The sequence below is a fragment of the Streptomyces sp. NPDC055400 genome (genome assembly GCF_053644375.1).
Genome location: NZ_JBSHLM010000015.1, coordinates 114,857 through 227,639, shown reverse-complemented (window position 1 = coordinate 227,639; position 112,783 = coordinate 114,857). Strand labels below are relative to the sequence as shown.

99 protein-coding genes, 3 pseudogenes and 1 riboswitch (2 of these 103 cut by a window edge) are annotated in these 112,783 nt (G+C 70.9%); of the genes and pseudogenes, 36 read left to right on the top strand and 66 right to left on the bottom strand.

Features of this window, described 5'->3' with window-relative positions; genetic code table 11:
- The 3 genes in view from ACWIGU_RS33935 to ngcE are tightly spaced (at most 7 nt apart) and all read right to left on the bottom strand, a layout consistent with a single transcriptional unit that may run on beyond the window.
- Positions 1 to 524 carry the 5' portion of a carbohydrate ABC transporter permease gene (locus ACWIGU_RS33935; protein ID WP_454405499.1) on the bottom strand. 385 nt of this gene lie to the left of the window's left edge, so 524 of the gene's 909 nt are visible here — the first part of the coding sequence; its start codon is at positions 522 to 524; its stop codon lies off the left edge, out of view.
- The gene (locus tag ACWIGU_RS33930; RefSeq protein ID WP_454405498.1) at positions 521 to 1,582 is read right to left on the bottom strand and encodes a carbohydrate ABC transporter permease; all 1,062 of its coding nucleotides are present in this window, start codon (positions 1,580 to 1,582) and stop codon (positions 521 to 523) included. The genes ACWIGU_RS33935 and ACWIGU_RS33930 overlap by 4 nt, the downstream gene beginning before the upstream one ends.
- A gap of 7 nt (positions 1,583 to 1,589) precedes the next feature.
- The gene (ngcE, locus tag ACWIGU_RS33925; protein ID WP_454405497.1) at positions 1,590 to 2,996 is read right to left on the bottom strand and encodes an N-acetylglucosamine/diacetylchitobiose ABC transporter substrate-binding protein; all 1,407 of its coding nucleotides are present in this window, start codon (positions 2,994 to 2,996) and stop codon (positions 1,590 to 1,592) included.
- Between the two features lie 817 nt (positions 2,997 to 3,813).
- Between ngcE and ACWIGU_RS33920 the strand changes: the two genes are divergently transcribed.
- From ACWIGU_RS33920 to infA, 3 genes are all read left to right on the top strand, one after another.
- Positions 3,814 to 7,623, top strand: coding sequence for a GH92 family glycosyl hydrolase (locus ACWIGU_RS33920; protein WP_454405496.1), 3,810 nt, complete (start codon positions 3,814 to 3,816; stop codon positions 7,621 to 7,623).
- 237 nt (positions 7,624 to 7,860) lie between these two features.
- Entirely contained in the window at positions 7,861 to 8,634 is a 774-nt protein-coding gene (locus tag ACWIGU_RS33915; RefSeq protein WP_454405495.1) for a GNAT family N-acetyltransferase, read from the top strand.
- Positions 8,631 to 8,855: a translation initiation factor IF-1 gene (gene infA / locus ACWIGU_RS33910; RefSeq protein WP_116508753.1), complete on the top strand. Its 225-nt coding sequence runs from the start codon at positions 8,631 to 8,633 to the stop codon at positions 8,853 to 8,855. The genes ACWIGU_RS33915 and infA overlap by 4 nt, the downstream gene beginning before the upstream one ends.
- Before the next feature lie 17 nt (positions 8,856 to 8,872).
- On the opposite strand, the gene ACWIGU_RS33905 is transcribed toward infA, so the two are convergent.
- On the bottom strand, positions 8,873 to 9,520 hold the full coding sequence (locus ACWIGU_RS33905) for a dihydrofolate reductase family protein (RefSeq protein WP_454405494.1): 648 nt from the start codon (positions 9,518 to 9,520) through the stop codon (positions 8,873 to 8,875).
- Positions 9,477 to 9,998, bottom strand: coding sequence for an ATP-binding protein (locus ACWIGU_RS33900; protein WP_454405493.1), 522 nt, complete (start codon positions 9,996 to 9,998; stop codon positions 9,477 to 9,479). Before ACWIGU_RS33900 ends, ACWIGU_RS33905 begins: the two co-directional genes overlap by 44 nt.
- 122 nt (positions 9,999 to 10,120) lie before the next feature.
- Between ACWIGU_RS33900 and ACWIGU_RS33895 the strand changes: the two genes are divergently transcribed.
- The 3 genes and pseudogenes from ACWIGU_RS33895 to ACWIGU_RS33885 form a co-directional block, all read left to right on the top strand.
- Positions 10,121 to 10,945 (top strand): helix-turn-helix domain-containing protein, encoded by an 825-nt coding sequence (locus ACWIGU_RS33895; protein ID WP_454405492.1) that lies wholly within the window; start codon positions 10,121 to 10,123, stop codon positions 10,943 to 10,945.
- Positions 10,942 to 11,139: a DUF397 domain-containing protein gene (locus ACWIGU_RS33890; RefSeq protein WP_454405491.1), complete on the top strand. Its 198-nt coding sequence runs from the start codon at positions 10,942 to 10,944 to the stop codon at positions 11,137 to 11,139. The genes ACWIGU_RS33895 and ACWIGU_RS33890 overlap by 4 nt, the downstream gene beginning before the upstream one ends.
- Positions 11,140 to 11,393: 254 nt before the next feature.
- Positions 11,394 to 11,640 (top strand): annotated as a pseudogene (locus tag ACWIGU_RS33885) (hypothetical protein); the annotation flags it as partial.
- Between the two features lie 211 nt (positions 11,641 to 11,851).
- Here ACWIGU_RS33885 and ACWIGU_RS33880 read toward each other — a convergent pair.
- From ACWIGU_RS33880 to ACWIGU_RS33870, 3 genes are all read right to left on the bottom strand, one after another.
- The gene (locus tag ACWIGU_RS33880) at positions 11,852 to 13,420 is read right to left on the bottom strand and encodes an ABC transporter substrate-binding protein (RefSeq protein ID WP_454405490.1); all 1,569 of its coding nucleotides are present in this window, start codon (positions 13,418 to 13,420) and stop codon (positions 11,852 to 11,854) included.
- Positions 13,417 to 15,594 (bottom strand): ATP-binding protein, encoded by a 2,178-nt coding sequence (locus ACWIGU_RS33875; protein WP_454405489.1) that lies wholly within the window; start codon positions 15,592 to 15,594, stop codon positions 13,417 to 13,419. Before ACWIGU_RS33875 ends, ACWIGU_RS33880 begins: the two co-directional genes overlap by 4 nt.
- Before the next feature lie 176 nt (positions 15,595 to 15,770).
- Positions 15,771 to 18,977 (bottom strand): NACHT domain-containing protein, encoded by a 3,207-nt coding sequence (locus tag ACWIGU_RS33870; protein ID WP_454405488.1) that lies wholly within the window; start codon positions 18,975 to 18,977, stop codon positions 15,771 to 15,773.
- 457 nt (positions 18,978 to 19,434) lie between these two features.
- Here ACWIGU_RS33870 and ACWIGU_RS33865 point away from each other — a divergent pair, with 457 nt between their 5' ends.
- Positions 19,435 to 19,746 carry an ArsR/SmtB family transcription factor gene (locus ACWIGU_RS33865; RefSeq protein ID WP_454405487.1) on the top strand — a complete coding sequence of 104 codons (312 nt, stop codon included), beginning with the start codon at positions 19,435 to 19,437 and terminating at the stop codon, positions 19,744 to 19,746.
- A gap of 63 nt (positions 19,747 to 19,809) precedes the next feature.
- Here ACWIGU_RS33865 and acnA read toward each other — a convergent pair whose 3' ends face one another.
- Entirely contained in the window at positions 19,810 to 22,524 is a 2,715-nt protein-coding gene (gene acnA / locus ACWIGU_RS33860) for an aconitate hydratase AcnA (RefSeq protein ID WP_454405486.1), read from the bottom strand.
- A gap of 333 nt (positions 22,525 to 22,857) precedes the next feature.
- On the opposite strand from acnA, the gene ACWIGU_RS33855 reads away from it, so the two are divergent.
- A complete protein-coding gene (locus ACWIGU_RS33855) occupies positions 22,858 to 24,387 on the top strand; it encodes a helix-turn-helix domain-containing protein (RefSeq protein ID WP_454405484.1) in 1,530 nt (509 codons plus the stop codon).
- Between the two features lie 15 nt (positions 24,388 to 24,402).
- Here the strand turns inward: ACWIGU_RS33855 and ACWIGU_RS33850 are convergent, their stop codons facing one another.
- Positions 24,403 to 25,335 carry a 2-hydroxyacid dehydrogenase gene (locus ACWIGU_RS33850; protein ID WP_454405483.1) on the bottom strand — a complete coding sequence of 311 codons (933 nt, stop codon included), beginning with the start codon at positions 25,333 to 25,335 and terminating at the stop codon, positions 24,403 to 24,405.
- Between the two features lie 130 nt (positions 25,336 to 25,465).
- On the opposite strand from ACWIGU_RS33850, the gene ACWIGU_RS33845 reads away from it, so the two are divergent.
- The 3 genes from ACWIGU_RS33845 (at position 25,466) to ACWIGU_RS33835 (ending at position 28,755) form a co-directional block, all read left to right on the top strand.
- Complete coding sequence (locus ACWIGU_RS33845; protein WP_454405482.1) at positions 25,466 to 26,794, top strand: MFS transporter; 1,329 nt, start codon at positions 25,466 to 25,468, stop codon at positions 26,792 to 26,794.
- Between the two features lie 53 nt (positions 26,795 to 26,847).
- Positions 26,848 to 27,609 carry an IclR family transcriptional regulator gene (locus tag ACWIGU_RS33840; RefSeq protein ID WP_454405481.1) on the top strand — a complete coding sequence of 254 codons (762 nt, stop codon included), beginning with the start codon at positions 26,848 to 26,850 and terminating at the stop codon, positions 27,607 to 27,609.
- 105 nt (positions 27,610 to 27,714) lie between these two features.
- Positions 27,715 to 28,755, top strand: coding sequence for an NAD(P)-dependent alcohol dehydrogenase (locus ACWIGU_RS33835; RefSeq protein ID WP_454405545.1), 1,041 nt, complete (start codon positions 27,715 to 27,717; stop codon positions 28,753 to 28,755).
- A gap of 20 nt (positions 28,756 to 28,775) precedes the next feature.
- On the opposite strand, the gene ACWIGU_RS33830 is transcribed toward ACWIGU_RS33835, so the two are convergent.
- Positions 28,776 to 29,180, bottom strand: a complete 405-nt coding sequence (locus tag ACWIGU_RS33830; RefSeq protein WP_454405480.1) for a RidA family protein — start codon at positions 29,178 to 29,180, stop codon at positions 28,776 to 28,778.
- Positions 29,177 to 30,307 (bottom strand): acyl-CoA dehydrogenase family protein, encoded by a 1,131-nt coding sequence (locus ACWIGU_RS33825; RefSeq protein ID WP_454405479.1) that lies wholly within the window; start codon positions 30,305 to 30,307, stop codon positions 29,177 to 29,179. The genes ACWIGU_RS33830 and ACWIGU_RS33825 overlap by 4 nt, the downstream gene beginning before the upstream one ends.
- 151 nt (positions 30,308 to 30,458) lie before the next feature.
- Here ACWIGU_RS33825 and ACWIGU_RS33820 point away from each other — a divergent pair, with 151 nt between their 5' ends.
- A complete protein-coding gene (locus ACWIGU_RS33820; protein WP_454405478.1) occupies positions 30,459 to 32,093 on the top strand; it encodes an AMP-binding protein in 1,635 nt (544 codons plus the stop codon).
- 4 nt (positions 32,094 to 32,097) lie between these two features.
- Positions 32,098 to 32,919, top strand: coding sequence for a PaaX family transcriptional regulator (locus ACWIGU_RS33815; protein WP_356281709.1), 822 nt, complete (start codon positions 32,098 to 32,100; stop codon positions 32,917 to 32,919).
- On the opposite strand, the gene ACWIGU_RS33810 is transcribed toward ACWIGU_RS33815, so the two are convergent.
- Together ACWIGU_RS33810 and ACWIGU_RS33805 are read right to left on the bottom strand one after the other, a co-directional pair.
- Positions 32,903 to 35,179, bottom strand: a complete 2,277-nt coding sequence (locus ACWIGU_RS33810) for a bifunctional salicylyl-CoA 5-hydroxylase/oxidoreductase (protein WP_454405543.1) — start codon at positions 35,177 to 35,179, stop codon at positions 32,903 to 32,905. The two genes, ACWIGU_RS33815 and ACWIGU_RS33810, sit on opposite strands and share 17 nt — an antisense overlap.
- Before the next feature lie 2 nt (positions 35,180 to 35,181).
- Positions 35,182 to 36,009, bottom strand: a complete 828-nt coding sequence (locus ACWIGU_RS33805) for an enoyl-CoA hydratase family protein (protein WP_100591225.1) — start codon at positions 36,007 to 36,009, stop codon at positions 35,182 to 35,184.
- A 227-nt stretch (positions 36,010 to 36,236) separates the two neighbouring features.
- On the opposite strand from ACWIGU_RS33805, the gene ACWIGU_RS33800 reads away from it, so the two are divergent.
- Positions 36,237 to 36,764 (top strand): ATP-binding protein, encoded by a 528-nt coding sequence (locus ACWIGU_RS33800; protein WP_454405477.1) that lies wholly within the window; start codon positions 36,237 to 36,239, stop codon positions 36,762 to 36,764.
- Positions 36,765 to 36,786: 22 nt separating this feature from the next.
- Here the strand turns inward: ACWIGU_RS33800 and argF are convergent, their stop codons facing one another.
- The 4 genes from argF to ACWIGU_RS33780 form a co-directional block, all read right to left on the bottom strand.
- A complete protein-coding gene (gene argF, locus ACWIGU_RS33795) occupies positions 36,787 to 37,794 on the bottom strand; it encodes an ornithine carbamoyltransferase (RefSeq protein ID WP_454405476.1) in 1,008 nt (335 codons plus the stop codon).
- A 92-nt stretch (positions 37,795 to 37,886) separates the two neighbouring features.
- Positions 37,887 to 39,131 carry an arginine deiminase gene (locus tag ACWIGU_RS33790; protein WP_454405475.1) on the bottom strand — a complete coding sequence of 415 codons (1,245 nt, stop codon included), beginning with the start codon at positions 39,129 to 39,131 and terminating at the stop codon, positions 37,887 to 37,889.
- A 75-nt stretch (positions 39,132 to 39,206) separates the two neighbouring features.
- Entirely contained in the window at positions 39,207 to 41,780 is a 2,574-nt protein-coding gene (locus ACWIGU_RS33785; protein ID WP_454405474.1) for a polynucleotide kinase-phosphatase, read from the bottom strand.
- Positions 41,777 to 43,336 (bottom strand): 3' terminal RNA ribose 2'-O-methyltransferase Hen1, encoded by a 1,560-nt coding sequence (locus ACWIGU_RS33780; RefSeq protein ID WP_454405473.1) that lies wholly within the window; start codon positions 43,334 to 43,336, stop codon positions 41,777 to 41,779. Before ACWIGU_RS33780 ends, ACWIGU_RS33785 begins: the two co-directional genes overlap by 4 nt.
- Positions 43,337 to 43,440: 104 nt before the next feature.
- On the opposite strand from ACWIGU_RS33780, the gene ACWIGU_RS33775 reads away from it, so the two are divergent.
- Positions 43,441 to 44,364, top strand: a complete 924-nt coding sequence (locus ACWIGU_RS33775; protein WP_454405472.1) for an LLM class F420-dependent oxidoreductase — start codon at positions 43,441 to 43,443, stop codon at positions 44,362 to 44,364.
- A gap of 239 nt (positions 44,365 to 44,603) precedes the next feature.
- Complete coding sequence (locus tag ACWIGU_RS33770; protein ID WP_100591218.1) at positions 44,604 to 44,801, top strand: hypothetical protein; 198 nt, start codon at positions 44,604 to 44,606, stop codon at positions 44,799 to 44,801.
- 73 nt (positions 44,802 to 44,874) lie between these two features.
- Here the strand turns inward: ACWIGU_RS33770 and ACWIGU_RS33765 are convergent, their stop codons facing one another.
- The 16 genes and pseudogenes from ACWIGU_RS33765 to ACWIGU_RS33690 all read right to left on the bottom strand — a co-directional run bounded on the left by ACWIGU_RS33765 (position 44,875) and on the right by ACWIGU_RS33690 (position 58,278).
- Positions 44,875 to 45,354 carry a DUF6099 family protein gene (locus tag ACWIGU_RS33765; protein WP_454405471.1) on the bottom strand — a complete coding sequence of 160 codons (480 nt, stop codon included), beginning with the start codon at positions 45,352 to 45,354 and terminating at the stop codon, positions 44,875 to 44,877.
- Between the two features lie 201 nt (positions 45,355 to 45,555).
- Entirely contained in the window at positions 45,556 to 45,888 is a 333-nt protein-coding gene (locus ACWIGU_RS33760) for a nucleotide pyrophosphohydrolase (protein WP_454405470.1), read from the bottom strand.
- Positions 45,885 to 47,033, bottom strand: a complete 1,149-nt coding sequence (locus ACWIGU_RS33755) for an AAA family ATPase (RefSeq protein WP_454405469.1) — start codon at positions 47,031 to 47,033, stop codon at positions 45,885 to 45,887. Before ACWIGU_RS33755 ends, ACWIGU_RS33760 begins: the two co-directional genes overlap by 4 nt.
- A gap of 90 nt (positions 47,034 to 47,123) precedes the next feature.
- Positions 47,124 to 47,510, bottom strand: coding sequence for a cell division protein SepF (locus tag ACWIGU_RS33750; RefSeq protein WP_356281670.1), 387 nt, complete (start codon positions 47,508 to 47,510; stop codon positions 47,124 to 47,126).
- 139 nt (positions 47,511 to 47,649) lie between these two features.
- Positions 47,650 to 48,987: an FtsX-like permease family protein gene (locus ACWIGU_RS33745; RefSeq protein ID WP_454405468.1), complete on the bottom strand. Its 1,338-nt coding sequence runs from the start codon at positions 48,985 to 48,987 to the stop codon at positions 47,650 to 47,652.
- A 3-nt stretch (positions 48,988 to 48,990) separates the two neighbouring features.
- A complete protein-coding gene (locus ACWIGU_RS33740) occupies positions 48,991 to 49,791 on the bottom strand; it encodes an ABC transporter ATP-binding protein (protein WP_454405467.1) in 801 nt (266 codons plus the stop codon).
- Between the two features lie 151 nt (positions 49,792 to 49,942).
- Positions 49,943 to 50,158: pseudogene (locus tag ACWIGU_RS33735) on the bottom strand (TOBE domain-containing protein); the annotation flags it as partial.
- Positions 50,159 to 50,265: 107 nt separating this feature from the next.
- Positions 50,266 to 50,577, bottom strand: a complete 312-nt coding sequence (locus tag ACWIGU_RS33730; RefSeq protein WP_454405466.1) for an SCO5918 family protein — start codon at positions 50,575 to 50,577, stop codon at positions 50,266 to 50,268.
- A gap of 7 nt (positions 50,578 to 50,584) precedes the next feature.
- Positions 50,585 to 50,779 (bottom strand): hypothetical protein, encoded by a 195-nt coding sequence (locus ACWIGU_RS33725; RefSeq protein ID WP_454405465.1) that lies wholly within the window; start codon positions 50,777 to 50,779, stop codon positions 50,585 to 50,587.
- A gap of 149 nt (positions 50,780 to 50,928) precedes the next feature.
- Complete coding sequence (locus ACWIGU_RS33720; RefSeq protein WP_454405464.1) at positions 50,929 to 52,392, bottom strand: DEAD/DEAH box helicase; 1,464 nt, start codon at positions 52,390 to 52,392, stop codon at positions 50,929 to 50,931.
- A gap of 205 nt (positions 52,393 to 52,597) precedes the next feature.
- The gene (locus tag ACWIGU_RS33715; protein WP_266558953.1) at positions 52,598 to 52,801 is read right to left on the bottom strand and encodes a cold-shock protein; all 204 of its coding nucleotides are present in this window, start codon (positions 52,799 to 52,801) and stop codon (positions 52,598 to 52,600) included.
- A 398-nt stretch (positions 52,802 to 53,199) separates the two neighbouring features.
- Positions 53,200 to 53,622, bottom strand: a complete 423-nt coding sequence (locus ACWIGU_RS33710) for a DUF7144 family membrane protein (RefSeq protein WP_454405463.1) — start codon at positions 53,620 to 53,622, stop codon at positions 53,200 to 53,202.
- Positions 53,623 to 53,656: 34 nt separating this feature from the next.
- Complete coding sequence (locus tag ACWIGU_RS33705) at positions 53,657 to 54,127, bottom strand: SHOCT domain-containing protein (protein WP_454405462.1); 471 nt, start codon at positions 54,125 to 54,127, stop codon at positions 53,657 to 53,659.
- Between the two features lie 203 nt (positions 54,128 to 54,330).
- Entirely contained in the window at positions 54,331 to 54,993 is a 663-nt protein-coding gene (locus ACWIGU_RS33700; RefSeq protein ID WP_454405461.1) for an HdeD family acid-resistance protein, read from the bottom strand.
- 220 nt (positions 54,994 to 55,213) lie between these two features.
- Positions 55,214 to 55,423, bottom strand: coding sequence for a hypothetical protein (locus ACWIGU_RS33695; protein WP_356281640.1), 210 nt, complete (start codon positions 55,421 to 55,423; stop codon positions 55,214 to 55,216).
- Between the two features lie 152 nt (positions 55,424 to 55,575).
- Entirely contained in the window at positions 55,576 to 58,278 is a 2,703-nt protein-coding gene (locus ACWIGU_RS33690) for a LuxR C-terminal-related transcriptional regulator (RefSeq protein WP_454405460.1), read from the bottom strand.
- A 150-nt stretch (positions 58,279 to 58,428) separates the two neighbouring features.
- Between ACWIGU_RS33690 and ACWIGU_RS33685 the strand changes: the two are divergent.
- Positions 58,429 to 58,936: pseudogene (locus ACWIGU_RS33685) on the top strand (helicase-related protein); the annotation flags it as partial.
- 86 nt (positions 58,937 to 59,022) lie between these two features.
- The gene (locus tag ACWIGU_RS33680) at positions 59,023 to 60,168 is read left to right on the top strand and encodes a CapA family protein (protein WP_454405459.1); all 1,146 of its coding nucleotides are present in this window, start codon (positions 59,023 to 59,025) and stop codon (positions 60,166 to 60,168) included.
- On the opposite strand, the gene ACWIGU_RS33675 is transcribed toward ACWIGU_RS33680, so the two are convergent.
- Positions 60,163 to 60,939 (bottom strand): DUF72 domain-containing protein, encoded by a 777-nt coding sequence (locus tag ACWIGU_RS33675; RefSeq protein WP_454405457.1) that lies wholly within the window; start codon positions 60,937 to 60,939, stop codon positions 60,163 to 60,165. The genes ACWIGU_RS33680 and ACWIGU_RS33675 overlap by 6 nt on opposite strands.
- A gap of 128 nt (positions 60,940 to 61,067) precedes the next feature.
- On the opposite strand from ACWIGU_RS33675, the gene ACWIGU_RS33670 reads away from it, so the two are divergent.
- Positions 61,068 to 61,370 (top strand): DUF1876 domain-containing protein, encoded by a 303-nt coding sequence (locus ACWIGU_RS33670; protein ID WP_454405456.1) that lies wholly within the window; start codon positions 61,068 to 61,070, stop codon positions 61,368 to 61,370.
- A 166-nt stretch (positions 61,371 to 61,536) separates the two neighbouring features.
- Here ACWIGU_RS33670 and ACWIGU_RS33665 read toward each other — a convergent pair whose 3' ends face one another.
- From ACWIGU_RS33665 to ACWIGU_RS33650, 4 genes are all read right to left on the bottom strand, one after another.
- Positions 61,537 to 62,868: a class I SAM-dependent RNA methyltransferase gene (locus ACWIGU_RS33665; protein ID WP_454405455.1), complete on the bottom strand. Its 1,332-nt coding sequence runs from the start codon at positions 62,866 to 62,868 to the stop codon at positions 61,537 to 61,539.
- A gap of 113 nt (positions 62,869 to 62,981) precedes the next feature.
- Positions 62,982 to 65,030, bottom strand: a complete 2,049-nt coding sequence (locus ACWIGU_RS33660) for an APC family permease (RefSeq protein WP_454405454.1) — start codon at positions 65,028 to 65,030, stop codon at positions 62,982 to 62,984.
- Positions 65,031 to 65,141: 111 nt separating this feature from the next.
- Positions 65,142 to 65,819: a transglycosylase SLT domain-containing protein gene (locus tag ACWIGU_RS33655; protein WP_454405542.1), complete on the bottom strand. Its 678-nt coding sequence runs from the start codon at positions 65,817 to 65,819 to the stop codon at positions 65,142 to 65,144.
- A gap of 81 nt (positions 65,820 to 65,900) precedes the next feature.
- Positions 65,901 to 66,272 (bottom strand): ArsR/SmtB family transcription factor, encoded by a 372-nt coding sequence (locus ACWIGU_RS33650; protein WP_454405540.1) that lies wholly within the window; start codon positions 66,270 to 66,272, stop codon positions 65,901 to 65,903.
- 139 nt (positions 66,273 to 66,411) lie between these two features.
- Between ACWIGU_RS33650 and ACWIGU_RS33645 the strand changes: the two genes are divergently transcribed.
- The 3 genes from ACWIGU_RS33645 (at position 66,412) to ACWIGU_RS33635 (ending at position 69,153) form a co-directional block, all read left to right on the top strand.
- Positions 66,412 to 67,635, top strand: coding sequence for an acyltransferase family protein (locus tag ACWIGU_RS33645; protein ID WP_454405453.1), 1,224 nt, complete (start codon positions 66,412 to 66,414; stop codon positions 67,633 to 67,635).
- Between the two features lie 169 nt (positions 67,636 to 67,804).
- Positions 67,805 to 68,476, top strand: coding sequence for a potassium channel family protein (locus tag ACWIGU_RS33640; RefSeq protein WP_453777545.1), 672 nt, complete (start codon positions 67,805 to 67,807; stop codon positions 68,474 to 68,476).
- Positions 68,476 to 69,153, top strand: a complete 678-nt coding sequence (locus ACWIGU_RS33635; RefSeq protein WP_100591176.1) for a potassium channel family protein — start codon at positions 68,476 to 68,478, stop codon at positions 69,151 to 69,153. The genes ACWIGU_RS33640 and ACWIGU_RS33635 overlap by 1 nt, the downstream gene beginning before the upstream one ends.
- A gap of 120 nt (positions 69,154 to 69,273) precedes the next feature.
- Here the strand turns inward: ACWIGU_RS33635 and ACWIGU_RS33630 are convergent, their stop codons facing one another.
- From ACWIGU_RS33630 to ACWIGU_RS33605, 6 genes are all read right to left on the bottom strand, one after another.
- Positions 69,274 to 70,017 (bottom strand): DUF3159 domain-containing protein, encoded by a 744-nt coding sequence (locus ACWIGU_RS33630; protein WP_454405452.1) that lies wholly within the window; start codon positions 70,015 to 70,017, stop codon positions 69,274 to 69,276.
- Between the two features lie 3 nt (positions 70,018 to 70,020).
- Positions 70,021 to 70,431, bottom strand: coding sequence for an OB-fold nucleic acid binding domain-containing protein (locus ACWIGU_RS33625; protein ID WP_100591174.1), 411 nt, complete (start codon positions 70,429 to 70,431; stop codon positions 70,021 to 70,023).
- Positions 70,432 to 70,472: 41 nt separating this feature from the next.
- Positions 70,473 to 71,156: a response regulator gene (locus tag ACWIGU_RS33620; protein ID WP_454405451.1), complete on the bottom strand. Its 684-nt coding sequence runs from the start codon at positions 71,154 to 71,156 to the stop codon at positions 70,473 to 70,475.
- Complete coding sequence (locus tag ACWIGU_RS33615; RefSeq protein ID WP_454405450.1) at positions 71,153 to 73,708, bottom strand: ATP-binding protein; 2,556 nt, start codon at positions 73,706 to 73,708, stop codon at positions 71,153 to 71,155. Before ACWIGU_RS33615 ends, ACWIGU_RS33620 begins: the two co-directional genes overlap by 4 nt.
- A gap of 143 nt (positions 73,709 to 73,851) precedes the next feature.
- Complete coding sequence (locus ACWIGU_RS33610) at positions 73,852 to 74,595, bottom strand: ABC transporter ATP-binding protein (protein ID WP_454405449.1); 744 nt, start codon at positions 74,593 to 74,595, stop codon at positions 73,852 to 73,854.
- Positions 74,596 to 74,668: 73 nt separating this feature from the next.
- Positions 74,669 to 75,895: an alginate lyase family protein gene (locus ACWIGU_RS33605; protein WP_454405448.1), complete on the bottom strand. Its 1,227-nt coding sequence runs from the start codon at positions 75,893 to 75,895 to the stop codon at positions 74,669 to 74,671.
- Positions 75,896 to 76,223: 328 nt separating this feature from the next.
- Between ACWIGU_RS33605 and ACWIGU_RS33600 the strand changes: the two genes are divergently transcribed.
- Positions 76,224 to 76,661 carry a hypothetical protein gene (locus tag ACWIGU_RS33600; protein ID WP_454405447.1) on the top strand — a complete coding sequence of 146 codons (438 nt, stop codon included), beginning with the start codon at positions 76,224 to 76,226 and terminating at the stop codon, positions 76,659 to 76,661.
- On the opposite strand, the gene ACWIGU_RS33595 is transcribed toward ACWIGU_RS33600, so the two are convergent.
- From ACWIGU_RS33595 to ACWIGU_RS33585, 3 genes are read right to left on the bottom strand one after another with little or no spacing between them, the layout of a single operon-like run.
- Entirely contained in the window at positions 76,645 to 77,412 is a 768-nt protein-coding gene (locus tag ACWIGU_RS33595; protein WP_454405446.1) for a DUF3710 domain-containing protein, read from the bottom strand. The genes ACWIGU_RS33600 and ACWIGU_RS33595 overlap by 17 nt on opposite strands.
- Before the next feature lies 1 nt (position 77,413).
- Positions 77,414 to 77,941 carry a dUTP diphosphatase gene (dut, locus tag ACWIGU_RS33590; RefSeq protein ID WP_454405445.1) on the bottom strand — a complete coding sequence of 176 codons (528 nt, stop codon included), beginning with the start codon at positions 77,939 to 77,941 and terminating at the stop codon, positions 77,414 to 77,416.
- Positions 77,938 to 78,522 (bottom strand): PaaI family thioesterase, encoded by a 585-nt coding sequence (locus tag ACWIGU_RS33585; RefSeq protein ID WP_356281596.1) that lies wholly within the window; start codon positions 78,520 to 78,522, stop codon positions 77,938 to 77,940. The genes dut and ACWIGU_RS33585 overlap by 4 nt, the downstream gene beginning before the upstream one ends.
- 58 nt (positions 78,523 to 78,580) lie before the next feature.
- Here ACWIGU_RS33585 and ACWIGU_RS33580 point away from each other — a divergent pair, with 58 nt between their 5' ends.
- Positions 78,581 to 79,027 (top strand): DUF3093 domain-containing protein, encoded by a 447-nt coding sequence (locus ACWIGU_RS33580; RefSeq protein ID WP_356281593.1) that lies wholly within the window; start codon positions 78,581 to 78,583, stop codon positions 79,025 to 79,027.
- A 6-nt stretch (positions 79,028 to 79,033) separates the two neighbouring features.
- Here the strand turns inward: ACWIGU_RS33580 and ACWIGU_RS33575 are convergent, their stop codons facing one another.
- The 4 genes from ACWIGU_RS33575 to ACWIGU_RS33560 form a co-directional block, all read right to left on the bottom strand.
- Positions 79,034 to 79,999 carry a hypothetical protein gene (locus ACWIGU_RS33575; protein ID WP_454405443.1) on the bottom strand — a complete coding sequence of 322 codons (966 nt, stop codon included), beginning with the start codon at positions 79,997 to 79,999 and terminating at the stop codon, positions 79,034 to 79,036.
- A 13-nt stretch (positions 80,000 to 80,012) separates the two neighbouring features.
- Positions 80,013 to 80,309, bottom strand: coding sequence for a DUF4193 domain-containing protein (locus tag ACWIGU_RS33570; RefSeq protein WP_030357326.1), 297 nt, complete (start codon positions 80,307 to 80,309; stop codon positions 80,013 to 80,015).
- 461 nt (positions 80,310 to 80,770) lie between these two features.
- Positions 80,771 to 82,015, bottom strand: coding sequence for a sensor histidine kinase (locus ACWIGU_RS33565; RefSeq protein WP_453777536.1), 1,245 nt, complete (start codon positions 82,013 to 82,015; stop codon positions 80,771 to 80,773).
- Between the two features lie 6 nt (positions 82,016 to 82,021).
- Positions 82,022 to 82,675 (bottom strand): response regulator transcription factor, encoded by a 654-nt coding sequence (locus tag ACWIGU_RS33560; RefSeq protein ID WP_356281584.1) that lies wholly within the window; start codon positions 82,673 to 82,675, stop codon positions 82,022 to 82,024.
- A 322-nt stretch (positions 82,676 to 82,997) separates the two neighbouring features.
- On the opposite strand from ACWIGU_RS33560, the gene ACWIGU_RS33555 reads away from it, so the two are divergent.
- Entirely contained in the window at positions 82,998 to 83,171 is a 174-nt protein-coding gene (locus ACWIGU_RS33555) for a hypothetical protein (protein ID WP_329569519.1), read from the top strand.
- Positions 83,172 to 83,255: 84 nt separating this feature from the next.
- Here ACWIGU_RS33555 and ACWIGU_RS33550 read toward each other — a convergent pair whose 3' ends face one another.
- Positions 83,256 to 84,053 (bottom strand): inositol monophosphatase family protein, encoded by a 798-nt coding sequence (locus ACWIGU_RS33550; RefSeq protein WP_454405442.1) that lies wholly within the window; start codon positions 84,051 to 84,053, stop codon positions 83,256 to 83,258.
- 10 nt (positions 84,054 to 84,063) lie between these two features.
- Positions 84,064 to 85,200: a ferrochelatase gene (locus ACWIGU_RS33545; RefSeq protein ID WP_454405441.1), complete on the bottom strand. Its 1,137-nt coding sequence runs from the start codon at positions 85,198 to 85,200 to the stop codon at positions 84,064 to 84,066.
- 106 nt (positions 85,201 to 85,306) lie between these two features.
- On the opposite strand from ACWIGU_RS33545, the gene ACWIGU_RS33540 reads away from it, so the two are divergent.
- Both ACWIGU_RS33540 and ACWIGU_RS33535 read left to right on the top strand, forming a co-directional pair.
- Positions 85,307 to 86,578 (top strand): MFS transporter, encoded by a 1,272-nt coding sequence (locus ACWIGU_RS33540; RefSeq protein ID WP_356281575.1) that lies wholly within the window; start codon positions 85,307 to 85,309, stop codon positions 86,576 to 86,578.
- Complete coding sequence (locus ACWIGU_RS33535; RefSeq protein WP_454405440.1) at positions 86,505 to 87,866, top strand: D-arabinono-1,4-lactone oxidase; 1,362 nt, start codon at positions 86,505 to 86,507, stop codon at positions 87,864 to 87,866. Before ACWIGU_RS33540 ends, ACWIGU_RS33535 begins: the two co-directional genes overlap by 74 nt.
- A gap of 6 nt (positions 87,867 to 87,872) precedes the next feature.
- On the opposite strand, the gene ACWIGU_RS33530 is transcribed toward ACWIGU_RS33535, so the two are convergent.
- Positions 87,873 to 89,099 (bottom strand): hypothetical protein, encoded by a 1,227-nt coding sequence (locus ACWIGU_RS33530; RefSeq protein WP_454405438.1) that lies wholly within the window; start codon positions 89,097 to 89,099, stop codon positions 87,873 to 87,875.
- A gap of 462 nt (positions 89,100 to 89,561) precedes the next feature.
- Between ACWIGU_RS33530 and sepH the strand changes: the two genes are divergently transcribed.
- Positions 89,562 to 90,632, top strand: a complete 1,071-nt coding sequence (gene sepH, locus ACWIGU_RS33525; RefSeq protein WP_454405437.1) for a septation protein SepH — start codon at positions 89,562 to 89,564, stop codon at positions 90,630 to 90,632.
- Positions 90,633 to 90,703: 71 nt separating this feature from the next.
- On the opposite strand, the gene ACWIGU_RS33520 is transcribed toward sepH, so the two are convergent.
- On the bottom strand, positions 90,704 to 91,558 hold the full coding sequence (locus ACWIGU_RS33520; protein ID WP_454405436.1) for a sulfurtransferase: 855 nt from the start codon (positions 91,556 to 91,558) through the stop codon (positions 90,704 to 90,706).
- A gap of 250 nt (positions 91,559 to 91,808) precedes the next feature.
- Here ACWIGU_RS33520 and ACWIGU_RS33515 point away from each other — a divergent pair, with 250 nt between their 5' ends.
- Entirely contained in the window at positions 91,809 to 92,594 is a 786-nt protein-coding gene (locus ACWIGU_RS33515) for a VOC family protein (protein ID WP_454405435.1), read from the top strand.
- Positions 92,595 to 92,623: 29 nt separating this feature from the next.
- Here the strand turns inward: ACWIGU_RS33515 and ACWIGU_RS33510 are convergent, their stop codons facing one another.
- The 4 genes from ACWIGU_RS33510 to ACWIGU_RS33495 all read right to left on the bottom strand — a co-directional run bounded on the left by ACWIGU_RS33510 (position 92,624) and on the right by ACWIGU_RS33495 (position 98,002).
- The gene (locus ACWIGU_RS33510; protein ID WP_454405434.1) at positions 92,624 to 93,274 is read right to left on the bottom strand and encodes a thymidine kinase; all 651 of its coding nucleotides are present in this window, start codon (positions 93,272 to 93,274) and stop codon (positions 92,624 to 92,626) included.
- A 37-nt stretch (positions 93,275 to 93,311) separates the two neighbouring features.
- Positions 93,312 to 94,499, bottom strand: coding sequence for an alkaline phosphatase family protein (locus ACWIGU_RS33505; protein WP_454405432.1), 1,188 nt, complete (start codon positions 94,497 to 94,499; stop codon positions 93,312 to 93,314).
- Complete coding sequence (locus tag ACWIGU_RS33500; RefSeq protein ID WP_116513360.1) at positions 94,499 to 95,086, bottom strand: DUF5998 family protein; 588 nt, start codon at positions 95,084 to 95,086, stop codon at positions 94,499 to 94,501. Before ACWIGU_RS33500 ends, ACWIGU_RS33505 begins: the two co-directional genes overlap by 1 nt.
- A 93-nt stretch (positions 95,087 to 95,179) precedes the next feature.
- The gene (locus tag ACWIGU_RS33495; protein ID WP_454405431.1) at positions 95,180 to 98,002 is read right to left on the bottom strand and encodes a bifunctional acetate--CoA ligase family protein/GNAT family N-acetyltransferase; all 2,823 of its coding nucleotides are present in this window, start codon (positions 98,000 to 98,002) and stop codon (positions 95,180 to 95,182) included.
- 177 nt (positions 98,003 to 98,179) lie between these two features.
- Here ACWIGU_RS33495 and ACWIGU_RS33490 point away from each other — a divergent pair, with 177 nt between their 5' ends.
- Positions 98,180 to 98,461 carry an HPr family phosphocarrier protein gene (locus ACWIGU_RS33490; protein ID WP_454405429.1) on the top strand — a complete coding sequence of 94 codons (282 nt, stop codon included), beginning with the start codon at positions 98,180 to 98,182 and terminating at the stop codon, positions 98,459 to 98,461.
- Between the two features lie 193 nt (positions 98,462 to 98,654).
- Here ACWIGU_RS33490 and ACWIGU_RS33485 read toward each other — a convergent pair whose 3' ends face one another.
- The 4 genes from ACWIGU_RS33485 to ACWIGU_RS33470 form a co-directional block, all read right to left on the bottom strand.
- Positions 98,655 to 99,341 carry a GntR family transcriptional regulator gene (locus ACWIGU_RS33485; protein WP_454405428.1) on the bottom strand — a complete coding sequence of 229 codons (687 nt, stop codon included), beginning with the start codon at positions 99,339 to 99,341 and terminating at the stop codon, positions 98,655 to 98,657.
- A 262-nt stretch (positions 99,342 to 99,603) separates the two neighbouring features.
- Positions 99,604 to 100,392: a M23 family metallopeptidase gene (locus ACWIGU_RS33480; protein WP_454405427.1), complete on the bottom strand. Its 789-nt coding sequence runs from the start codon at positions 100,390 to 100,392 to the stop codon at positions 99,604 to 99,606.
- Between the two features lie 13 nt (positions 100,393 to 100,405).
- Positions 100,406 to 100,561, bottom strand: a riboswitch (cyclic di-AMP (ydaO/yuaA leader).
- 196 nt (positions 100,562 to 100,757) lie between these two features.
- Entirely contained in the window at positions 100,758 to 102,143 is a 1,386-nt protein-coding gene (locus tag ACWIGU_RS33475) for a M16 family metallopeptidase (RefSeq protein WP_454405426.1), read from the bottom strand.
- A complete protein-coding gene (locus tag ACWIGU_RS33470) occupies positions 102,140 to 103,549 on the bottom strand; it encodes a M16 family metallopeptidase (RefSeq protein ID WP_454405539.1) in 1,410 nt (469 codons plus the stop codon). Before ACWIGU_RS33470 ends, ACWIGU_RS33475 begins: the two co-directional genes overlap by 4 nt.
- 241 nt (positions 103,550 to 103,790) lie before the next feature.
- Here ACWIGU_RS33470 and ACWIGU_RS33465 point away from each other — a divergent pair, with 241 nt between their 5' ends.
- Positions 103,791 to 106,247, top strand: a complete 2,457-nt coding sequence (locus tag ACWIGU_RS33465) for a DNA gyrase/topoisomerase IV subunit A (RefSeq protein WP_454405425.1) — start codon at positions 103,791 to 103,793, stop codon at positions 106,245 to 106,247.
- Here the strand turns inward: ACWIGU_RS33465 and ACWIGU_RS33460 are convergent.
- A complete protein-coding gene (locus tag ACWIGU_RS33460) occupies positions 106,244 to 107,392 on the bottom strand; it encodes a CobW family GTP-binding protein (protein ID WP_454405424.1) in 1,149 nt (382 codons plus the stop codon). The genes ACWIGU_RS33465 and ACWIGU_RS33460 overlap by 4 nt on opposite strands.
- Before the next feature lie 333 nt (positions 107,393 to 107,725).
- Between ACWIGU_RS33460 and ACWIGU_RS33455 the strand changes: the two genes are divergently transcribed.
- Positions 107,726 to 108,274 carry a DUF6082 family protein gene (locus ACWIGU_RS33455; protein WP_454405423.1) on the top strand — a complete coding sequence of 183 codons (549 nt, stop codon included), beginning with the start codon at positions 107,726 to 107,728 and terminating at the stop codon, positions 108,272 to 108,274.
- Positions 108,275 to 108,470: 196 nt separating this feature from the next.
- On the top strand, positions 108,471 to 108,707 hold the full coding sequence (locus ACWIGU_RS33450) for a hypothetical protein (protein WP_454405537.1): 237 nt from the start codon (positions 108,471 to 108,473) through the stop codon (positions 108,705 to 108,707).
- An 89-nt stretch (positions 108,708 to 108,796) separates the two neighbouring features.
- Here the strand turns inward: ACWIGU_RS33450 and ACWIGU_RS33445 are convergent, their stop codons facing one another.
- Positions 108,797 to 109,963: a citrate synthase gene (locus ACWIGU_RS33445; RefSeq protein ID WP_454405422.1), complete on the bottom strand. Its 1,167-nt coding sequence runs from the start codon at positions 109,961 to 109,963 to the stop codon at positions 108,797 to 108,799.
- A gap of 98 nt (positions 109,964 to 110,061) precedes the next feature.
- On the opposite strand from ACWIGU_RS33445, the gene ACWIGU_RS33440 reads away from it, so the two are divergent.
- The 3 genes from ACWIGU_RS33440 to ACWIGU_RS33430 form a co-directional block, all read left to right on the top strand.
- The gene (locus ACWIGU_RS33440) at positions 110,062 to 111,342 is read left to right on the top strand and encodes a citrate synthase (RefSeq protein WP_454405420.1); all 1,281 of its coding nucleotides are present in this window, start codon (positions 110,062 to 110,064) and stop codon (positions 111,340 to 111,342) included.
- Positions 111,343 to 111,358: 16 nt separating this feature from the next.
- Entirely contained in the window at positions 111,359 to 112,312 is a 954-nt protein-coding gene (locus tag ACWIGU_RS33435) for a sucrase ferredoxin (protein WP_454405419.1), read from the top strand.
- Between the two features lie 130 nt (positions 112,313 to 112,442).
- Positions 112,443 to 112,783, top strand: the 5' end (the start) of a protein-coding gene (locus ACWIGU_RS33430) for a sensor histidine kinase (protein ID WP_454405418.1). It continues 1,369 nt past the right edge of the window; 341 of the gene's 1,710 nt are visible here — the first part of the coding sequence; its start codon is at positions 112,443 to 112,445; its stop codon lies beyond the right edge, outside the window.

Sequence of the window (112,783 nt, the reverse complement as noted above, 5' to 3'; positions counted from 1 at the left end):
AGCGCGAACGCGACGTAGGTGAGGATCAGTCCCGGACGCGTGTTGAGGAGACCGAAGTTCTGCAGCTGGAAGAAGAGCGGCACGATCGCCAGGAAGACCGGGAAGGTCAGCCCGGCGAGCATCACGTAGTAGATCAGCCGGCGCCCGGGGAACTCGAACCTGGCCAGGATGTAGGCGCACATCGCGCCCAGCAGCATGACCAGGACCAGCGCGCAGACGACGATGATCACCGAGTTGAGAAAGTACTTCCCGATGTTCGCGTCGGTCCACGCGTGCGCGTAGTTCTCGAACCGCCAGCGTTTCGGCAGGGAGAACGGCGACGACAGGATCTCCTTGGTCGTCTTGAACGACGAGACCAGCACCCACAGCATGGGCACGATCACGATCACGGACCACAGGATCAGCAGGGTGTGCGAGATCACCGCGAACCGGCGGTCGCTGTTCGCGGCGGCGCGCGTCAGCTTGCGGTCACGCGCCGGCTTGCGGTCCGTCGTCTGCTCCCGGTCGGCGACTAGGGCGCTCACTGGGCACCTCCCTTGGCTGCGGCACGCCGAGCCTTGGCCCCGGGCGCTTTCTTTCTGCCCTCGCCCTCGCCGCCGCCGGTCAGGCGGTTGACGAGGAACACCAGCGCCGCGAACACCAGGGTGACGACGGCGAGGACGACCCCCATCGCGGTGGCGAGTCCGAACTGCTGCTTCGCGAAGGCGACGTTGAACAGCCGCTGGCTGATCGTCAGGGTCGAGTTGTTCGGGCCACCGCCCGGCAGCATCGCCTGGACGTAGACGAAGGAGTCGAGCGCGGCGATGCCCAGGTAGATGTAACCCGTCTGCACGGTGTCCCGGATCGACGGCAGGGTGACCGAGAGCGTCATCCGGAACCGGCCGGCTCCGTCGATCCTGGCCGCCTCGTACAGCTCGGCCGGGACGCCCTTGATCGCGGCGATGAAGAGCACCGCGTAGAACCCGACGAGCCCCCAGACGATGACGAACATCAGGGCCGGCATCGCGCTCGCCGTCTCGCCCAGCCAGGCGAACTTGTCGAACCCGTCGAGGCCGAGCCCGGTGAGGACGCCGTTGATCAGGCCGGCGTTCGGGTCGTACATCTGCGCCCAGACCAGGCCGACGATGATCGCCGGCACGACGTAGGGGAAGAACGAGACGATCCGGTAGAACGACGCTCCCTTGATGCCCCGGACGGGGCCCTTGCTGGGACCGCCCAGGGTGACCGCCACCGCGACCCCCAGGGCGAGCGTCAACGTCACCAGCGGCACACAGACCGCGAGGAGCGCGATGTTGCGCAACGCCTTCACGAAGACGTCGTCCTGGAACATCTTGGTGAAGTTGTCCAGGCCGACGAACTCGTAGTCCGGGCTGAAGCCGCGCCAGTCGGTCATCGCCCAGAAGATCGCCTGGACGAACGGGTACAGGACGAAGAGCACGAAGATGGCCAGCGGGACACCGAGGAACGCGAGGAAGAACGTCACCCGGTCGAAGGTGAGCTTGCGGCGCCGGGGCCGCCCACCGCGAGCGGCCGGCGCCGGCCGGCGGCTCGCGGTGTCGGAGATGGTGGTCGTTTCTTTCATCGCGGTGCTAGCTGACCTTGATCTTGTCGACGGAGTCGTCTTCCCTGACCTTGTCGGAGATCTTCTGCAGAGCCGAGGTCAGCCCCTTGGCGTCGATGTCGCCGGAGAGGAACGAGTTCCACGGCACCAGCTGGTCCGTGTTCATCCCGTAAGCCTCGACGAAGTTGTAGGTGAAGATGTTGGTGCCGGCGGCCTCGAGCATCTTCGTCTGCGAGACGAGGGCCGACGACCCGTAACCGTCGGCGGGCACGGTGCCCTTGACGATCGTCGGGGCCAGCTTCGTCTTGGAGAAGTTCGCCGCCGCCTTCTCGGACAGCATCGCCCGCAGCACTTCCTTGCCGCCGCCCGGGTTCTTGCCCTGCTTGGGCACGATGTACGGCTCGCCCGCGGCCGCGCGAATCGCCTCGTAGGGCAGCTTCGGCTTGTCGGTGAGCGTCATCGACGGAAAGCCGGTCATCTGGAAGTCGCCCTTGGTGGCCTTCTTCATCTCGTTCTCGATCCAGCCACCGGACGGGTAGAGCAGCGCCTTCTGGTCGTTGCTCCAGATCGCCTGCGCCTTCTGGAACTGGGTGCCGGAGCCGCCGGGGACGAACATCTTCTGCTTGACCATGGTCTCCATGACCTTGATCACGCCCTGGACGGCCGGGTGCGACCAGCAGCCCTTCTCCAGGTTCTCCAGCGCGAGCCGGACCTCGTCGCCGCCCTCCTTGATCGCCGAGTCGATCAGGAGCGTGCGGTAGTAGGTCGCCGCCTCCTTGCCGTGGACGAAGAGGTACTTGCCCTTCTTCTTCGCCTTCTGGCCGAGGTCGAGCGCCTCGTCCCACGTCTTCGGCGGGGTCCAGCCGTTCGCCTCGAACAGCGTCTTCGAGTACCAGACGCCGTAGACCGTCATCACGTAGTTGAGCGCGACGAACTTGTCCTTGAACGTGCCGGGGCCCTTGACGCCGGGGTAGACGATGTCGGCGATCTTCTTGCCCTCGTAGGTGTTGGCCTCGAAGACGTCGTCGAGCTCCTCGAGCTGGTCGAGGATGCCGAGGAAGCCGATCTGGTCCTCACCGGAGTTGTCGATGAGGTCCGGCGGGTTGCCGCCGACGAAGCGGGGCTGGAGCTCCGGGGCGATGTCGACGACCGGCTTGACCTGGACCTTGAGGCCCTTGACCTGGCTGCCGACGACCTGGTTGGTGTAGTCGACGTAGTCGGTGCCGTAGCCGCCGTCGAAGATGGCCGCGTCGACCTTGGAGTTCTTGGCGACGCCGAACGGGTTCGTGGCGCTCTTCTCGCCCTTGGGGCCACCGCCGCCATCGCCCTTGCCGGAGGGAGAGCCACACGCCACCGCGAACGAACCCATCGCCGCGGTTGCGATCGCCCCGCGCAGGAGCGTCCGCCTGTCAAGAGAGCCGGCACGAATGGTCATCTCTGCATCCTCACTGATCGGTTGGAGCTGTACGGTTTGCTGCGTGTTCGGCTGCCGGGCCGGGGTGGCCCCGTGCTTGCCGCACTTCTCTTTGAGCGCGTCCTGGTGTGGGTCTCCGCCTGGGAGTTCGGCGGAGATGCACATCGGGGCGTTTCGCCGTCGTCTCGGAGCCGCTCAGCGGCACCGATGGTGATCAGCTGAGCGATGTGGGAAAAGCGGTCGCCGGGGCCGCGGTGGGAGCGACAGTCGCGCTCCGCTCGATCAGATCGCGATGGCCTACGCCGGGGTTGGATCCCATGCTCAAGTCCTCGCCTTCTCCAGGACTCAGGCGGTGAACCGGATCCTCCCCGGCACCGCGGTGACGTGCTGTGTTGTGCCCCTGCTGAGGGGGGAACGCAGATGGAGCTGGGTAGTGCGTGAGGACCGGGGTGCGCGGGGGAGACACGGATGCGGGGACGCTTGAGCCACCCCCTGCCGTTTCCCCCCGTCCCCCGGGCCCGGCCTCGGTCTGTGTGCGATCCGGGCCAGACGCCGACAGGTATAGTCCACTTCACGTCAACTGGGCAAGATCGAATGCCGGTTTGGACGGCGTTCTTTCCCGAGTTGAGACCTCTCGGATATATGAGGCGCCCATGAGCGGCCCCTGCGCGCCCTGGACGACCGATGACCTCGCTCAATGGATGGTCGCGCCAGTCTTCTCGCCCCCCGCGTCGCACACGCCGAGTTCAACACCCTTGACACCACAGGCGACTTACCTCCCTACTGGACCCTGCGCTGCAACTGACAACGTTGTCTCACGCCGGGAGGGTGCTCGCGAATGGACGGCAGATCCAGACACAGACTCAAGGCCACGGCCGCCCTGGGGGCGGCCTCACTCGCGCTCGTCGCCGCCGGTCAGGGGGCGTCCGCCGCGTCCCCCGGCCAACAGCCACGCGCCGACCGCGAGTTCAGCTCCTCGTTCGAAACGGGCGATCCCGCCCCCACCTGGCTGAACACGGTGGATACCACCGCGGACGGGACGAAGCGGTCGTCCGGGGTCGACGGCGGCGACAGCGGCGGATTTCCGGGCAATGTCAACAGCCATGTCACGGAGGTCCGCGCCAGCGACGAGAACACGGGCGGCGGTGAGACCAAGGAGAACCTCGTCGACGGTGAGTCGAGCACCAAATGGCTCTCCTTCGAACCGACGGCCTGGGTCGAGTACGACCTGGACGCACCGGCCAAGATCACGACGTACGCCCTGACGTCGGCCAACGACCACGCCGAACGCGACCCGAAGGACTGGACGCTCAAGGGTTCCACCGACGGCAAGGAGTGGACGACGCTCGACACCCGCACCGGGGAGAGCTTCGCCGACCGCTTCCAGACCAAGAAGTACGACCTCCAGAGCCCGGCCGAGTACCAGCACTTCAGGATCGAGTTCACCAAGAACAACGGCGCGGGCGACGCCACGCAGCTCGCCGACCTCCAGCTGGCCACCGCCGACACCGGCTCGCCCACGCCCGACGACATGCTCTCCCTCGTGGACAAGGGCCCCAGCGGCTCCCCCACCGCGAAGGCGGGCGCGGGCTTCACCGGCAAGAAGGCCCTGCGCTACGCGGGCACGCACAAGGCCGACTCGCGCGCGTACTCGTACAACAAGGTCTTCGACGTCGACGTGGCCGTCGCCCGCGACACGGAGCTCTCGTACAAGATCTTCCCGTCGATGGCGGACGGCGACCGCGACTACGACGCCACGAACGTCTCCGTGGACCTCGCCTTCACCGACGGCACCTATCTGAGCGACCTGAAGGCCACCGACAGCAACGGCGGGCTGCTGACGCCGCAGGGCCAGGGCGCGGCCAAGCGGCTCTACGTCAACCAGTGGAACGCCGTCGCCTCCTCCATCGGCTCGGTCGCGGCCGGCAAGACCGTCGACCGGATCCTGGTCGCGTACGACTCCCCGAAGGGCCCGGCGAAGTTCCGCGGCTGGGTCGACGACATCGCGCTGAAGGCCGCGAAGCAGGAGCCGCCGAAGGCGCATCTGTCGGACTACGCGGTCACGACGCGCGGCACGAACTCCAGCGGCGGCTTCAGCCGCGGCAACACGTTCCCGGCCACCGCGGTCCCCCATGGCTTCAACTTCTGGACGCCGGTGACCAACGCCGGCTCGCTCAGCTGGCTCTACGACTACAGCCGCGACAACAACGCGGACAACCTGCCGACGATGGAGGCGTTCAGCGCCAGCCATGAGCCCAGTCCCTGGATGGGCGACCGGCAGACGTTCCAGATGATGCCGTCGGCGGCGTCCGGCACCCCGGACACCTCGCGCGCCGGCCGCGCGCTGCCGTTCAAGCACGAGAACGAGACGGCCCGCCCCTACTACTACGGGGTGCGCTTCGAGAACGGCCTCAAGGCCGAGATGACGCCGACCGACCACGCGGCGATGCTGCGGTTCACCTACCCCGGTGACGACGCGAGCGTGATCTTCGACAACGTCTCCGACCAGGCGGGCCTCACGCTCGACAAGGACAAGGGCATCGTCACCGGCTACTCGGACGTGAAGTCCGGGCTGTCCGCGGGCGCGACCCGGCTCTTCGTCTACGGCGTCTTCGACACCCCGGTCACCGGCGGCGACTCCACCGGCCCCAAGGGCTACCTCCGCTTCAAGCCGGGCGCCGACAAGACGGTCACCCTGCGCCTCGCGACGTCCCTGATCGGCATCGACCAGGCCAAGGCGAACCTCGCGCAGGAGCTGCCGTCCGGCTCGTCGTTCACGTCCGTACGGGACAGCGCCCGCGCGCAGTGGGACAAGCTCCTCGGCAAGGTCGAGGTGGAGGGCGCCACGGCCGACCAGCGCACCACCCTCTACTCGTCCCTGTACCGGCTGTACCTGTACCCCAACTCCGGCTTCGAGAAGGTCGGTTCGAAGTACCAGTACGCGTCGCCGTTCTCGCCGATGCCGGGCCCGGACACCCCGACCCACACCGGCGCGAAGATCGTCGACGGCAAGCCGTACGTCAACAACGGCTTCTGGGACACGTACCGCACGACCTGGCCGGCGTACTCGCTCCTGACGCCGAAGAAGGCGGGTGAGCTCGTCGACGGGTTCGTGCAGCAGTACAAGGACGGCGGCTGGATCTCGCGCTGGTCGTCGCCGGGCTACGCGGACCTGATGACCGGCACGTCGTCGGACGTGGCGTTCGCCGACGCGTACGTCAAGGGCGTCAAGTTCGACGCGGAGGCGGCGTACAAGGCGGCTGTGAAGAACGCGAGCGTCGTGCCGCCCGCGGCCGGCGTCGGCCGCAAGGGCATGCAGACGTCGCCGTTCCTCGGCTACACGAGCACGGACACCCACGAGGGTCTGTCCTGGGCGCTCGAGGGATACCTCAACGACTACGGCATCGCGCAGATGGGCCAGGCCCTCTACAAGAAGACCGGCGAGAAGCACTACAAGGAGGAGTCGGAGTACTTCCTCAACCGGGCCCGCGACTACGTGAACATGTTCGACCCCAAGGCGGGCTTCTTCCAGGGCAAGAGCGAGAAGGGCGACTGGCGCGTCGAGTCGTCGAAGTTCGACCCGCGCATCTGGGGCTACGACTACACGGAGACCAACGCCTGGGGTTACGCCTTCACCGCACCGCAGGACTCGCGCGGGCTCGCCAACCTCTACGGCGGCCGCGACGGCCTCGCCAAGAAGCTCGACACGTTCTTCGCCACCCCGGAGACGGCGACGAACGACGTCGCGGGCTCGTACGGCGGCGTCATCCACGAGATGACGGAGGCGCGTGACGTCCGGATGGGCATGTACGGCCACTCGAACCAGGTGGGCCACCACATCACGTACATGTACGACGCGGCGGGCCAGCCGTCCAAGACGCAGGAGAAGGTCCGCGAGGTCCTCTCCCGCCTCTACACGGGCAGCGAGATCGGCCAGGGCTACCACGGCGACGAGGACAACGGCGAGCAGTCGGCCTGGTACCTCTTCTCCTCGCTCGGCTTCTACCCGCTGGTCATGGGCAGCGGCGAGTACGCCATCGGCTCCCCGCAGTTCACGAAGATGACGCTGCACCTGGAGAACGGCAAGGACCTCGTCGTCAAGGCTCCCAAGAACAGCGCGAAGAACATCTACGTGCAGGGCCTGAAGGTCAACGGCAAGAACTGGACGTCGACGTCGCTGCCGCACTCGGTCGTCGCGAAGGGCGGGGTCCTGGAGTTCGCCATGGGGCCGAAGCCGTCCACGTGGGGCACCGGCAAGAACGCGGCGCCGGTCTCGATCACACAGGACGACAAGGTGCCGTCGCCGCGCAAGGACGCCATCACGGGTTCGGGTCCGCTGTTCGACAACTCCTCGGCGACGAGCGCGAGTTCGGAGTCGGTGGAGCTGCCGGTCGGCACCGACGGCGCGAAGGCCGTGCAGTACACGCTGACGTCGGACGACAGGGCGAAGGCCCCGGCGGGCTGGAAGCTGGAGGCCTCGGCCGACGGCTCGACGTGGAAGACGCTGGACCAGCGGTCCGGCGAGTCCTTCTCCTGGGACAAGCAGACGCGGGCGTTCTCGGTGAGCCGGCCGGGCACGTACAAGCACTACCGGCTGGTGTTCGCCGGTGGGGCCGCGACGCTGGCGGAGGTGGAGCTGCTCGGCTAGAACCTGCCTTGAATTGCGATGGCGCCGCTGAACTCAGCGGCGCCATCACGCATTTAATTACGTGGACAGGGCCTCGTCGGCCCGTCTAATGTCTGGCCCGAACCGTGACGCAGCCCGAGGAGGTGGGACCCATGACCGCAGTACGTATGTGGGTGCTCCTCCCTTTCCCACGGTCGGTCGGCTGACATAGGTCGCCCGGGAGCGCCTGGACAAGGTGATCCCGAAAGGCAGAGACCTATGAACACAACACTGATCACGCGCGTCGCCGACAGGCAGTGGCACGCGCTGGAGGACGACCAGGTGGTCGGCCGGGGCGAGGCATGGCCCCGGTACGACGGACGGCTGTTCCTCAGTATCGACACCTGGCAGGACGCGGCGTTCGAGCAGCTGACCGATGCCATGCTCGCGGACCTGCCGAGGCCGCTGTACACGATCGTCGACGACTCCGACGTGGACCTCAGGTCCCGGTGGGAACGCGCCGGTTTCACGGTCCGGCGCCGCGAGTGGCTGTACCGCGTACCCACCGACCCGCAGGTCACGGGACTCGGCTCGGCGTATCCGCCGTCGGGCGTGACGATCCTTCCCCCCGGTGAGTCGGAGAAGGATCCCCTGCGCGCCCTCGACCGCGCGATCCGGGACGAGGTCGAGTCCTCCGTCGGCTGGCAGGAGATGCCGGCCGAGGTGCTGCCACGCCTGGACGACGCCACCGTCGTGGACCCGACGAAGTACACGATCGCGATGGACGTGGAATCCGGCGAGTACGTGGGACTGCTCCGGATCGCGCCGGTGCCACGCCAGCCACGGCTCGGCCTCGTCGCGGTCCGGGCCGACCGGCAGCGGTCGGGCATCGCCCGGTCGCTCCTCGCCGAAGCCCTCGGCTCCCTGCACCGGTCCGGGGTCCGGACGGCGACGGCCGAGGTCGGCGAACGGAACCTCGCCGCCTCGGAGCTCTTCGACAAGATCGGCGCCGAGCGCGTCGGCGCCAACCTGGAGGTCGTACTTCACTCATGACGAAGACAAACCCTGGAATCGAGATCGAGGGCACCGTCGTCGAGTGCTTGCGCAACGCCACGTTCCAGGTGGAACTGGCGAGCGGGCACAAGGTACTCGCGCACATCAGCGGCAAGATCCGGAAGAACTACATCAAGATCCTGCCGTTCGACCGGGTGCTCGTGGAGGTCAGCCCCTACGACCTGACGCGCGGCCGGATCATCTTCCGTTACCGGAACTGACACCGGCACACCACCGGTCACTTCCGCCAGAAGAGGTGATGGGTCACGGTGCCGCCCGGGCTGGGCACGACGTCCACGTGGAACCGGTCGCGCAGCTCGTCGGGCGACTCCCACAGCCGCGTCCCCGACCCGAGTTTCACCGGCGACACCGCCACGTGCAGGGTGTCGACGAGGTCCGCGTCGAGGAACTCCCGGATGACGCTCGCCCCGCCGCCGAGCCGCACGTCCTTGCCCCCGGCCGCCGCCCTCGCCTGTTCGAGGACGGTGGCCGGGCCGGCGTCCACGAAGTGGAACGTGGTGTCGGACAGGGTGATCGACGGCCGCGGGTGGTGGGTCATGACGAACACGGGCGTGTGGAACGGCGGTTCGTCGCCCCACCAGCCCTGCCACTCCAGGTCCTGCCAGGGCCCGCGCTGCGGCCCGAACTTGTTGCGCCCCATGATCTCGGCGCCGATGTTGTGGTGGAAATCGCGGACGAGGTAGTCGTCCAGGCCCCGGCTGCCCCCGGGATCCGTACGGTTGGGCCAGCTCGCCGTGGCCCCGCACCACGCGAACATCTCCCCCGGTTCGGCGTGCCCGAACGGCCGCTCCAGACTCTGCCCCTCCCCGGCGCCGAACCCGTCACTGGAGACGTTGAAGTTCTGGACCTTCAGCAACTGCGTCACGCGTTCCTCCTGGGGTTGGGGTGACATCGGTACGACTCTCGCCGCCGCCAGAACTCATCGCCGCGGGGGCGCGCCGGGCCGTGGCCAGTTCGCACCACACCACCTTTCCGGGGTCCCGCTCCCCCACGCCCCACTTGTCCGCGAGCGTTTCCACGAGGAGCAGGCCCCGGCCGCCCTCGGCGTCACCGGTGGTTTCGTCGTCCGGTCGCGGCACGGCCGGTACGCCGTCGCCGCTGTCGTGGACCTCGACGCGGACCCCGTCCTCGTACGGCAGTACACGCAGGAGGAAGCCGCGGCCGGGCGGGACGCCGTGGACGAGGGCGTTGGTGGTGAGTTCACTGACGCAGAGCAGGATGTCGTCCGCCCGCTCCTCCGTCACACCCCAGTCGGCGAGCGCCTCGCGCGTGAACTCCCTTGCGACGGGGACCGATTGGCGTTCTCGGCGGTAGAAGCGCTCACGGAAGGTTTCCTCGGTCATAGGTTCCATGGCGCGAATATCGCGCACGGTGATTCACTGACAGCAGTACGTGAACCCCGACAGATCTTTTGTCGGGGTCCGAGTGGGGTCGAGTGAGAGTGGGGGCGGGGAGATTGACCGTCATGAGCCCCGGAAAGCGCCCGCCCAAGAATCCGTCGGCGATGAGGATGGTCGGTCAGCTCGTCGCCCTCTTCCGGAAGGCCGCCGGGATGACCCAGGCGGCGCTGGGCGAGCGGCTGATAGTCACAGAGGCGACCATCGCGTCGATCGAGCAGGGCAGGCGGCCACTGTTGCCGGATCTGGCCCGAGAGATGGACCAACTGCTCGACACGAAGGGGGCGTTAGCCGTTGCCGTGGCCAATCTCCCAGAGATCGACCAGTATCCGCTGTTCGCAGAGCAGTACATGGCGCATGAGCGGGAGGCCATTGCGTTGTCCTGGTACGACGCCTTGGTGATCCCAGGTCTGCTCCAGACCTCGGAGTACGCCCGAGCGCTGCTGGCACAACGCGTGCCCGCGTACGACGAGGACGAGGTCGCGACCAAGGCTGCAGGCCGTGTCGAGCGGCAGCAGATCCTTCACCGCAAGGCCCCGCCGACCATGAGCTTCATCGTCTGGGAACCCACGCTCAGGATGGCCTTCACCGAACCGGCCGTGCGTTCAGCTGAGTTGGGGTTCCTGCGCGAGTGCACCGGCCTGCCCGGCCTGACCTTGCAAGTGCTCCCCCTCGATGCCCCGGAAAACGCCGGGGACGCGGGTCCCTTCATCCTCCTGGAGACCCCGGACCATCAGCACCTTGCGTACACCGAGTCCCAACGGGGCAGCCAGTGGGTTTCCGCCCCGGACGAGGTGTCCATCCTGGCGCGCAAGTATGCGATGCTGCGATCACAGGCCCTCACCCCCAAGGCAACCCAGGGCCTGTTGGACCGGCTGCTAGGAGAGTCATGAGCACCGCACCACTGAACTGGTTCAAGTCGAGCTACAGCAGCAGTGAAGGCGGCGCCTGCGTCGAGGTCGCCACCCACCCCACCGCCGTCCACGTCCGCGACTCCAAGAACCCCGAGGGGCCTCACTTCACGGTCGCCCCGGAGGCCTGGGCCGCGTTCCTGGCCACCAGCGGAACCGGAAGCGCCCCCGCGTAGTAGGGGTAGAGCCAGAGGCCCCCGGCACCGGCCTCAAGTTCCGTGCGGCGAAGGCCGCGATGCGGGGGCGCAGGGTGGGGAGCCAGCGGGCGATGGCCTGCGGATCACGCCGGCGTCGGCTTCGGGTCCGGTGAGGCCGGACATGTGGTCGAGCCAGGGGTCGATGGAGCCCGTCGCATGGGCGATGCCCTCGACGAGTTCGGTGCACCACTCAAGTGGGCGGCTGGTCGTGGTCACCGCGAGGGTCCACCGACGGCGCGAAGGCCGTGCAGTACACGCTGACGTCGGACGACAGGGCGAAGGCCCCGGCGGGCTGGAAGCTGAAGGCCTCCGGCCGACGGCTCGTCGTGGAAGACGCTGGATCAGCGGTCCGGCGAGTCCTTCTCCTGGGACAAGCAGACGCGGGCGTTCTCGGTGAGCCGGCCGGGCACGTACAAGCACTACCGGCTGGTGTTCGCCGGTGGGGCCGCGACGCCGGCGGAGGTGGAGCTGCTGTCGTGACGGAGTGAGTGCCGCGCTCAACGGGCGGGGCGGGACCGGCAGTTGCCGGCCCGCCCCGCCCGCCTTCGTGGGGTCAGCGGAGCTCGCGCACGCCTGCGACGAGGAGCCCGACCAGCCGGTCGCGCGTCGTAGCGGGGGGTCGTTCTCGGCGCCGATGCAGAGGATTCCGATGCCGCGCACGAGCTGGGGCCGGCGGTGCGACCGGCGCCGCTCAGGAAGGGCAGGCGCCCGCCTTGTCACCGCGGTAAGTGCGGTACACCGGCGGCGACTTCGCGGATGTGGACGGGAACTCGACGATCGGGACGGGCTTGCAGACCGCCCACTGGTCGTTCTCGCCCGGGCCCGTGAAGCCGTACGTGCCGCCGGCGCCCACCAGACAGCCGGCGCAGTCGTTTCCGTCGATGGTCGAGATGGTCAGCGTGCTGTACACGTCCTTGGCCGTGGGGAGCCGGGCGGGTTCCCGGGTCTGCGTCCCGCCCTCGTTGACCTCGCTGTACGTGCGGTCCACCGCGCCGGCGAGCAGGGTGAAGCCGTCGTAGTACATCGCCGCGTAGCCGTCGGAGAGCGGCGACGACCCCACACCGTAGGCCTTGTCGATCTTCTGGAAGCGGGCCAGGAAGGCGGCGGAGCCGCGGGGCGGGGAGTTCTCGCCCTTCGCCCAGTCGGGGTCGTAGGCGGAGGCGTCCACGATCGTCGTGTTGGTGGTGTGCAGGCTGCGCACGGTGGACGGGGTGGTGAGCGTGGGCTCCAGGCCGACGCCGATCTTCAGGATGCGCAGCTGCTGACTCCGGTCACAACTGCCTTCGTTCGCCAGGCGGTTGATGAACGCGGGCAGGTCCTGGTCCCGGCCCGCGAAGAAGACCGTGTCGGCCTTGTCACGGCATATCTTCTCGGCCGCGTCGGCGAACCGCCGCGGGATGCCCTGGTCGTCGCCGGACGAGCCGATGAAGTGGGAGTTGTTGGCGTCCAGGTCGTAGGCGGTGCCGAAGCGCTTCTCGAAGACGGCCCGCAGGTCCTGCGAGTAGACGTCGTCCTCGCGGCTGTCCCAGACGAGGAAGCCTCGGCTCTTGCCGGGGTGTTCTTTGAGGTACTCGCCGAGAGCCCGGGCGAACTGCTCGTTGTTGGGGGACGTCTTGAAGAAGTAGCGGGAGTTCATCGAGGCCGCGGTGATCACGGGGCCCACGGTGGGAATGGAGCGGCGGGAGAGCTCGGCGACCGCCTTGCGGGTGTGGATCGTGCTGCTGGGGATGCCGGTCACACCGACCAGTGGCGCTTCCTTGTCCCGGGTCAGTTCACCGAGCCGGTCGACGACGTCCTGCCACTGGTCGAGGTCGCGGCCGTCGGGGGCGAGGAGCAGCTGGTAGTGGGGGCCACTGGCGCTGTTCGCCTGCTGCTGCGCCGCGAGCGCGCCGGCCAGAGCGCGCCGGATCATCTCGCGGGTCATCGCGCTGGTGGAGTCCGAGGTGAACGGCATCATCAGCGCGATCCGCGCGTACGGGATGCGGGCCGACTGGCCCTGCGGGTCGTCCCATTGGCGCTTCACGCGCGCGTTTTCGTCCGCCACGGCACGGAGCATGCTGTCGACGGTGTCGTCGCCCGTCTCGAAGGCCCGGTCGGTGACGCCGACGCAGTCGTCCCCGCGCTTGTCCATGCCGTCGCCGCACGGGCCGGGGCGGGTCTGCTGCCACGCGACGAAGCCACCGGTCAGGACGAGTACGACGACCAGGGCGACGCACCAATCCAGCGGACCCCACTCCTTGGGTCGGCCACTGAACATCATGATCCTTCGATGGCGGGGATGGGCAGGGGCTGTCTCTTGCGGGCGGCGGGCGGCCAGTCGCGGGCGGCCCTGCCGAGCGCCGCGTACCACGTGGGGTGGCGCCGGGAGAGGAAGCCCAGTTCATCACCGACCGCCTGGCACAGGGTCTCGGCGTCGGGGTCGATGGCCGCGTCGGCGTACGGCTCGGACAGGTACCACAGGGCGTGCAGCAGGCGGTTGATGCCGCGACCCGCCTCGTCGAGGTGGGTGTAGCGGGAGGCGTGCTCGCCGAGCGCGATCTGTACGCGCTCGTCGGTCCATGGGGCGGCGCCGTCCGGTGCGCTGTCGGCGGGCGGGGTCGGGGCCGAGGCACAGCGCCGCAGGCAGAGCAGCCAGTGCTCGACGCTCTGCTCGGCCTCCTCGGCGTCGAACTCGTCGGCCAGCATGTCCACGACCTGCGCCGCGTTCCCGGTGGCCAGGCTGTGCCGCAGCGCATCGGCCTCCTCGGTGTCGGCGCGCTGTACGTGGTGCAGGTGCAGGAAGCGGTGGATCTGGTGCCAGCTGTGCGGCTCGCCCGCCGGGGGCGAGGTGCGGCGAGCCTCGTGAACGAGGAGCGTCTGAAGCAACGCGTGGTCCACCAAGGGCACTTCGGGGGGGACGGGGCGCTGCCACTGGCGCTCGACGAGGTACTGGGCCGCCGCGTTCACGGGCAGTTGCTCCGGCCCGTCCAGGGCCAGGTCCTCGGCGAGCGCCGCCGCGGCCTGGTGGTCCCTGGCCAGACACAGCACGACCAGGCGGTCGCGCTGGCGGCGGTCGGGCAGCAGGTCCTCCAGGAGCACCTGAGTGACGGGCCGCCCACTCTCCGTCTCCAGGTCGAGCAGGTCCTTGGGCGTGACGGTGCGGTGCTCCCCCGCGGCGTGCACCACCGCGTCGCAGAGCAGCTTTCCGGCCAGCGGGTGCCCGCCGGTCAGGGCGTGCAGTGCGGAGGCCAGGTGGGGGTGGAGCAGCCGGGAGGAGGCCCGGTCGAGCATGGCCAGGACGTCGTCGCGGCCGAGCGGGGTGAGCGGCACGACGAGCAGACCGGCCGACGGGTCGTGGCCGGTGCGCTGCCAGACCTGGGCGGCGTGGTCGCCCTGCGGGCCGCCCGCAGGAGGCAGCAGGTCGGCGAGTTCCCTGCGTACGGCGTGCGGGGCCTCGTCCTCGGGGAGGTCGCCGAGGCGGGCGGCGACGACGGTGATGCGGTCGCGGCCGGGCCGCTGCGGCGCGGCGCGGTGTTCGAGGAGCAGGTCCAGGAAGCGCTGCCCTGCGGGGGTGTGCGCCTCGTCGAGCAGGATGAGTGGCCAGGGGTCACGGTTCAGGAGGTGCACCCAGCCATAGGCCGCGCCGACTTCCTGGAGGAAGGCCGCCATGAGGTCGGACTCGACAGCGCGCCGGTAGTCGCCGCCGCGGTGGAAGCGGCGGCCGAGCTGCACCAGCGGGTCCCGGCCGCCGTCGGCTCCCTCCGCACCGTCGCCGCCTGCGGCATCGTCGGCGAGGGGGTGCCGCTTGGCGTACCACCGGCGGGCTGCGCCCGCTGGGCGCAGAGCGTCGAGTTCGCGCAGGACGGCCCGGGTGACCGGCAGGGAGTCTGCCTCCTCGGCGGCGTCGGCCGCGCCGTCGGCGTGCGCCGCGACGGACGCCTCCACCTGCGCGGACCACTCGCGTGCCACGTCGCGCTCGTCGCCGGTACGCAGGCCGCAGGCGATCAGCAGGCGGGCGTGGCGAGCGCAGAGGGCGTCCCGCTCCTCGACGTCGCCGGCGTGCCAGCCGGTGACGGCGAACAGGCCGGGGACCAGCACGGGGAACCGGGCGAGCGTGGGGGTGAACGCGCACACCAACCGCTCGACGATCTCCACCAGGTCGGCGGCACCTGCCGGTTCGGGACCGCCCGCCGGGGCGGGCCGTGCGGCGTCCGGTGCGGTGGTGGTGCCCGCGGGCACCACGCGCACATGGGCGAGGGCGAGTCTGCGGTGGTAGTGCCGGGCGAGCCCGTCGAGGACGGCGCTGCGGCCCGTGCCGTGCTGACCGGTGATCAGGACGACGGGCACATCGTCGCCGAACTCCCGCTTCCTGCGGGCCCGTTCGTCGTAGGCGAGGCCGGTGAGGGCGGGGACGAGGGAACGCACCAACGGGTCGCGCGCGTACAGAAATGGCACTGGCGACCTGCCCATCAGAAGTGTCCCGGTTCCCCTCGGTGTGCACAACTGCCTCTCGTACCACCGAACTTACCGGCGTAATGGATCTCTCGCCAGAGGATCACGCGGGCGGTCGCGGTCCGGAAGGGCAGGGCAGTGCGTCAGGAAAGTGCGTCAAGGTGCGTCAAGGCGGCGCGTCAGGGATGCGGATATATCTCCAGGTCGACTCCGTCGGGCAACTCCTCGGCCCCGCTCACGTTGCGCGCGTAGGCGAGCCGCACCCGGCGCAGTGCGCTCATGCCCTTCAGCGGCGCCAGGTCTATGTCGGTGCCCTGGGTGAGGTGGAGCTCCGACAGGCCGGGCAGCCAGCGGGCGATGCGCCGCAGCGACACGGATGACCCGGGTTTCGCGTACACGTAGAGGTGGGTGACCGCGGATATCTGCGCGCGCTGGCCGAACAACAGCACGCTCAGCTGCTCCGGCGACACGGTCAGCGTGCGCAGCGTCGTCAGGGTGGCGAGGGTCTTGCCCCAGTCGTCGGGGAGCAGCTTGTCGCCGGCCTCGTGCAGGCGCAGTTCCCTCAGCGCCGTGCAGCGGGCGAGCTCGGCCAGCTCCACGGTGCCCTGGGGCAGCGCGAGGACCCGCAGCCGGTCGAGGAAGGGCAGTTCGGCGAGGCCGCGCCAGGGTACTTGGGGCCCCAGGTGCAGGGCGTCCAGGCCGGGGCAGCCCGCCAGGTCGGACAACGCCTCGAACTGCGGCAGGTCGGCGAGGGTGAGGCCGCGCAGCCCGGGCAGCCGGGTGAGCGGGGCGGGGTCCGTGAGGTTGCGGCAGCCCTGCAGGGTGAGTTCTTCCAGGGCGCCGAAGTCGTCGAGCAGCGTCAGGTCGCGCAGCTGCCGGGCTCCGCGCAGTCGCAGTTCGCGCAGCCGGGCCGGGTCGAGAGCGGCTCGGACGGCCTCCGGGTCGAAGTCGCCGTGGATACCCACTCGTTCGCAGCCCGGCATCGCGGCGAGGGCGGCGAGCTCGGCCGCCGAGCGCACGGTGACCGACTCGGCCGGGGAGGTGGCCAGCAGCGGCCGGATGATCTCCTCGGCGTAAGTGTCGGTGTCGAACCGGTCCCAGTGACCGAGGAGTTGAGCGCGTACGGCCGACTGGCGGGTGTCGAGGAACTCGCGCAGCCGGGGGATGGCGGAGTCCCCGCCGATCTGGCAGATGGCGTGGACCGTGGCGAGTTCCTCATCGCCGTCGAGTGCGTCGGCGCGCGGCAACAGGCCGAGCAGGAGGGGCCCCGTGCGTGCGAGAACCCGGGCCTGGCGCAGGCTGCGCGGTGGCAGCATGCGCGCGGCCTCGGCCTCGATGGTCTGCCGCACGGCGGGTTGCAGACGGGTCGCCTGCTCCAGGGAGGCGAGGGCGAGGAGACGTAACCGGGCCCGGACGGTGTCGTCCTTCTCCCGGTTGCCGCGGTCGCTCAGCCGCATCAGCAGATCGGCGCGCCCGTTGTGGTCGGCCTGCGCGACGGCCATCTGGACCACGTCCTCCCAGTGATCGACATGAGCGTTCCTCACCAGCATGCCGAAGTCACGCTCCTCCAATACAGCCTTGGCGCCCAGGTAGTCCTGAAACGTGCGATGGATGAAGTCCACGGCGCCCGCGACGGGTTCGCGCAGCAGACCGGAGCGTTCGAGCAGGTACTGGAGGGCGTCCTCGGGTTCTCCGAGGCTGTCCAGGCTGGGCACTTGGGGCTGGAGGCGGCGCATCACGTCCACGGCGTCGTCCCGCTCGATCTGGGTGCGCTCGTTGCGGATCAGCCAGTACGCGAGGCGCTTGAGAGGCTCGGTGGCGGCCTCCTCGTCCAGCTCGGGTCCGCCGCCGCGTCCGTACAACTCCCTTTCCATGTCGCGCCGCTCCAGCAGCATGGACAGCGCGGCCTTGTAGAGGGCGGCGCGGCCGCGCGGCAGGAATCCGCGGCGCTCGCGGTGCAGGGCGCAGATCAGGCTGCACATCAGCGGGTTGGTGGCGAGCCTGCTCAGGCCGGGGCTCGCGCGCAGCGCCTGGATCAGCTCGTCGCCGAGTCCCGGGCGCGCGTCGGCCGCCTCGTGCCAGCGGCCGATGAAGCTGCGCAGGTCGGCCGGGCGCAGCGCGTCGAGGGTGAACTCGTGGAAGTCCTCCCGCCGCAGCCAGCCGGGTCCGAGCGCGGAGGGACGGGTGGTGGCCAGCCACAGGTTGCCGGGGAAGATGCCGAGGAGCTCGCGCAGCCAGTTCCGGGTGCGGGTGCGGTCGGCCTTGGGGATCTCGTCCAGGCCGTCGACGAGGATCAGGCCGCGGCCGTTCTGCAGCACGCGGGTGGCCCAGCCGTCGGGTTCGGTGCCGACCAGCGGGCAGTCCATCCAGCGCAGGAAGTCGTCGGGCAGCGGGAGCCCTGCGCCTTCGCGGGCGAGGTTGCGCAGCGGGAGCACGAAGGGGACGCGGCCCAGGAGCTGCGGCAGGTTGCCGGGCACGCTGTCCTGCCGCGCGGTGGTGAGCGCGAGCCACTGCACGAGGGTCGTCTTTCCGGTGCCGGCCAAGCCGTGCAGCAGGACGCGGCCGCGGGTGGCGAGGGCCTCCTCGACGCTCTCCTCCAGTCCGCTCTCCGGCTCGTCGCCGGGATCGTCGGACTCGCTGCCGGGGGCCGGGGCGGCGACGGCGCGCAGACTCAAGTAGGCGGTGTCCAGGGGCCATTCCAGGCCTCCGGGGTCGCGCAGGTCGACTCCGTAGATGGTGAGAGTGCCGTGTCGCCGGACAACGTACTGCGCGTAACTCTCCTCGAATCGCCCGTCGAGGGTGGCCCGGTCGTCGCCCGACACCCTGCGCAACACGACCTCCAACGTCCGGTGGACGTCGCGCAGTTCGCGGGCGTCCGCGAGCCGCGCCCGGGCGTCGAACCCAGGCCGCTGCGTGAAGAACCGCACCAGGTGCACACAGGCCGTCTCCAGGAGGCGGTCGTGGAAGAGGGCCGCGTCCCGGGTCAGGAGCCGGCGGGTGTCGGGGCCTGCCTGCCGGGACAGCGCGGCGGCCAGCTTCTCGGGCCCCATGAGGAAGATCTGTACGTCGTCCATGTCCAGCTCGCCGAAGGCGAACAGGGTCCGGGTCAGGGCCTGGCCGACGGCGTCGTGCTCGTCGTCCTCGACGGGCCGCTCGTGGGGACCGGCCGCGCGCACCGCACGCCGCACCAGCTCCCGGGCGAGCCGGTGCAGATCGTCCCGGCTGACGGTGGGGTGGTCCCCCACGAAGGACAGCAGGCCCTGGATGCGCACGGGCCCTTCGGTGAACTCGGCTCCCGGGGCCTTGGGCGGGGGCAGCACGAGCCGCTTCAGCAACGGCACCACCACCGCCGACGCGATCCGCAGTCCCACTGTCCCCGGATCCACTGCCCACCCCCGTCGGCCACCTGCGTCGGCGTACGTTTCTCGACGCGCATACGTCACGGAACGCCTTCCACCATAAGGGCAGGCATCAAGAGTCGAATCAAGTGCCGTACAGCCGTGGGGAGTTCAGGCCAATCGAACGCCGGACCTCGTCTCGCTTCCGCCGGAACGGTTGGCCCGGCACCTCATCGCCGCGCGCGACGCGCCATGTCCGCCCGCGACGTCCCCACAGGCCCGCGCAGCAGTCGTGCGATCCCCGCACCGAGCCTCAGACCCATCCCCTGATGCCACACCCCCTCAACGGGCGCGACGGGGAGGGTGGTTGTTCCGGACCCGCGCGGGAGCCCCCGAAGGAGTGAGGGCGGACGGAGGTTCGCAATTGATCGAACCTGACCTTCGCACGACAGAGAGGTATGATGGAAGTAGAACCTGGGCGACGGTCGGGACGAAGGGACACACCATGCCGGACGAGGACGGCCACCCCACACCGGCCGAGATGGACCTGCGCACGATCCTGCACGCACTCGCCGACCCGCTGCGCTTCGGGGTGATCGCCCAGTTCCTGAGAGAACCGGCGGACACCGAACACACCTGCGCCTACTTCGAACTGCCCGTCTCCAAGTCGACGACCTCGCACCACTTCAAGGTGATGCGCGAGGCGGGCCTGCTGCGCATGGTCGACCACGGCAACAGCCGCACGGCCGTCCTGCGCCGGGCCGAGCTGGACAAGCGCTTCCCCGGCCTGCTCGGCCTGGTGCGCGCCGAGGCCTGACGCACGCGAAGGGCCGCACCCCCGAAAGCTCGGGGATGCGGCCCAACCGCCTTGCCGGACCGCTTACTTCCGGATCAGGCTGCGGAGCACGTACTGCATGATGCCGCCGTTGCGGTAGTAGTCCGCCTCACCGGGGGTGTCGATGCGGACGACCGCGTCGAACTCCACACCGGTGTCGGTGGTGACCTTGACCGTGCGCGGCGTGGTGCCGTTGTTGAGCTCCTCGACGCCGGTGAAGGAGAAGGTCTCCTCGCCGGTCAGGCCGAGGGACTCGGCCGAGGCGCCCTCCGGGAACTGGAGCGGCAGGACGCCCATGCCGATGAGGTTCGAGCGGTGGATGCGCTCGTACGACTCGGCGATGACGGCCTTGACGCCGAGGAGCGCGGTGCCCTTGGCGGCCCAGTCGCGGGACGAGCCGGAGCCGTACTCCTTGCCGGCCAGGATGGCCAGCGGGGTGCCCTGCTCGATGTAGTTGCGCGAGGCGTCGTAGATGAAGGAGACGGGGGCGCCGTCCTTCGTGAAGTCGCGGGTGTAGCCGCCCTCGGTGCCCGGCGCGATCTGGTTGCGCAGGCGGATGTTGGCGAACGTGCCGCGGATCATGACCTCGTGGTTGCCACGGCGCGAGCCGTAGGAGTTGAAGTCACGGCGCTGGACGCCGTGCTCCGTGAGGTACTGGCCGGCCGGGGTGTCGGCCTTGATCGCACCGGCCGGGGAGATGTGGTCGGTGGTGACCGAGTCGCCCAGCTTGGCGAGGACGCGCGCGCCCGTGATGTCGGAGACCGGGGTGGTCTCCATCGTCATGCCCTCGAAGTACGGGGGCTTACGGACGTAGGTGGACTCGGTGTCCCACTCGAAGGTGTTGCCGGTCGGGATCGACAGGGCCTGCCACTGGGCGTCGCCCGCGAAGACGTCCTGGTAGGACTTGTTGAACATGTCCTCGCCGATGGAGTTGGCGACGACGTCGTTGACCTCGGCCTCCGTCGGCCAGATGTCCGCGAGGTAGACCGGCTTGCCGTCCTGGTCGATGCCCAGGGCGTCCTTGGTGATGTCGACCTTCATCGAACCGGCGATGGCGTACGCGACGACCAGCGGCGGGGACGCCAGGTAGTTCATCTTGACGTCGGGGTTGATGCGGCCCTCGAAGTTGCGGTTGCCGGACAGGACCGACGTGACCGCCAGGTCGTGCTCGTTGACCGCCTTCGAGACCTCCTCGGGCAGCGGGCCCGAGTTGCCGATGCAGGTGGTGCAGCCGTAGCCGACGAGGTTGAAGCCGACCTTGTCCAGGTACGGCGTCAGACCGGCCTTGTCGAAGTAGTCGGTGACGACCTTCGAGCCCGGGGCGAGGGTGGTCTTGACCCACGGCTTGCGGGTCAGGCCCTTCTCCACGGCCTTCTTCGCGACGAGCGCGGCGGCGACCATCACGTACGGGTTCGACGTGTTGGTGCAGGAGGTGATCGCGGCGACGGTGACGGCGCCGTGGTCGATCTCGTACGTCGAGCCGTCGGGGGCCGTGACCAGGGTCGGGCGCGACGGGACGCCGTTGGTGGCGGCCGGGGAGTCGGAGGCCGGGAAGGACTCCTTGCCCGCCTCGTCGTCGTCCTCGACGTAGTTGCGCACGTCGAGCGCGAACTGCTGCGCGGCGTTCGCGAGGACGATGCGGTCCTGGGGGCGCTTCGGGCCGGCGATGGAGGGGACGACCGTGGAGAGGTCGAGCTCCAGCTTCTCGGAGAAGTCGGGCTCGGCGGCCGGGTCCAGCCAGAGGCCCTGCTCCTTGGCGTACGCCTCGACGAGCGCGACCTGCTGCTCGTCGCGGCCCGTCAGCTTCAGGTACTTCAGCGTCTCGTCGTCGATCGGGAAGATCGCGGCGGTGGAACCGAACTCCGGCGACATGTTGCCGATGGTGGCGCGGTTCGCCAGGGAGGTGGCGGCGACGCCCTCACCGTAGAACTCGACGAACTTGCCGACGACGCCGTGCTTGCGCAGCATCTCGGTGATCGTGAGCACGAGGTCCGTGGCGGTGGTGCCGGGCTTGAGCTCACCGGTGAGCTTGAAGCCGACGACGCGCGGGATGAGCATGGAGACCGGCTGGCCGAGCATCGCGGCCTCGGCCTCGATACCGCCGACGCCCCAGCCGAGGACGCCCAGGCCGTTGACCATCGTGGTGTGCGAGTCGGTGCCGACGAGGGTGTCGGGGTAGGCAACACCGTTACGGACCATGACCGTACGGGCCAGGTGCTCGATGTTGACCTGGTGGACGATGCCGGTGCCCGGGGGGACGACCTTGAACTCGTCGAAGGCGGTCTGGCCCCAGCGCAGGAACTGGTAGCGCTCCTTGTTGCGGCCGTACTCCAGCTCGACGTTCTGGCCGAAGGCGTCGGCGGTGCCGAACTTGTCGGCGATGACGGAGTGGTCGATGACCAGCTCGGCCGGGGCCAGCGGGTTGATCTTGGCCGGGTCGCCGCCGAGCTCCTTCACGGCCTCACGCATGGTGGCGAGGTCCACGACACAGGGCACACCGGTGAAGTCCTGCATGATCACGCGGGCGGGCGTGAACTGGATCTCCTGGGACGGCTGGGCCTGGGAGTCCCAGCTGCCGAGCGCACGGATGTGGTCGGCGGTGATGTTCGCGCCGTCCTCGGTGCGGAGCAGGTTCTCAAGGAGAACCTTCAGGCTGTAAGGGAGGCGCGCGGAGCCCTCGACCTTGTCCAGCTTGAAGATCTCGTACGACTCGTCGCCCACGCGCAGCGTGCTGCGGGCGTCGAAGCTGTTCGCCGACACGACAGTCTCCTTCATATATGTGCGCGTTCCACCGCATCCTGCCGCCACGACGATTCCGCCGATCCGCTAAGGTAAGGCTAAGTTAGGTAACCCTTACCGAGCCTGGCGACTGCGGTGTGCCTCTGTAGATATCTCGATGTCGAGATAACTCTAATACATGAGGCCGGACTGGTCATGCCCGGCCTTGGCCGAGCCGTCCCGCCGCACCACCGGCGGACCGTCCCCCTCATCGTCCCGCACACGCGCCCGCGCGCCACCAGGGCCGATTGACGGCCCGTCACTCCAATGGACCCCCCGGAATGCGGCATCTCATATCTGAGATAGCCTGCCGACATGGCAGACGACTACCTCGTACGCATCGGCAAGCTCATCCGTGACGCCCGTCAGCACCGGGGCTGGACACAGTCGCAGCTTGCCGAGGCGCTCGGTACCAGCCAGAGCGCCGTCAACCGCATCGAGCGCGGCAATCAGAACATCAGCCTTGAGATGATCGCCCGCATAGGCGAAGCGCTCGACAGCGAAATCGTCTCCCTGGGCTACTCGGGTCCGATGCACCTGCGAGTGGTCGGCGGCCGTCGCCTGTCCGGGGCGATCGACGTGAAGACGAGCAAGAACGCCTGCGTGGCGCTGCTGTGCGCCTCGCTCCTCAACCGGGGACGCACCGTCCTGCGCCGCGTCGCCCGCATCGAGGAGGTCTACCGCCTCCTCGAGGTCCTGAACTCCATCGGCGTCCGCACCCGGTGGATAAACGACGGCGTCGACCTGGAGATCGTGCCGCCGGCCGCGCTCGACATGGACGCCATCGACGCGGCCGCCGCCCGCCGCACGCGCTCGATCATCATGTTCCTCGGCCCGCTCCTGCACCGCCTCGACCACTTCAAGCTGCCGTACGCGGGCGGGTGCGACCTCGGCACCCGCACCATCGAGCCGCACATGATCGCGCTGCGCCGGTTCGGTCTGGACATCACGGCGACCGAGGGGCTCTACCACGCACAGGTCGAGGCGGGGGTCTCCCCCGGCCGGCCGATCGTACTGACCGAGCGCGGCGACACCGTGACCGAGAACGCGCTGCTCGCGGCCGCCCGCCACGACGGCGCCACCGTCATCCGCAACGCGTCCTCGAACTACATGGTCCAGGACCTCTGCTTCTTCCTGGAGGCCCTGGGCGTACGCGTCGAGGGCATCGGCACGACCACCCTCACCGTGCACGGCGTGCCGCAGATCGACGTCGACGTGGACTACTCGCCGTCCGAGGACCCGGTCGAGGCGATGAGCCTGCTGGCCGCCGCGGTGGTCACCGAGTCCGAACTGACGGTGAAGCGGGTGCCGATCGAGTTCCTGGAGATCGAGCTCGCGGTCCTGGAGGAGATGGGCCTCGACCACGACCGCACGCCCGAGTACTTCGCGGACAACGGCCGCACGCGCCTGGTGGACCTCACCGTCCGGCCCTCCAAACTGGAGGCGCCGATCGACAAGATCCACCCGATGCCGTTCCCCGGCCTCAACATCGACAACGTGCCCTTCTTCGCGGCCATCGCCGCGGCGGCGCAGGGCAAGACCCTCATCCACGACTGGGTCTACGACAACCGCGCCATCTACCTCACCGACCTGAACCGGCTCGGCGGGCGCCTCCAGCTGCTCGACCCGCACCGCGTCCTCGTCGAGGGCCCGACGCGCTGGCGCGCCGCCGAGATGATGTGCCCGCCCGCGCTGCGCCCCGCCGTCGTCGTGCTCCTCGCGATGATGGCCGCCGAGGGCACGTCCGTGCTGCGCAACGTCTACGTGATCAACCGCGGTTACGAGGACCTGGCCGAACGGCTCAACTCCGTTGGCGCGCAGATCGAGACGTTCCGGGACATCTGACGCGATGGGCGCCGTTCAGGGCCGCGGGAAGAGGTTGAGCAGTTCCTCTTCCGCGGCCCATCGGCGTATCTGCTCCACGATCAGGCGCTCGGCGCGCGGGCGGAAGGCTGCCGAACCTCCGGCCACGTGCGGGGTGAGGAGGACTCCGGGGGCGTGGCGCAGGGCGTGGTCCGCGGGGAGGGGCTCCGGGTCGGTGACGTCGAGCGCGGCGCGCAGCCGGCCCGTGGCGGTCTCGGCGAGCAGGGCCTCGGTGTCGAGGGTGCGGCCGCGGCCGACGTTGACGACGAGGGCGCCGTCCGGCAGAGCGGCCATTTCCTTCGGGCCGAACAGGCCGACCGTGGCCGGGTTCTCGGGCAGGACGAGGACCACGATGTCGAGGCCGGGGAGCAGTTCGGGCAGGTCGGCGATCGCGTGGACCCGCTCGTCGGGGCGGGCGCGCCGGGCGACGCGGACGACCTCCGCCTCGCAGGCGAGGAGCCGCGTCTCCAGGGCCGAGCCGATCGAGCCGTAGCCGACGATCGCGACGCGGCTGTCCGCGAGTGAGCGCGTGAAGTGCGGGTCCCAGCGGCCCGCCACCTGGTCGGCCGCCCAGCGGGGCAGTTCGCGCTGGGCCGCGAGGACGAGGCCCAGCGCGTGCTCCGCGGTGGAGGCGTCGTGCAGGCCGCGGCCGTTGTGCAGGGTGACGCCCTCGGGCAGCAGCGGCTGGAGCTTCTCGACCCCGGCGCTGAGCGACTGGACGGCGCGCAGGCGCGGGAGCCGGGGCAGCAGGCGGTCGGCGTCGGGGACCGCGTAGGGCATGACCCAGAACTCCACGGCGTCCAGGGCGTCCTGCGGGAGTTCGGACGCGGGCGTCACTCCGTCCCACACGTGGACGCGGACGCCGTCGGGCCAGGGGCCGTGTCGCCGGTCGAGCTGCGGCCAGGGGACGAGCACGTCGGTTTCGGTCATCGCGGGTTTCTCCTTCGGCTGCTTGGCGTCGCGGCAGGCGGGCGAACCATTGACCCGGCCGCCACTCCCTCGTAACGTCTTCCCGCCCAGTGAAACACTTTCCATCTCACGGAAAACAGGGGGTCAAGGGATGACAGCGCCGTCGCCCTCCCGGCCGTCCACCGGCGGCTTCTGGAGCTCGACCCGCGCCCGGCACCTGATACCGGTCGCGTTCATCACGTACTCGCTCGCCTATCTCGACAAGTCCAACTACGCGATCGCGTCCGCCGGCGGCATGGCCGACGAGCTGCGTCTGTCCGCGGGCCTCGACTCGCTCATCGCCGCGTCGTTCTTCCTCGGCTACTTCTTCTTCCAGATCCCCGGCACGATCTACGCCGAGCAGCGCAGCGCGCGCCGCCTCGTCGCCTGGTCGACCGTGCTGTGGGGACTGCTCGCCGTGGTGCAGGGCCTGCTGAGCAGCCCGGGGCAGCTGATCGCCGTGCGGTTCGCGCTCGGTGTCGTCGAGGGCGCGGTGCTCCCGTCGATGGTGATGCTGCTCAGCCGCTGGTTCACGCACGGCGAGCGCGGCCGCGCCAACACCCTGCTCATCCTGGGCAATCCGGTCACCGTGATGTGGCTCTCCGCCCTGTCGGGCTGGCTGGTGTCGGTGACGGACTGGCGCGTGATGTTCATCGTCGAGGGCGTGCCCTCGGTCATCTGGGGCCTGTTCTGCCTACGCCTCATCAGGGACCGCCCCGAGGACGCCAAGTGGGTCGCGCCCGGCGAACTTCAGGCTCTGCGCGAGGACCGCGCCACCGCTCCGGCCGCCTCCGGGAACCTGCGCGAGGAGTACGGCAAGGTCCTGCGCTCGCGCCCCGTGCTGCTGATGTCGGTGCAGTACTTCTTCTGGTCGTTCGGCATGTACGGCTTCATCTTCTGGCTGCCGTCGATCGTGAAGAAGGGCTCCGGAGAGGGCATCGGCGCCACCGGTCTGCTGACCGCCGTGCCGTACGCGTTCGCGGTCGTCGCCATGCTGCTCAACTCGCGCCTGTCCGACCGCAGCGGGCGGCGCAAGGCGGCCGTGTGGCCCTGGCTCGCCGTCGGCGGACTCGCCCTCTTCGGCTCGTACGCGGCCGGGTCCCACTTCCCCGTGGCGCTCGCGCTGCTCGTGGTGGCCGGGCTGTGCCTGTACGCGCCCTACGGCCCGTACTTCGCCCTCGTCTCCACGCTCGCCCCGGCGGGCGTCTCGGGCGCGGCGGTGGCGCTGGTCAACTCGTTCGGCGCGCTCGGCTCGTTCGCCGGGACGTATCTCGTGGGCTGGGTACGCGGCACGTCGCTCGGCGACGCGGGGGCCTTCGCGTTCATGGCGGCGGGCGCGCTGGTCTCGGCCGCGCTGATGCTGGCGGTGCACGAGCCCCGGCCGTCCGGTTCACGCCCGGGTACGGTGAACCGGCAGCCCACCGCTGCCACCACCACCTGAGTGCGCCGGGACCGGTCCCGGCGTACGGACGCAGCACACGGGAGACGAGCAGCGTGACCACGACGTCCGGCGACGACATGCTCGGCCGGGGCCTGCGGCTCCTCACCGTGCTCGCCGACCATCCCGCGGGCCTGGGGGTGAGCGCCGCGGCCCGCGCCGCGGCGCTCCCGGTCAGCAGCGCCCACCGGCTCCTCGGCCGGCTCGCCGCCGAACGGTTCGTGGCGTACGACGAGGACACCCGGCGCTACGCCCTGGGGGCCCGGGTGCTCGAACTGTCGCGGGGTTTCCAGCGCTCACCGGCCGGCTACTCCGCGGCGGCGGCGCCGATGCGCAGGCTCGCCGACCGCACGGGCCTGCCCGCCATCGCGGGCATCCTCTACGACACGGACGTGCTGCTCGTCCTCACGGCGCAGGGCACCCAGCACCTCCAGCTGCGCAGCGCGGAGGGCACCCGTAACGCCTGGCACGCGACCTCGCTCGGCAAGGTCCTCGTCGCGGGCCTGCCCGGGCGCGAGCGCGACGAGCTGCTCGCGGCCGAGCTGGCCGCGGTGACCGGCCGCACGGTGACCGACCCGGCGGCGGTCCGCAAGGAGCTCGACGCCGTGCGCGAACGCGGCTGGGCCGAGGTCGACGAGGAGAACGAGGTCGGCGTCCGGTCCATCGCCGTCGCCGTGCCCTCCCCGCACGGGGAGGCGCCGCGCCTCGCCGTCTCGCTCGGCGCGGCCGTCGCCCTGACCGGCGCCGACGAACTGCGCGCGCACGTCCCGGCCCTGCGCGCGTGCGCGGAGGACATCGCGGCCCACATGGACCACTGAGCGGATCCGCGGGTGTGACGGGCGCCGCCCGGTGACATCCATCCCGGGAGGGCGGCCACCGGGCCCCCGCACCGCTCCCGGGAGGAACGCACGATGACCGAGCTGATGAAGGCCGTCCAGTACCGCGCGGTGGGTGCCGCCCCCGAAGTCGTGCGGATCCCCGTGCCCGCCCCCGGTCCCGGCCAGGTGCTCCTGCGCGTGACGGCGGCCGGTGTCTGCCACTCCGACATCGCCGTGATGAGCCTGCCCGCCGAGCAGCTGGGCTTCCCGCTGCCGCTCACACTCGGCCACGAGGGCGTCGGCACGGTCGCGGAGGTGGGTGACGGGGTGGCGGGTGTCGGGGTCGGCGACGAGGTCGCCGTCTACGGGCCGTGGGGCTGCGGCACCTGCGCCAAGTGCGCGCAGGGCAAGGAGAATTACTGTCTGCGCGCCAGGGAACTCGGCATCTTCCCGCCCGGTCTCGGCGCGCCCGGCGCCATGGCCGAGTACATGGTCGTGGACGGCCCCCGCCACCTCGTGCCGCTCGGCGGCCTCGACCCGGTGCGGGCGGTGCCGCTGACCGACGCCGGCCTGACCCCGTACCACGCGATCAAGCGGTCGCTGCCGAAGCTGGTGCCGGGGTCGGCGGCCGTCGTGATCGGCACGGGCGGGCTCGGGCACGTAGCGATCCAGCTCCTGCGCGAGCTGTCCCCGGCCTGGGTGATCGCGCTCGATGTGAACGAGGAGAAACTGGCGCTCGCCCGTGAGGTGGGCGCCCACGAGGCGATCCTGTCGGACGCCGAATCCGTGGGAATGGTACGGGAGTTGACCGGCGGCAGGGGCGCCGAGGCGGTCTTCGACTTCGTCGGGGCCGCACCCACGGTGGCCATGGCGGGCGACTGCGTGGCGGTCGAGGGCGATGTCACCGTCGTGGGCCTCGGCGGCGGCAGCCTCGCGGTCGGCTTCGGCACGACACCGTACGAGGTGTCGGTGACCGCCCCTTACTGGGGCAGCCGCAGCGAGCTGATGGAGGTGCTCGACCTGGCGCGGGCCGACGTCGTCTCCGTGCACGTGGAGACGTACGGCATCGACGACGCGCCCACCGCCTACCAGCGGCTGCACGACGGGACGGTGCGCGGGCGCGCGGTGATCCTGCCGCAGGAGTAGTCGCCCGGGACCGGCACCCCCTAGTCCGGCACGACCGCCAGACCGTCCAGTTCCACCAGTGCCTGCTCGTCCCACAGCCGGGTCGTGCCGATCACCGCCATCGCCGGATAGTCGCGGCCCGCCGACTCGCGCCAGATACGCCCGAGTTCACGGGCGTGGGTGCGGTAGTCGGCGACGTCGGTGGCGTAGACGGTGACGCGGGCGAGCGTGTCGGGAGTGCCTCCCGCGTGGCGCAGTGCGGTGAGGAGATTGGTCAGGGCCCGCTCGAACTGCTCCGGGAGCGTGTCGCCGGTGATCTTGCCGTCCGCGTCGAGGGCGGTCTGTCCGGCGAGGAAGACCAGGCGGCCGCCGGTGGCGGTGACGGCGTGCGAGAAGCCGGTGGCCGGGGAGAGTCCGGGTGGATTGATCCGCTCGATACCGCTCACGCGTACAACTCCTTGGCGATGATCGCGCGTTGGACCTCGCTGGCCCCTTCGTAGATGCGGGGTGCCCGCACCTCGCGGTAGAGGTGTTCGAGGAGGTGGCCGCGTTGCAGGGCGCGGGCGCCGTGCAGCTGGACGGCGGTGTCGACGACGTGCTGGGCGGTCTCGGTGGCCAGGAGCTTCGCCATCGCGGCGCGCTGCGGCACGTCGGGGGCGCCCGCGTCGTACGCCGAGGCCGCCGCGTAGACCATGAGGCGGGCCGCCTCCGTGCGCAGGGCGAGATCGGCCACCTGGTGGGCGACCGTCTGGAGGTCCTTCAGCTTGCCGCCGAACGCGTCGCGCCGGGCGGTGTGGTCGAGCGTCGCGTCGAGCGCGGCCTGCGCCATGCCCACGGCGAAGGCCCCGACGCTCGGGCGGAAGAGGTTCAGGGTGGTCATGGCGACGCGGAAGCCGCGGTCCGGTTCACCGAGCACGTCCTCGGCGGTGACCGGCACCGCGTCGAAGCCGAGGGAGCCGATGGGGTGCGGGGAGAGCATGTCGAGGGGGGTGCCGGTGAGGCCGGGGCGGTCCGCCGGGACCAGGAAGGCGGTGACGCCACGGGCGCCGGCGCCCTGGGCCGTACGGGCGAAGACGGTGTAGAAGTCGGCCTCGGGGGCGTTCGAGATCCAGGTCTTCTCGCCGATGAGGCACCAGCCTCCGGTGCCGTCGGGCTCGGCGCGCAGGGCGAGGGCCGCGGCGTCGGAACCCGCGCCCGGCTCGCTGAGGGCGAAGGCCGCGACGGCCGTGCCGTCGCTGACGCGCGGCAGCCACTGCGCGCGCTGCGCGTCGGTGCCGTACGCGTGCACCGGGTGGGCGCCGAGTCCCTGAAGGGCTAGAGCGGTCTCGGCCTCCGTGCAGACGCGGGCGAGGGACTCGCGCATCAGACACAGGTCGAGGGCGCCGGAGCGCAGCAGCCGCTCCAGGAGGCCGAGCCGGCCGAGCTCGGCGACGAGCGGCCGGTTCACCTTCCCCGGCTCGCCCTTCTCGGAGAGGGGTGCGAGCCGCTCGGCGGCGAGCGCGCACAGCTCGGCACACCAGGCGGTCTGTGCTGGGTCGAGCGAGAATGACGGAGCTGCGGACTGTGCGGTCATGTGTCGGCGCCTCCCGGTTCGCCGGCGGCTCGGGCCGGCTCCGTCACGTTATCGCGGACCGTTGACTGTCGTCACCATCACGATACGCTCGTTCCGCGAGCCCACCGACACCTGTTTGCGCGAGCCCACCATGACAAGGGGGCGCACGGCCATGACAGACGCTCCACCGCAGCACACATCGGCCCACGTCGACACCTTCGCGCGCGACCATCTCCCGCCGCCCGAACTCTGGCCCGACCTCGTCTTCGACCTCCCCGAACTGCGCTATCCGCAGCGGCTCAACTGCGGGGCCGAGCTGCTCGACCGCACCGTCGAGCGGTTCGGCGCGGAGCGTCCCGCGTTCCGCACCGGCGACGGTCAGGTGTGGACGTACGGGGAACTGCTCCGCCGCGTCGACCGGATCGCGCACGTACTCAGCGCCGAGCTGGGCGTGCGCCCGGGCAACCGGGTACTCCTTCGCGGCCCCACCACGCCCTGGCTCGCGGCCTGCTGGCTGGCCGTGATGAAGGCGGGCGCGGTCGCCGTCACCGTCCTCGCGCAGGCACGGTCGCAGGAGCTGGCGACGATCTGCTCCCTCGCGCGGGTCACGCACGCGCTGTGCGACGCCAGGACCATGGACGACCTGCTGAAGGCCGAGGTACCCGGGCTGCGCGTCACACCGTTCTGCGGCGAGGGGCCCGACGACCTCCTGCGGCGCGGCTGTGGACAGCCTGAGACGTACGACGCCGTGGCGACCGCCTCCGACGATGTCGCCCTGATCGCGTTCACTTCGGGCACGACCGGGCGCCCCAAGGGCTGCATGCACTTCCACCGGGACGTCCTGGCCATCGCCGACACGTTCGCGCGCCATGTCCTGCGGCCGAGGCCGGACGACGTGTTCGCGGGGAGCCCGCCGCTCGGTTTCACGTTCGGGCTCGGCGGTCTCGTCATCTTCCCGCTGCGGGCCGGCGCCTCGTCGCTGCTGCTGGAACAGGCCGGGCCGCGGCAGCTGCTGCCCGCCATCGCCGAGCACGGGGTGTCCGTCCTGTTCACCGCGCCGACCGCGTACCGCGCGCTCCTCGACGGGATCGACGGCACCGACGGGCGCGCCCTCTCCTCGCTGCGGCGGTGCGTCTCGGCGGGCGAGAACCTGCCGGCCGCGACCTGGCGCGCCTGGCACGAGGCGACCGGGATCCGCATCATCAACGGCATCGGCGCCACGGAACTCCTGCACATCTTCATATCCGCCGCCGACGACGCGATCCGCCCCGGGGCGACGGGCGTGCCCGTACCCGGCTGGCAGGCGCGCGTGATCGACGCGACCGGGGCCGAAGTACCGGACGGGGAACCGGGGTTGCTCGCCGTACGCGGCCCGGTCGGCTGCCGCTACCTCGCCGACGAGCGGCAGACGACCTACGTCCGCGACGGCTGGAACGTCACCGGGGACACGTATGTCCGCGATCCCGACGGCTACTTCCGGTACGTCGCCCGCGCCGACGACATGATCATTTCCGCGGGGTACAACATCGCGGGCCCCGAGGTCGAGGACGCGCTGCTGCGGCACCCGGACGTCGCGGAGACCGCGGTGGTGGGCCGCCCCGACGACGAGCGCGGGCAGATCGCGGTCGCCTACGTCGTGCTGCGCGAGGGCGCCCGCCGGAACCCGGACGCGCTGCGGGCGTTCGTGAAGGCCGAGCTGGTGCCGTACAAATGCCCGCGCGAGATCGTGTTTCTGGACGCGCTGCCGCGCACGGCGACCGGGAAGCTGCAGCGGTTCCGGCTGCGCTCCACCGGCGATCTAGAGTGACCACGTGTCCGACCTGCACACTCCCCGGTCCCTGATCGTCACCCTCTACGGCGCCTACGGGCGCGGCTTCCCCGGCGCCGTGCCGGTCGCCGAGCTGATCCGTCTCCTCGGCGCGGTCGGCGTCGACGCGCCCGCCGTGCGGTCCTGCGTGTCCCGCCTCAAGCGGCGCGGGCTGCTCCTGCCGGAGCGCACGGGGTCGGGAGCCGCCGGGTACGCACTGTCGCCGGCCGCGCGGCAGCTTCTGGACGACGGCGACCGGCGCATCTACGGGGCGCCGGCCGACGGGGCGGACGGCTGGGTGCTCGCGGTGTTCTCCGTGCCGGAGGCCGAGCGCGCCAAGCGGCACGTCCTGCGCTCACGCCTTGCCGGGCTCGGCTTCGGCTCGGCGGCGCCCGGCGTGTGGATCGCCCCGGCGGGCCTGCACGAGGAGACCCGGCACACCCTGGAGCGCCTCGGGCTCTCCCCGTACGTCGATCTGTTCCGCGGCGAGCACCTGGGGTTCGCGGCGACGGCGGACGCGGTCGCGCGCTGGTGGGACCTGGACCGTCTCGCCGCGCTGCACGAGGCGTTCCTGGACGAGCACGCGCCGGTGCTCGCCGCCTGGCAGGCCCGCTCCCCCGGCGACGCGGCTCCGGAGGAGGCGTACCGGGACTACCTCCTCGCCCTCGACTCCTGGCGCCATCTGCCGTACGCCGACCCGGGGCTGCCCGCCGGGCTGCTGCCTGCGCGGTGGCCGGGGACCCGCTCGGCGAGCGTGTTCCGGGCGCTGCACGAGCGGCTGCGGGACGCGGGGGCGGCGTTCACCACCGTCAACCACCCAGCGTGAGCCGGGGCTTGGGCGCGTCCAGACGTCCGGTCTGCGGTGGCCTGCTGCCCGCCTCGTACGGCTTCGGCCAGGCGACACCGGGGCCCGCGTAGCCCTGTTCGGCCGCCGCGTGCAGGGTCCAGTGCGGGTCGTAGAGGTGGGGCCGGGCCAGCGCGCACAGGTCGGTGCGCCCGGCCAGGATCAGCGAGTTGACGTCGTCCCACGAGGAGATCGCGCCGACCGAGATCACCGGGATCCCGGTCTCGTTGCGGATCCGGTCCGCGAACGGCACTTGGTAGGAGCGTCCGTAGGCGGGTTTCTCGTCGGCGACGACCTGGCCGGTCGACACGTCGATCGCGTCTGCGCCGTGCGCGGCGAAGGCGCGGGCGATCTCTACGGCGTCGGCCGCGTCGGTGCCGCCCTCCGCCCAGTCGGTGGCGGAGATCCGGACGGTCATGGGCCGGTCACCGGGCCACACTTCGCGTACGGCGTCGAAGACTTCGAGGGGGAAGCGCAGCCGGTTCGTGAGCGAGCCGCCGTACGCGTCGGTCCGGTGATTGCTCAGCGGCGACAGGAAGCCGGACAGCAGATAGCCGTGGGCGCAGTGCAGTTCGAGGAGGTCGAAGCCGGCGTCGGCGGCACGCACGGCGGCGGACGTGAACTGCTCGCGGACATCGGCGAGTTCGTCCCGCGTCAGCTCGTGCGGAATCTGGCTGCCCGGCTTGTACGGGAGCGGGGAGGCGGCGACCAGCGGCCAGTTCCCGTCGGGGAGCGGGTCGTCGATGCCTTCCCACATCAGTTTCGTGGAGCCCTTGCGGCCGGAGTGCCCGAGCTGGACGCCGATCGCCGTGCCGGGGGCCTGGGCGTGCACGAACTCGGTGACGCGGCGCCAGGCCGCGGCCTGCTGCGGCGTGTAGAGACCGGCGCAGCCCGGGGTGATGCGGCCCTCGGGGCTGACGCACACCATCTCGGTCATGACGAGTCCGGCGCCGCCGAGGGCCCGCGTGCCGAGGTGGACGAGGTGGAAGTCGCCGGGGACGCCGTCCTGGGACGAGTACATGTCCATGGGCGAGACGACGACGCGGTTGCGCAGGGTCAGCTCGCGCAGGCGCAGCGGCGTGAACATCGGGGGCGTGCCGGGCGGGCAGCCGAAGTCGCGCTCGACGGCCTCGGTGAAGCGGGGGTCACGCAGGCGCAGGTTGTCGTGCGTGACGCGGCGGCTGCGGGTGAGGAGGTTGAACGCGAACTGGCGTGAGGGCTGGTCGAGATAGAGGCCGAGATTCTCGAACCACTCCAGGCTGGCGCGGGCCGCGCGCTGCGTGGAGGCGACGACGGGCCGCCGCTCCGCCTCGTACGCGGAGAGCGCCTCGGCCGTGGTGGGCTGCTCCTGGAGGCAGGCGGCGAGCGCGAGGGCGTCCTCGACGGCGAGCTTGGTGCCGGAGCCGATGGAGAAGTGCGCGGTGTGCGCGGAGTCGCCGACGAGGACGACGTTCCCGTGCGACCACTTCTCGTTCACGACCGTGCGGAACGCGGTCCAGGCGGATTTGTTCGACCTCAGGCCACGGCCGCCGAGTGCCTCGGTGAAGATCTTGGCGCAGCGCTCGACGGACTCGCGCACGTCGGGCCCGTCGAAACCGGCCGCCCGCCAGACCTCCTCGCGCATCTCGACGATGACGGTGCTGTCGCTCGCCGAGTACGGGTATCCGTGCAGCTGCATGACGCCGTGCTCGGTCTCGGCGGTCTCGAAGCGGAAGGCGTCGAACGCGAAGTCGGCGGCGAGCCAGATGTAGCGGCAGCGGTGCTCCTCGATGTGCGGCCGGAACGCGTCGGCGTGGGCCTCGCGGGTCGCGCTGCGCACTCCGTCGGCGGCGACGACGAGGTCGTGGTCGCGGGCGAGGTCGGCTGCCGACGGGGCTTCCGAGCGGAAGCGGAGGTTCACGCCGAGCTGCCGGCAGCGCTCGTGGAGGATTTCGAGGAGCCTGCGGCGGCCGAGCGCGGCGAAGCCGTGGCCGCCCGAGGTGTGACGGGTGCCGCGGTGCACGACGTCGATGTCGTCCCAGCGCACGAACTCGGCCTGGAGCGCGGCGTGGACGACGGGGTCGGCGTGCTCGATGCCGCCGAGCGTCTCGTCGGAGAGGACGACGCCGAAGCCGAAGGTGTCGTCGGGGGCGTTGCGCTCCCAGACCGTGATGTCGCGGCGCGGGTCGAGCCGCTTGAGGAGGGCGGCGGCGTACAGGCCGCCGGGTCCGCCGCCGATGACGGCCACGCGCAGGGGTCCCATGGTCACCGCCCCCGCCACTTGGGTGCACGCTTCTCCGTGAAGGCCGCGTGGAACTCGGCGTAGTCCTCGCCGTTCATGAGGAGGGCCTGGGTCGCGGCGTCCATTTCGACGGCGGCGGCCAGCGGCATGTCGAGCTCGGCGGTGAGCAGCGCCTTGGTCTGGGCGTACGCGAGGGCCGGGCCCTCGGCGAGACGGCGGGCCAGGGCCTGCGCGGCCTCGTCGACCTGGCCCTCGTCGGTCAGCTCGCTGATCAGGCCGATGCGCTCGGCCTCCGGGGCGCGCACCGGCTCGCCCAGCATGAGCAGGCGCGTCGCGTGGCCGAGGCCGACGACGCGGGGCAGCAGATACGCGGCTCCCATGTCGCCGCCGGACAGGCCGACGCGGGTGAAGAGGAACGCGAAGCGGGCGCTCGGGTCGGCGACACGGAAGTCGGCGGCGAGTGCGAGGACGGCGCCGGCGCCCGCCGCGACGCCGTGCACGGCGGCGATCACGGGGAAGGGGCACTCGCGCACGGCCCGTACGACCTGGCCGGTCATCCGGTTGAAGTCGAGGAGCTGGGCGGTGTCCATGGCGAGGGTGGCGCCGATGATCTCGTCCACGTCACCGCCGGAGCAGAAGCCGCGCCCCTCTCCGGCCAGGACGAGGGCGCGTACGGAGCGCTCACGGGACAGCTCGGCGAGCAGGTCGCGCAGGTCGGCGTAGGCGCCGAAGGTGAGCGCGTTGAGCTTGTCGGGGCGGGCCAGGGTGACGGTGGCGACCCCGTCGTCGACGGCGTACCTCAGGTGCCGCCAGTCGTCGGTGCGGGGCGCGGAGCCGGTGAAGGGACTCATGGCGGTGCGGCCTCCTCGGGCGGGGGCGGCGGACGGGACGGCGCGCCTGCCTGGGGCACGTCGCCCCATGAAGTTATCACCGCTTCGTGACTTCCGTCACGAGTACGCTATACGCGATCCTGGCAGCGGGCCCACAGCCCTTGCAGGGCAAGTGCAGGGAGGCCAGAGCCGGACGTCCCGAAGAAAGGTCGCCGGGCGGCTCTGTTCACCGACGCATTACCCTTCGTATGGTTGAAAGCAGGACAGCCCCTCCGCTGTCAGCCCCTGTCGCCCCCTGTCAGGACACCTGCACCCTGAACGGACCCGCCGTGCCCACACCGCCCGCCCCCACTTCCTGGCGCATCGCGCTGCCGCACACCGCTGCCGCGGTGCCGGTCGCGCGCGCTCTGGTGCGCACGGCCCTGACGGAGATCGAGTCGCCCGCCGCCGACAGCGACACGGCGGAGCTGCTCACGGCCGAGCTGGTGGCGAACGCCGTCGAGCACACGGCGGGGTCGGGCCCCATCGAGCTGGTGATCGAGCTGCTGCCGTCGGGCTGTCAGGTCGAGGTGCACGACGGGGACCCCGCGCCGCCCGGCGATCTGACCCTGCCCGGCCCGGACGAGGAGCCGGACCCGTGGCAGGAGCACGGGCGCGGCCTGCTGCTGATCCGCACCCTGAGCGCGTCCTGCGGCCATCGCCCCACCGCGTCCGGCAAGGCGGTCTGGTTCACCCTTCCCGCGATACCGGCGCAGCGGACGAGCCCGGAGCAGTAGCCCCCTCCCCTGCCGGGGGACGTCAGGCCAGCGTGGCGACCATGATCGCCTTGATGGTGTGCAGCCGGTTCTCGGCCTCGTCGAAGACGACCGAGTGCGCCGACTCGAAGACCTCGTCCGTGACCTCCAGCGAGTCCAGGCCGTACGTCTCGTGGATCTCGCGCCCGACCCTGGTGCCCAGGTCGTGGAAGGCGGGCAGGCAGTGCAGGAACTTGACGTCCGCGTTGCCGGTGGCGCGCAGGACGTCCATCGTCACGGCGTACGGCTTGAGAGCCGTTATGCGCTCGGCCCACACCTCCTTGGGCTCACCCATGGAGACCCAGACGTCGGTGGCGACGAAGTCGGCGCCACGGACGCCCTCGGCGACGTCCTCGGTGAGTGTGACGCGGGCGCCGCTCGCCTCGGCGAGCTTGCGGGCCTCGGCGACGATCTCCTCGGCCGGCCAGTACTCGCGCGGCGCCACGATCCGCACGTCCATGCCCAGCAGCGCGCCCGTCACCAGGTACGAGTTGCCCATGTTGAAGCGGGCGTCGCCGAGGTAGGCGAAGGCGATCCGGTCGAGCGGCTTGTCACAGTGCTCGATCATCGTGAGCACGTCGGCGAGCATCTGCGTGGGGTGCCAGTCGTCGGTCAGACCGTTGTAGACCGGCACGCCCGCGTACGCGGCGAGCTCCTCGACGCCGGGCTGGCTGTCCCCGCGGTACTCAATGGCGTCGAACATCCGGCCGAGGACCCGGGCGGTGTCCCGCACGGACTCCTTGTGGCCGATCTGCGAGCCGGACGGGTCCAGGTAGGTCGTGAACGCGCCCTGGTCGGCCGCGGCGACCTCGAAGGCGCAGCGCGTACGCGTGGAGGTCTTCTCGAAGATCAGCGCGATGTTCCGGCCCGCGAGGTGCCGCGCCTCCGTCCCCGCCTTCTTGGCCGCCTTCAGCTCGGCGGCGAGGTCGATCAGGCCGCGGAACTCCTCGGCGGTGAAGTCCACCTCCTTGAGGAAGTGGCGGCCGGTGAGGTCGGGACGGACTGTCGCCATGGGGCGCTCCTGGGGTACGCGTAAAAGGGCTGGGGCATCGGAGATACTGGAAGTCTATACGACGTTCCACATTTCTATACAGGATTCCAGGGTCAGGCCTCCCCACGAGGCCCCTCTACAGGGTCCCTCTCGACCGGGCAGCTCATGCAGCGCGGGCCGCCCCTCCCGCGCCCCAGCTCGCTGCCGAGGATCTCTATGACCTCGATGCCCTGCTTGCGCAGATAGGTGTTCGTCGTGGCGTTGCGCTCGTAGGCGACGACGACGCCCGGCTCCACGGCCAGCACGTTGCACCCGTCGTCCCACTGCTCCCGCTCGGCCGCGTGCACGTCCTGCGTGGCGGTCAGGACCCGGATCTCGCTGAGGCCGAGCGCGGCCGCGACGGCCCGGTGCATGTGCTCGGGCGGATGGTCCGTGACCTTCAGCTCCCGCTCCCCCACACCCGGTTCGATGGTGTACGAGCGCAGCATGCCGAGCCCCGCGTACTGCGTGAACGTGTCGCCGTCGACCATCGTCATCACGGTGTCGAGATGCATGAACGCCCGGCGCTTCGGCATGTCGAGCGCCACGATCGTCTGCGCGGAGCCCGCCGCGAACAGCTTGTGCGCCAGCATCTCGACGGCCTGCGGGGTGGTGCGCTCACTCATCCCGATGAGGACGGCGCCCTGCCCGATCACCAGGACGTCGCCGCCCTCGATCGTGGACGGGTAGTCGGCCTGCCCCTCCGACCACAGGTGGAAGCCCGTGTCGCGGAACAGCGGATGGTGCCGGTAGATCGCCTCGAAGTGGACGGTCTCGCGCTGCCGGGCGGGCCACCGCATCGCGTTGATGGAGACGCCGTCGTAGATCCAGGCCGAGGTGTCGCGGGTGAAGAGGTGGTTGGGCAGCGGGCCGAGCAGGAAGTCGTCGAGGTCCATGGCGTGGAAGCGCACCGACGTCGGCTCGGGGTGCCGGTCGAGGAACTCCCGCTTGGTCATGCCGCCGACCAGCGCCTCGGCCAGGTCCGTGGCCGGCATCGTCTCGAAGGCGGCCCTGAGGTGGTCGATGGCGAGCGGCCCGTACTCCTTCTCGTCGAATACCCGGTCGAGGACGAGGGATCTGGCGTCCCCGATGGCGAGCGTCTCGGTGAGCAGGTCGCCGAAGAGATGCACGGTCACACCGCGGTCGCGCAGCACGTCGGCGAACCCGTCGTGCTCCTGCCGCGCGCGGCGCACCCACAGCACGTCGTCGAAGAGCAGCGCGTCCTTGTTGCTCGGGGTGAGCCGCTTGAGCTCCAGATCGGGGCGGTGCAGGATGACGCGGCGCAGCCGCCCGGCCTCGGAGTCGACGTGGAATCCCATGGATCCATCTTTCCCCGGCCGGACGGCCCGTGCCCGTGCAATCAAGGAGCTGGGTGGCGGCTCACATCCGCGCGCTCACAGCCTCGGGTCGACCGGCTCCGACTCGAGCGCGAGGACCGCGAACACCGCTTCGTGGACGCGCCACAGCGGCTCCCCGTCCGCGAGCCGGTCGAGCGCCTCCAGGCCGAGCGCGTACTCGCGGACGGCGAGCGAGCGCTTGTGCCCGAGGAAGCGGCCGCGCAGGCGTTCCAGGTGGTCGGGGCGCGTGTACTCGGGACCGTAGATGATCCGCAGGTACTCGCGGCCCCGGCACTTGATGCCCGGCTGTACGAGACGGCCCTTGCCGTCGCGCGTGAGCGCCTCGACCGGCTTGACGACCATGCCCTCGCCGCCGCGGCCCGTCATCTCCAGCCACCAGTCGACACCGGCGCTCACCGACGCCTCGTCGCCGGTGTCCACGAAGAGCCGCCGGGTGGTCTGCAGGAGCCCGGACCCGTCGTGCTCGACCATGCGGTCGATGAGGGCGAGCTGCTCGTCGTGCGGCAGCGCGGCCAGCGACCGGCCCTGCACGGCCAGGATCTGGAACGGCGCGAGCCGCACCCCGTCGAGCCCGTCCGTCGTCCAGCAGTAGCGCCGGTAGGCGTCCGTGAACGCGGCCGCGTCTTCGGCCCGTTCACGCTGCCTGCCGAGCAGTTCACCCACGTCGACGCCCCGCGCCGCCGCCGCTTCCAGGCCGGCGATGGCACCCGGGAACACGGCAACGGACGCGGCGCCCACGGCGGCGTACTGCGAGCGCAGCAGGCCCGACGCCTTGAGCGACCAGGGCATCAGCTCCGTGTCGAGCAGCAGCCAGTCCGTGTCGAGTTCGTCCCACAGGCCTGCGTCCGTGACGGCGGCGCGCACCCGGCCGAGGATCTCCTCGGTGACCTGCTCGTCGGCGAAGAAGGACCGTCCGGTACGGGTGTAGAGCGCGCCGGTGGGCCCCTCCAGGACGCCGAAGCGCTCGCGCGCCACGCCCGCGTCCCGGCACACCAGGGCCACGGCGCGCGAGCCCATGTGCTTCTCCTCGCACACGACGCGCCCCACTCCGTCGGCGGCGTACTGGGCGAAGGCCTCGGCGGGGTGCTCCAGGAAGTGTCCATCAGCGGCTCCGCCGCGGGTGTCTTCCCGTGACGTGGCCGTCGGCGCCATCGTCGGCGGCAGGTACGGGACCAGGCGCGGGTCGACGGCGAAGCGGCTCATGACCTCCAGGGCCGCCGCCGCGTTCTCCTCGCGCACGGCGACGCGTCCCGCGTGCCGGGTCTCGACGGCCCGCCGTCCGTGCACGTCGGCGAGGTCGAGCGGCCGCCCGTCCTGCCCGCCGGGCGCCTCGGTCCGCAGCGGCTTCAACGGCTCGTACCAGACCTTCTCGGCGGGTACGTCGACGAGTTCGCGCTCCGGCCAGCGCAGCGCGGTCAGCTTGCCGCCGAACACGGCGCCGGTGTCGACGCAGATGGTGTTGTTGAGCCAGGTGGCCTGCGGGACCGGCGTGTGGCCGTAGACGACGGCCGCGCTGCCCCGGTAGTCCTCGGCCCACGGGTAGCGCACGGGCAGGCCGAACTCGTCGGTCTCGCCGGTCGTGTCCCCGTACAGCGCGTGCGAGCGCACCCGCCCGGACGTGCGGCCGTGGTACTTCTCGGGCAGGCCCGCGTGGCACACCACGAGCTTGCCCCCGTCGAGGACGTAGTGGCTGACGAGGCCGTCGACGAACTCCGCGACTTCCCGCCTGAACTCCTCGCTCTCGCCCGCGAACTGCTCGACGGTCTCGGCGAGGCCGTGCGTGTGCTGGACCTTTCTGCCCTTGAGGTAACGGCCGAACTTGTTCTCGTGGTTCCCGGGCACACACAGCGCGTGGCCCGACTTGACCATCGACATGACGCGGCGCAGGACGCCCGGGGAGTCGGGCCCCCGGTCGACGAGGTCGCCGACGAACACCGCCTTACGGCCGTCGGGGTGCACACCGTCCGCGTAACCGAGCCTGGTGAGCAGCGTCTCCAGCTCAAAGGCGCAGCCGTGGATGTCGCCGATGATGTCGAAGGGGCCCGTGAGGTGCGTGAGGTCGTTGTAGCGCTTCTCGCGTACGACCTCGGCGCTGTCGGCTTCTTCCGCGCCGCGCAGGATGTGGACCTTGCGGAAGCCCTCGCGCTCCAGGTGACGCAGGGAGCGCCGCAGTTCGCGGGTGTGCCGGGAGATGACGCGGCGGTGCATGCCGGCGCGGTCGGCGCGCTCCGCGTTGCGCGCGGCGCAGACCTCCTCGGGGATGTCGAGGACGATGGCGATGGGCAGCACGTCGTACTGCCGCGCCAGGTCGACGAGCTGTTTGCGGCTCTCCTGCTGGACGTTGGTCGCGTCGACGACGGTGAGCCGCCCGGCCGCGAGGCGCTTGCCCGCGATGTAGTGGAGCACGTCGAAGGCGTCGCGGCTGGCGCTCTGGTCGTTCTCGTCGTCGGCGACGAGCCCACGGCAGAAGTCGCTGGAGATGATCTCGGTGGGCTTGAAGTGCCGCCGCGCGAACGTCGACTTGCCGGACCCCGAGGCGCCGACGAGGACGACGAGGGACAGGTCGGTGACGGGGAGCGTACGAGCGTGGGAACCGGGGGTGGTGGTCATGCGGCCTTCGCCTCCTTCGGACTCGGGTCGGTCGAGGTCCGGTCGGTCGGGGTCCGGTCGGTCGGGGTCCGGTCGGTCGGGGTCCGGTCGGTCGGGGTCCGGTCGGTCGGGGTCCGGTCGGTCGAGGTGAAGACGGCCATCTGGGTGGGCGGGCCGACCTCCGGGTCGTCGGGTCCTACGGGCTCGAACTCCACGTCGTAGCCGTGCCGTTCGGCCACCGCGCGCGCCCAGGTGCGGAACTCCTCGCGGGTCCACTCGAAGCGGTGGTCGCCGTGCCGGACGTGCCCGGCGGGCAGGGTCTCCCAGCGGACGTTGTACTCGACGTTCGGCGTCGTCACGAGGACGGTCCTCGGTCGCGCGGAGCCGAACACCGCGTACTCCAGTGCGGGCAGCCGCGGCAGGTCGAGGTGCTCGATGACCTCGCTGAGGACCGCCGCGTCATACCCCTTGAGCCGCTTGTCGGTGTACGCGAGCGAGCCCTGGAGCAGCGTGACGCGGGCGGCCTCGCGCTCGCCCATCCGGTCGGTCTTGAGGCGCCGGGCGGCGATCGTCAGGGCCCGCATCGACACATCGACACCGACGATCTCGGTGAACCGGGTGTCCTTGAGCAGCTCGTGCACCAACTGGCCCTGCCCGCAGCCCAGGTCGAGCACCCGCCCGGCCCCCGCCGCCCTGAGCGCGGCGGTGATGGCGTCGCGCCGCTGAACGGCCAGCGGTACGGGCTGCTCCTCGGTGTCCGTCGCCTCGTCGACCGCGTTGTCGATGGCCTCCACGTCGGTGTCGTCCGCGTCGGCGAGCCGGACCAGTTCCAGTCGCTCCATGGCGCTGCGGGTGAGTGCCCGACGTCGCGCGAGGTAGCGGCTGGTGATCAGCTTCTGCTCGGGGTGCGTGGGCAGCCAGCCCTCACCCGCCCGAAGCAGCTTGTCGACCTCGTCGGCCGAGACCCAGTAGTGCTTGGCGTCGTCGAGCACGGGCAGCAGCACATACAGGTGCCGCAGCGCCTCGGCGAGCCGCAGCTCGCCCTCCAGGACGAGACGCACGTAGCGCGAGTCGCCCCACTCGGGGAACTGCTCGTCGAGCGCCACCGGGTCGGCCGTCACCGTGGTCCAGCCGAGCGGCTCGAAGAGCCGGCGCACCAGCGCGGCCCCGCCGCGGGCGGGCACCGCGGGCACCTCGATGCGCAGCGGCATCGGCTGCCCGGCCCGCTCGGGCATGGCCTTGCACTGTCCGCGCAGGGCGCTGGAGAACACATGGCCGATCGCCACGGCGAGCAGGGACGACGCGGCGTACGGCCGGTCGTTCACATACTGCGCGAGCGCCGCGTCGGGGGCGCCGCCGCGGCCCTTTCCCTTGCCGCGGCGCACGAGCGCGACCGGATCCACCTCAAGGAGCAGCGCCGCGGTGCAGCGCTCCGGGGACGCCTCCGGGTAGAGGACGTGCGCGGTTCCGTGCGAGGTGGAGAACGCCTGCGCGTTGTCGGGGTGCTTGTGCAGCAGAAACCCGAGGTCGGTCGCGGGGCGTTCAGGGGTGCCGGTCGTACTGATCGTCAGGAACACGCGTCCGAGTATGGTCCGCCAGTACCGCCTCCGACCACGCATTTCTCTCCCGGGACGCTGCGGTTCTAAAAGGTCACCAGAAGTGACCGGTGCATGATGGATGAATGGATCTTCGAGTCTTCACAGAACCGCAGCAAGGCGCGACCTACGAGACGCTTCTCCGTGTCGCGAAGGCCGCTGAAGACCTCAATTACGGAGCGTTTTTCCGGTCTGACCATTACTTGCACATGGGTTCCGCCGACGGGCTCCCCGGCCCCACCGATGCCTGGATCACGCTGGCCGGGCTCGCCCGCGAGACCAGGCGGATCCGCCTCGGCACACTGATGACCGCCGGCACCTTCCGCCTCCCCGGCGTCCTCGCGATCCAGGTCGCGCAGGTCGACCAGATGTCGGGGGGCCGCGTGGAGTTGGGCCTCGGCTCCGGCTGGTACGGGGCGGAGCACGAGGCTTACGGCATCCCCTTCCCGAAGGAGAAGTTCGGCCGCCTCGAGGAGCAACTCGCCGTCGTCACGGGCCTGTGGAGCACGCCCGTCGGCGAGCGCTTCAACTTCAACGGCACCTACTACCAGCTGACGGACTCCCCCGCGCTGCCGAAGCCGGCGCAGAGCAAGGTGCCCGTCCTGATCGGCGGGCACGGCGCCAAGCGGACCCCGGCGCTCGCCGGGCAGTATGCCGACGAGTTCAACATCCCCTTCGCGTCGCTCGCCGACACGGAACAGCAGTTCAAGCGGGTCCGTGCGGCGGTTGAGCAGCACGGCCGCAGCGCCGACAGCCTCGTCTACTCCAATGCCCTGGTGGCGTGCGTCGGCAAGACCGACGCCGACGTCAGGCGCCGCGCCGCCACGATCGGCCGTGACGTGGACGAGCTGAAGGCGAACGGGCTCGCCGGGTCGCCGGCCGAGGTCGTCGAGCGGATCGCCGCGTACCAGGCCGTCGGCTCGCAGCGGATGTATCTCCAGATGCTCGACCTGGACGACCTGGACCACTTGGAACTGATCGCCACCGAGGTGATGCCCCAGCTGTCCTAGGACGAGGACACGCGTCAACTCCGCTGGTCCCGGTGCTCCGGCCCCGCCCCCGTCGGGTGAACATCCGTCAACCGGGCACGTGGCCGGGGCCCCGGCCAGTGACCCGTTCACGCGAGTGATCGTTGGCTCGGGCGGAGCCGGACCGCCCGGCACCCGCACCGGCGGCGACTGCCGCTGCCGGGCGACGCTTGCGTCAACCGCCTTCCCCCGCGGGGAGGGCGAGGGCCGAGGAGGCCGCCATGTCCCAGGAAGCCATGTCCGAGCAGGTCGTCCACGAACCGGCCGGGCCGGATCAGGAGGGCGCGCCCAAGGGTCTGCTCCAGCAGATGGAAGAGCTGATGGCCGCGCTCAACGCGGATCTGTCGCAGCTCGACGCCGACCTTCAGCAGTCCACCGGACCCGGCGCCCCGTCCGCCGACGAGGGCCACCGCCTCTGACCCCGCCGGGGGCGCGTCGCACCGATGCCGGTGCGCCCCCCGAAGCCCGCCGCCGCACCAACTGGCGCGCCCTCTATGCCGCCGAGTCAGGCTCCGACTCCGACATGGTGTCGCGGCGCAGCCCGAGCCGGCGGATTATCTCGAGGACCCTGTCCCGTGATTCGTCGGCGGCGTCGATGGCGTCCATGCAGTGCCAGTAGTCCCCCTCCTCCTCCGCCTCGCTTGCTATGCCCACCAGGGCGATCCCCACTTCCCCGAGCAGCGCGGCCAACCCGACCAGTGCCTGGTGCGCCTCGGGCAGCTCCGTGAGCTGCGCCGCCCGTATGCCGCCCGCCCCGATGACCGGGATCGCCGAGCCCGAGCAGCCTCTGCCGCCCGCCTCGCTCAGTCCGCGGGCCTCACCCCTCAGCTCCGGCGGGCCCTCTCTCGCCAACCTGTTCCCCATGGCCTGTGCGAGGGCCTGGGCCTGCCATGCCTCCCGCGTGATGGCCGGCGCGTCCTGGCTCTCCGCCAGGGCCCGTCGGCTCGCCCTGATGAGTCGCACCGCGTCCATGCGCCGCCCCCGTCCCGAACTCCCTGGTCCACTACCCAGAGTGAGGGTCGGAGAGGTGAAAAGCCAGAGGACGACCGAAATCTGTGGACACGGAATCCAATGTTGATAATTTCGTGACTCCATAGAGTGACAAGACCGGTCGTGCGGCCCTTCCAGCCGGTCTCAGCCACCGGTCCCAACCGCCTGTCTCAACCGCGGACCTCAGCCCTCCCCCGGCACCGGAAACCGTTCCTCGTTGCGGTCGATCTTCGCCGACAGGGCCGCCAGCGCGTCGATCCCGAGCACCTCGCACAGCTGCAGCAGATACGCGAGGACATCCGCGACCTCGTCGCGCACCCGGTGCGCCGTGTCCGGGTCCGCCATCACGCCGGCCGACTCCTGAGGGGTCAACCACTGGAAGATCTCCACCAGTTCGGACGCCTCCACGCTCAGCGCGGCCACCAGGTTCTTCGGCGTGTGGTACTGCTCCCAGTTCCTGGCCTCAGCGAACCGCGCCAGCCGGCGCTGCAGTCCCGCCACATCAAGTTCTGTCACGACCCAAGGTCTACCACCGCCGCTCCGTGCTCCCGCGCCGCCCACGTCCCGTCGCCGACCGCACCCGCCAGCCGGATGTGCCCGCGCCCGCACATCCGCACCGCGAGCGCCGTCAGCTCCCGCAGCTGCCGCGGGTCGAGGCTGCGGTCGAGGCCGTCGGCGAGGACGGTGAGCGTCTGGTACGCCTCGGGGACCTCCGCCGCCGGGTCGACCTCGAGCACCCGGGGGCCGGTGAGCAGGACCAGGGCGAGCGCCAGGTACCTCAACTCGCCGTCCCCGAGCCGGTCGACGGGGGTGCGCAGACCGTCGCCGCGGTCGAGCACGGCCCGCACCGTGCCGTTGCCGAGGTCCTCCGACAGGACGTCGACGACGGGTCCCGCGCAGCCGGCCCGGGCGGCGGCGACGAGCAGCGCGTGCCGGATGCCGCACTCGGAGCGCGTACGCCACAGGACGGCGGCGAGGTTGTCGCAGCCGCTCAGCAGGCGGTCGGCGGTGGCCTGGGCGGGACCGCGCATGCGGGCGGGCTGGGGGTCGCAGGAGAAGACGGAGCGCAGGGCGACCACCACTTGTTCGGCGGCGGCGATGACGAGCCGCTGGCCTGGTGTCTTGCCCGCGACGCGCAGCGGCAGGAGCGCCGTGCCGAGCAGGTCGTCCGGCAGGGGCGCGCGGGTCACCGAGGTCGCGCCCGCCGTGTGCCAGGCGGCCTGGACGACGCGGCGCCCTGGGTCGCGCAGCGCGGTCTCCAGGAGGATGCGGCCGTCGCAGGTCAACCGCTCGCCCACGATGCGCAGTTCGGGTTCCGCCTGGATCGCGAGGTCGAGACGGACCGGTCCGACGGGCCCGGTGACGGTGCAGCCGATGCGGAAGCCGCGGCGCCGCTGCGCGTCGGGCCGGGCCCGGTCGGGGACGCAGGCGGCCGGATCGGCGTACACCTCGTCGAGGCCCGCGCCGCCGGCGAGCCGGGCCAGACCCTCATAGGCCTTCAGCGCGCTGGACTTGCCGCTGCCGCTCGGCCCGGCGAAGAGGGTCAGCGGGCCCAGCGGAAAGCTTGCGCCGCGGTGCGCGGCGAAGGCGGAGAGCCGCAGTTCGGTGACGCTCGGCCGGTCCTGGGGGGCCGGGGGTGCGCCCCGCGCGAGCAAGCTCATGTTCGGACGGTAAGCGGGGGCGGGCCGGGCGAACCGTTCCTCCGGGCGGACCTTCCTACGATCGGGGGACCGGTGGTCCCGGCCGGGTGACTATGCCCGGGGAACAGCCCCCGCCACGAAGTCCTGCACCTCGGTGCCGGGAGGGGCGAGCAGGAAGACATTGCGGTCGACGCGGTGCATTCCGCAGCCGAGGCCCATGACCACTCCGCTGCTGAAGTCCAGGACGCGCTTGGCGACATCGGACTCCGCGCCGCTCAGGTCGAGCAGCACGGGGATGCCCGTCATCACGGTCTCGGCGACCTCGCGGGCGTCCGCGAACACATTGATCCGCAGCACGACGAACCGTCGCCGCGCCTCGGTCTCCGCTTCGGGAACGGCCCTGTGGTCGACCGCCGACGGCCATGCGTTACGGCCGCGCAGAGGTACGACCTGGGCGAGCCCTTCCCACTGTTCGTCAGTGACGTCGTGGCTGTTCACTGCCCCCACCCCGTCCGGGCTCGTACTGTTGTCTGCACCCGCCATTCTTACGCCAAGTCACCCGTTCAGCCCAACAGCGACACGGTCCGCATCCGCCGTGGTGGCGGGCGCGGACCGTGCCGGGCGCTTCGATCCGGTGTCAGGCGGCGATCGCGACGGCGTCCACGGCCTTGACGCGCAGGGTCCTGCGGGCCGTGCCCAGACTGGTCACCAGGGTCGCTGCGGCCGCGAGTGCCACGACCGTGAGCCAGATGCCGAGGCCCTGGTCGGGCAGGAGCGAGTCGGTGCGGACCGCGGTGAAGGGCACGATTCCGGCCAGGCCCGCGACCGTGCCGAAGAACACACCCGTCACCGTGAGGACGAGGCTCTCGACCGCGACCGTCCCGAGGACCTGGACCGGCGTGGCACCGGCGAGGCGCTGCCGGCCGAACTCGCGGACCCGATAGGAGGTCTCCGCGTACAGGGTGTTGACGAGCATGACGCAGGCGAAGACGACGATGATGCCGACGACCACGAAGTTGAGGGTCTCCAGGTTCTTGTCCCCGACGGACTTGGCGACGCCGGACGCCTTGATCGCGTCGCTCTCGACGGCCTGCATGTAGAGGGTGGCCGTGGCCATGCCGGTGAAAAGGATCAGCGGCATCAGGACGCCGGAGAGCTGGTCGGCGCGCTGCCGCATGTTCCGTACCGTCAGATAGCCGCTCGCGCCGGCGAGTGCGGTGAGCAGGGGTTCCGTGCGGCCGAGGAAGCCGCGCAGCAGCGCAGGGGAAAGCATCGCGAAGCCTACGGAGAGCAGGATCGCGCCGTAGGCGGGCGCCGCCATGAGGGCCGCGTCGGTGGCCTTCATGGCGAAGGTGCACAGGACACCGGCGGCGCCGGCGGCGAGCGCTCCCCAGGCGGCGAACTTCCGCGCCCTGCCCCGCCCTTTCCGCATCCCTGCGGCGTTCCTCGTGGCGCGCCGCACCGCGAGGAACGCGGCGCCCGCGGAGGCGAGCAGAGTGATGGCGACGCCGGACACGAGGGCGACGGGACCGAAGACGTGGCTGACGCCGCCGGCGACCTGGCCGCTGTCCTTGAACACGTCGAGCAGTGCCTGGCCGCCGAGCATCGCGGGCCCGACGGCGAGCGCCGAACCGGCGAGGGCCACGATCACGGACTCGCCGACGATCATGCGCTTGATCTGAGCGGGGGTGGCGCCGGTGTGGCGCAGGAGGGTGATCTCGCCGGCTCGCTGACGGACGTTGACGGTCAGGGTGGAGGCGACGGCGAAGAACACGAGGAGCGTCCCGTAGCCGCCGACGACACTCGCCGCGGTGGTGAGGCTCTCCGCGCTGACGTGGTCGACGCCGGCGGCGCCCGCCGTGTCGTGCAGCGAGTTGAACGTCATGATGATCGCCGCGCCGAGGAAGGCCGACAGGAGTGTCGCGAGGAGGCGTCCGGGGCGCAGGCGGACGGAGCGCAGGGCGAGTGCGAACATCCCTCACACCCCCGTCAGTGTGCTGTCGCCGAGGTGCGCGAGGCGTTCGGCCACGGCGTCGACGGTGGGTGCGGTCATCTCCCCGGCCAGGCGGCCGTCCGCGAGGAAGAGCACGGAGTCCGCGTACGAGGCGGCGACCGGGTCGTGCGTCACCATGACGACGGTCCTGCCGTGCAGGCGCACGGCTTCCTGGAGCAGGCGCAGGACGTCGCGGGCGCTGCGGGTGTCGAGGGCGCCGGTCGGTTCGTCCGCGAAGATCACGGCGGGTTCGGTGACGAGGGCGCGGGCGATGGCGACGCGCTGACGCTGGCCGCCGGAGAGCTGGTCGGGGCGGTGGCCGAGCCGGTCGCCGAGGCCGACCTGGGTGAGGATGTCCTGGGCGCGGGCCCGGTTGATCCGCCGCCCGGCGAGCCTGAGCGGCAGGGTGGTGTTCTGCGCGACGGTCAGCGTCGGCAGCAGGTTGTACTGCTGGAAGACGAAACCGATCCGGCGGCGGCGGAACTTGGTGAGGGCCGCCTCGGTGCCGCCCGTCATCGCCTCGCCGTCGACCATCACGATGCCGCTGTCGGGCCGGTCGAGTCCGGCCGCGCACTGCAGGAGCGTGGACTTGCCGGAGCCGGAGGGCCCCATCACCGCGGTGAACGTCCCGGTCCGCAGGCTGAGGGTCACGTCGTCGAGTGCGGTGACAGCGTTCTCGGCGCCCTCTTCGGCCCCGTACGTCTTGCTGACCTTGACGAGGCGCAGGGCCTCGCCGCCGTGCCCTGCCGGTCCGCTGCCGCCCGCTCGGCCCGTACGTCGGAACATGGTCTCTCCCCGTCCACCGTCGTCGTCACGGCGCTGTCTGCGCCATGCCTACGACGTTAGGGACGGCGGCGTTCCCGCACATGGGGCGTACAGCCCGGACCTCGGGTGTTGCTACGTACACCCCGCGCTTACGGGTGCCCGGTGGGCCGGGTCAGGTGAGGTCGATGTGCACGTTGGTCGACTTCACGCGGGCGATGGCCTGCATGCCCACTTCGAGGCCGAGTTCCTCGACGGCCTCGCGGGTCAGCAGCGAGACGAGCCGGTGCGGGCCCGCCTGGATCTCGACCTGGGCCGCCACGTCGCCGAGCTTCACACCGGTGACGATGCCGGGGAAGGCGTTGCGCGCGGAGGTGTACGAGGCGTCCTCTCACCTCGTCGAGGGACGCATGGAGAGGCCCCGGCGCCGTCGCGACCGCCGTGCCGCGGCCAAATTGAACACCATGCGTCCGCAGGGCCGCGCCGGCGGTGGCGTGTCTACGCGGAGGCCGGCAGGCCCATCAGCGCCGACGCGGCCTGGAGCGGGGTGAGTTCAGCCCCGGCGGAGCCGCCCGCGGAGACCTCGGTACAGGTGAAGCCGAGCGAGGTCAGGGCCCTGACCACCTCAGCGGAGGTGAAGTCGCGCCGGTCCTGCCGGGTGATGACGGCCCCGACCTGCTTGACGGGGTAGCGGCGCCGCCCGATGACCACGGAGTCGCCGGTCACGGGTTCGGGTTTGACGCCCTTCATCGCGTCCAGCACGTCGCTGCTGAACAGGTCGAAGGGGAATCTGGCGATGACACAGCGCATGAGGGCCTCACAGGGAGAGGGACGGAACGCAGTTGTGGACGATGTCCCGCAGCTGGGTGCGATCGGTGTAGCGGGCGCTGTCGCGCGCGGCGCTCAGCTCGGCGCGGCTCACCGTGCCGGTGCAGCGGCCGTCCTCGTCGCAGAGGAGGAGCCGGCCGGCACGGGAGCTGTCGAGGACGGACAGGGCGACCTCGACGGTCATGTCGGCCCAGACGTGAGGTTCCGACGGCCTCAGGGAGGCTGCCCCCGAAGGCGGGCGGGCCGTCTTGCGCGGATGTGTCTCGACCAGAGTCAAAGTGCCTCCTACGGGATGGCGGGTTGGGGCGGGGCTGCGGGCCGTGGCGTAACAGGTCAGGAGGCCGCGGCGACCGGTGGCACGGACTGCCGGAAGGGTGCCGCGCCCTGCCCCGCGCGCGGCTGGTCGGTGGCGCGCCTCGGATCGGCGGCGCGCCGGGCCTCGGCGGAACGGCTGCGGCGGCCACGGGTGCTCGCCCCGCTGCGCCGAGGGCGTTCCGTCACCGGCGCGGTGATGACGACCGGCACACCGGACGGCGTCCGCGCCCCGGTGATGCGGCTCAACTCGGCTTCTCCCGCCCGGACTTGGGCGATCCGCGGGGTGATTCCGGCGTCGCGCATCAGTCGGCTCATGTCGCGGCGCTGGTTGGGCAGGACGAGGGTGACGACGCTGCCGGACTCCCCGGCACGGGCCGTACGGCCGCCGCGGTGCAGGTAGTCCTTGTGGTCGCTCGGCGGGTCGACGTTGACCACGAGGTCGAGGCTGTCGACGTGGATGCCGCGGGCGGCGACGTTGGTCGCGACCAGGACGGTGACGTGGCCGCTCTTGAACTGGGCGAGCGTGCGACTGCGCTGCGGCTGGGACTTGCCGCCGTGCAGGGCGGCGGCGCGCACACCGACGCCGAGCAGGTCCCGGGTCAGCCGGTCCACGGCGTGCTTGGTGTCGAGGAACATGATGACCCGGCCGTCGCGGGCCGCGATCTCGGTGGTGGCCGCATGCTTGTCGACGGGGTGCACGTGCAGGACGTGGTGTTCCATCGTGGTCACCGCGCCGGCCGACGGGTCGACGGAGTGGACCACGGGGTCGTGCAGATAGCGGCGCACGAGGAGGTCGACGTTGCGGTCGAGCGTGGCGGAGAACAGCATGCGCTGACCCTCCGGCCGCACGTGGTCGAGCAGGGCCGTGACCTGGGACATGAAGCCCATGTCGGCCATCTGGTCGGCCTCGTCGAGCACCGTGACGGCCACCTCGTCGAGCCGGCAGTCGCCTCGGTCGATGAGGTCCTTGAGCCGCCCCGGGGTGGCGACGACGATCTCGACGCCGCCGCGCAGCGCTCCGGCCTGACGTCCGATGGACATGCCGCCGACGACGGTGGCCAGGCGCAGCTTCAGCGACCGCGCGTACGGGGTGAGCGCCTCGGTGACCTGCTGGGCGAGTTCGCGGGTGGGGACGAGGACCAGGGCGAGCGGGCTGCGGGGCTCGGCGCGCCGTCCGGCGGTACGGGCGAGGAGGGCGAGCCCGAACGCGAGGGTCTTGCCGGACCCGGTACGGCCGCGGCCGAGCACGTCACGCCCGGCGAGGGAGTTGGGCAGGGTCGCGGCCTGGATGGGGAACGGCTCGTTCATGCCGAGACTGGTGAGCATCCGAAGGAGCTCGTCCGGCAGGGCGAGCTCCCTGAAGGAAGCGACTGCGGGGAGGCCCGGCCGAACGGTCTTCGGCAGCGCGAACTCCCCGGAGACCACGCTCCGGCTCGTCCGCCCGGCTCGACTCCCTCGATCTGCCCCATACGTACGTTTCATGATCGGCAAAACCTTCCTGGACGCGGCACGAAAATACACGGCACGCGTCAGGGAATTCCCGCGACATTTGAACAGCACAGGGAATCGCAGGAACGAGCCGAATCATTGGATGCCAAAAACATGAACGGCACCCGGAAAAGCAACGAGCTGGGGCCCGCACCCCAAGGTGCGGGCCCCAGCTACGGTCTACGCGTCAGCGACGGCGTCAGGCGGGAACGATGTTCTCGGCCGTCGGGCCCTTCTGGCCCTGACCGATGTCGAAGTTCACCTTCTGGCCTTCCTGCAGCTCACGGAAGCCCTGGGCGGCGATGTTCGAGTAGTGGGCGAAGACGTCGGGGCCGCCGCCGTCCTGCTCGATGAAGCCGAAACCCTTTTCCGCGTTGAACCACTTCACGGTGCCAGCAGCCATGTCATATCTCCTTCGGGGCAGTGCCCGGAGCCCGCACTGTGCGCACTCCTGTCGCCGCGATCATCGCCCCGCCCGGAAAGGACACCGGAAACACAGAAGCGCTCCCGCCGGAAAGAATATCCCGGCGGAGGCACTCGAAGTTTTTGGGAACCACAACTGCAACTAAATCCAACAGTAGCATGCCATCGCGAAATCCCCGCAGAACTCCAATTCCTCAGCCCTGCCACCCGGAAAAACGTCAGCCTCCCGCCCTCAATTTCTGCACTCGCCGGAACAGATATCAGGTAGCGGTCGCCGGTGCGCTCGGTGATGAAGGCGAGCAGGGCGGACGTGAGCGGAGAGATGTCGAGGTGCTGGTGGAGGGCCTCACCGAGGGTGTGCCGCCCACGCCCGGGGCCCTACCGGTCGGGGGACTCGTCGCTCCGGACCACGCACAGCGCCCAGATGACGAAGCCCGAGATCGCGATCAGCACGACCGACCAGACCGGGTAGTACGGGAGGGAGAGGAAGTTGGCGATGATCACGAGTCCGGCGATGACCACGCCGGCGACGCGTGCCCATGTCGCCTTCTGGATCAGCCCGTAGCTGACGATCACGGCGAGTACGCCCAGAATGAGATGGATCCAGCCCCAGCCCGTCAGGTCGAACTTGAAGATGTAGTTGCGCGTGGTGACGAAGATGTCGTCCTTCGCGATCCCCATGATTCCCCGGCAGATGCCGAGCAGACCGACGATCGTGAGCATGATGCCCGCGAAGAGCGTCAACCCGCCTGCCCACGCCTGCTTCGTCGTGTCCGCCTGTTGTGTGTGGGTCGTGGTCATGTCGGTTCCTCGTTTCGCGTCGCCCGGCACATGCTCAGCTTCCTGAGCCGGTGGTCTTGTCGGTACCCGGGCGCTCGGCAGGGCCGTGGCCGCTCAGGACCAGCTCCTTCGCCCTGTTGAACTCCTCGTCCGTGATGTCGCCGCGGGCGCGGATCTCGGACAGCCTGGAGAGCTCGTCCACGGTGTTGGGCCGGTCCGTACCGCCCGCGGTCTTCTTGATGTAGCTGTCGAAGGCCCTCTGCTGCTCCCGGGCCTGCGCGATCTCCCGGCGGCCCATGTTCTTGCCGCGGGCGATCATGTAGACGAAGACTCCCAGGAAGGGCAGGAGGACGGTGAACGCCAGCCAGCCGGCTTTCGCCCAGCCGCCCAGGTCGTCGTCACGGAAGATGTCCCCGATGATGCGGAACAGCAGGACGAACCACATGATCCACAGGAAGAACCAGAGCATGCTCCAGAAGACGCTCAGCAGGGGATAGTCGTACGCCAGGACCGTCTGCGCGTTCATGTCTCTTCTCCGTCCCGAGCGCTCACCGGCCGCGTTTGCGAGCCGTATTCAGCGTGCTCACGGCCGGGGCCGCGTGGCCTCACCCGACGCGGGTGAGCCTGTGGACGGCCCGGCATCCGCCGATGGACGTGCTCCTGCGACAGGACGTGCGTACGGGTGGGCACGCTTCTGCGCCAGGACGTGCGTACGGGTGGGGCCCGGTGTCAGGCCGTCGTCGAGGGGCCGGGCTGGTCCGTGACGCCGGCCTTTCGAAGCGCGGCCCGCCAGGCGAGGGCGACCGCCGCCTCGGCCAGACCGAGCAGGACGAGCCACAGTCCGAGCAGCCGGGTCAGGGCTTGTGCCGACTCGGCAGGCAGGGCCAGCACCACGATCCCGGCGACGATGCCGAGCACCGCGACGCCCAGGAGCACGCCGCGGTGCGGGAGGCCCTTGGAGGCGATGGCGGTGTAGAGGGTGAGCACGCCGGACACGAGCCAGACGACGCCGACGATCAGGGAGAGCGCGGTGATGGTCTGCAGCGGGTTCCGCAGGCACAGCACCCCGGCCAGAAGGAACAGCACGGCGAGGAGCAGCCCCGACAGCCGTTCGCCGTGCCCGTCCCGTGCGAAGACGGCGACGAACCGGAACACCCCCGTGACCAGCAGGTACAGGCCGATGAGGACCGCGAGGACATGCAGTGTCTCCTTCGGCCAGACCAGGATCAGGACGCCTGGCACCAGCGTCACGACCGCCGAGCCCATGATCCAGGTCCATGAACGGCCGAGTCGCGCCAGTACGTCCGCGGCGTCGTCGGCCGGGCGGGGGGCGTCCCCGTCGGCGGGAGGTTCCGGTTCGGTGTGCGGCGCCGGACCACGCGGCATGGTCATGGCTCCTCCTCGCGCGGATCGAGCGGGCCGTTCCCGGACGCCGAAGGGGCCGTACGCGGGGACCTGACAGCCCCAGCGTCCCGCGCGCCGCAGGCCGCCGGGTCACCCACGGCGGGTGATCCGTGAGCACGGCCATGACGGTGTGGAAGGGCGGGAGACCGCCTTCCTCGAGTTCTCCGCGTTCGGTGGATCAGCCGCCGGTTCACCGCGTTCGGGCGCATCAGCCGGCCGGATCCTCCGGCAGCTGCCGCATCTCCAGGACCCGCTGTCCCAGAGACTGGAGTCGGGCCAGCAGACCGTACAGGTGCGCGTCGTCCACGACGCGACCGAACAGGATCGTCTGGCCGGACATCATCACGTGGCCCAGCTCCGGAAAGGCTTTGGTCAGCGTTTCCGACATGTGTCCCTCGACGCGGAACTCGCAGCGCATGGGCTTTTCTCCCGCCGGCGGTGTGGGGCAGGTGGGCGACATCCCCTCCTGCGAGCCTCCGCCTCGACGCCCGGCCGGGCCTCACCCGGTACAGGTGACCTGCCGCGCCCGACGCACGACGACCCGGCTCCCACCCGGCCGGCGACGCCCGTTCACACGAGTCCGAGCTCGCGCGCGCGGCGCACCGCCTCGTTGCGCCGGTTCACCCCCAGCTTCCGGTAGACGCTCTTGAGGTGGGTCTTCACCGTGTTCACCGACACGTAGAGGTCGGCGGCGATCTCCTCGGTCGACATCATCAGGGCCAGCCGCTCCAGCACGTCCCGCTCGCGTCCGCTCAGCTCCCCGGCAACGAGCTGTGGGGGCCGCGCGTCGGTCGTGGCCGGTTCACCTCGGCGCGACGGAGCCGGCGTCAGCCAGTCCGCGGCCAGCTCCTGGAGGGGCGCGGCCGACAGCAGAGGCCGGATCCACGGCCGGGCATCGAGGAACGGTCTGCGAAGCCGCTCGCGCCGGGCGCCGAGCAGTGCCTGCGCGACGAGCCGGCGGGCCGTGGCGTCGTCTCCCGCCCCCTGTGCGGCCTGAGCCCTGACCAGCGCTGCCCGCACGGTCACGCCCGGCCCGGTCCGGCCCCCGGTGTCGATGCTGTCGAGCAGACCGACGGCCTCTTCCGGGCGACCTGCGGCGAGCAGCATCCGCGCGGCTTCCACCGCACACACCGGCTGTTCGCCGGACACACCCTGGAGCACCTCGGCCGCCCTCTCCAGCCGTCCTCCGGCGACATGCGCGGCGGAGGCGGCCAGCGCCTCATGGTCCGCCGCCCAGGGGGACGCGACAGCGACAGGAACGCCTGGGTCCGCCGCCTCGACGGCGGCAGTGGCGTTTCCCTGGACCAGCAGGAGACGCGCCCTGGTCATGGCCCGTCCCGCGGCGATCACCGGATCGTGTGTCGCGGAGGGGAGCCGGGCCGTCTCGTCGAGGAGCGTCTGCGCACGGCCCAGCTCGTCGCGGTCGACGGCCACGGCGGCCAGCACCAGCAGCCCGATGCCGGTACCGGTGCCGGCAGCGCGAGTCCGGGGCAGACAGAACCCCTCCGCCTCGGAGGCACCGGCCAGGGCCTTGCGTTCCGCCCTGCCGTTCCAGCCGTTCAGGTAGTCGATCAGTGCCAGGTGCCCCAGCGACTCCTCACGGGGCAGCACGGTGGACGCTCCGCCATGAGTGCCTGCCACAGTGGTCAGGGCAGCACGCGCGTCCTCGAAGCGCCCGGCCCACAGGCGCGTGGAGCCGAGGTGGGTCAGAAGGAGCGCGGTGAACTCGGGATGCCTGTCGAGCAGGTGCTCCGGGACCGCCCGCCGGAGGCGGCCGGCCGCCTCCGCGGCCTCCTCGGCCAGCTCGGGAGAACCGGTCAGCCGGGCGGCCAGCGCCTCGAGCAGCGCACAGCTCAGCTGCGCGGCCGCTCCGTCGGACCGGTCGGCGGCAAGCCGCTCCTCGGCACGGTGCAGGTGGGAGAGGCCACGCTCGATGTCGCACCGGGACAGCTCGCGGGCCGCCCGGACGAGATCCGTCGCGGCACCGGTGGCATCGGGGTCCATCCCGGAGAACAACTGGTCGACGTCGCCCGAGCGCAGGCCGGTGAAGAGCTGTCCGATCGCCAGGTCGCCGACGAGGGCACCGGCGGTGAGACCCCAGTCGCCCGAGGCGGCGCCGTGAGTGAGTGTCTCCAGGAGGGACCCGGAGCGGCGCAGCCACTGCGCGGCACGTCGGTGGAGCTCGGGCTCGAGGCCCGGCAGGCGGACCCGCAGATGGGCCCGGAGTATCTCCCCGAACAGCGGGTGGAGCCGGTGCAGCGAGTGCCCGAGGTCCTCGACGAACGCGTTCGCGCGGTGCAGCTCGGCGAGCAGGGGCTCCGCGTCGGTCCGCCCGGTCAGCGCGTTCGCCAGATCAGGGCTGAAACGCTGCAGGACGCTGACGCGCAGCAGGAGATCCTGTGTCTCCTCCGGCTGCCGTTTGAGCACCTCGGCCAGCAGGAAGTCCGCGACCGTACTCCGGTCCGCCTCGAACTCCTTCAGGTAGAGCTCGGGGTCCGTGCTCTCGCGCGCGGCCAGGGCGCAGAGGCACAGGCCGGCTGCCCAGCCCCGGGTGCGGTCCACCAGGGCGCGCGCGGCGTGGACCGAAACGTGCAGACCGTGCAGTTCGAGCAGCGGGACAGCCTCCTCGGGGGTGAAGGCCAGCTCCGCGCCGCGCAGCTCCGTCAGCTCGCCGGCCGCCCGGTAACGGTGCAACGGCAGCAGGGGTTCGGTGCGGGTGACGAGGACCAGACGCATGCCCTGCCCGGTGTGGTGCAGGACGAATTCCAGCTGCTCGGCGACCTCCGGGTTGGTCACGCGGTCGAACTCGTCGACCACGAGGATCACGGGCTGCTGACGTGCGTCCAGATCGGCGGCGAGCGCCGCCAGCAGCTTGCGGTCCACGCGGGCCGCCTCCATCGGGACCCCGACCGCGCCGGAGACCGGCGCACCGCACGCGCGCAGAGCCTCGATCACGTACGCCCAGAACACACCGGGCTGCCGGTCCTCGTCCTCAGCGGTGAGCCAGGCGACCGGCTGCGGCAGGCCGGCGGCCCAGTCGGCGGCCAGCAGGGTCTTGCCCGCGCCGGCCGCGCCGTTGACCAGTGTCAACCGCGTCCGAAGAGCCTTGTCGAGGTGCCGGTCGAGCCGCCGCCGCCGCAGGTACGTGGCGGGTCGCGCCGGCAAGGCGATCCGCGTGCGGAGAAACGAGTCCCCCAGAGGGTCCAGTGACGGAACAGCCGGACCGGCCGGTCCTGGAGCATGCTCGTGGAATTCCGCCACGGCACTCACCATCGCTGCCCGTCAGGGGTCGAATCACGGGCCCTCTCCCCGCCAGGATCCCAGCCTTTCCGGCCATGCGCGCGGGGGCGGAGTTGTCGACGGGGAGCCCCGCGCTGAACACCTCAAGGGAACATGCAGGCAGTTGCCCCATTCAGCGAGATCGAAGACCGCGGCTGGCATCTCCTGCCGGCACGCGAAAGGCTGGAGCGGTTGAGAGGGCGCCGTATTCAGCGCATCGGCCTGTCGGCAACCGTCGGGAATCCACAGCAACTGCTCACCTGGCTCCGGGGCGCGGGAGCCGATCGGCGTTACGGGCCGGGTCGTGGCTGCGGGCACGCGACGTCACGGTCTTCCTGTCGCACGCCTTGCTGTCGACGGATGAGCGAGCCAGATCCGACCAGGCATTCACCGAGGCACGCGACTGCGTCATTGTGGCCACCTCAACCCTGGAACTCCGCATCGACGTGGGCGACTTGGACCGCGTCATCCAGATCGACGCGCCTGGCACCGTAGCCTCGTTCCTCCAACGCGTCGGCCGCACGGGGCGCCGGCAGGAAGCATCCGCACCTGCCTGTTCCTGACCACGCAAAAGGCCACCCTGTCGCACGCCGCGGGGCTCCGTCTCCTCTGGAGCCGCGGCTGGGTCGAGCCGGTCGTCCCCGGCCAGGAACGCGGGCGTCGTGCACCTCGGCCGACTGAGCACGGCGGCGTCGCGGCTCCCGTGACATGCCTGTGGCGGGGTTCTAGCCTGGAGGTATGCAGGGTGATCTGATCACGCTGTGCCTCGCCGGCGACGTGATGCTCGGGCGGGGCGTCGACCAGATACTTCCGCACCCCGGTGATCCGGCACTGGCGGAGACGTACGTCCGGGACGCCCGCTCCTATGTCGAGCTGGCGGAGGCCTCGAACGGGCCGATTCCCCGCCCGGTCGGTTTCTCCTGGCCCTGGGGTGACACGCTGCGGCTCCTCGACCGGGCCTCTTCCGACGCCGTGGTGCTCAATCTGGAGACCAGCGTCACGCGGAGCGACGACTTCGCACCCGGCAAGGCCGTCCACTACCGCATGCATCCCGCCAATCTGCCCTGCCTCACCGCCGCCCGCCCCGACGTCTGTGTCCTGGCGAACAACCACGTCCTCGACTTCGGCCGCCGCGGGCTCGCGGAGACCCTCGACGCGCTGGCGGGCGCCGGTATCGCCTCGGCGGGTGCGGGACACGACGCGGACGCGGCCCGTCGGCCGGCGATCGTCCCTGTCAAGGGCGGCCGGCGGATCCTGGTCCACTCCTTCGGCATGCCGTCCAGCGGAATCCCGCCGAGCTGGGCCGCCGCGGCGGACCGGAGTGGGATCGACTACGTGGCCGAGGCCTCGGACGCCGCAGCGGCTGCGGTGGTCACCCGGATCCGGCAGGTGAAACGACCGGGTGACATCGTCGTCACCTCGATCCACTGGGGTTCCAACTGGGGCTACACCGTCCCCCGCGACCAGGTCCGCTTCGCACACGCACTCGTCGACGGAGGCGCGGACGTCGTCCACGGGCATTCCTCGCACCATCCCCGGCCGCTCGAGCTGTATCGGGGAAAGCTCATCGCCTACGGCTGCGGCGACCTGGTCAACGACTACGAGGGCATCTCCGGCTACGAGAACTACCGCGACGACCTGCGGCTGCTCTACTCCCCCTCGCTGGAGCCCTGCACCGGCAGACTCCGCGAACTGCGCATCACGCCCTTCCAGACCCGGCGGATGCGGCTTCGGAGGGCGTCGGCGAAGGACTGCCAGTGGCTTCAGGACCTCCTGGGCCGGATCAGCCGCGGCTTCGGCTCGCGCATCGCGTACGACCCGGACGGCGTCCTCACCCTCGGCGCCGACGGGTCGCCCGTCCACAACGGCGCCCGGCCGTCATGAGCGCGTGAGGGACGACGGCGTCCGGCTCACCGTCCGGCCCAGCGTGGCCGCGGCCCGGGCGAACTTCGCAGCGTCGACGACGGCAGCACCGCCCAGGTCGTTGTTGAAGTACACGTACACGTCGTCCCGGTCCTGCCAGGCGCCGGCGATGCGACCGGCCCAGGACTTCAACGCCTGCCGGCCATAGCGGGGCGGCGGCTGGGCGATGCCGCCGTGGAAGCGCACGTAACCCCAGGACGCGGTACGCCACAGCGGCGTCACCGGCCGTGATCCCCGGTCCGCCCAGCACAGCGCGCTGCCGTGCCGCTCAAGTACCGTCCGAAGCTCCCGCCCCGCGTCCCACCAAGAGGGGTGCCGCGGTTCAACGGCCACCCGGACCGTGCTTGAAAAGCAGCTCAGGCACGCATCCAGCGCTCCGACGTCCTCCCGGAGGTGGGGCGGCAATTGCAGCAGTACGGGCCCCAGCCGGTCACCAAGGCCCTCGGCACGGTCCAGCAGACGGTGCACCGGCTCCTCGGGGTCGTGCAGCCGCTTCATATGGGTCAGATAGCGGCTGGCCTTGACCGCCATGACGAACCCCTCAGGCGTCCGCTCCCGCCAAGACCCGAAGATCTCCTTCGTCGGAAGCCGGTAGAAGGCGTTGTTGTTCTCGACGGTCGCGAATCGCCGGGCGTACTCCTCCAGCCACAGCCGCTGCGGCAGGCCGGTCGGGTAGAGAGCGCCGCGCCAGTCCTCGTACTGCCACCCCGAGGTTCCGACGAGCATGGGCATGCACGGCCCCTACCCGCGAGAAATAGGGATATCCATACCGAAACAGGCTGAAATCGCCAAATGACCCTGTACGGAGGGATTCTGGAAACTGCTGGACTCGGAGGGACCGGAGCCTGAGGAGGCACGTCATGACACACACCGAAGAGTGGAAGGTCGGCGTCTACCTGACCGAGGAGGACGGCGTCACCAAAGCACGGGCAGTGCTCGGCGACGGGAAGACGCAGATGGTCGGACGAGGCAAGGCGCGCTGCAATCCCCAGGACGTGGACATCCCCGCGATAGGGGACGAGCTCGCGGCGAGCCGGGCGATGCGCGACCTGGCCGGTCAGCTGATGCACGCCGCCGACCGGGACCTGGCGGCGGTGGGCGCCGTACCCGATCCGCCGCGCACCGCCTACGGCTGGCCGGATGACGCGGGCCTGGCCAGGTAGGCTGCGGCGCCGCCGCGGCTGAGCGTCGTACCGTTCCGGCACGCACGATTCCGCGGCACCGGCAACGGGACTCCACCCGCGTGCGTCAGACGTGCGTCAGACATGCGTCAGGATTTCGCCGTGACGCATGCGGCGCACATCACCGCACACCTGATAAAGATGCAGGTCAGGCGTCCTTCTTCACCGGTTCCAGAATGGCCACGCACTCCACGTGATGCGTCATCGGGAACAGGTCGAACGCCCGCAGCATCCGGACCTTGTAGCCGCTGTCGCGGAAGTACGCCAAGTCCCGCGCCAGCGCCGCCGGGTCGCACGCCACGTACGCGATGCGGCGCGCACCGAGCGACGCCAAGTGCTCCACCGTCTTCTTGCCCGCACCCGCGCGAGGCGGGTCCAGGACGATCAGGTCCACCTCGGTGATGCCCGTGCGCGGGAGGACCGATTCGACCTTGCCCTGTTCGATGCGGACGCGGTCGAACGCGGCCAGGTTGTGGCGGGCGTCCTCGACCGCGCGCTTGCCCGACTCGATGCCGAGCACCGCGCCCTGGTCGCCGATGCGGTCCGCGATCGCGCCGGCGAAGAGGCCGACGCCGCAGTACAGGTCGAGCGCCATCTCGCCCTTGCGGGGCAGCAGTCCCTGCATGACCGCCTTGACCAGCGTGTCCGCCGCCTGCGGATGCACCTGCCAGAAGCCGCCGCTGCCGACGCGGTGCGTGCGGCCGTCGGCGCGCTCGCGTACGAACCCGCGGCCGTGGACCCGGTGGATGCCGCCGTCCTTCTCGTCGACGCGCAGCACGGAGACCGGCTTGTCGAGTTCGACGAGGGGCAGGCGCGCGCCGGGGCGCGGGGTCAGGATGACCTGGCGGTCCTGGGAGCCCGTCGCCGCGATCGCCTCGATGGACTCCATGCCCGTCCAGTCGCGCTTCTCGATGCCGAGCTCGGAGACGCCCGGCGCCGCGATCATGCAGTGCTCGACCGGCTCGACCTCGTGCGAGCGGTGGCGGCGCAGGCCCGCCTTCCCGGTGTCGGGGTCGACCGCGTACTGCACCCGCGTGCGCCACTGCGGGACCTCGCCCGCCGGGAGCTTGTCGCCCTCGGCCGGCATGACCGTGCCGTCCCAGCCGGCCTCCTCGGGCGTGAGGCCCGCGAGGCGCTGGAGCTGCTCGGCGATGACCTCGCCCTTGAGGCGGCGCTGCGCGCCCGGCTTGGCGTGCTGCCAGTCGCAGCCGCCGCAGCGGCCGGGACCGGCGTACGGGCAGGGTGCCTCGACGCGGTCCTTGGACGCCTCGATGACGGTGACCGCGTCGGCGCGCAGGAAGCGGGCGCCTTCCTCGCCGTCCGTGACGCGGGCCACGACCTTCTCGCCGGGCAGCGCGTGCCGGACGAACAGGACCTGCCCCTCGTCCGTGCGGGCGATGCAGTGGCCTCCGTGGGCGACGGGGCCGATCTCGACCTCGTACTCCTCCCCGACCAGCGACTTCTTCGGTTCTGCCTGCATGGCGGGGGACTCCACAACGTAAGAAAGCAAGGGACACGGCGAACGGCCGGACAACAGCCCACCAGTCTACGTGGGTGTGGTCCGGCCGCTCGCCACACGACAGCCGAGGGGGGTCAGCCCTTGTTCGAGGGCTCCTTCGGGCGCTTCTCGACGGGGCCGCGGCGCACGGCGCCCGGCGCGTTCCAGTCCTGGCGCCTGCGAGCCCGCTTCTTGGCGGCCTCGGAGGACTCGAGCTGGTAGGGCACCGAGGTGACCATGATGCCGGGGGTGAACAGGAGTCGGCCCTTGAGGCGCAGGGCGGACTGGTTGTGGAGCAGGTGCTCGTACCAGTGGCCGACCACGTACTCGGGGATGATCACGCTGACCGCGTCGCGGGGCGATTCGCGGCGCAGGCCCTTGACGTACTCGATGATCGGCCGGGTGATCTCGCGGTAGGGGGAGTCGAGGACCTTGAGCGGTACGTCGATGCCGCGCCGCTCCCACTCCTCGCGCAGGGCCTTCGTCTCGGCCGGGTCGACGTTCACGCTGAGCGCCTCGAGCGTGTCGCTGCGCATGAGCTTGGCGTAGGCCAGGGCGCGCAGCGTCGGCCGGTGGATCTTGGAGACGAGGACGATCGAGTGCACGCGGGACGGCCGGACGCTGTCGTCGGTCGGCGTCTCGGGGGCCTGGATCTCCTCGGACACGCGGTCGTAGTGCTTACGGATCGCGGTCATCGTCGCGTAGAAGATGCACATGCCGAGGAGGGCGACCCAGGCGCCGTGCGTGAACTTCGTGACGAGGACCACGACGAGCACGAGGCCGGTGAAGAACGCGCCGAAGGTGTTGATGGCGCGCGAGCGGACCATGTGGCGGCGCTTGGCCGGGTCCTTCTCGGTGCGCAGGTGGCGGTTCCAGTGCCGGACCATGCCGGTCTGGCTCAGCGTGAACGAGACGAACACGCCGACGATGTACAGCTGGATGAGGCGCGTCGAGTCGGCGCCGTAGATCACGACGAGGAGCGCCGCCGCGCCCGCGAGGAGCACGATGCCGTTCGAGAACGCGAGGCGGTCGCCGCGGGTGTGCAGCTGGCGCGGCAGGTAGCGGTCCTGGGCGAGGATCGAGCCGAGGAGCGGGAACCCGTTGTACGCGGTGTTGGCCGCGAGGAAGAGGACCAGGGCGGTGGCCGCGGCGAGGATGACGAAGAGGAAGCTGCCCTTGCCGAAGACGGCCTCGGCGACCTGGGAGATCACCGGGTTCTGGACGTAGCTCCCGCCGACCGCGACGCCGTTGTGGATCAGGTCGGTCGCCGGGTTCTCGGCCATGCGGACCTTGGTCGTCATGGCCAGGGCGATGATGCCGCAGAACATGGTGACGGCCAGCAGGCCCATCGCCGCGAGCGTGGTCGCCGCGTTCTTCGACTTCGGCTTGCGGAACGCCGGTACGCCGTTGCTGATCGCCTCGACGCCGGTGAGCGCGGCACAGCCGGAGGAGAACGCGCGCAGCAGCAGGAAGACGAGGGCGAAGCCCGCGAGGCCCTGGTGCTCGGCCTTGATGTGGAAGTCGGCGGTGGGCGCCTTCATCGTGTCGTCGAGGACGAGTCCGCGGAACGCGCCCCACGCGATCATGATGAAGACGCCGGCCACGAAGACGTAGGTCGGGATGGCGAAGAGCTTCCCGGACTCCTTCACGCCGCGCAGGTTCATCAGTGTGAGCAGCACGATGACGAGGACCGCGCACAGCACCTTGTGCTCGACGACGAACGGGATCGCCGAGCCGAGGTTCTCGATGCCTGAGGCGATCGACACGGCGACGGTGAGGACGTAGTCGACGAGGAGGGCGCTCGCGACGGTGAGGCCGGCCTTGGGGCCGAGGTTCGTGGTCGCGACCTCGTAGTCGCCGCCGCCGCTCGGGTACGCGTGGACGTTCTGGCGGTAGGAGGCGACCACGGTGAACATCAGCACCACGACCGCGACGGCGATCCAGGGGCTGAAGTGATATGCCGACACGCCCGCGATGGACAGGACCAGCAACACCTCGCCCGGCGCGTAGGCCACGGAGGACAGCGGGTCGGAGGCGAAAACGGGGAGGGCGATGCGCTTCGGCAGGAGCGTTTCTCCGAGCCGGTCGCTGCGCAGAGCGCGCCCGATCAAGATCCGTTTGGGCACGTCGGTCAGTTTGGACACGCAGAGGATCGTAAGCGTTCGAACGGGGAGCCGCCCACCCACCACCCCCCAAGTGCACCGGAACCTCACACCGGGCGCCTGACAGACCAGTCCTGGCGAGGGCTTACGGCCTCAGTCGCCACCGGCGCGGGAGACGGATCGCCCCGCCTTGTCCCAGTTCGAACGCAGCCGGGCCAGATAGTCCGCGGCCTGGCTCCCGGGCTTCACACCGCGCGCGAAGGCCTGCATGTTGCCCGCGCCCGTGTTGTAGCCGAGGGCGAGCAGCTCCTGCCTGTCGTACGGGCCCGAGGGGTGCGCGGGCAGGTGCCGCGCCAAGTCGTGGAGATACCAGGCAGCCGCGCGCACGGCGAGGTCCCGGTCGTCGGGCAGCTCCTCCCACCGGCGCCCCGCGAAGGCCCGGCCCCGCTTGGTCTCGTCGAACGCGGCGCGGTGCATATTGGCGATCCCGAAGGCGGCGCCCGGCTTGTAGCGCTGCCAGGCGCGCTCCAGGGCCGGGTCGTGCGGCTTGTACGACTCGTTGTAGAGGATCGCCATGAGGAGCTGCGGACTCACCCCGGCCTCGGCCGCGCGGGAGCGGACCTGCGGGGCGTATGCCGCCGGGTCGTACGTACCTGACGAGACTGAGGGGGCGGTGGGGCTGCTGAGGCGGGGCTTCGGGGCGTGGCTCGGAGAGGGCGTTCGCGAGGGGTGGGCGGACGCATCCGGCTTCCCAGTGGTTCCCGCGGTCCCCCTGGTCCCACCGGTCCCGGCAGCCCCCGTATCCCCCGACCGCCCGCACGCCCAGGCCATCACCAGAACGAGCACCACCGCACCCCAGAGCCAGGGCCTGCGCCGGGCCTGCCCGCCCCGCTCCCCCATCGCCCGGCCTCTCTAGGCCCCGGCCCCGCGGAGCCGGCGGGCCGGGGGCCGTTCGGCTCGTTCGGCGAGGCGGCCGATCAGCAGCCGCACCACGGCGACGATGTCCGGGTCGTCCACGAAGTAGACCTGGCGGCGCCCCTCGCGCCGGGACCGGACGAGCCCGGCGAGCTTCAGTTTGGTGAGGTGCTGGCTCACTGCCGGCAGCGCGCCGCCGACGCGTTCGGCGAGGCCTGTGACATCGCTCTCACCCTGCGCGAGGGCCCACACGATGTGCAGCCGGGCCGAGGACGCGAGCAGCCCGAACGCGCCGGCCGCCTCCGCGATGACCTCGGCGGGCGGGTCGTCGAAGGCGGGCCGGTCATCGAAGTCGCGTACGCGCGTCACCACCGTCGTCGTCCTCTTCCACATCCGCTTCGGCTCACCGGGCCGAGGAGGACCCCAGTCTAGGTGGGCACTGTGACGCCCGTAACGCGGCTGTGGCCCGGGTTTACGCGCGAGATAAGGGGTGGATACGGTGCGGGAGATGTCCCGCAACCACCTCCCCGCGCAACGGCCGGTCACATCTCAGGGTGACCACACCGCGCCGTTGCCGGAACCCGCGTCCGTACCCGCCGCGCTCCCGCTGGAGAAGCCGCCCACGACGCACGGGCGGGCCGCGGAGAGACGGAGCGAGCAGCAGACGGTCGCGGAGAGAGGCGACAGCCAGGCCGCCAAGCCGCGCGACGCGTTCTTCGACAACGCGAAGTACCTCGCGATCGTCCTCGTCGCGATGGGGCACGCCTGGGAGCCCCTGCGCGGCGACAGCCGGGCGGCGGCCGCCCTCTACATCACCGTCTACACCTTCCACATGCCGGCGTTCATCGTCATCTCCGGCTACTTCTCGCGCAGCTTCGACGCGAGCCCGGGCCGCCTCAAGCGTCTGGTGACCGGGGTGGCGGTCCCATACGTGATCTTCGAGGTCGCGTACACCTTCTTCAAGCGGTGGGCGAACGACGACCCGACGTACCCGATCAGCCTGCTTGATCCCTGGTACCTCACCTGGTTCCTGATCGCGCTGTTCATCTGGCGGCTCACCACCCCGCTGTGGAAGACCGTCCGCTGGCCCGTGCCGCTCGCGCTGGCCATCGCGGTGCTCGCCTCCGTCTCCCCCGACATCGGCGACGACCTCGACCTCCAGCGCGTCCTGCAGTTCCTCCCCTTCTTCGTGCTCGGCCTCGTCCTCAAGCCGGAGCACTTCCAGCTCGTACGGCGTCGCGAGGCGCGGATCCTGGCCGTCCCCGTCTTCGCGGGCGCGCTGCTGTTCGCGTACTGGGCGGCTCCGCGCATGAACGCCGCCTGGTTCTACCGGCGCGACAGCGCGCAGGAACTCGGCGCCCCCGGCTGGTCGGGCACCGTCATGACGCTCGCGATGTTCGGCTGCTCCGTCGTGCTCGTCGCGTGCTTCTTCGCCTGGGTCCCGCGCCGCAAGACGTGGTTCACCGCACTCGGCGCAGGCACCCTGTACGGCTATCTGCTGCACGGCTTCGTCGCCAAGGGCTCCCGCTTCTGGGACTGGTACGACCTTCGGTGGCTGCACACCCCGCTCGGCGAGATCACCGTGACGCTGGCGGCAGCCGCCCTCATCACCAGCCTGTGCACCCCGCCCGTGCAGCGCCTGTTCCGCTTCGCGATGGAGCCGGAGATGAAGTGGGCGTTCAGGCGGGACGCGGCCCGGATCGCGGGCAGGGGCGGCGCGCGGCGAAGCTGATCAGGCTTCCGGCTACGCGGATGCTGGCAACTCAGGCCATGCGGCTTAAGCTCATCTCCGGGCAACGCGGCACGCGATTGCCTCTAGTTGCCCGGCAGACTGAGAGAGAAGAGTGAGCGAGATGTTTTCGCAGGTCATCGGGGCGACCAGGAGTGCGGGGTAGCGGCCGGTGCACATCGTCATCATGGGGTGCGGCCGGGTGGGTTCCGCCCTGGCCCAGACCCTTGAGCAACAGGGGCACACGGTCGCGGTCATCGACCAGGACCCCACGGCCTTCCGCCGCCTGGGTTCCGGCTTCGGCGGCCGCCGCGTCACCGGGGTCGGCTTCGACCAGGACACCCTGCGCGAGGCGGGGATCGAGGAGGCCGGCGCGTTCGCCGCGGTCTCCAGCGGTGACAACTCGAACATCATCGCCGCCCGCGTGGCCCGCGAGATGTTCGGCATCGAGAACGTCGCGGCCCGTATCTACGACCCGCGTCGCGCCGAGGTCTACCAGCGCCTGGGCATCCCGACCGTCGCGACCGTGCGGTGGACCGCGGACCAGATGCTGCGCAGGCTCCTGCCGTCGGGCGCCGAGCCGCTGTGGCGCGACCCCACCGGGGGCGTCCAGCTCGCCGAGGTGCACGCCTCGGTGGCATGGGTGGGACACAAGATCAGCCGGCTCCAGGAGGAGACCGGCGTCCGGGTCGCGTTCGTCACCCGGCTCGGCGAGGCGATGCTGCCCACGTCGCAGACGGTGCTGCAGGAGGGCGACCTGGTGCACGTGATGATGCGCACCGACGACGTCGAGAAGGTCGAAGCGGCGTTCGCCGAGGGTCCTGAAGAGGAGGGCGGTCACTGATGAGGGTCGCCATTGCCGGAGCGGGCGCGGTGGGCCGTTCCATCGCCGGTGAGCTCCTGGAGAACGGGCACGAGGTCCTTCTCATCGACAAGGCGCCGACGGCCATCTCGGTCGAGCGCGTCCCGCAGGCGGAGTGGCTGCTCGCCGACGCCTGTGAGATCACGTCCCTGGACGAGGCGGCGCTCCAGCGCTGCAATGTGGTCATCGCGGCCACCGGCGACGACAAGGTCAACCTCGTCGTCTCGCTGCTCGCGAAGACCGAGTACGGGGTCCCGCGGGTCGTCGCCCGTGTGAACAACCCGAAGAACGAGTGGCTCTTCAACGAGTCGTGGGGCGTCGATGTCGCGGTCTCCACGCCGCGCCTGATGTCCGCGCTCGTCGAGGAGGCGGTGAGCGTGGGCGATCTGGTCCGCCTGCTGCGCTTCAGCCACGGCGACGCGAACCTGGTGGAGCTGACGCTGCCGCCCGAGTCGGCCCTCGCCGGCACGCGCGTGGGCGACGTCCAGTGGCCCGAGGACACGTCCCTGGTGACGATCATCCGCGGGACCCGCGTCCTGGCCCCGTCGCAGGACGACTCCCTGGAGGCGGGCGACGAGCTGCTGTTCGTGGCGGCCCAGGCCCGCGAGGAACAGCTCGAGGACCTGCTGTCGGTCCGCCGCGAGGACGTCGCGGGCTGACGGTTCTTCCGTGGGTACGAAGAGGGGGCCCCGGAGTGCGAACTCCGGGGCCCCCTCTTGCTTCTAGGGGCGCAGGGAACTGCGCGACAAGCCCCCACTCACCGCAGCCGCCGACGCCGCTCAGACCTCACGGCGATGACGCGCAGCCCCCGACTGCTTGCGGGCAGCCTCCGCTTCCTTCTCGGCCTTCTCCTGCGCCTCCATCTCCGCGAACACGTCGATGGGCGCGGGCGCCTTCGCCAGGAAGACCCAGGTCAGCCAGACGGCGAGCAGGAACGGGGGGATCTTCAGGGCGATCAGGATCCAGCCGAACTTCGTGGTGTCGGCCCACCAGTACATCGGGAAGAGGATCGCGCACTTGGCGAGCAGGATCAGGCCCCAGGCCCAACTGGCCTTCGCGTAGGCCTTCTTGCGGCCCGGGTTGCGCGTGCGCCAGGAGAGGTTCTCCTTGAAGACCGGCCCGAGGATCAGGCCGATCAGCGGCACCCCGCACAGCGTGGTCACGATGTAGGCGACGGCCAGGCCCAGCGTGTAGAGCATGCCGGGCAGGTAGAAGTCCTTGGCGTTGCCCGTCATCATCGCGAAGACGACGCCGAAGGCCACGCCGAAGACGCCGCTGAAGGCGTGCTTGACGGTGTCCTTCATGACCAGGCGGACCACGACCAGGACCAGGGACACCGCGAGGGCCGCGATGGCCGACATGTGCAGGTCCTTGTTGATCGTGAAGATGGTCACGAAGAGGAGGCCGGGAACGACCGTCTCCACCATGCCCCGCACGCCGCCGAAGGCCTCGAAGAGGGCGGCCTCGGTCACCGCCTTCGAGTCGGCGTCCTGATCCGCGGTCGGCTTGTCGAGGGACGTCACCGGCTACTCCCGTCCGAGCGGTCTGAGTTCGTACTTCGGGTTGAAGAGCACCCTACGGCCCCGGCTCATCGAGACCCGTCCGGAAGCGATCAGCTTGCGGCCCGGCTCGATGCCGACGATGGACCGGCGGCCGAGCCATACGACGTCCAGAGCCGCGGAGCCGTCGAACAGCTCCGCCTCCAGGGCCGGGACTCCGGCGCGTGGTCGGAGGGTGACCGTGCGCAAGGTACCAGTAACGGTGACTATCTGCCGGTCCTGGCAGTCCCCGATGCGGGTACAGCCCGTGGTCTGCGAGTCCTCACGCAGCTCCTCCGACTCCAGGTCCTCCTGGGAGGAGGACAGCCGGTCGAGCATGCGCCGGAAGCGGCCTGCCGGCTTCTCGGACGGCGTATCGGAACGAGGGACAGCACTCATGAATCAAGCGTACCGGGGGCCGGGGGCAACGGATGAGCGGGTCAGCGCTCGAAGCGATACCCCATGCCGGGCTCGGTGATGAAGTGCCGCGGATGGGCGGGGTCGGACTCCAGTTTGCGGCGGAGCTGGGCCATGTAGACGCGCAGATAGTTCGTCTCGGTGCCGTAGGAGGGGCCCCAGACCTCCTGGAGGAGCTGCTTCTGGCTGACGAGGCGGCCCGTATTGCGGACCAGGACCTCCAGGAGGTGCCACTCCGTGGGGGTCAGGCGCACGTCGCGGCCGTCGCGGTTGACCTTCTTCGCGGCCAGGTCGACGGTGAAGTCCTCGGTCTCGACGATGCCCTCGTCCTCGCCGCCGCCGGTGGGCTCGGCCCGGCGGACCGCGGCGCGCAGCCGGGCCAGGAGCTCGTCCATGCCGAACGGCTTGGTGACGTAGTCGTCGGCGCCCGCGTCGAGCGCCTCGACCTTCTCGTCGGAGGAGTGCCGGGCGGACAGCACCAGGATCGGTACGCGGGTCCAGCCGCGCAGGCCCCTGATCACCTCGACGCCGTCCATGTCGGGCAGGCCCAGGTCGAGCACGACCACGTCGGGGTGGAACGCGGCGGCGAGCTGGAGCGCGCCCGCGCCGTCGGCCGCGGCCTCCACCTCGTACTTGCGCGCCTTCAGGTTGATGACGAGGGCGCGCACGATCTGCGGCTCGTCGTCGACCACGAGCACCCGGGTCATGCGTACCTGCCTCTCTGAGCAATGGCTGAGCTGGTGGGGGCGGCCGGCGGGTGGCCGGGCGCGGCGGTGAGCGTGAGGACCATGGTCAGGCCCCCGCCGGGGGTGTCCTCCGCGGTGAGCGTGCCGTTCATCGCCTCGACGAAGCCGCGCGCGACGGCGAGGCCGAGGCCCACTCCGGCGCCGCGCGGTGCGTCACCGTAGCGCTGGAACGGGGCGAAGATCCGGTCCTTCGCGGCGTCGGGGACACCGGGACCGCGGTCCACGACGCGCACCTCGACGCGGTCGCCGAGTGTGCTGGCCGCCACGAGGACCGTCTCGTCCTCGGGGCTGTACTTCACGGCGTTCTCGACGATATTGGCGACGGCGCGCTCCAGGAGTCCCTTGTCCACGGTGACCATGGGCAGGCTCTCCGGAATGTCGAGGTCGACGCTGCCGTCCGGGACACCCACCAGCGCCATCGGGACCACCTCATCGAGATCGATCTCGCGCATCAGCGGGGTGACGGTGCCGGTCTGGAGGCGGGACATGTCGAGGAGGTTGCCGACGAGGTGGTCGAGGCGGTCGGCGCCCTCCTCGATGCCGGCGAGGAGTTCCGCCTGGTCCTCCTCGGACCAGGCGACGTCGTCGGAGCGCAGTGAGGAGACGGAGGCCTTGATGCCGGCGAGCGGGGTCCGCAGGTCGTGGCTGACGGCGGCGAGCAGGGCGGTGCGGATGCGGTTGCCCTCGGCGAGGGTGCGGGCCTGGTCCGCCTCGGACTGGAGGCGCTGGCGGTCGAGGACGACGGCGGCCTGGGCCGCGAAGGCCGCGAGGACGCGGCGGTCCTCGGCGGGCAGCACGCGACCGGACAGGGCGAGCGCCATGTGGTCGCCGACCGGCATGTCGACGTCCGCGTCCTCGGGCCGTTCCTGAGGGTGCGGGCCGACGCTGGCGGCGCAGGTCCACGGCTCCACGTCGTTCGCGCGCTCGAGGAGGGCCACGGAGTCCATGGCGAAGGTCTCGCGAACCCGGTCGAGCAGCGCGTCGAGGCTGTTCTCACCGCGCAGGACGCTGCCGGCGAGGAAGGAGAGGATCTCGGACTCGGCTCGCAGCCTTGCGGCCTGATGGGTGCGCCTTGCCGCCAGGTCGACGACGGAGGCGACCGACACCGCGACCCCTACGAAGATCACGATGGCGACGATGTTCTTGGGGTCGGCGATGGTGAACAGGTGCAGGGGCGGTGTGAAGTAGTAGTTCAGGAGGAGCGAGCCGACGGCGGCCGAGGCCAGGGCCGGGAGGAGGCCGCCGACGAGGGCGGCGGCCACTGTCACGGACAGGAAGAGCAGCATGTCGTTCGCGAGGCCCGGATCGGACTCGACATGGGTGAGCGCGAGGGACAGCAGGGCGGGGCCGCCGACGCCGACGAGCCAGCCCCAGATGATCCGGGAGCGGCCGAGGCGGGCGCCGCGTGCGACGGGGAGGCCGCGGCCCTTGGCCACTTCCTCGTGGGTCACGATGTGCACGTCGAGGTCGGGGCCGGACTCGCGGGCGACGGTCATGCCGACGCCGGGCCCGAAGACGTACTGCCAGGTCCTGCGGCGCGAGGAGCCGAGCACGATCTGGGTCGCGTTGACACCGCGCGCGAACTCGAGGAGCGCGGCCGGTATGTCGTCCCCTATGACGTGGTGGAAGGTACCGCCCAGGTCCTCGACGAGGGTGCGCTGGAGCGCGAGTTCCTTGGGGGACGCGGCGGTGAGGCCGTCGCTGCGGGCGATGTAGACGGCGAGGATCTCGCTGCCCGAGCCCTTGGCGGCCATCCGCGCCGCGCGCCTGACCAGCGTACGGCCCTCGGGTCCGCCGGTCAGGCCGACGACGATGCGCTCGCGGGCCTGCCAGGTGGAGCGGATGTTGTGTTCGCCGCGGTACTGCTGGAGGTATTCGTCGACGCGGTCGGCCACCCACAGGAGGGCCAGTTCGCGCAGGGCGGTGAGGTTGCCGGGGCGGAAGTAGTTGGAGAGGGACGCGTCGATCCGGTCGGGCTTGTAGATGTTGCCGTGGGCCATGCGGCGCCGCAGCGCTTCCGGCGACATGTCGACCAGTTCGATCTGGTCGGCGCGGCGCACGACCTCGTCGGGGACGGTCTCGCGCTGGCGCACGCCGGTGATCGACTCGACGACGTCGCCGAGTGACTCCAGGTGCTGGATGTTGACGGTGGACACGACGTCGATGCCGGCCGCGAGGAGTTCCTCGACGTCCTGCCAGCGCTTGGCGTTGCGCGAACCGGGCACGTTCGTGTGGGCGAGTTCGTCCACCAGGGCGACATCGGGGCGGCGGGCCAGTACGGCGTCGACGTCCATCTCGGTGAAGACGACGCCGCGGTAGGTGAGCTCCTTGCGGGAGATCTGTTCGAGACCGTGGAGCATCACCTCCGTACGGGGCCTGCCGTGGTGCTCGACGAAGCCGACGGCGCAGTCCGTGCCCCGCTCGATACGGCGGTGGCCCTCGGAGAGCATCGCGTAGGTCTTGCCGACGCCCGGTGCCGCACCGAGGTAGATCCGAAGCTTGCCGCGTCCCATGGCCCCATTGTCTTCCCGCGTCACGTGTTGTACGCAGCGTCGACCCTACGGCCACCAATTGCGGCAAATGGGGCGCGGGAGTCGCGGACATGCGTCTTTGACGCAACTCTGATGCGGGCCTCGCCGCACCGGCGGCGTTCGGGTCAGCGCCCCTCCGCCGCCGTGACCTCCGTGATCTCGCCGTCGCGGAGTTCGAGCACCCGGTCGGCGAGGTCGAGCAGCGCCGCGTCGTGGGTGGCGACGAGAGCGGTGACGTGTTCGCTGCGCACGACGGCGCGCAGCAGCTCCATGACGGCGAGGCCGGTCTCGGCGTCGAGCTGGCCCGTGGGTTCGTCGGCGATGAGGAGGGCGGGCCGGTTGGCCAGCGCGCGGGCGATGGCGACGCGCTGCTGCTGGCCGCCGGACAGCTCGCCGGGGCGCTGCTTGGCGTGGTCGGCGAGGCCGACGAGGGCGAGGAGCAGCTCGACGCGCTCCTCGCGTTCGCGGGGGTCGGCCTTGCGCAGCCGCATCGGCACCCCGACGTTCTCGGCGGCGGACAGGATCGGGATCAGGCCGAAGGACTGGAATATGAAGCCGATGCGGTCCCTGCGCAGTTCCAGGAGCCCGTTCTCGCCGAGCCCCGAGAGGTCCCGGCCGTCGACGGTGATGCGGCCGGCGTCGGGTTCGTCGAGCCCTCCGACAAGGTTGAGGAGGGTCGTCTTGCCGGATCCCGAGCGGCCCTTGAGGGCGACGAGTTCACCGCGCGGCACCTCGAAGGACACGCCGCGCAGGGCGTGCACGGCCGCGGCCCCGGTGCCGTAGGAGCGGTGCAGGTCCTCGATGACGACCATGGGGCCGGCGCCGTCCTGGTCGAGGACGGCGGCCCCCGCTTGCGTGCTCTCGCTCATGTGCTCTCCCCCGCGCGTTCCCCGGCCGGGCGCCAGTATGGTCACGAGGCGCCCGGCCGGGCAATGGCCGGGATCAGCTGGGGTTCTCGGCGTGGGTCAGGGTCTCCCAGGCGACGAACAGGTTGTTGGAGCCCGCCGGGCGGTTCTGCTCGGTGAGCTTCTGGGTGTTCGTCATGGCGTTGCCGAGGCGGGTGTGCATCGCGTTGTAGCCGACCTCGGTGACGGGGCCGAGCCCGCGCGTGACGGACCCGCCGCACAGCCAGCTCGGCGGCGCCTCGCCCAGCTCGTACTTGGCCTGGAAGCCGAGGGCCTGCTGAAGGCGCTGCCCGACGTCGGTGCCGTACAGGTCCTGGCCCTGGATGCGGCTGGTCTCGGCGATGTGGGAGATGGCGGAGATGCCGTATCCGGTGTGCGTGAAGTCGCGGCAGGTCTCCTGGGTGAGGCCGGTGACGAAGGTGGACTGCCCCTGCCAGTAGCTGACGATCTTGGCCTTGGTGTCGAGGTTCTGGCTCGGCACGGTCTCCGGCAGGTCGCCGTCGGAGGCGAGGTAGACGTAGGCGGCCGTGCGCGTGCGGAACTTGGCCATGGCCTTGTCGTACGACGTCCTGTCCTCCAGGAAGACGGAGATGCCGACGGCGGCCTCCATCATCGACAGCTCCCAGTTGCCGTTGGAGTTCGAGCCGTTGATGACCTCGGGGAGGTAGACGTCGCGCAGCATCGTCCTGAAACGGCCCTCGTTCGCCCAGCCGCCGGTGTACGTGTACTTGATGATCTCGGCGGCCTTGGGCCAGGAGGAGCCGGCCCAGCCGGTCTGGAGGGGCGCGTTGCTGTTGGTGTGCTCCTTGATGGTGGCCGACCAGGCGTCCATCAGCTCGATGGCCTTCTTCGCGTAGCGGTCGTCGCGCGTGATGTACCAGGCCAGCGCATCGGTGTACGCGGCTATCGCGTCCTCGCGCTCGTCGGTACAGCCGTAGTTGGGGTTGGAGTACGAGCCGCACTCGACGGTGGCGCGGGGCTTGGCGGTGCGCGTGAGGGAGGCGTACTTGCTCGCCAGCATCTGGTCGTACGCGCCCTTCCAGGGCTGGGCGCCCGCGTTGACCTTGTCGCGGGTGAAGTCCAGCTGGCCCTTGGAGACGGTGACGCCGGGGTGGGCGAAGGTGGCGGGCGCGGCGTCGGCGCGGTCGGCGCCGGGCCAGGCGAGGAGGGTGGCGACGAGAGCGGTGGTGGTCGTCGCGAGGGTGGCGAGGAGGGCGGTGCGTCGTCTGCGCCGGTGACGGGCGGGGGCCGGTGTGTTCGGCATGTGGGGGGCCATCCGTTCTTCTATGTGAACGTGAAGTACCTTTATGAACACGGGTGTTGGCCGGAGACCCTAGGTACGGACCATCCTTCCGTCAAGAGGTGAAGAAAGAGCCGCAGTTCAGCTGTCGGTCCGGTCGTCACGATCCGGCCATACGCCCACGTGGCCCGCCTCACCCGTGAGCCGAACCCGACCGCGGAGCCCGTACCGCTCCACGCAGTCGCGCGGCAGCGGGAGCCGGCCCGCCCGGTCCAGAACAGTGAACTCCTCGCCCTCTCCCCCGCGTTCGCGCAGCCTCTCCGTCGAGATGCGGCCGTCGCGAATGCGGACCGTGCGACGCACCGGACACGAGTTCGGCGTGCTGTTCCGCCCCTTCGAGGGCGACGACGGCGACGGTCGCATCGGCGCGGGGGCGCGCTGCGGCCTCGACGACAGCGGCTGGATCGGTGGCCGGCCGGCGCTGCACCCCGCCCTCGGGGGCCTTCCCGGTGAGGGCGGCGAGCGCCCTGACCGCGAGCAGGACCGCGATCCCGGCGGCACACAGGACCAGCCGATGGTGCCCGCTCCCCCGTACCACGGCAGGCACCGCCGTACGTCCACGAACCGGTCTCCCCCGTACGCGCGGCACATCAGGGGGTTGCGCGAAGGCCTCGCAATGGTCTGGACAACCTTCTACCGCCCCGCCGCGCAACGCCGATGGGCCGCACACTCCCATGGAGTGCGCGGCCCATCGATGGCCGTACGGGTGCGGCTCAGCGCACCTCGGTGATCTCGGGGCCGCGCGCCAGCTGCCCCATGCCGCCCGCGAACCGGGAGCCTTCCTGCGGCTCCTGCTGCACGCCCTCGGCGACCATCTGCGCGTCGTCCGGCAGCTTCAGGACGATCGGGTCGCGCGGGGCCATCGGGCCCTCACCGCGGACCACGACGGTGTCCCGGAAGATCTGCTCGAGAAGCCCGGCGGCCTGCGGCTGCACCGCGCCCTGCCCGGAGATCACTCCGCGCAGGAACCAGCGGGGGCCGTCGACGCCGATGAACCGGACGACCTGGAAGCCGCCCGTGCCGTCCGGCAGCTGCACCGGCACCTGGGCCCGCAGCTCCCAGCCGAGCGGACCCTCGACCTCGTCGATCACGCCACCCTGCTGCGTGATGCCCGAGGCGATCTCCTCACGGACCTCGCCCCAGATGCCCTCCTTCTTGGGGGCGGCGAAGCCCTGGAGCTGCACGGCGCTGTCCTGGAGGACGACGGTGGCCGCGACGATCGCGTCGCCCGCGACCTCGACCCGCAGCTCCATGCCCTCGACTCCGGGGACGAAGAGTCCGCCCAGGTCCACGCGGCCCTCGCCGGGCTCGCGGACCTCGGAGACGTCCCAGGGGCCGTCGGGACGCGGCTCGGGCTCGAGCCGCACGCGCTGCGGCTCGCCCTCGTCCGCGTCGCTGTCGCCGGCTACGCCGTCGACGACCTGCTCGGCCTCGCCCGCCGCGTCATCGGCGGCGCCGTTCTTCTTGCGACGTCCGAACACGTCACTGTCCTTCCCGGTCGGATACGACCGATGCGTATCGATTCCCACCCTGATGCCCACCCGGGCCCGGCCCCACGGCGGCATGACCACCGGTGGACCCGAAGCCCCCCTCGGCCCGCGCCGAGTCGGGAAGCTCCGCCACCTCCTGGAAGCGCACCTTCTCGACCTGCTGGACGACCAGTTGGGCAATCCGGTCGAAGCGCTCGAACCGCACGCTGTCGCGCGGGTCGAGATTCACCACGATCACCTTGATCTCTCCACGGTACCCGGCATCCACCGTCCCTGGGGCATTCACCAGGGCGACACCGCAGCGGGCGGCGAGGCCGGATCTCGGGTGCACGAAGGCGGCGTACCCCTCGGGCAGCGCGATCGACACCCCCGCGGGAAGTACGGCCCGCTCGCCCGGCGCGAGCTCGCACGCCTCGGTGGTCCGCAGATCCGCGCCCGCGTCACCGGGGTGCTCGTACGACGGCAGCGGTACGTCGGGGTCGACGCGCCTGATCAGCACGTCGAGAGAGGCTCGGGTCACGGGTTCACCTCGAAGGCACGAGTGCGCCGGACCTGGTCCGGGTCGCTCATGGCCGCCTGGATCTCCTCCGGGCGGCCGTTGTCGATGAAGTGGTCGACCTTCACCTCGATGAAGAGGGCCTCGGCGCGGACCGCGACGGGCCCGTCGGGGCCGCCGATCCGGCCGGTGGCGGTCGAGTAGATCTTGCGGCCGGCGACGGCGGTGACCTCGGCGTCCAGGTACAGCACGGTGTCCACGGGCACGGGCCGCACGAAGTCCGTCTCGAGCCGGCCGGTCACCGCGATGACACGCAGCAGCCAGTTCAGCGAGCCGAGCGTCTCGTCGAGGGCGGTGGCCAGGATTCCGCCGTGCGCGAGGCCGGGCGCGCCCTGGTGCGCGGGGCGCACAGTGAACTCGGCGGTGACGCGGACGCCGTCCTGCGCGCGCGCCGCCAGGTGCAGCCCGTGCGGCTGTTCGTCGCCGCAGCCGAAACAGTGTCCGTAGTGCGCGCCGAGGAGCTCGCCGGGTGCGGGAGCATCGGGGTGCCGCACGGGCGCTATGGCGTCGGCGGGGGGCGTCAGAGCTGCAGAAGTACCACTCACAGGCGCAGACCTTACCCGCGCGTCCTGGGAGTAAGCGCACCGTGCCAAGCTTGGGTGCATGGAGCTCTCCACCGCACCGTTCGAAGAACGCCTCACCGCCCCCCGCTCGTGGTGGCTCGTCTCACTCCTGCTCGGCGTCGCCTGCGCCCTGGTCCTGCTGCCGTTCGGCACGCTGCCGCTGCTCGGAGGGCTCGTCGGCGGGACGGCCGCGGCGGCGGTGGTGACGAGTTCGTACGGCTCCGTGCGCATCCGTGTCGTGGCGGACTCGCTGGTCGCCGGGGACGCGAAGATCCCGCTGTCGGCGCTGGGTGACGCGGAGATCCTGGACGCCGAGGGGGCGCGCGCCTGGCGCACGCACAAGGCCGACCCGCGCGCCTTCATGCTGCTGCGCAGCTATGTGCCGACGGCGCTGCGCGTGGACGTCACCGACCCGCAGGACCCGACCCCGTACCTGTACCTGTCGACGCGGGACCCGAAGGGGCTGGCCAAGGCGCTCGGCAAGTAGCGCCGGTCAGCTTCCGAGCCCCTTGGGCTTGGACGCGTCACCCGGGATCAGCGGGTGCGGGTCGCTGGGGCGCTCCAGGGGCGGCAGCTCCGGCAGGGCGTCCCAGGGGACCTGGATCTTGCGCAGGTCCTTGCGGATCCGCTCCGCGAACTTCTTGGTGTCGCGGCGGTTCATGACCGCCCCGACCGCGGCGCCGACCATGAACGGCATCAGGTTCGGCAGGTTGCGCACCATGCGCTTCATGATCTGCTGGCGCAGCTCGCGCTTCATCTGACCGCCGAGCGCCGCGTTGATCGTCGAGGGCTTCGTCACCTCGATGCCGCGCTCCTCGGTCCACGAGGCGAGATAGGCGGCGCTGCGCTCCTTGAGGGCGCCGGGCGGGCGCACGCCGTAGACCTCGTGCAGCTCGGCGACGAGCTTCATCTCGATGGCGGCGACGCCGGTGATCTCGGCCGCAAGCTCCGCGGGCATCGCGGGCGGTACGGGCATCATCGCGGCGGCGCCGATCCCCGCACCCACGGTGGAGGTGGCGTTGGCCGCGCCCGCGACGAGTTTGTCCGCGAGCTGTTCGGCGCTCAGGCCGGGGAACTGTCTGCGCAGGGTCGCCAGATCGCGCACCGGCACACGCGGCGCGTTCTCGATGATCCGGTCGGCGAGGTAGCCGAGTCCTGCTTTGGCGGCGGTGCCGCTCTTGCGGACGCCGTCTCTGACGGCGGCCACACGGCGCCTGGCGACCTGTGCACGGCCGCCGATCGGCGCTTGGTCACCCGCGGTGGGCACGGCGGGCAGGTCGCTGAATCCCGCCGCCGCGAGGTCGCCCGTCACCTCTTGGTCGTCCGCGTCCTCGAGCGAGGCTGCTCCAGTGGGGGAAGAGCCTCGCTCGTCGTCACGCACGCCGTCGCCGGACGGGCCACCGTCCGCTTCCCGGTCCTTCCGGGAGCGGCGCTTCCAGGGCGGGGTCGAGCCAGTCACGGCCGACCCTGCCTCAGTCGCAGTCGCGGCAGATCGGCTGGCCGTTCTTCTCCCTGGCCAGCTGGCTCCTGTGGTGCACCAGGAAGCAGCTCATGCAGGTGAATTCGTCCTGCTGCTTGGGCAGGACCCGGACGGCCAGCTCCTCGTTCGAGAGGTCGGCGCCGGGGAGCTCCAGGCCTTCGGCGGCCTCGAACTCGTCGACGTCGACCGACGAGGTCGACTTGTCGTTCCGCCGAGCCTTGAGCTCCTCGATGCTGTCCTCGTTGACGTCATCGTCGGTCTTGCGTGGGGTGTCGTAATCCGTTGCCATGTGTCGCTCTCCCCCTCTGGGTGTATGCGGTGTCTCCAGCGCACAACGCGCGGGAGGCCGGACTTTGTGCCCGACCTGAGGCGGAGATTTTGCCTCACATCAAGGTCTGTTACTCAATCGACACCCAACCGGATCCCCTGTGAGTGATCGGGTTGGATGGCGATCGGGACCGTACACGGTCCGAAGGTGGCACCTCACGGGCGCCACCCCGTGTACTTCCCGTGATCCGGACCCCTGAAAACCCGGATTTTCCCGGCTTTCCGGGGGCTTTCGCGATCACGGAGAGTAGATGGCCGGAAATTCGCCCTTGTGATCGATCACACACGGTCTCCCCAGGATCAGGTCCCGAAAATTCCGCTAAAAGCGAACTCGCCCGGCACGTCGGCGGAAGCATCTCAGATCGGTCGCCGACCCGCATCTCGGAAGGCTCGAATCTGCGGGTGACACGCATCTCGGAGGCCTCAGATCGGCAGGGTGACCCGCATGACGAGCCCACCCCCTTCACGAGGCTCCGCGATGATACGGCCCCCATGAGCGCGCGCCACCGAGCGGGCGATCGACAGGCCGAGCCCCACTCCCTTGTCGCTCCCGGTGCGCTCGGTGCGCAGCCGCCGGAAAGGCTCGAAGAGGTTGTCGATCTCGTACGCGGGCACCACGGGCCCCGTGTTGGACACCACGAGGACCGCCTGGCCGTGCTGGGCCTCGGTGGTGACCTCGACCCAGCCGCCCTCCGGGACGTTGTACCGGACGGCGTTCTGGACGAGGTTCAGGGCGATGCGCTCGAGGAGCACGCCATTGCCCTGGACGACGGCTTCCTTGCGCTCGCCGCGGATCTCGACGCCCTTCGCGTCGGCCTCCGAGCGGGTCTGGTCGATGGCCTGCGAGGCGACCTCGGCCAGGTCGACCGGCTTGCGCTCCACGATCTGGTTGTCGCTGCGGGCGAGCAGGAGCAGGCCCTCGACGAGCTGCTCGCTGCGCTCGTTCGTCGCCAGGAGCGTCTTGCCGAGCTGCTGGAGCTCCACCGGCGCTCCGGGGTCGGAGAGGTGGACCTCGAGCAGTGTGCGGTTGATCGCGAGCGGCGTGCGCAGCTCGTGCGACGCGTTGCCGACGAACCGCTGCTGCGCGGTGAAGGCTCTCTCCAGGCGGTCGAGCATGTCGTCGAAGGTGTCGGACAGCTCTTTGAGCTCGTCGTCCGGGCCGTCCAGCTCGATGCGCCGCGACAGGTCCGTGCCGGCCACGCGGCGCGCGGTGCGCGTGATGCGGCCCAGCGGGGACAGGACGCGGCCCGCCATCGCGTACCCGAAGGCGAACGCGATCACGGCGAGGCCGAGCAGGGCGAGGAGCGAGCGACTGAGGAGATTGTCGAGTGCGTGCTGACGCATCTCGTTGACGCACTCGTTCAGCGCGGAGTTGAGCTGGCCCGTCGTGGGGTGGTCGGGCAGGCCCGAGAAGTTGCGGCAGGTCCCGCTGCTCACCGAGCCGTTCGTGACGGTGAACGGCAGGTCACTGCCGACGTTCAGGGCCTGCGCGGCGAGCAGATAGATGATCGACAGCAGCAGGATGCCGGCGATCAGGAACATGCCGCCGTACAGCAGGGTGAGGCGTATACGGATGGTGGGGCGCAGCCACGGGTAGGGCGGCTCGGCTTTTCTGGGGTCCCATGTGGGTTTCGGAGGCGCGGCCGGTGGCGCGGGTGACGAGGCCACAGGGGATCAGATCCGGTATCCGGAGCCGGGCACGGTCACGATGACGGCCGGCTCTCCGAGCTTGCGGCGCAGGGTCATGACGGTGACCCGTACGACGTTCGTGAAGGGGTCCGTGTTCTCGTCCCAGGCCTTCTCCAGGAGCTGCTCGGCCGAGACGACGGCGCCCTCGCTGCGCAGCAGCACCTCGAGGACGGCGAACTCCTTGGGCGCGAGCTGGATCTCCTTGCCGTCGCGCAAGACCTCGCGGCGGTTCGGGTCGAGCTTGATGCCCGCGCGCTCGAGGACGGGCGGCAGCGGCAGGCTCGTACGGCGTCCGAGCGCCCGCACACGGGCCGTCAGCTCGCTGAACGCGAACGGCTTGGGCAGGTAGTCGTCGGCACCGATCTCGAGGCCCTCGACGCGGTCGCTGACGTCGCCGGAGGCGGTCAGCATCAGGACGCGGGTCGGCATGCCGAGTTCGACGATCTTGCGGCAGACGTCGTCGCCGTGCACGAGCGGGAGGTCCCGGTCGAGGACGACCACGTCGTAGTCGTTCACGCCGATGCGCTCGAGGGCGGCCGCGCCGTCGTACACGACGTCGACGGCCATGGCCTCCCGGCGGAGTCCGGTGGCCACCGCATCGGCGAGCAGCTGCTCGTCCTCGACGACGAGTACGCGCACGTCGCTGTCCTTCCTGTGTGACCTGCGGGCAGGTTCTGAGCACCTGTGAGCAGGTCCGGGTCGTGGAGTGTGGCCTCCATCCTGCCCCTTTCGGCCATAAACCGGCTGTAAGGCGGTGGGGCGCCCCGGGAATGCGGATTTTCTCGCCGGTCGAGGTTTCTGCGGAAGTGAGCGCGGGGAGGACGGATTTACACCCGCGATCACGCTTTGTATGTGGCGTGCCACGACCCGCTTTCCGCAGGGCGGTGTGAGACGTGATCGCCCCTTCCGAGGGCACACCCCCGTGCCACCGACCCACGACCCAGGACGAGGGGGCGCAACCATGGACGCATTCACCGCAGGACTTCTGCAGCGCATCAAGGCGACCGAGTCCGATCTGAGCCGGGCTCGCGAGACGGGCGACGAATTCCTCGTCGAGATCGAGCAGGACGAGCTGGACGACCTGCATCGGCTCGCCGCCGAACACGGCGTGGAGCTCGGCGTCTCGCACGTCTGACGCAGCACGGAAGGGCCCCGGCGCCTGGTCGATCCAGGCAGGCGCCGGGGCCCTTCTCTGTGCTCAGCAGGCTGGGGACGCCCTTCAGTCGTGCCAGGCCCCGAGCTCCTCGAGGCGGTTCTGGAGCTGCTCGAAGAGTCCGGGCGGCGCCGCGATGGTGAGCTCGCCGGACGGCACGTCGCCGGGACGGCCACCGGTGAGCGCGCCCGCCTCCCGCGCGATGAGGTCGCCGGCCGCGAGGTCCCAGGGGTTCAAGCCGCGCTCGTAGTACGCGTCGAGGCGTCCGACGGCGACGTCGCAGAGGTCGATGGCGGCCGAACCGCCACGCCGGATGTCGCGCACATGCGGCACCAACTCCCGTACGACATCGGCCTGGTGGGCCCGGCGGGCGGCGAGGTAGCCGAATCCCGTGCCGACCAGCGCCTGCTCGAAGGGGGGCGCCACGCGCGCGTGTGCCGGGCGGTCGTTCACGAACGCGCCCTGGCCGAGGACCGCACGGTAGGTCTCTTTGCGCAGGGGCGCGGCGACGACCCCGACGAGGGTCTCGTCGCCCTGGCGCGCGGCGATGGAGACCGACCATTCGGGGCGCCCGTACAGGTAGTTGACCGTTCCGTCGATCGGGTCGATCACCCAGGTGATCCCGCTGCTGCCCTCGGTGCTCGCGCCCTCCTCGCCCAGGACGCCGTCGTCCGGCCGGCGCTCGGCGAGGAAGCCCGTGATCAGCTTCTCGGAGGCGATGTCCATCTCCGTGACGACGTCCACGGCGCTGGTCTTGGTGGCGGCGACGCCGAGGTCGGCGGGGCGTCCGTCGCGCAGGAAGGTCCCGGCGCGGGCGGCGGCCTCCAGGGCGACCTCGAGGAGTTCGGCCTTCAGGTCTGTCACGTCGGGATCCTTACGCGTACGGGCTGTCGGCGCCCGCGGCCGCGGGCTTGGGGGCACGGGAGGGGCAGCAGCCCACCGGGCAGAGGTTGTGGCTCGCGCCGAGCGCGCCCAGGGCGCAGGGCGTGACGGACCGGCCGCTCTCGGCGGCGGACCGCTCGAGGACGAGGTCGCGGACCGCGGCGGCGAAGCGGGGGTCCGCGCCGACCGTGGCGGAGCGGCGCACCGGGAGGCCCAGCTCGGCGGCCTTGGCCGTGGCCTCGGTGTCGAGGTCGTAGAGGACTTCCATGTGGTCGGAGACGAAGCCGATGGGCGCCATCACGACGGCCGGCACACCGGCGCCGTGCCGCTCCTCGAGGTGGTCGCAGATGTCGGGCTCCAGCCACGGGATGTGCGGGGCGCCGGAACGCGACTGGTAGACGAGCTGCCAGGGGTGCTCGATGCCGGTCTCCTCGCGGACCGCGTCGGCGATCACGCGCGCGACGTCCAGGTGCTCCTTCACATAGGCGCCGCCGTCGCCGTGGTCACCGACGGGCCCGGAGACGTCGGCTGCCGCGGTCGGGATGGAGTGCGTCGTGAACGCGATGTGAGCGCCGTCCCGTACGTCGTCGGGGAGGTCGGCGAGCGACTTCAGGACACCGTCGATCATGGGGCGCACGAAGCCGGGGTGGTTGAAGTAGTGCCGCAGCTTGTCGACGCGCGGCACCTCGAGCCCCTCCGCTTCGAGGGCGGCGAGCGAGTCCGCGAGGTTCTCGCGGTACTGACGGCAGCCCGAGTACGACGCGTACGCGCTGGTCGCGAGGACGAGGATGCGCTCGTGGCCGTCGGTGACCATCTCGCGGAGGGTGTCCGTCAGGTACGGCGCCCAGTTCCGGTTGCCCCAGTAGACGGGCAGGTCGAGGGCGTGGTCCGCGAAGTCCTTGCGCAGCGCGTCCAGCAGGGCGCGGTTCTGCTCGTTGATGGGGCTGACCCCGCCGAACAGGAAGTAGTGCTGCCCCACCTCCTTGAGCCGCTCCTTGGGGATGCCCCGGCCGCGCGTCACGTTCTCCAGGAACGGGACCACGTCGTCCGGGCCTTCGGGGCCTCCGAACGAGAGCAGCAGCAGGGCGTCGTAGCCGTCGAAGGGCGTGGGATCGAGCGCATCGGACATGCCTTTGATCCTGCCATCCGTCACTGACAGGCGGAAAACGGGCATGCCCGCAAGCCCCGGGACCCGTAAGCTGTCTTGGCCACCTACGCGCCTTACCGGAGTCGACTTGCCCAGCCCCTACCGCGCCATATTCGCCCTGCCCGGCACCAAGAGCTTCTCGGTCGCCGGGTTCCTGGGCCGGATGCCCCTGTCGATGATGGGCATCGGGATCGTCACGATGGTCTCCCAGCTGACCGGCCGGTACGGGCTCGCGGGTGCCCTGTCCGCCACCGTGGCGCTCTCGGCGGCGGCCATCGGCCCGCAGATCTCACGCCTCGTCGACCGGCACGGACAGCGCCGTGTGCTGCGGCCCGCCGCCCTGGTCTCGCTGGTCGCGGCCGCCGGTCTGCTGCTGTGCGCGAAGTTCGCGGCACCGGACTGGACGCTGTTCGTCTTCAGCGCCCTGATCGGCTGTGTGCCGAGCGTCGGATCGATGGTCCGGGCGCGCTGGGCGGCCCTCTACAGGGACACCCCTCAGCTGCACACCGCGTACTCCTTCGAGTCCGTCATCGACGAGGTGTGCTTCATCTTCGGGCCGATCATCTCGATCGGCCTGTCGACGGCATGGTTCCCGGAGGCGGGGCCCCTGCTCGCGGGCTGCTTCCTCGCTGCCGGGGTCTTCTGGCTGACCGCGCAGCGCGCGACCGAGCCGGTGCCGCATCCGCGCGGACAGCACTCCGGGGGGTCCGCCCTGAGGTCGCGCGGTCTTCAGGTCCTGGTGGCCACGTTCGTCGCGACGGGCACGATCTTCGGTGCGGTGGACGTGGTGACCGTCGCGTTCGCCGAGGACGAGGGCCACAAGGCGGCGGCCAGTCTCGTGCTCGCGGTGTATGCGGCGGGTTCCTGTGCCGCCGGAGCGGTCTTCGGGCTGCTGCACTTCAAGGGAGCGCCCGCGCGCAGGTGGCTGGTCGGTGTCTGCACGACGGCCGTGAGTATGATCCCCCTCCTACTGGTCGGGAACCTTCCGTTTCTGGCCGTGGCGCTCTTTGTCGCGGGCCTGTCCATCGCACCGACGATGATCACGACGATGGCCCTCGTCGAGCAGCACGTACCACGCGCGAAACTGACCGAGGGCATGACCTGGGTGAGCACCGGACTCGCGGTCGGTGTCGCGCTCGGCTCCTCCGCGGCCGGCTGGGTGATCGACGCCGCCGGCGCGAAGGCCGGGTACGGGGTTCCGGCCGTGGCCGGCGCCGTCGCGGTGGCGGTCGGGTTCCTGGGGTACCGCCGGCTGAAGCAGCCGGTGCCGCAGCGGGGAGGAACCAATGAGCACGGGGAACTCGGGCAGCAGCGCGACGAACGCCCGGCAGGCCAGGACACGGAACGAACCGTGGCGTAACTGGGCGGGGAACGTCACCGCGCGGCCGGTCCGCGAGGTGACGCCCGCGTCGGTGGAGGAGCTGTCGGCGGCCGTCCGCGCGGCGGCCGATGACGGCCTCAAGGTGAAGGCCGTCGGCACGGGGCACTCGTTCACCGCGGCGGCGGCCACCGACGGTGTATTGATACGCCCTCAACTGTTGACCGGCATCCGCAACATTGACCGCGACGCAGGCACCGTCACGGTGGAGGCCGGCACCCCGCTCAAGAGACTCAACCTCGCCCTGGCCCGCGAGGGTCTGTCGCTCACGAACATGGGCGACATCATGGAGCAGACCGTCTCGGGCGCCACCAGCACGGGCACGCACGGCACGGGCCGCGAATCGGCGTCCATATCCGCACAGATCAAGGGCCTCGAACTGGTCACCGCCGACGGCACGGTCCTCACATGTTCGGAGAAGGGGACCGCGGAAGAGCGCGCGGTCTTCGCGGCCGCACGGATCGGACTAGGCGCCCTCGGCGTCATCACGGCGATCACGTTCGCCGTGGAGCCGATCTTCCTGCTCACCGCCCGCGAGGAGCCGATGACCTTCGACAGGGTCACGAGCGACTTCGACGCGCTGTACGCGGAGAACGAGCACTTCGAGTTCTACTGGTTCCCGCACACGGGCAACTGCAACACCAAGCGCAACAACCGCAGCGCCGGCCCGGAAGCCCCTGTCAGCAGGTTCAGCAGTTTCCTCGAGGACGAGCTCCTGTCGAACGGCCTGTTCCAGGCGGTCAATTCACTCGGCCGCGCGGTCCCCTCGACGATCCCGTCGATCGCCAAGATCTCCAGCCGCGCGCTCTCCGCCCGCACCTACACGGACATCCCTTACAAGGTCTTCACGTCCCCGCGCCGCGTCCGCTTCGTGGAGATGGAGTACGCCGTTCCGCGGGCGGCCCTCGTCGAGACCCTGCGCGAACTGAAGACCATGGTCGAGCGCTCGAACCTGCGCGTCAGCTTCCCGGTCGAGGTCCGCACGGCCCCCGCGGACGACATCACGCTCTCCACGGCGTCCGGCCGGGAGAGCGCGTACATCGCCGTCCACATGTACAAGGGCACCCCGTACCAGGCCTACTTCACGGCGGCCGAGCGCATCTTCACCGCGCACGAGGGCCGGCCGCACTGGGGCAAGGTGCACACGCGCGACGCGGGCTACTTCTCGACGGTCTATCCGCGCTTCGGCGAGTTCACGGAGCTGCGCGACCGTCTCGACCCGGACCGCCTGTTCGCCAACGACTATCTGCGCCGGGTCATCGGCGACTGACCGCGCTCACCCCTGCGGCGTCTCGTCCTGCTGCGGCGGCGCGTCAGTTTCGTCGCTGCTCTCCGAGGTGCTCTCGGAGGGCGTCGGGGTAGGCGTCGGCGTGGACTTGTCCCCGCCGGTGCCGGAACCGCTGCCCGAGCCGTTGGCGTGACCGGTGCCGGAGTCCTCGCTCGCGCCGGCCGTGGGCGTGGGCTGCTCGGTGTCGCCCTTCTGCCCCCCGTCCCCGTCCTGCGGCGTGCCGCTCTGCGTTCCGGAGCCGCTGCTGTCCGACGGCTCCTGCGAGGTGCTCGGCACGGGGGAGCGGTCGTTGCGGGACGGGTGGCCGCCTCCGCCGGTGAAGGCCTCGCGCAGCGTGGTCCGCTGCCCGTCACCGCTGAAACTCTGCCCCGAGGCGAGTTCGTACGTCGTGATGCCGGCCATCGTCACTCCGAAGACCACGGCAGCGGCGACGAGGGGCCGCTTCCAGCTCCGCACACGTGCGCGATGCGTGGTCCCTTCGGTGAACTCGTCGCCCAAGTCGCCCGGCGGAGGCGGCAGTTCCGGCCCACCGGCCCCGACCTCTCCCCCGTCCGCCGGTGCGGCACGCAGCACGCGCGTGGCGTCGTCCACGACACCGGGACCGGCTCCGACCCTCAGCAACTGGGTCTTCTCCACGGCGGCACCACCGGCCGCCAGAAGGAGCGTCCGATCCGGATCACCAGCATCCGCCCCAAGGAACTGCGTCCGATCCGGATCACCGGCATCCGCCCTGAGGAGCTGCGTCCGCTCGGCGTCCAGCACCGGGAGGACAGTCGTCGCGTCGGCGCCCTGTGCCGATGCGCCGCCCATCCCCCACGACGTGGTCCTCGGCAGCAGTTCCGTCCGCATCACCGCCGTGGCCGCGGGCGGCGTCACGGAGGCGGGGACCATGTCGGACCGGAAGGTCTCCGGTACCGGACGCCCGTCGTCCGTCACCGGGATCGGCCGGCCCTTCGGTATCGCCTGGCCCGCGACGTCACGTATCTGCTCGCCCGTGCGCCGGAAGAAGTGCTGGAAGAGCGAGCCGCCGCAAGTGGCCAGCGCGCTCACCACACCCGCGCCCACGATCGTCCCGTACACACCGAGCCCGGCGGCCAGCTTGGCGGCCACCACGGCGGCCACGGCACTGCCCGCCACCTGGGGCACACTCAGGTCGAGCCGCTTCCCCTTGGGCTTTTCTTGTGCATCTTGGGAGGTTTCCGGCTTCTCGCCCATCTCCGACCCTTGCCTGCCTTTCTCGACTTACTTCACGAGATAGGGACGGATGCACGAAGTGATTAGTTCCGTTTCCGGGGATTCCGTGAAGCATGCCACGTCCATGAACCCCGAACGAGTGACCCCCCGCACCCAACTCCCGTCCCCCATGAGAACTTCGATGGCGTGCCGGTCCACCCGAGTGGCCCGAATGGAGTACCGTTGCGAGCCCTGGGTCCGGTCTCCCGTCAGGGTGCCCGGGGCCTTCCAGGACCGCCGGGAGGGGGTTCGTTGCACAGGGTGACGAGCTCGGTCACTTAGCGTTGCGAACAGGTAACCGTGCCATAACGGCGATCCAGGGCCCATGCCCGACACGCCGGGCAACTCGGCAAGGTTGTGGCAGGCTGCACCCGGGCAGGCCACACTCGACTAGCGGAAGCAGCGACGCACGTGACGTCGGCAGGCACCACCCGGGAGGTCCCCATGCCCGAACTGCGTGTCGTGGCCGTCTCTAACGACGGCACACGGCTGGTGCTGAAGGCTGCGGACAGCACGGAGTACACGCTTCCGATCGATGAGCGCCTCCGGGCCGCCGTGCGCGGCGACCGTCCGCGCCTCGGCCAGATCGAGATCGAGGTGGAGAGTCATCTCCGCCCCCGCGACATTCAGGCGCGTATACGTGCTGGTGCCTCCGCCGAGGAGGTGGCCCAGCTCGCCGGCATCCCCGTCGACCGCGTCCGCCGCTTCGAGGGCCCTGTCCTCGCGGAGCGCGCCTTCATGGCCGAGCGGGCCAGGAAGACCCCCGTACGCCGTCCCGGCGAGAACGCGGGCCCTCAGCTCGGCGAGGCGGTGCAGGAGCGTCTGCTGCTGCGCGGCGCCGACAAGGAGACCGTCCAGTGGGACTCGTGGCGCCGCGACGACGGCACCTGGGAGGTCCTGCTCGTCTACCTGGTCGCGGGTGAGCCGCACTCGGCGAGCTGGACGTACGACCCGCCCCGGCGGCTCGTCCAGGCCGTCGACGACGAGGCGCGCTCGCTCATCGGCGAGACCGACGACATCGCCGCGCCGGAACCCAGCTTTCCGTTTGTGCCGCGCATCGCGAGGCTGCCCCGTGACCGCCCGCTCGACCGGGCTCTCGACCGGCAGTTGGAGCGCCCCACGCCGCCGGCCCCCGCACCGGAGATCACCGAGGAGAGCCCGGCGGCCGTCTCCGCCACCGAGCGTGACTCGCTGACCAGCCTTCTGGAAGCCGTACCCAGCTACCGCGGCGACATCGTCGTCCCCGAGCGCCCCTCGCTGCCCGCACCCGATCCCGTCACGGACGAGCCGGAGCCCGCCGAGGCGGAGGAGCCCCCGGCGCCCGCCGCGTCCGCGGGAGCGGGTTCCGCCTACGCGGACGTCCTCATGCCGCGCAGCGTCGCGGGACACCGGGACCGCCTCACCGGCACCACCGACCGCCAGGCCGAGGCCGACGGGGTCCGTCCCGGACGGCGCGCGGCCGTGCCGAGCTGGGACGAGATCGTCTTCGGCACGCGCCGCAAGAAGCAGGACTAGCCCGCAAACGGTACGCACAAGAGGGCCGCGCCGATCGGGGCGGCCCTCTCGTGTACTCACCTGCCGAAGCCCTACTGAGGCTCGGGGCCGGTGGCCACGGGGCGTGACTCGTCCGAGGACCACTCGGACCACGAACCGACGTACAGCGCCGCGTCGATGCCCGCCACCGCGAGGGCGAGGACCTCGTGGGCGCCCGAGACGCCGGAGCCGCAGTACACGCCGACCTCGCCCGAATCCCCGGACGCGCCAAGCGACTTGAAGCGGGAGGCGAGCGCGTCGGCGGGCAGGAAACGGCCGTCCTGCGCCACGTTCTGCGACGTCGGCGCGGACACCGCGCCCGGGATGTGACCGCCGACGCGGTCGATCGGCTCCACGTCGCCCCGGTAGCGCTCGGCGGCGCGGGCGTCGAGCAGGATCCCCGAGCGCGCCAGCGCGGCCGCGCCGTCGGCGTCCAGGAGCGCCACTGCGCCCGGCGCGGGCTCGAACGTGCCCGGCACGGGCGACGGCACCGCGGTCTCCAGCGGGCCCTCCCACGCGCCGAGACCGCCGTCGAGAACTCGCACGGACGGGTGACCCGTCCAGCGCAGCATCCACCAGGTGCGCGCGGCGGCCCAGCCCTGCCCGCCGTCGTACACGACCACGTCCCGGTCGGCCGACACGCCGGCCCGCCGCATCACGGCGCCGAAGGACGCCACATCCGGGAGGGGGTGGCGGCCTGCCGGTCCGGCCGGTCCCGCGAGGTCGGCGTCGAGGTCGACGTAGACCGCGCCGGGGATGTGTCCGGCCTCGTATGCGGCCCGTCCGTCGAAGGCCGGGGCGCCCGCCGCCTTGGCCACGCTCAGCTGCCAGCGGATGTCGAGGATGACGGGCGGGGCCCCGCCGGTCGCCTCGCTCGCGAGTTCGGTTGCGGAGATGATGGCATTCATGAGGGCCATCCTTGCTCATGCTCTGGCCCGAGCGCCGTCGGTCGGCTAGCGTGCACGATCGACTACCGAGCGTTGACCGACCGGACATCGCGAGGCCATGGCGCGGCAATGGATGCGGACATCTCACCGGGCATCCTCGCGCGAGGATCCGGCCGTGGCGGCGCGGCCGACGGGCGTCGCGCGGCACGGAGTGCCACCATCAGCTCGGGCGCGTTGCGACACGTGATTTTGTTCCGAGGAGAGAGTGACGATGACCGAGGCAGCAGCCAGGCGCGCGCCGGGCACCCCGTGCTGGGTGAGTCTCATGGTGCACGGCATGGCGGCGACCCAGGAGTTCTACGCGGCGTTGTTCGGCTGGGAGTTCCGGCCGGGACCGCAGCAGCTCGGCCCCTACGTGCGGGCCCTGCTCGACGGTCATGAGGTGGCAGGGATCGGGCAGATGCCGCCCGACCGCCATCTGCCCGTCGCCTGGACCCCGTACCTCGCCTCGGACGACGTGGACGCCACGGCCGAAAGCATCCGCCACTGCGGCGGCACCGTCGGCGTCGGCCCGCTCGACGCCGCGGAGGCGGGCCGGATGGCCATCGCGTCGGACCCCGCGGGCGCCGTGTTCGGCATCTGGCAGGCGGCGGAGCATCTGGGGATGGCACTCACCGGGGTGCCGGGGGCGCCGGCGTGGAACGAGCTGGTGACGCAGGAGACGGCGAGCGTCGCCAAGTTCTACGAGGTGACCTTCGGCTACGAGGAAGTGGCCGTCGTCTCCGCCGACTTCGACTATCTGACGCTGCACCTCAACGGCAGCCCGGTGGCATCGGTGCACGGCGTGGGCCAGGCGCTCCCCCGCGACCGGGGCGCGCACTGGATGACGTACTTCGAGGTGGCGGACGTCGACGAGTCGGTGTCCCTGGTCGAGGAGCTCGGCGGCCACGTCCTGAAGCCCGCACGCGACGGCTCCCAGGGCCGCCTGGCGACGGTCGCGGACCCGGAGGGCGCGGTGTTCACCCTCGTACGGTCGGCGGCGCGCGAGGAGGACTAGGGGGTGTCCTGACGGGCGCCCGCGACAGCTCAGGCCGAGGCGACCGGCAGGACTTCGGGGGACAGGGCCGCCGCGTGCGCCGTGGCGCTGGTGAGTTGCTTGCGGTGGTGGCGTCGGCACAGGACCTCGTAGCCGACCTCGTCGTCGCTCCGGTCGACGTCGCCGACGACGACCTGGGCGCCCTCGACGACCATCCGCCCGCCCACCGTGCGGGCGTTGTGCGTGGCGCGGGCGCCGCACCAGCACAGCGCCTCGACCTGGAGGACCTCGACGCGGTCGGCGAGTTCGACCAGGCGCTGGGAGCCGGGGAACAGCTTGGACCGGAAGTCGGTCGTGATGCCGAAGGCGTAGACGTCGAGGCCGAGGTCGTCGACGACGCGGGCGAGCTGGTCGATCTGGCCGGGCGCGAGGAACTGCGCCTCGTCCGCGATGACGTAGTCCACGCGGCCGCCCTGGGACAACTGGTCGACGACGAAGGCGTACACGTCGAGGTCGTCGGCCACCTCGACGGCGTCGGTGACGAGGCCGAGGCGCGAGGAGAGCTTGCCCTCGCCCGCCCGGTCGTCGCGCGTGAGGATCATGCCCTTGAGGCCGCGTGCCGAGCGGTTGTGCTCTATCTGGAGAGCCAGGGTGCTCTTTCCGCAGTCCATGGTTCCGGAGAAGAACACGAGCTCGGGCATGGGGAGTTGAGGACCTTTCCGCGGTGGTGGGGGACGATCAGGAGCGTACTTCGAGCAGCGGTACCAGCTGCTCGGCGGGGGTCATCGAGCCGTGGTTGCCGACCATGGCCGACTCCTTGGGCTCCCGCTCCGAGGCGATGATCACCACGTCGTCGTGGGCGGCCGCGATGACGTCGCCCAGGCGCGCGTAGACCCGCTCGTCGATGTGCGGGCCGAACCAGCCGGCCTCGATCGCCTCGTCCCGGCTCGCGATCCAGAACTGCTCGCCGAGCACCTCGCGCCACACGGTCAGGACGTCCGCCTCGGCGCCCGGCACCGCGTAGACGTGGCGCGCGCGGCCCTCGCCGCCGAGGAGGGCGACGCCTGCGCGCAGCTCCCAGTCCTCGTCGAAGTCGATGCGGGACTGTTCGTCGAACGGAATGTCGATCATGCCGTGGTCGGCCGTGATGTAGAGGGCGCTGCGCGGCGGGAGCTGCTCTGCGAGGCGCTGGGCGAGGCGGTCGACGTACATGAGCTGGCCGCGCCACGGGTCGGAGTCGACGCCGAAGCGATGGCCCTTGCCGTCGACCTCGCTGTAGTACGTGTACACCAACGACCGGTCGCCCGCCGCCAGTTGCTCGGCCGCCAGGTCCATGCGGTCCTCGCCGGAAAGACGCCCGCGGAAGGTGCCGCCGCTGAGGGCGATCTTCGTGAGAGGGGTCGACTCGAACGCGGGGGCGGAGACCTGCGCGGTGTGCACTCCGGCGTCGTGGGCGCGCTGGAAGATCGTCGGGTACGGCTGCCAGACGTGCGGCTGGGTCCAGGGGATCCAGCGGAGCTGGTTCATGAGCTCGCCGGTGTCCGGGTTGCGGACCGTGTAGCCGGGCAGGCCGTGCGCCCCGGGCGGCAGGCCCGTGCCGACGGAGGCGAGCGAGGTCGCGGTGGTCGCCGGGTAGCCCGCGGTGATCGGGCGGCCCGTGCCGCCGCGCGAGGACGCGAGGAGCGAGGTGAGGAACGGTGCCTCGTCGGGGTGGGCCTTGAGCTGCTGCCAGCCGAGCCCGTCGATCAGGAACACGCACGCGCGGTCGGCGGGCGCGAGCTCCGGTATCGCCGGAGGGCAGTCGGGGACGCCCAGGTGGGAGCCGAGGGTGGGCAGCAGGTCGGCGAGGGAGCCGGCGCCGTATTCGGGCACGGGGGCGGACCGGACGGCGAGGGGCTCCACGTCGTCCCAGCTGGGCATGGCCATCAGCGTGCGGTCGCCGCGGTGGCCTCGGACAGGGACTGGGCGAAGGCGAGGGTCTGACGGACGGTGTCGGGACCGTCCCCGGTCTCGCTGACGCGCAGGCTCAGGTCGTCGGCCGTCGAGCTGCCCGTGTACCCGTGGTCCGCCTCGCAGTTGGGGTCGCCGCACGCCGCGGGCTCGAGGTCGATGCGGGCGACGGCGCCCCAGCCGATGGTCAGGACGACCTCGCGGGGCAGGGTGCCCGGAACGTACTTCTCCGGGTTGGCGACGACGCGGCTGAGCACGACCGACGAGATCCGGCCGAGCTTCACGGACTCGGTGGACGTCGTGGCGTACGGCGTCGGCGACGTGGTGTCGGCGGCCTGCTCGTCGGTGTGGCTGACGATGAAGCGGGTGCCGGTGAGGACCAGCACGGTGACGTGCCTGCGCACCTCGTTCGAGTCGAAGGTGGTCTCCTGGTGGACCAGATACGACCCGATGGGTTCGCCGCCGACCGCGGCCTCCACCGCCTCGGCCACGAGGGCCGGGTAGTAGCCGCTGCGCTCGATCGCCGCGCGAAGCCCTTGGGTCGTCGTACTGGTCTTGGCCATGAGACCCATCCTAAAGCCCGGCGGGGGGCTCGCGGTGCGCCTGTGGACGGGTGCGGAAAACACCTGTATGTGGGGCTCGTCTCACCGGTCCGCTCAGTACGCGGGCAGGGTGCGCGGGCCGAGGTCGTCGCGGGCGGGGGGCGGGGCGAGCCGTATCGAGGCACCGAGGACCGACAGACCGCTCTGGGCGACGACGACGGGCTCCAGGGAGACGGCGACGACCTCTGGGTGGTCGTCCACGAGCCGCGAGACCCGTTGCAGCACCTCTTCGAGCGCTGCCGTGTCGACGGGCGCGGAGCCGCGCCAGCCGAAGAGCAGGGGCGCGGTCTTGATGCCCCTGACGATCGACTGGGCGTCGCGGTCGGTGACCGGAATCAGCCGGTGCGCGGTGTCGCCGAGCAGCTCGGACGCGGCGCCCGCGAGCCCGAAGGAGAGCACCGCGCCTGCGGCGGGGTCGATGACCGCGCGGACGACGGTGTCGACACCTCGGGGTGCCATGGCCTGGACGACGGGCCGCAGCTCCTCCGGCTTGCCGAGCGATTCGGACAGCTCTTCGTAGGCGCGGCGCAGCTCCGCCTCGTCTCCCAGGTCGAGGCGTACTCCTCCGAGGTCGGCGCGGTGGCGCAGGTGCGGGGCGGTCGTCTTGAGGGCGACGGGATAGCCGAGGGTGCGCGCGGCGGCGGCCGCCTCGTCGGGCCCGGGGGCGGGCAGGGTCTGCCGTACGTCGATGCCGTAGCGGGCGAGGAGGGCGCGGGCGTCCTCGGGGGCGAGCTCGGCGCCGCGCGGGTCGTCGTCCTTCGCGAGGAGCGCGGTGATGAGCTCGGCGGCGCCCGTCTCGTCGATGCCGTCGTACTCGGGGACCTTGCCGGGCTCCGCGGCGTCGCGCCGCCACTGGGCGTACTTGACGGCTTCGGCGAGGGCGTGGACGGCGCGCTCGGCCGCGGGGTAGGCGGGGATGAGCGCGGGCGTGGGGGCGGGCTCGTCCGTGGGCGGGCGTCCGGCCGGGGGGCCGCCGGGGGTCTTGGCGAGCGCGCGCGGGCCGGTGCTGGTGGCCGCGGAGAGCGCCTCGGCGAGGCCGCCGAGCTCGACGTGCACGACCAGGACCGGCTTGGTGGGGGCGCCGGCGGCGGCCGAGCTGAGCGCCTCGGCGAGCGCCGCGTCCTCGGCGGTCGACTCCCCCACCGCGGGCATGGCCGTGACGACGACCGCGTCGCACTTGTCGTCCGCGAGCGCCTCCGTGAGCGCCGCGTGGAAGTCCTCGGCGGACGCCGCGGTCGTCAGGTCCCTCGGCGGCTTCGGCCGCAGGCCCTCGGCGAGGCAGACGTCGTACGTGAGGAGGCCGAGCGACTCCGAGTTCCCGAGGATCGCCACGCGGGGGCCCGGCGGGAGGGGCTGGCGGGCCAGCAGCAGGCCGGTGTCGACGAGTTCGGTGATGGTCTCCACGCGGATGACACCCGCCTGGCGCAGCAGGGCCGAGACGGTGGCGTACGGCAGGCGCGTGGCGCGGACGGCGTGGCCGAGGGGCGCGATGCCACTGTGCCGGGCGCCCTGCACCACGACGAGGGGCTTCGCGGCGGCCGTGCGGCGGGCGAGGCGCGTGAACTTGCGCGGATTGCCGATGGATTCGAGGTACATCAGGGCGACGTCCGTGTCGGGGTCGTCGTACCAGTACTGGAGTACGTCGTTCCCGGACACGTCCGCGCGGTTGCCGGCGGAGACGAACGTCGACACACCTGTCACTCCGGTCACGCCGCCGCCGCGCCGCTGGAGGCGGGCGAGCAGCGCGATGCCGATGGCTCCGGACTGGGCGAACAGGCCCATGCGGCCCGCGCGCGGCATCTCGGGCGCGAGCGACGCGTTGAGCCGCACCTCGGGCGAGGTGTTGATGACGCCGAAGGCGTTCGGCCCGATGAGGCGCATGCCGTACGAGCGGGCCTGGCGCACCAGTTCGCGCTGGCGGGCGCGGCCCTCGCTGCCGGACTCGGCGTATCCGGCGGAGACCACGACGATCCCCCGCACGCCGCGCTCGCCGCATTCGGCGACGACTTCGGGGACCTGCTCCGCGGGAACCGCGACGACGGCCAGGTCGACGGCCTCGGCGGCGTCGATGTCGTGGACGGAGCGGTGGGCGGGGACGCCGTCGAAGTCGCTCAGGTCGTCGGGGAACGCCTTGTTCACGGCGTGGAGGCGGCCGGTGAAGCCGGCGTCGCGGAGGTTGTCGAGGACGCTGCGGCCGACTCCGCCGGGCGTGCGGCCCACGCCTATGACGGCGACGGAGCCGGGGGCGAGGAGCCGGTGCACCGAGCGGGCCTCGGCGCGCTGCTCGCGGGCGCGCTGCACGGCGAGCGAGGCCTCGGTGGGTTCGAGGTCGAACTCCAGGCGGACGACGCCGTCCTCGAAGTGTCGCTTCTGGGTGTATCCGGCGTCCGTGAACACCTTGATCATCTTGGTGTTGGCGGGCAGCACCTCGGCGGCGAAGCGGCGGATGCCACGCTCACGGGCGACGGCGGCGATGTGCTCCAGGAGCGCTGACGCGACGCCCCGGCCCTGGTGGGCGTCCTGAACGAGGAAGGCGACCTCGGCCTCGTCGGCGGGGGCGGAGGCGGGCTTTCCCTGGGCGTTGATCCGGTCGTAGCGGACCGTCGCGATGAACTCGCCGCCCACAGTGGCCGCGAGGCCCACCCGGTTCACGTAGTCGTGATGGGTGAAGCGGTGGACGTCCTTGGCGGACAGGCGCGGGTACGGCGCGAAGAAGCGGTAGTACTTCGACTCGTCGGAGACCTGCTCGTAGTAGCTCGTGAGCCGCTCGGCGTCGTCGATGGTGATGGGCCTGATGCGCGCGGTGCCTCCGTCGCGCAGCACCACGTCTGCTTCCCAGTGGGCGGGGTATGCGTGCCGGTCCGACGGGGTCTGCATGGGGCCAGCGTACGGCGCGGCGGTGACAGTCGTACGGGTCGCGGCGCGAGCGGGCCGAAGGCACGCTATGAGGGCCGACGGGCGTGTGCGGGCGGTACGCAGGGCTCACATCGGGAACGTCCACCGATGTGGGAGACTGGTCTAGACAACCTTGAGAATCCTGAAGGGCAGCATCACATGGCTGAGCGCCGCGTCAACGTCGGCTGGGCCGAGGGCCTTCACGCCCGCCCCGCCTCCATCTTCGTCCGCGCGGCCACGGCCGCCGGCGTCCCCGTGACGATCGCCAAGATCGACGGCAACCCCGTCAACGCCGCCTCCATGCTCGCGGTGCTCGGCCTGGGCGCCGGCGGCGGCGAGGAGATCGTCCTGGCCTCCGACGTCGAGGGTGCGGACATCGCACTCGACCGTCTGGCCAAGCTGGTCGCCGAGGGGCTCGAGGAGCTTCCCGAGACCGTCTAGTACGGGCCCCGGTTCCGGGTCTCGCGATTCTTGGGCGCCGCCTCCTGCTCACAGAAGACCGCGCCGTACAAAGGGTCTGTTCGGATTTTCCGAGCAGACCCTTTTGCTTTCTGCGGATCTTTTCTCGGAATTTTAGGGCAGGGGAAACAGAGCCCTTGGAAATGGGCCGCCCTCTTTGTATACGGCGCCTCTGTTAATGCTGAAGCCCCACTGTGTTGACGGGATGTTGCGAAGTCCTCACACGGCCATCCGGACGGGGGGCGCGCGGGCGATGAGCGGCCGCGGCGCGCTCCGTGTGCTGCGCCGTGAGCGCCCGCGCGCGCTCCACGTCACCGCGCGCCACGGCGTCGACGATCGCCCCGTGCTCGGCCCAGGAGTCGGCGGGCCGCGCGGGCTGTTCGACGGTGTACATCCACGCGATCTTGTGGCGGAGCTGAGTGAGCATCGTGATCAGCCCCGGGCTGCCGGACGCCTGCGCCAGCGTCTCGTGGAACCAGCCGCCCAGCGAGCGCAGATCCTCGCTCTGACCTCGCCTGGAGCGCTCCTGGCCGAGCCTGACCAGGCCCCGCAGGACCTTCAGGTGCGCCTCGGTGCGGCGCTGGGCGGCGCGGGCCGCCGCGAGCGGTTCGAGGAGCATGCGGATCTCCAGCTGGTCCGCCGCCTCCTGCGCTGAGGGTTCGGCGACGCACGCACCCGCGTGCCTGCGGGTGACGACGAAGCCCTCGGCCTCCAGCGTGCGCAACGCCTCGCGCACGGGGACGCGCGAGACGCCGTAGCGGCGGGCGAGCACCTCCTCGGTGAGCCTGCCGCCGCGCTCGTAGACACCGGAGACGATGTCGTCGCGGATCGCCGTGCATACCGAGTGCGCCGGAATGCGCATGCCCCGACCTCCGCCTTAATCCCCGCGAAACGCGGTCGATAGTCGCCCGTACAGCGCGATTGACGTCTTGTTCAGCTCGCCTGTCCAGCGACTCTATTCCAGCGGGCGCGAATTTCCGACGGCAGGCCGTAATCCATGGATATTTTTTGGACACCGGCGTCAGGAACAGGCGGGCGGGGAACAAGCGGGTCCGGGAACGACGAATGCCCCGGCTCAGTGAACCGGGGCATTCGGTGCGTCTTCGCGAGGTACGCGGCGAAGGTCAGACGTTCACGCCGTGGGAGCGCAGGTACGCGACGGGGGCGATGTCCGAGCCGTACTCGGGGCTCGTGCGCGCCTCGAAGTGGAGGTGCGGGCCCGTGACGTTGCCGGTCGCTCCGGAGAGGCCTATCTGCTGCCCCGGGGTGACCGTCTGGCCGACGGAGACACCGATGGACGACAGGTGGCCGTACTGCGTGTACGTACCGTCGTTCATCTTGATGACGATGTTGTTGCCGTAGGCGCCGCCCCAGCCGGCCTCCACGACCGTGCCCGCGCCCACCGCGTGGACCGAGGTGCCACTGGCGGCGTGGAAGTCGATGCCGGTGTGGCTGCCGGAGGACCACAGGCCGCTGCCGGCCTTGTACGCGGTGGACACGTACGAGCCGGTGACCGGGATGACGAAGGCGTTCAGGCGCTTGCGCTCGGCCGCACGGGCGGCGCGCTCCTTGGCCTCGCGCTCGGCCTTGGCCTTGGCGGCGGCCTTGCGCCGGTCCTCTTCGGCCTTCTTCTTGGCCTCGGCCTCGGCCCTCTTCTTCGCGGCGGCCTCGTCGGCGGCCTGCTGCTGGGCGGCGGCCTGCGCGTCGATCTGCTCCGCGAGGGAGTCGCCGATGGAGATGGCCTTGGTCAGGCCGGTCTGCTCCACGGCCGCGTCGTCGGCGGCGAGGGCGGGGGCGGCGAGGCCTCCGACGACACCGGTCGTGGTGAGCGCGGCGACGCCGGCGACCTGCGCGGTGGTGCGCGTGAGACGGCTCGGGCGACGGTGCTTCCCGCTGGCACGGGTGAACGCCATGGGGTGGCTGATCCTTTCCTTCCTTCTCGCCTACCGGGTTAGCTGACGGGTTCGGAGCAGGAAGGTCTCCTACGGACCCCCTTCAGGGAAGGGCGTCCGATTCACCCCAGGGACGGTGGGTCCCCGGCTCCCCCGGCTCGCGCCTTGGGGGACTCGGCGATGACTGTCCGGTGCCACGGGCGCGGCGTACATCTGGCGGACAGCCGGACCGACGCTAAGCGGGGCAACTTTCAATCAACAAACGGAACCGGGCTTTTGTAGCGCATGCCACAGGGCAGACAGGCAACCACTGGTTCAATCCGGACAAACAAGGGCCCCGGTGGCCATCTCACCCACCGGGGCCCCTCGTTGCACGCCGGTCGCGGTCAGCCCGTGACGACGGTCACCTCTCCGATGCCGAGCGCCCTGACGGGCTCCTCGATCTGCGCGGCGTCACCGACGAGCACCGTCACGAGACGGTCCATCGGGAAGGCGTTCACGACCGCCGCGGTGGCCTCCACGGTGCCCGTCGCGGCGAGCCGCCGGTACACCTCCGCCTGGAAGTCGTCCGGCAGGTGCTGCTCGACCTGGTCGGCGAGCGTCCCCGCGACGGCCGCGGCGGTCTCGAACTTGAGCGGGGCGACGCCCACCAAGTTCTGTACGGCCACGTCCCGTTCGGCGTCGGTGAGGCCCTCCGCCGCGAGCGTGCGCAGCACCGTCCAGAGGTCCTCGAGCGCCGGACCCGTGTTCGGCGTGTCCACGGAGCCGCTGATGGCGAGCATCGCGGCGCCCGTCCCGTCCGGCGCCGAGCGCAGCACCTGGGCGAACGACCGCACGCCGTAGGTGTATCCCTTCTCCTCGCGCAGGACGCGGTCCAGGCGGGAGGTGAGGGTGCCGCCCAGGCAGTACGTGCCGAGCACCTGCGCCGGCCACACCCGGTCGTGCTTGTCCGCGCCGATGCGGCCGATCAGGATCTGCGTCTGCACCGCGCCCGGCCGGTCGACGATGACGACCCTGCCGGTGTCGTCGGCCGTCACGGGCGGTACGGGGCGCGGCTCGGCCGTGTTCCCCGTCCAGGCGCCCAGCGTGTCCGCGAGGAGGGCGTCGAGGTCGATGGCCGCGAGGTCGCCCACGACGACGGCGGTGGCCGTGGCGGGACGCACGTACCGGTCGTAGAAGGCACGTACGGCCGCCGCGTCGATGGCCGTGACGGTCTCCTCGGTGCCCTGGCGCGGGCGGGACATGCGCGCGGTGGCCGGGAAGAGCTGCTTCGAGAGCTCCTTGGCGGCGCGGCGGCCCGGGTTCGCCGTCTCGTGCGGGATCTCGTCGAGGCGGTTGCGCACGAGGCGTTCGATCTCGCTGTCCGCGAACGCGGGCGCCCTGAGGGCGTCGGCGAGCAGGCCGAGCGCTTTCGGAAGGCGGGAGACGGGGACCTCCAGGGAGACCCGTACGCCGGGGTGGTCGGCGTGCGCGTCGAGCGTCGCGCCGCAGCGCTCCAGCTCGGCGGCGAACTCCTCGGCTGCCAGCTTGTCGGTGCCCTCGGAGAACGCCCTCGCCATGATGGTGGCGACGCCGTCGAGCCCGGCGGGCTCGGCCTCCAGGGGCGCTGCGAGGTTGATCTCGACCGCGACGACCTGCTGGCCCGGGCGGTGGCAGCGCAGCACCGTCAGGCCGTTGTCGAGGGTGCCGCGCTCGGGCGCGGGGAAGGCCCACGGCCTGGCCGTGCCGGCCTGGGGCTGCGGGTGGAAGTCCATGGTCGCGAGCTCGGTCACTTGCCGGCCTCCTTGTCTGCGGCCTCGATGGCGTCTGCGGTCGCGCCGGCGGTGTCGTCTGCGGCCTCGTCCGTGAGGGACGCTTCGGCGGTCTCGTCGGCCTCTTCGGGGGCCGTGGGCTCGTAGACGAGCACCGCGCGGTTGTCGGGACGCAGGTGGGCCTTGGCCACCTCCTGGACCTCCTCGGCGGTGACGTCGAGGACGCGCTGGACGGCGGTCAGGGCGAGCTGCGGGTCGCCGAACAGGACGGCGAACCTGCACAGTTCGTCGGCGCGGCCCGAGACCGTGCCGAGCCGGTCGAGCCACTCGCGCTCCAACTGGGCCTGGGCGCGTTCCATTTCCTCCGGGGTGGGCCCGTCGGCGGCGAACCGCGCGAGTTCCTCGTCGACGGCCTCCTCGATGACCGGGACCTCGACGTCGGCGGACGTCTTCACGTCCAGCCAGCCCACGGAGGGCGCCCCCGCGAGCCGCAGGAGGCCGAACCCGGCGGCGACGGCGGTCTGGTCGCGCCGTACGAGCCGGTTGTAGATCCGGGACGACTCGCCGCCGCCGAGGACCGTCAGGGCCAGGTCGGCCGCGTCGCACGCGCGCGTACCGTCCTGCGGCAGCCGGTAGGCGGCCATCAGCGCGCGGGCCGGGACCTCCTCCTCGATGACCTCGCGCACGCCCTCACCGATCAGGTCGGACAGGGCGCCGTCGCGCGGGGGCTGCTTGCCGTCGTGGCGCGGGATGGAGCCGAAGTACTTCTCGACCCAGGCCAGCGTCTGCGCGGGGTCGATGTCCCCGACGACCGAAAGCACGGCGTTGTTCGGCGCGTAGTACGTACGGAAGAACTTCCGCGCGTCCTCCAGGGTGGCCGCGTCCAGATCGGCCATGGAGCCGATGGGCGTGTGGTGGTACGGGTGGCCCTCCGGGTAGACGAGGGCGGTCAGCTTCTCGAACGCGGTCCCGTACGGAACGTTGTCGTAGCGCTGGCGGCGCTCGTTCTTGACGACGTCGCGCTGGTTCTCCATCGACTCCTCGTCGAGCGCGGCGAGGAGGGAGCCCATCCGGTCGGCCTCCAGCCAGAGCGCGAGCTCCAGCTGGTGGGTCGGCATGGTCTCGAAGTAGTTGGTGCGCTCGAAACTCGTCGTCCCGTTCAGCGAGCCGCCGGCGCCCTGCACCAGCTCGAAATGCCCGTTCCCGTGGACCTGCTTCGAGCCCTGGAACATCAGGTGCTCGAAGAGATGAGCCAGGCCCGTGCGGCCCTTGACCTCGTGGCGCGAGCCGACGTCGTACCAGAGGCAGACGGCTGCGACCGGGGTCAGGTGGTCCTCGGAGAGCACCACGCGCAGGCCGTTGGCGAGGCGGTGCTCGGTCGCTGTCAGGCCGCCGGAGCCGGCCTCGGCGGTGGCCGTGTGACCCATGGGCATGTACGTCCCTTCGATCGCTGAACTATCGCGGAAACTGCAGATGTGCTGCCAGTTCTGCCACTGTATGCAAGCGTTCTGACGCCTGGCGAAGTTCCCGCACTGGGTACGCCGAGAGCGAGCACCGAACGCCCTACGGACGGGTCGCGGTCGGCGTTGTCAGTGGGGCGGTCCACAATGGTGCGCGTCAGATTCTCGTACATGCCCCGGCAGCATCTGTGAAGGAGCCGCAGCAGCGATGGCCCGCCGCAGCACGAAGACCCCGCCTCCCGACGACTTCGAGGAGCGGATCCTCGACATCGACGTTGTCGACGAAATGCAGGGCTCCTTCCTCGAGTACGCGTACTCGGTGATCTACTCCCGGGCCCTGCCGGACGCCCGTGACGGCATGAAGCCCGTGCACCGGCGCATCGTCTACCAGATGAACGAGATGGGCCTGCGCCCCGACCGCGGCTACGTGAAGTGCGCCCGCGTCGTCGGCGAGGTCATGGGTAAGTTGCACCCGCACGGAGACGCGTCGATCTACGACGCCCTGGTGCGGCTCGCCCAGCCGTTCTCGATGCGCCTCCCCCTGGTCGACGGCCACGGCAACTTCGGCTCCCTGGGGAACGACGACCCGCCGGCCGCCATGCGGTACACCGAGTGCCGGATGGCCCCGGCGACGTCGCTGATGACGGAGTCGATCGACGAGAACACGGTCGACTTCGCGCCGAACTACGACGGCCAGGAGCAGGAGCCCGCCGTCCTGCCGGCCGCCTACCCGAACCTCCTGGTCAACGGCGCGTCCGGTATCGCCGTCGGTATGGCGACGAACATGCCGCCGCACAATCTCGGCGAGGTCATCGCCGCCGCGCGCCACCTGATCAGGCACCCGGGCGCCGATCTCGAGACGCTCATGAAGTTCGTCCCGGGCCCCGACCTGCCGACGGGCGGCCGGATCGTCGGCCTGTCCGGCATCAAGGACGCCTACGAGTCGGGCCGCGGCACCTTCAAGATCCGCGCCACGGTCTCCGTGGAGGACGTGACAGCGCGCCGCAAGGGCCTGGTCGTCACCGAACTGCCCTTCGCAGTGGGCCCCGAGAAGGTCATCTCGAAGATCAAGGACCTGGTCGGCTCGAAGAAGCTCCAGGGCATCGCGGACGTCAAGGACCTCACCGACCGCCAGCACGGCCTGCGCCTGGTCATCGAGATCAAGAACGGCTTCGTGCCGGAGGCCGTCCTCGAGCAGCTCTACAAGCTGACGCCGATGGAGGAGTCCTTCGGTATCAACAATGTGGCGCTGGTCGACGGCCAGCCCCTGACCCTCGGCCTCAAGGAACTCCTGGAGGTCTATCTCGACCACCGCTTCGAGGTCGTGCGCCGCCGCAGCGAGTTCCGCCGCACGAAGAAGCGGGACCGGCTGCACCTGGTCGAGGGCCTCCTCGTCGCGCTGGTGGACATCGACGAGGTCATCCGCCTCATCCGCTCCAGCGACAACTCCGCACAGGCGAAGGAGCGCCTGATGGAGCGCTTCTCGCTGAGCGAGATCCAGACGCAGTACATCCTGGACACGCCGCTGCGCCGCCTCACCAGGTTCGACCGCATCGAGCTGGAGACGGAGCGCGACCGGCTCAACGGCGAGATCGACGAGCTGACCGGGATCCTCGACTCCGACGCCGAGCTGCGCAAGCTCGTCTCGGCGGAACTGGCGGCGGTGGCGAAGAAGTTCGGCACCGAGCGCCGCACCGTCCTCCTGGAGTCGGCGGGCACGACGGTCGCCGCCGTGCCCCTCCAGGTCGCCGACGACCCGTGCCGCGTGCTCCTGTCGTCCACGGGCCTCCTCGCACGCACGGCGAACGCCGAACCGTTCGGGGACGACGAGGACGCCAAGCGCACCAAGCACGACGTGATCGTCTCCGCGGTGCCGGCGACGGCACGCGGCGAGATCGGGGCGATCACGTCCACGGGGCGCCTGCTGCGGCTCAACGTCATCGACCTGCCGCAGCTCCCGGAGACGGCCTCGGCGCCGAACCTCTCCGGGGGCGCGCCTGTCACGGAGTTCCTGTCGTCCCTGGAGGCGGACGAGAAGGTGGTCTGTCTGACCACCCTCGACGAGTCCTCGCCCGGCCTCGCGATCGGCACCGAGCAGGGCGTGGTCAAGCGCGTCGTGCCCGACTACCCGGCCAACAAGGACGAGTTGGAGGTCATCGGCCTGAGGGATGGTGACCGCATCGTCGGCGCCGTGGAGCTGCGCACCGGCGAGGAGGACCTCGTCTTCATCACGGACGACGCGCAGTTGCTCCGCTACCAGGCGTCGCAGGTACGTCCGCAGGGCCGGGCCGCGGGCGGCATGGCGGGCATCAAGCTGGCCGACGGCGCCAAGGTGATCTCGTTCACCGCCGTCGATCCGGCTGTCGACGCGATCGTCTTCACGGTGGCCGGGTCGCGTGGCACGCTCGACGACTCCGTCCAGACGACCGCGAAGCTCACCCCGTTCGACCAGTACCCCCGCAAGGGGCGCGCCACGGGAGGCGTGCGCTGTCAGCGCTTCCTGAAGGGCGAGGACTGCCTGAGCCTGGGCTGGGCGGGCCCGACGCCGGCCCGCGCGGCGCAGAAGAACGGCACCCCGGCCGAGCTGCCCGAGGTCGACCCGCGGCGCGACGGCTCGGGCGTCTCCCTCGCGAAGACGGTCTCGGTGGTGGCGGGACCGGTCTAGCCCGCGTCGCTTTCCGCGTCGCTCGGCTCCTGTACGTACCTCAGGACGCCCCACATGCTGTGCTCGTCGGCATAGGTGTGCGGGGCGTCCTGGGCGCAGGCGGTCACTTCCTTGGTCAGCCGCGGGGCGTCGATCCCTGCACCGATGAGGACGAGCCGGCTGAGGCGCGGCTCCCCTGGAGCCCAGGGCTCCGGCGAGAAGCGCAGGAACCGCCCGACGGCGTGCACGGTGTACTTGTTGCGCGCGTCGGCCGCACCGAAGTCGACGTACCCCTTGATGCGGTAGAGCCCTTCGGGCCTGCTGTCGAGGAAAGCCATCAACCGGCGTGGATCGAGGGGCACTTCGGACTCGACGGAGACGCCGTCGTAGGCGGAGTGCAGATGTCCGTCGTGCACGTCGTGCTCGTCGCGCTCGTCTCCGCCTGCGCCGTCGCTGTCGCTGCCGCTGCCGCTGCCGTCTTCGTGATGTCGGTGCAGGTCGTCGAACGACAGCTGTCCGATCCGCTCCCTCGTCGGCCGGCAGTCGAAGAGGAACTCGGGGTCCACGCGCGCGTACGTCGCAGGAACGACTGCCGCGCCTCCGGCCAGCCCGCGCACGCGCTCCAGGACGCGCCGGTGCACCGTCTGCGGGACCCGGTCGGCCTTGTTGACCACCACGAGGTCGGCGATGGCCAGATGCCGGTCGAGCTCGGGGTGCTGTTCCCGCGTCGCGTCGAACTCGACGGCGTCGACGACCTCGACCAGACCGCCGTACACGATCCGCGGATTCTCGCTGGCGAGCACCATGCGCACGAGCTCCTGCGGCTCGGCGAGCCCGCTCGCCTCGATCACGATCACATCAATGCCATCGATGCCGTTGCGGGCAGACGGCCGGGTGAGCCGGTCCAGGTACTCGTCGAGCTCGCTCGCGTCGACGGCACAGCACAGGCACCCGTTGCCGAGGGAGACGGTGGAGTCGCCGAGCTGCCCGGCGACGGCCATGGCGTCGATCTCGATGGAGCCGAAGTCATTGACGATCGCACCGATCCGCGTGCCGCCGCCGTGGTGCAGCAGATGGTTCAGCAGGGTCGTCTTGCCTGAGCCCAGGAACCCGGCAAGCACGACGACCGGGATCTGCTGCGGATGCTCCTGCCTCGGCTGACTCAACGCGCGACCTCTCTCACACCGACGCGTACGCCGGTCTCATACCGACGCGCATACCGGCGTTCTTACGACGAATGAATGCCGCCCCAGGATACGAGCGCGTAGAAACACCGCGAAGTGAACGATTGTTAGCGTCGCGGGCTGGGCACACGACAGGCATGGCGCCCGGACGAGCGACCCCTGCTTCCCTCCGTGTGCCTCCTCTCCGCCTCCCCGCCGACCAGCGCCGCTCGGCACCCTGGGGGGCGGCAAGCGCGCCGCCCACCGCTCGCCGGTCCTTTTCCCGTCGCCCCGCACTCGACGACCGGCGGACGGTCGCCCGATTCGGGGGTTGACATGGCCACACAGAGTTCTGGGGTACGACGCTGCAGCGCCGCGACGACAGTCGGTGTCAGCTGCGCCGCAGGCTTGGTTGCCGCTGCAGTTGCGTTGCACCACCAGGCCAAATCGGCACGGACAGCCCGGGCCGAACTCTCCGAACGCTATCGTCAAGCAACGTTGGCTCATCAACAACGGATGCACTTCGACCTGCTGAGCAAAGCGATGGACGATCCAGACCTGGCTGCAGTGCTCGACACATACGACCCTCCTGTGTCGCCACGGGTCCAGCGTCAGTTCCTGTTCGCCAATGCCCTGTACGTGAATACGCTCAATCTCTGGCGAACAGGCGTCATGGAGTGGGAGGAACTTCACGGGCATCTACGTCTTATCGCCCAGAACTCCATATTCAGGGACTACTGGAGCGCCACACGCCCACACCGAGCCAGCTTGCTCGACGGTTCGGAAGAAGCCAGGCTGGGCCAAATGGTGGATCGACTTCTGCAAGATCTCGAGGATTCAGAATCCGACGAATGGTGGGTCATAGGCGAACCGCCAGCAGAGTAAGGGCAGTTCAGAGGGATGGAACGCTCCCGAACATCCCGGCGGGGCCGGCGTCTCACTGGTCAGGTAGTTGACGTCCAGCTTGTTAGGCAAGGGGACGTGCCTCTACCGTTAGGCGCGCGTTGCCCCGATTCCCTGCGTTCAAACGTTTAAATGGGGGTGCGTCTCCATGTCCAGCCCCCAGAACGGACCCGTCGTCTTGAAGATTGTCCGCCGCATCGGCGACTCCCCCAAGCAGCGAGGGAGCACCTCAGGTCAGTCTTGCCCGGATGTCTTCGAGTTGAGCGACGGGAACTTCGCGGTGATCGGCACCGAAGCCACCGCCCAGCTCGATGAGCAGCTTCCACCCGACGCCTCCCGCGCCGATTACGAACGCATCGTGATTGTGAGCCGGGATACGTTGGTGCGTGCAAAGAGAGACATCCCCGACGCGTAGACGCCCGCCGTCCGTGGCACTGGGCACCCCACAGGCGACGGGCGCCATTCACGGTAACCGCGGCGGCGCTGATCGCCGCGGTTCCCCCATCAAGCCACCCTTGGCACCGGCACCGGAGCCGCCGGTCCCACATACCGCGCCGCCGGGCGGATGATCTTTGAGTCCCGCGCCTGCTCAAGGATGTTGGCGCTCCACCCCACCACCCGCGCAGCGGCGAACGTGGGGGTGAACATCGTGCGCGGCAACCCGCACAGCTCCATGACCACGCCCGCGTAGAACTCCACGTTCGTGTGAAGTTCCCGCCCGGGCTTCAGCTCCGCGAGGATCGACTCCACATGGCGCTCGACTTCGACGGCGAACTCCACCATCGGCCCGCCGAACCCCTCGGCGATGCCCCGCAGCATCCGCGAGCGAGGGTCCTCCGTGCGGTAGACGGGGTGACCGAAGCCCATGATCCGGTCACCCGCGAGGACCCGCTCACGGATCCACCCGTCGATCCGGTCCGGTGTGCCGATCGCGTCGAGCGTGTCGAGCGCGCGGCTCGGGGCACCACCGTGCAGCGGCCCGGAGAGCGCCCCCACGGCGCCGACGAGACAGGCCGCGACATCGGCACCCGTCGACGTGATGACCCTCGCCGTGAACGTTGACGCATTGAACCCGTGATCAATAGTTGAGATCAGGTACTGCTCGACGGCACGGGCGTGAGCGGGCTCCGGCTCCGAACCCGTCAGCATGTAGAGGTAGTTGGCCGCGTACGACAGGTCGTCGCGCGGCTCGACCGGTTCGAGCCCGTCGCCGAGCCGGTGCAGCGCCGTGAGCAGCGTCGGCACGACCGCCGCGGCGGCCAGCGTGTCGTCGCGCCGTTGCCCGTCGTCGATGTCGTACACGGGGCGGAAGCCCTGTGAGGCACCGAAGAGCGACAGAGCGCTGCGCAGCCCGGCGAGCGGGCCGGAGAGCGCTCCGGCGCGGGCGATCACAGGCAGCGCGGCCCGCACGTCGTCGGGCAGCCTGCGCAGGGCGGCAGTACGCGTGGCGAAGGCCGCGGACTGCGCGGCGTCAGGCAGCTCGCCGTGGACCATCAGATGCCATACGTCCTCGAAGCTGCGGGTCTGCGCGAGCTCGACGGCCGAGTACTGGCGGTAGTGGTAAAAGCCCTCACGCCCTCTTACGTCACCCAATTCGGTGTCGGTGACGACGACGCCCGCGAGTCCCCGCGGTACGTCGACAGGGGCGGCCGTGGTCCCGTTGATCGGCATGTTTCCTCCCTGGACTTGATTCGACTGTCCATGCTTGACTCCATGTCTGTCAATATTGATTGAATCAATACAAGCGATGCGGATATACGGTGGCGCGCATGACGGATCACGAACCCGCACCCGCGCGGGAAGCCCGGCGGCTCAGCACCAAGGAGACGGCCGAACTGCTGGGCGTGAAGCCCGAGACCGTGTACGCGTACGTGAGCCGCGGGCAGCTCAGCAGCCGCCGGGCGGCGCCGGGCTCGCGAGGCAGCACGTTCGACGCGGCCGAGGTGGAGGCGCTCGCACAGCGCAACAAGCGGGAACCCACGGCCGGTTCGGCCCCTGGCGAGCTCTCGGTGCGCACCCGCATCACGTTGATCGACGAGGACCGCTACTACTTCCGCGGGGTCGACGCGGCCGAGCTCGCCGCGCACCACAGCTACGAGGAGGTCGCCGAGTGGCTGTGGACCGGGGTGCTGCGGCCGGGGGTCCGGTTCACCGCTCCCCGGCAGTCGCTCGCAGCGGCACGGCGCGCCGTGGGGGCCCTGCCGGAACACAGCAGTCCCGTCGACCGTCTGCGGGTCGCCACGGTCGCCGCCGCCGTCGCCGACCCGCTGCGCTTCGACCTCTCCGAGGAGGCCGTACTCGGCACAGCCCGCACCCTCATCCCGACACTGGTGGCCGCCCTGCCACCCGTACGGCACACGCACCACGACGGCGGACCGCTCGCCCAGCGCCTGTGGGGCCGCCTCTCCGGACGCGAACCAGACGATCCGTCACTGCACGTACTGGACACGGCACTTGGACTCCTCGTCGACCACGACCTCGCCGCGTCGACGCTCGCCGTCCGGGTCGCCGCGTCGGCGCGCGCGCACGCGTACGCGGCGGTGTCCGCGGGCCTCGGCGTCCTGGAGGGACCGCTCCACGGCGCCGCCAGCGGTCTCGCGCACCGCATGCTCCTCGAAGTCCTCGACCGCGGCAGCGCGGCCCCCGTCGTGGCGGACGAACTGCGTGCCGGGCGCCGCGTCCCGGGCCTCGGGCACCGCCTGTACAAGGGCGAGGACCCGCGCGCCGAGGCCCTGTTCGCCCTCCTGGAAGAGATCCCGCAGGTCCACCCAGCGCTCGCCGCGGCCCGCGACGTCGTGGCGACGACCGCCCGCCACACCGACCTGCACGCGAATGTGGACCTCGCCCTCGCGGTCTTCACCGTCTCGTGCGGCATGCCCGCCGAGGCCGGCGAGACCGTCTTCGCGGTGGCCCGGACGGCGGGCTGGATCGCGCACGCTCTGGAGGAGTACGGCGAGCGCCCGCTGCGGATGCGGCCGAGCGGCCAGTACGTGGGACGGCGCCCGCCTCAGCCGCTGCCCGCGCCCGACGCCCCACTGCCTGCCGAGTGAGGTTAGGCTCCCCTACGTGAGTACGTGTACGACCGCCTCGCAGGACCTGAACGAGCCTCTCGCGGGGACCGCCGCCACCGCGAGTACCTGGCTGCTGATCGAGCAGCCGGGCCCCTGGGGCGTGAAGGCGCTGACGTCCAGCCATCTGGACCCGGAGCTCGGCAGGGCCCTGGAGGCGGCCGCGGAGGGGACCGGCGTACGCGTCGCCCTCATCAGGCGCCCGGGCCGGCACGCGGACTCCCACGCCACCACCCGGCGCCATGTGTACGTGGCCCACACCATCCCGGGAAACACCTGGCTGCGCGGCACCATGACCGAGTCCCCACAGGACTTGCTCGCACTCGACTTCGCCGCCCTCGGGGCGGGTGATCACCTCGGCTTCGGCACACCGCACAAGGGCGCGCCGCTCGCGCTCGTCTGCACCAACGGCAAGCGCGACCGCTGCTGCGCCCTCCTGGGCCGCCCGCTCACCGCCGACCTCGCCGCGTCCGGACAGGAGGGCATCTGGGAGGTCACCCACCTCGGCGGCCACCGCTTCTCCCCCACGCTCCTCGTCCTGCCCTACGGGTACGCGTACGGCCGTGCCGACGCCTCGCACGTCAGGGACACCCTCGACGCGGTACGGGCCGGCCGGATCGCCACCGACGGGTGCCGCGGGAACTCCGCGTGGGAGCGGCCCGGGCAGGCCGCCGAGCTCGCCGTGCGCACGTCTGCGGGAATCGATGACGCAGGAGTGCTGAGTGTCGTCGGCACGAAGGCCGTGGCGCGGGAACCCGTGGCTCCGCTCTGGGAGGTGACCGTCGCCCACACGGACGGCCGCCGCTGGCACGTCACCGTCGCGCAGAGCGCTTCGCAGCCGCCCCGCCCCGAAAGCTGTGGTGCCGCACTGGGCACTCCGGCGCGCATGGACGTACTAGCGGTGGACGAGACCGCGCCCGTCGTCACAGGCCCCCTCAGCGCGAGCGGCTGACCCGGCGGGGCTCACCCCGCACCGGCGTACTCGCGGCACCCCACCACCCCGGACGAGCCGCATCCCAGGTCGCGAGATACCCGCCACATCCGCTACGGAGTAGCCCGCTCGCCCCCTTACCGTTCTTCGTATGAGCCCCACTCCCCCCACCCGCCGGCTGCGCTTCGGCCTGCCGCGGCGCGTCTTCGCGCAGGTGCTGCTGATGCAGGTGGCGATCGCCGCCGGCGTGGCCGTGCTCGCGACGGGGCTCTTCCTCGCGCCGCTCAGCGACCAGCTCGACGACCAGGCGATGCGCCGCGCGCTCGCCATCGCGCAGACCACCGCTGCCCAGCCGAGCATCGCCGAGGACCTGCGTCATTCACGTCCCACGGTCGACGGTCCCGTCCAGCGGGAGGCCGAGCGGATCCGCCGGGCCAGTGGCGCCGAGTACGTAGTGATCATGAACAAGGAAGGCGTCCGCTGGTCGCACAC

Excerpts from the sequence above, each read along its gene's own strand:
- ACWIGU_RS33930 (WP_454405498.1), bottom strand. The coding sequence starts at position 1,582 with ATGAAAGAAACGACCACCATCTCCGACACCGCGAGCCGCCGGCCGGCG.
- ngcE (WP_454405497.1), bottom strand. The coding sequence starts at position 2,996 with ATGACCATTCGTGCCGGCTCTCTTGACAGGCGGACGCTCCTGCGCGGG.
- ACWIGU_RS33920 (WP_454405496.1), top strand. The coding sequence starts at position 3,814 with ATGGACGGCAGATCCAGACACAGACTCAAGGCCACGGCCGCCCTGGGG.
- ACWIGU_RS33915 (WP_454405495.1), top strand. The coding sequence starts at position 7,861 with ATGAACACAACACTGATCACGCGCGTCGCCGACAGGCAGTGGCACGCG.
- infA (WP_116508753.1), top strand. The coding sequence starts at position 8,631 with ATGACGAAGACAAACCCTGGAATCGAGATCGAGGGCACCGTCGTCGAG.
- ACWIGU_RS33900 (WP_454405493.1), bottom strand. The coding sequence starts at position 9,998 with ATGACCGAGGAAACCTTCCGTGAGCGCTTCTACCGCCGAGAACGCCAA.
- ACWIGU_RS33895 (WP_454405492.1), top strand. The coding sequence starts at position 10,121 with ATGAGCCCCGGAAAGCGCCCGCCCAAGAATCCGTCGGCGATGAGGATG.
- ACWIGU_RS33890 (WP_454405491.1), top strand. The coding sequence starts at position 10,942 with ATGAGCACCGCACCACTGAACTGGTTCAAGTCGAGCTACAGCAGCAGT.
- ACWIGU_RS33880 (WP_454405490.1), bottom strand. The coding sequence starts at position 13,420 with ATGATGTTCAGTGGCCGACCCAAGGAGTGGGGTCCGCTGGATTGGTGC.
- ACWIGU_RS33865 (WP_454405487.1), top strand. The coding sequence starts at position 19,435 with ATGCCGGACGAGGACGGCCACCCCACACCGGCCGAGATGGACCTGCGC.
- ACWIGU_RS33855 (WP_454405484.1), top strand. The coding sequence starts at position 22,858 with ATGGCAGACGACTACCTCGTACGCATCGGCAAGCTCATCCGTGACGCC.
- ACWIGU_RS33850 (WP_454405483.1), bottom strand. The coding sequence starts at position 25,335 with ATGACCGAAACCGACGTGCTCGTCCCCTGGCCGCAGCTCGACCGGCGA.
- ACWIGU_RS33845 (WP_454405482.1), top strand. The coding sequence starts at position 25,466 with ATGACAGCGCCGTCGCCCTCCCGGCCGTCCACCGGCGGCTTCTGGAGC.
- ACWIGU_RS33835 (WP_454405545.1), top strand. The coding sequence starts at position 27,715 with ATGAAGGCCGTCCAGTACCGCGCGGTGGGTGCCGCCCCCGAAGTCGTG.
- ACWIGU_RS33825 (WP_454405479.1), bottom strand. The coding sequence starts at position 30,307 with ATGACCGCACAGTCCGCAGCTCCGTCATTCTCGCTCGACCCAGCACAG.
- ACWIGU_RS33820 (WP_454405478.1), top strand. The coding sequence starts at position 30,459 with ATGACAGACGCTCCACCGCAGCACACATCGGCCCACGTCGACACCTTC.
- ACWIGU_RS33810 (WP_454405543.1), bottom strand. The coding sequence starts at position 35,179 with ATGGGACCCCTGCGCGTGGCCGTCATCGGCGGCGGACCCGGCGGCCTG.
- ACWIGU_RS33805 (WP_100591225.1), bottom strand. The coding sequence starts at position 36,009 with ATGAGTCCCTTCACCGGCTCCGCGCCCCGCACCGACGACTGGCGGCAC.
- ACWIGU_RS33800 (WP_454405477.1), top strand. The coding sequence starts at position 36,237 with ATGGTTGAAAGCAGGACAGCCCCTCCGCTGTCAGCCCCTGTCGCCCCC.
- argF (WP_454405476.1), bottom strand. The coding sequence starts at position 37,794 with ATGGCGACAGTCCGTCCCGACCTCACCGGCCGCCACTTCCTCAAGGAG.
- ACWIGU_RS33790 (WP_454405475.1), bottom strand. The coding sequence starts at position 39,131 with ATGGGATTCCACGTCGACTCCGAGGCCGGGCGGCTGCGCCGCGTCATC.
- ACWIGU_RS33785 (WP_454405474.1), bottom strand. The coding sequence starts at position 41,780 with ATGACCACCACCCCCGGTTCCCACGCTCGTACGCTCCCCGTCACCGAC.
- ACWIGU_RS33775 (WP_454405472.1), top strand. The coding sequence starts at position 43,441 with ATGGATCTTCGAGTCTTCACAGAACCGCAGCAAGGCGCGACCTACGAG.
- ACWIGU_RS33770 (WP_100591218.1), top strand. The coding sequence starts at position 44,604 with ATGTCCCAGGAAGCCATGTCCGAGCAGGTCGTCCACGAACCGGCCGGG.
- ACWIGU_RS33765 (WP_454405471.1), bottom strand. The coding sequence starts at position 45,354 with ATGGACGCGGTGCGACTCATCAGGGCGAGCCGACGGGCCCTGGCGGAG.
- ACWIGU_RS33755 (WP_454405469.1), bottom strand. The coding sequence starts at position 47,033 with ATGAGCTTGCTCGCGCGGGGCGCACCCCCGGCCCCCCAGGACCGGCCG.
- ACWIGU_RS33745 (WP_454405468.1), bottom strand. The coding sequence starts at position 48,987 with ATGTTCGCACTCGCCCTGCGCTCCGTCCGCCTGCGCCCCGGACGCCTC.
- ACWIGU_RS33740 (WP_454405467.1), bottom strand. The coding sequence starts at position 49,791 with ATGTTCCGACGTACGGGCCGAGCGGGCGGCAGCGGACCGGCAGGGCAC.
- ACWIGU_RS33730 (WP_454405466.1), bottom strand. The coding sequence starts at position 50,577 with ATGCGCTGTGTCATCGCCAGATTCCCCTTCGACCTGTTCAGCAGCGAC.
- ACWIGU_RS33725 (WP_454405465.1), bottom strand. The coding sequence starts at position 50,779 with ATGACCGTCGAGGTCGCCCTGTCCGTCCTCGACAGCTCCCGTGCCGGC.
- ACWIGU_RS33720 (WP_454405464.1), bottom strand. The coding sequence starts at position 52,392 with ATGAAACGTACGTATGGGGCAGATCGAGGGAGTCGAGCCGGGCGGACG.
- ACWIGU_RS33715 (WP_266558953.1), bottom strand. The coding sequence starts at position 52,801 with ATGGCTGCTGGCACCGTGAAGTGGTTCAACGCGGAAAAGGGTTTCGGC.
- ACWIGU_RS33710 (WP_454405463.1), bottom strand. The coding sequence starts at position 53,622 with ATGACCACGACCCACACACAACAGGCGGACACGACGAAGCAGGCGTGG.
- ACWIGU_RS33705 (WP_454405462.1), bottom strand. The coding sequence starts at position 54,127 with ATGAACGCGCAGACGGTCCTGGCGTACGACTATCCCCTGCTGAGCGTC.
- ACWIGU_RS33700 (WP_454405461.1), bottom strand. The coding sequence starts at position 54,993 with ATGACCATGCCGCGTGGTCCGGCGCCGCACACCGAACCGGAACCTCCC.
- ACWIGU_RS33695 (WP_356281640.1), bottom strand. The coding sequence starts at position 55,423 with ATGCGCTGCGAGTTCCGCGTCGAGGGACACATGTCGGAAACGCTGACC.
- ACWIGU_RS33690 (WP_454405460.1), bottom strand. The coding sequence starts at position 58,278 with ATGGTGAGTGCCGTGGCGGAATTCCACGAGCATGCTCCAGGACCGGCC.
- ACWIGU_RS33680 (WP_454405459.1), top strand. The coding sequence starts at position 59,023 with ATGCAGGGTGATCTGATCACGCTGTGCCTCGCCGGCGACGTGATGCTC.
- ACWIGU_RS33675 (WP_454405457.1), bottom strand. The coding sequence starts at position 60,939 with ATGCCCATGCTCGTCGGAACCTCGGGGTGGCAGTACGAGGACTGGCGC.
- ACWIGU_RS33670 (WP_454405456.1), top strand. The coding sequence starts at position 61,068 with ATGACACACACCGAAGAGTGGAAGGTCGGCGTCTACCTGACCGAGGAG.
- ACWIGU_RS33665 (WP_454405455.1), bottom strand. The coding sequence starts at position 62,868 with ATGCAGGCAGAACCGAAGAAGTCGCTGGTCGGGGAGGAGTACGAGGTC.
- ACWIGU_RS33655 (WP_454405542.1), bottom strand. The coding sequence starts at position 65,819 with ATGGCCTGGGCGTGCGGGCGGTCGGGGGATACGGGGGCTGCCGGGACC.
- ACWIGU_RS33645 (WP_454405453.1), top strand. The coding sequence starts at position 66,412 with ATGTCCCGCAACCACCTCCCCGCGCAACGGCCGGTCACATCTCAGGGT.
- ACWIGU_RS33635 (WP_100591176.1), top strand. The coding sequence starts at position 68,476 with ATGAGGGTCGCCATTGCCGGAGCGGGCGCGGTGGGCCGTTCCATCGCC.
- ACWIGU_RS33625 (WP_100591174.1), bottom strand. The coding sequence starts at position 70,431 with ATGAGTGCTGTCCCTCGTTCCGATACGCCGTCCGAGAAGCCGGCAGGC.
- ACWIGU_RS33620 (WP_454405451.1), bottom strand. The coding sequence starts at position 71,156 with ATGACCCGGGTGCTCGTGGTCGACGACGAGCCGCAGATCGTGCGCGCC.
- ACWIGU_RS33615 (WP_454405450.1), bottom strand. The coding sequence starts at position 73,708 with ATGGGACGCGGCAAGCTTCGGATCTACCTCGGTGCGGCACCGGGCGTC.
- ACWIGU_RS33610 (WP_454405449.1), bottom strand. The coding sequence starts at position 74,595 with ATGAGCGAGAGCACGCAAGCGGGGGCCGCCGTCCTCGACCAGGACGGC.
- ACWIGU_RS33605 (WP_454405448.1), bottom strand. The coding sequence starts at position 75,895 with ATGCCGAACACACCGGCCCCCGCCCGTCACCGGCGCAGACGACGCACC.
- ACWIGU_RS33580 (WP_356281593.1), top strand. The coding sequence starts at position 78,581 with ATGGAGCTCTCCACCGCACCGTTCGAAGAACGCCTCACCGCCCCCCGC.
- ACWIGU_RS33570 (WP_030357326.1), bottom strand. The coding sequence starts at position 80,309 with ATGGCAACGGATTACGACACCCCACGCAAGACCGACGATGACGTCAAC.
- ACWIGU_RS33555 (WP_329569519.1), top strand. The coding sequence starts at position 82,998 with ATGGACGCATTCACCGCAGGACTTCTGCAGCGCATCAAGGCGACCGAG.
- ACWIGU_RS33545 (WP_454405441.1), bottom strand. The coding sequence starts at position 85,200 with ATGTCCGATGCGCTCGATCCCACGCCCTTCGACGGCTACGACGCCCTG.
- ACWIGU_RS33535 (WP_454405440.1), top strand. The coding sequence starts at position 86,505 with ATGAGCACGGGGAACTCGGGCAGCAGCGCGACGAACGCCCGGCAGGCC.
- ACWIGU_RS33530 (WP_454405438.1), bottom strand. The coding sequence starts at position 89,099 with ATGGGCGAGAAGCCGGAAACCTCCCAAGATGCACAAGAAAAGCCCAAG.
- sepH (WP_454405437.1), top strand. The coding sequence starts at position 89,562 with ATGCCCGAACTGCGTGTCGTGGCCGTCTCTAACGACGGCACACGGCTG.
- ACWIGU_RS33520 (WP_454405436.1), bottom strand. The coding sequence starts at position 91,558 with ATGAATGCCATCATCTCCGCAACCGAACTCGCGAGCGAGGCGACCGGC.
- ACWIGU_RS33515 (WP_454405435.1), top strand. The coding sequence starts at position 91,809 with ATGACCGAGGCAGCAGCCAGGCGCGCGCCGGGCACCCCGTGCTGGGTG.
- ACWIGU_RS33510 (WP_454405434.1), bottom strand. The coding sequence starts at position 93,274 with ATGCCCGAGCTCGTGTTCTTCTCCGGAACCATGGACTGCGGAAAGAGC.
- ACWIGU_RS33505 (WP_454405432.1), bottom strand. The coding sequence starts at position 94,499 with ATGGCCATGCCCAGCTGGGACGACGTGGAGCCCCTCGCCGTCCGGTCC.
- ACWIGU_RS33500 (WP_116513360.1), bottom strand. The coding sequence starts at position 95,086 with ATGGCCAAGACCAGTACGACGACCCAAGGGCTTCGCGCGGCGATCGAG.
- ACWIGU_RS33495 (WP_454405431.1), bottom strand. The coding sequence starts at position 98,002 with ATGCAGACCCCGTCGGACCGGCACGCATACCCCGCCCACTGGGAAGCA.
- ACWIGU_RS33490 (WP_454405429.1), top strand. The coding sequence starts at position 98,180 with ATGGCTGAGCGCCGCGTCAACGTCGGCTGGGCCGAGGGCCTTCACGCC.
- ACWIGU_RS33485 (WP_454405428.1), bottom strand. The coding sequence starts at position 99,341 with ATGCGCATTCCGGCGCACTCGGTATGCACGGCGATCCGCGACGACATC.
- ACWIGU_RS33480 (WP_454405427.1), bottom strand. The coding sequence starts at position 100,392 with ATGGCGTTCACCCGTGCCAGCGGGAAGCACCGTCGCCCGAGCCGTCTC.
- ACWIGU_RS33470 (WP_454405539.1), bottom strand. The coding sequence starts at position 103,549 with ATGGGTCACACGGCCACCGCCGAGGCCGGCTCCGGCGGCCTGACAGCG.
- ACWIGU_RS33465 (WP_454405425.1), top strand. The coding sequence starts at position 103,791 with ATGGCCCGCCGCAGCACGAAGACCCCGCCTCCCGACGACTTCGAGGAG.
- ACWIGU_RS33455 (WP_454405423.1), top strand. The coding sequence starts at position 107,726 with ATGGCCACACAGAGTTCTGGGGTACGACGCTGCAGCGCCGCGACGACA.
- ACWIGU_RS33445 (WP_454405422.1), bottom strand. The coding sequence starts at position 109,963 with ATGCCGATCAACGGGACCACGGCCGCCCCTGTCGACGTACCGCGGGGA.
- ACWIGU_RS33440 (WP_454405420.1), top strand. The coding sequence starts at position 110,062 with ATGACGGATCACGAACCCGCACCCGCGCGGGAAGCCCGGCGGCTCAGC.